This window comes from Joostella sp., assembly GCF_048266025.1.
Lineage (GTDB): Bacteria > Bacteroidota > Bacteroidia > Flavobacteriales > Flavobacteriaceae > Galbibacter > Galbibacter atrarenae.
In genome coordinates, this window is the sequence record NZ_JBLXAF010000007.1 from 1 (window position 1) to 115,343 (window position 115,343).

Here is a 115,343-nt window from a genome sequence, read left to right on the forward strand (position 1 = left end):
TTCCCTAAGCGGGTGCAAATATAGATAATTATTAATCCTATTTCCAAGCTTTTTATGCCCTTTTTTTGAAAGTATTTCTTAACGGCTGATTTACAGCCTATTTGAAATAAAAATAAATACTACTACATATCTTCTCCTTCATTTAAGACAACAAGATTAATAATACAATCCCTCTTTATCATCTTAATAGTCTACACAATTTGCAACCGTATTTTAAAAAGAAAGGGTAGCTAATTTAAATAAAAAAAATGAACCACACAACTATTTATTTATAAATGAGAGCGTTATATATTTTCTACTTGGTTTTAGGCTTAAAAGACACCTTATTATTAGATGCTTTCCACTTATTTGTGAGCTCCATGTAGTCAAAATCGAGAGCAGATTCTTGTTTTTCTAGTTTCCCATCAGCAAAAGCACGTTGCAAAATATCTTCAATGAGATAATCTTCATGTACGGTTCCTGGTTGGTATTCTATTTTAATATCAATATCAAACATACTAGCTGTTGTATTGTACCAAAATGCTCTCCATCCACTTCGAAGTTCTTTTACTAGATCGAAAGCAGTAATTCCTGTTTGCCTATGTATAAGCTTCACCAATATCTGTCCTTCAGTTCTAGTAAGCTTTTTTAATTCAGCAGAAAACTCATCTTCAATATAACGTTGTATAATTTTGGTATACTTTCGTCGCTTAGATTTAGATTCTATTTTATCTAGACGCTCCGTAAGTTCCGTAAGTCTATCAGCAGCCAATTTAGCATATGGATACACTTTTAATGTTTTTCTCTTTAATATATAGTATCGTACTTTATCCTTATAAGAAGAAAACCGAAGTTTTTGAAATACAATAACTGGATCTAGCTCAATCATATCTCTTGGAATAGAATCCCCATCAAAGAAATAATACTGCGCTTCTAGAGAATCTTTTTTAGAAACTCCCAACGTATCCATCTCTTTAACTTGTGAAGAAACCAAAAGCGTATGCAAGAAAATTACTATGTATATTATATGTCTCAATTACACCTATTATATATTGCATTCAAAAATAGTAAATTAGTTTTGCCACACTTATTAAATGTATATGAATATTAGTATTTTCGTAAACTTAAAATAAATGATTTATGGCGAAAAAGAATATTATCAACGAGAAATCGATTACTTTTTTAGAGAAATATCTAAATAATGCCTCCCCTACTGGTTACGAATGGGAAGGTCAAAAAATATGGATGGAGTATTTAAAACCATATGTAGATACTTTTATCACCGACACTTATGGTACTGCCGTAGGAGTTATTAATCCTGAAGCTGAATATAAAGTTGTTATTGAAGGGCATTCTGATGAAATCTCTTGGTATGTAAACTACATTACAGACAACGGTCTTATATATGTTATAAGAAATGGAGGTAGTGACCATCAAATTGCACCTTCTAAAGTAGTAAACATTCATACTAAAAAGGGAATTGTAAAGGGTGTTTTTGGTTGGCCTGCAATCCACACAAGAAAGAATGACAATGAAGAGACTCCTAAACTAGACAATATATTTATAGATATAGGAGCAAAAGATAAAGAAGAGGTAGAAAAAATGGGAGTTCATGTTGGATGTGTTATAACATATCCTGACGAGTTCTTTATTTTAAATGAAGATAAGTTTGTTTGCCGTGCAATCGATAATAGAGCTGGTGGTTTTATGATTGCTGAAGTTGCTCGTTTATTACACGAAAACAAAGTAAAACTTCCTTTTGGACTTTATATTACTAATTCTGTACAGGAAGAGATTGGTTTACGTGGTGCGGAAATGATTACGCAAACAATTAAGCCGAATGTTGCTATTGTTACAGACGTTTGCCATGACACAACAACTCCTATGATCGACAAGAAGAAGCAGGGACATACTGAAATTGGTAAAGGTCCTGTTATTTCTTACGCTCCTGCTGTTCAAAATAAACTACGTGAATTAATTATAGAAACTGCCGAAGAAAAGGAAATTCCTTTCCAACGCATGGCTGCTTCTAGATTTACAGGTACAGATACAGATGCTTTTGCTTACAGTAATGGTGGTGTTGCTTCTGCATTAATTTCTTTACCGCTGCGTTATATGCATACAACGGTAGAAACTGTTCATAAAGATGACGTTGAGAATGTTATTGAATTAATTTATGAGTCGCTTATGAAAATTAAGGAGAATGAGACTTTTAGTTATTTCGACTAATAATATCCTTTAGTTTTTTTAATTGATAAAACACAAACGTTTGGATGAGCTTGTAGACATATTAGATAGCCAAGGAAATGCCACCGGAAAGGTGCTTTTAAAATCGGAGGCTCATAAAAAGGGACTCTTCCACCCTACTGCTCATATTTGGGTGTACACACAGGATGGAAAAGTACTTATTCAGAAAAGAGTTGCCGATAAGAAAACGTTTCCTAATAAGTGGGATGTTTCTGTGGCAGGGCATATTTCTGCTGGGGAGACTCCAGAAGCTTCTGCTATCCGAGAAGTTAAAGAGGAGATTGGACTTTCAATTTCTGAAAAGGACTTGGATAAGATTGGTGTTCATCGTTCATCGGTTGTTCATAGTAAAGATGTAATCGATTGCGAGTTTCACCATATTTTTTTAGTTGAATTAAAACAACCTATAGAAACGTTGAAGATTCAAGAAAGTGAAGTAGCAGAAATAAAACTGGTAACTATAAATATGTATCTAGAAGCGTTGAAGAATTACACCCTTATGAAAGATTACGTTCCTTTAGAACCCGAATACCTAGACTTGGTGTTTTCTGCCATCCGAAGAAAAACAACATAATTTAAAAGCCTCTGAAATTTCAGAGGCTTTTTCGTTAAATTTGTTATGCTTACAATTAAGTGAGCCATTGCCCACAATATAATATATACATGAAAAATACGATTGCAGAACGTGTTGCAGATTTTTTAAAACGTTTTCCTCCTTTTGATTTACTAAAGCCTCATCAATTATTAGAAATTGCTATGGAAGTTAAGGTTATCTATAAGCAAAAGGGAACTGCTATTTTTTCTCAGGATGAGCCTGGGCATTCACAATTCTATGTGGTGCATAAAGGAGCGGTTGCAATTATCCGAAAGGAGAGCGAAAAGATGGAAACGCTTGATAAATGTGATGAAGGTGATGTGTTTGGATTAAGACCTCTTTTTGCTAAGGAAAACTATATGATTAGTGCCATTACAGAAGAGGAATCTATTTTATATGCTATTCCTATTACTTCTTTTCTACCGATTATAAAGCGGAATTATCTTGTTGGTCAGTTTCTTATTGAAAGTTTCGCCTCCAATACCAGAAACCCATATTCTCGAGAACACCGTGGGAAACTATTTACAGAAGGTGAAGCGCAACCAGAAATGCCTCCGGAGTTATATGAGCTTCAGCCGGTGCGGTATGTAAAAAATATCATCAGCAGTAAAAGAACAACAACAGTTTCTGAGGTTGCTAAATTAATGTCAGCAAAAAATGTGGGTTCTATATTAGTTATAGAGAACGACCTCCCCATTGGAGTGGTTACCGATAAAGATATCAGAAATACTATTGCCGTTGGGAAGTATCCAATAGATATTGAGGTTGAAAAAATAATGTCGTCTCCAGTAATCTGCTACCAAAAAGGACTAACCATTGCGCAGGCTCAGGTGGCTATGATGAAGCATAAAATAAGTCATATTTGTATTACTAAAGACGGCACACCAAATAGTAAGGTTCTCGGAATTGTATCGGAACACGATATTATTGTAAGTCAGGGTAACAATCCTGCGGCATTGATGAAGGCTTTAAAGAGAGCCAATAAAACTAAAACGCTGAGAGCAATTCGGGGGAGAATTATGCATCTATTAAATGGATATGTACAGCAGAATATCCCGATGACTCATGTTTCTAGGATTATGTTTGAGCTGAACGATGCTACTATAAAAAGAGTTATTGAAAGAAGTATCGATAAGCTAGGCACCCCACCGCCTGTAAAATTCGCGTGGATGTCTTTAGGAAGCCAAGGGCGAAAAGAGCAGCTTTTACATACAGATCAAGACAATGCTATTGTTTTTGAAGACGTTCCTAAAGAGAAGCTCGAAGAAACGAAAGCATATTTTATTGCGCTTGCCAAGATTGTAAACAAAGGATTAAATAATATAGGGTATGAGTATTGCCCAGCAGATATGATGGCTCGCAATCCTAATTGGACGTTATCTTTAGGAGAATGGAAAAAGCAATTTGAAAGCTGGATGACAGACCCCGGAAACGATGAGATCCTTTTATGTTCCATATTTTTTGATTTCGATATCTCTTATGGCGACTCCAATTTAACGAATCAGTTATCGGATGCTATATTCAAATCTAGCGAAAACAATCAGCTATTTATAACAGCATTAGCATCTAGCTCGTTAAGAAGTCCCTCTCCATTAGGATTCTTCAGACAGTTTTTGGTTGAAGCAAATGGAGAACACAAAGACTTTTTTGACCTTAAAAACAGGGCTATCATGCCAATTACAGATGCCGGAAGGGTTTTAATACTTCAGCATAAAATAAAAAATATTAACAATACTGCAGAACGCTTTGAGAAGCTAGCAGAATTAGAACCACATAATAGAGAGCTCTATCTTTCGTGTTCATATACAGCAAAAGCACTACTTAAATTCAGAACAAAACAAGGGTTATTACATAATGACACAGGTAGGTTTATAGCACTAAATACGCTAACTAAAGAGGAAAAGATTAAACTAAAGCGATCTTTTAAATCTATTAGCGATGTCCAAGAACTTATTAAGTTACGTTTTAAAATTTCTTCTTTTATATGATCTCGTTATTTAAAAAGAAATCGGAGAATTATCCTGATTATTGGAAACGCTACGAGGAGAAATTTCAGGAGAAACTCCCTGAATATATCGACGAGAATACTTTTGTTATTCTAGATACTGAAACTACGGGTTTTGATTTTGAGAAGGACAGGATATTATGCATTGGAGCGGTAACTTTAAAAGACAATACCATTGCCATTACAGATGCCTTAGAGATTTATATCCATCAGGAGAAATTTAATCCTGAAACGGTAAAAATACACGGAATTATAAAGAATGATGCTGCATATGCTTTAACGGAAGAAGAAGCGATTATAAAATTCTTAGCCTACATAGAAAATGCCGTATTGGTAGCCCACCATGCTAATTTTGATATTGGGATGCTCAACCAAAGTTTAAAGAGACTAGGTCTCCCAAAATTAAAGAATAAGGTATTGGATACGATGGTATTGTATCGTGCAACAAGAATTACTTCTAATTTAATTGATAAAGAAAAACATTATAGTTTAGATGATCTTGCTGAAAACTTAAATATCTCTGTAAAAGATAGGCATACCGCAGCTGGGGACGCAATGATTACCGCGATATCCTTTCTAAAAACATTGACTAAGTTGAATAAAAAGGATAGAGGAAAACTTAAAGATCTGTTCAAAGTCAGATAAATTATAGTCATTTTATATCCTTATAAATATTAAAATAACTATCAGAAAAACAAACTAGGAATAGGCTGGTTTGTAACGCGTTATTCCTAGTTTGTATTTAAATCTATCTAACGTTTTTTAGTAGACTCCTTTTTATTTCTTTTCGAATGTAGTAGCATCCAAAGCTTCTGTACTTAGTGTAGCATCCGTAAAAATTAATGGCTTTCTGTCTCTAGGAGCAACAATAGCCCCTAAAGAGTCTTTTTTGTACCATATTAACTCCTTTGGCAATTTGATCCCATCTACCGTTTGCCAGTCGTTATATTTAATAATCGATGTTTCATCTTTTGCTTTATTATCGTGGTATGTAACAGTATACCCCAACCACTCCATTTGGTGTGAATCTTTATTATAATAGATATAGTAATTATCTTTTGAAGAAGCTCCTACCCCATCATTAAAAGATATTTTCACTCCAGGATACGATTTCCCATCCACTGTAATTGGTTTTGCTTCGCTATAATTAATTCCATCGTCAGATAAAACAAAAGGCATCGCATAAAAATAGAAATACAAATTATGGTAAAAACCAGGATCCCCTTTAAAAGAAGTACTGTCCTCTTTTACAACCCACGGCTCTTTCCCATCGTAACCGATAGTATATTTTGGTGCTTCAATTAAAGATTTTCTCGCTTTAAGATCAATCGTATGCTCTTCGTCACCCTTTTTAAAAGTAAGCGTTTGCTGCTTATTCCAATTATCGATCCCCCCGTGCGCGTTAAATACTTTTACTAACTCCTCTGGGTATTGATCGAGGTTTACAGTTGCTACTTCCTTTTTCTTTTCTGTTGAACATGCTACTAATACAATAGCGATAATTAATAATGTAGTTATTTTTTTCATGAATGATTAGATTTAAAATGTTTGACGAAAGAAATTCTACATCATTACAGGGATGATTGAAAAATATTGAAAGTATTTAAATGATTGTTTACCAATCTACCTATCTATACTTTCACTTTTTTATACACTAACCCGGGTTTTTATGCCGTTTTCCCCTTCCTATACCTGTACTGATACGTATAAAACCCATCTCGAGGGGTAAAAGATCCCTTCAGATACGCTAGCATACCTATTTATAGGGCTTCCAGATGCATCTGGATACGTTTAACACCCATACGAAGCCATTTTATACCTATCTCGATACGTCATGCAACGTATAATTTGACGTCCTGGACGTATCCAGATACGTACCACCACGTATAATTTGGGGTTCCGAACGTGTCTCGATACGTTATGCCACGTATAAATATATATCAGGAACGTATCCAGATAGGTGGCACCACGTATATGGAATGATCTTTAACGTATCGAGTGAGGTTTTTGATTAATGAAACTGCGAATTTGCAAAATCGCGAATTTGCAAATTTGCTTTTTTCTTTCTGATTACGGATTTCCGTAAAAGGCTTATTTATTGAATGCTTATATTTGAGGGAGGAATAAACATGAGTGCGTTTGTTTGATGATTGACCACATACCCTAAATCAAACGTGAATTAACTCAAAAGAATAATTATAATCTATTAATCCTTTACTTTCCTCATTGTCAAGCCATGCTTTTTCTTCATGACTTTTTTCCATTATTTGAGTTGCATTACAACCTTTAAAAATACGAACAATTGTATTTAATGATTCTATTTCTTCAGAACTAAATAAATCTGAATTAAAATCTTTGTTGTTAGACTTATAAAAACATTTTCCCAAATACCCATTTCCATAATCCTCCATTTTCATAAAAACATAATCTTTATTAGAAGCATAATCAAAAATACCACCATACCTTACTGGAACAGGTCCATAATTATGTGCCATATAATTCGCGCCACTTATTGAATATGCAGTATTCTTAAAATTAAGAAAATCAGAATAAAACAGTAGCTTATTCATTTTTGTTTCTGTAGGGTTCAATTTCTCAGCAAAAAATAAAATCATATTTGACATTTTTTCCATATTTGGTTTTCTATAACCAGAAAAATTACTTGGAAGTTTATCTTCAAATAAAATATTTACATATTTTTTATCATCCTTATTTTCTCTATAATTACCTTTTACTACTTCTATTTTTTTAAGAGCTTTAATTTTCTCTTCATCATTTAAATCGTTATTTAAATCGACTTGGTATTTAAAATTATCTATACTATTTAAAACCGAACTTATTAACTTACTATTAGCTAAACTTGGAACTTCACCTTTTTCATAATTCCTATAACTATTTATTCCAAACCCTAATATACGAGACATCATTCCTGCTGACAAACCATAAGTATTTCTCAAATTAATTATTTCATCTGGAAATGGAATATTATGTTTATCTCTATATTGATTATATACTTGATTTAAATTAAATTCGTCTAACTCTGTGGTCGTAAATGACTCACCACTATCTTCACATAAATAACTTTTGTGATTATATTCAAATTTTTCTTTTCTAAAAACCAAAATACTCTTTTCAATTTGTAAGGTCATTTCCTTACCTGTGATTGGACTTTTCATAATTGTTTGTTTTTTAGCTTAGGTTTTTCAGAGGAAATTCCATAGGACATTCTGCCTTATGAAAAGATATACATACTGCTGTTCCTGTCATTTTGAAATAGTCAATTTAATATAAACCTGTTGACCTTTAATTACCTTTCCGAAAACCCACATTTCTGTTCCACCTTGTTGAGTTTCTTCTAAAGGACCTGCACTATAGTCCTCTACTTCTAAATTCAAAATTATTTCTTCACGCATTTTAGCGGTAATACTTAAATCTGCAAGATTCTGAATACTATTTTTAGGACGATTGGAGAAGATTATGCCGAGAGACTTTATAACCGCCTTAAGTTCTTGCAAAAAAGATTTTATAGTTAACTTATCCACAATACTAGCGTGTTAAATTCTTTGCAAAGATAAACTTAAATCTACATAAAACAACTTTAAAGTGTTATTTTAAACGCTATTAATACGATTAAACAACTTTAAAATGAAAATCAATTTACCAACCGAGTAGATGTCTCCCCTATTAATTAACAGAGTACACCCCTCACATCATGAACAAACGGGTCTCATATCTGGGCAGTTCGATAATGAAACTTATCGCTTACAGTATTCGGTTCAACTAAAATATCCTTTCCTATTTAACCGCTTTACAGGAATATTAGTTCCATTAGATATTATTAACCCCCAAAGAGTTCCTATTTGGATTACTCTTTGGGGGCTAACAGTTATAATAATATTTTATGACTGCTGAATTATTATTTAATTTTCAGAATTACCATACATATTAGACTCTCCGCCATCTATAGCAATAGTTTGACCGCTTATATATCCGTTTTTATCACTAATTAAAAAGGCAACTAATTCGGCCACATCTTTTGGATCACCAAGAGATTTTGTAGGGTTATTTTTGGCAAAGGCCTCTTCTGCTGCTTTTGGATTATCTAAATTTACTTGCTTAAATGATTCAGCTACCATGGGAGTTAAAATCGCTCCAGGAGCAATAGCATTCGTTAATATTCCATCTTTACCATATTCTAAGGCCGCATTTTTTGTCATTCCAGAAACCGCGTGTTTACTAGCCACATATGGCGTTTGGTTTAAAACACCTCTAATTCCTCCAACGGAAGATACATTTACAATTCGGCCATATTTTTGTTTTTGCATCACAGGAATAACATACCGCAATCCGTAATAAACACCCATTAAGTTTATATCTATTACCTTTTTAAATACTTCTAAATCATATTCAGCCAATAAAGCTTGCTTACCTTCAATACCAGCGTTGTTATAAAAACCATCTATTCTACCAAACTCTTTTACTGTGGCATCTACATAATTTTTAACCTGCTCTTCTTTCGAAACATCCGCTTTTACGGTTAGTACTTTTATTTCAGGATATAATTTTTTTAATTTATTCGCAGACTCCTCTAATGCCTCTTCATTATAATCTACTAATACTAAATTAGCCTTCTTCTCGCCTAATATTTCTGCTGCTGCATAACCCAGGCCCATTGCTGCGCCTGTAATCACAATAACTTTATTTTCCATTATTTATATTTTTTACGATTGCTTAAAATTAAAAAAGGTAGACTTAAAAATGGGTTAATGAAATATTAAGGTTTAGCTAATCTAATTGCTGCTCCCCCTATTTCTAGCTATACTTTTTTAAAGTGTAAAACTGCGAATTTGCAAAATCGTGAAGTTGCGAATTTGCTTTTAAGATTCTTTTCTCTTTATTCTAATTTCTAGTCTCTCTATTTTCTTCTGATTACGGATTTCCGTAAAAAGCTTATTTATTGAATGCTTATATTTGAGGGAGGAATGAACGTGAGCGCGTTTGTTTGATGATTGGTAGTATTTATGACTCTCTAAAAATTTGGATATAAAAAAACTCAAAATAAAAGCAAATAATGGAATTGATGATTTTAAGCTTGATATCTTAAAATCATTGAATTTATTTGATAATAAAAAAGATTGTTTACTCGATTTTGATAATAGAATTCGTAATTATTTCAACAGGCATAAAAATCTGACTATCAAAATAGTGATTACAAAAAAAGAACTTTTTGAAACTATATTTAAGAAGAAGTTTTATAATATAAAAAGGTATAAACGAGAAATCCCAAAAGGATATCCATTTGGAGCCTCAAATATGGAAGCTCAAGCTTATTATGACCCAATTATATGTGACGAACAATATTATCAAGACAAAAATAGGATTGAAAATGAAACTATATCAGAATTAAATGACCTAATGTCACATTTTGAGGAATTGAATACCAAATATAATTTTGAAATTAAAGTGCAGGAATAACTACCGCCAATACGATGTATAAACATAGCTAACAGATGCCTAACCTAAATGTTTATGTATATTTAGAAAGTCCGACAAGTATTTAATTTGGCACTTATAGAGGACAAGCTATATGCAAAAAAACGATAGCTAAGAATATGTATAATTCATTGCTAATGCCAAGCCAACTTATCATAAGTCAAACTTATCTCAAATGAAGAGAATTTATATCTACATAATAATTGGAATTATAACATTAATTGGATCAGCTGCTTTGATGAATTTAAATTCAAAACGAAATTTAAAACTTATTGTCTCTAATAAATATGGAGAAAATATAAAAACGATATCTAAAAAAGTAACATCAAAAATAATTATAAGCACAATGGATTCAATTAATTGGAATAATTTTCATATTGTGCAATTGGAAGACGAGGGTGATAATACTTTTAAAGCATTACATGTGAGTGGAAGTTTAGTAGAAGATGGATTAGCTTCTGGATTCGTAACAAACGAAAACCATATTATAATGGTAAAACCGATAAAAACAGTAGACCAAATGACAGAAATACTACTTGATTTTTTTAAAGGAGAAAATGTTTGGCGTAATAAATATGATTATAAATAATTTGCTACTGCAAAAAACAAGTATTCACTAATACCTTCTAACTAATTTTTCCTTATTTGCAAACAGCATTAAGTTATAAATAGGCCCCCCCAAAGATTAAAATCTTTGGGGGGCATTATTTTACACCCATACTTTGGCTGCTAGCCCCGATGGAGCGGATACCGTGTATGAGCGAGAGCGGGCAAAAGCATTGGCTTTTTACAGCGTGCTATTGGGCTCCTAATCTAATTTCTCTTTTATAATTTCGTCCACAACATCTGGATTTAACAACGTACTGATGTCTCCTAGATTTGATAAATCGTTGGATGCTATCTTACGTAAAATCCTACGCATAATTTTACCACTACGCGTTTTTGGGAGTCCGCTTACAAATTGAATCTTATCTAGCTTTGCAATTGGCCCAATATGTTCTGTAATCTGCTGATTAATCTCGTTCCTTAGATTGTTACGGTCTCTAGTTTCTCCTACTTCTTTAAGGATTACAAATCCATAAAGTGCATTACCTTTCACCTCATGTGGGAAACCTACAATGGCAGATTCTGCAACTGCTGGATGCTCGTTAATGGCATCTTCTATAGGCGCAGTTCCTAGATTATGGCCGGAAACAATAACTACATCGTCTACACGCCCCGTAATTCTATAATAACCTACAGCATCTCTTAGCGCCCCATCTCCAGTGAAATACATGTTCTCAAATGCCGAGAAATATGTTTCTTTATAACGTTTGTGATTTCCCCAAATGGTTCTTGCAATAGATGGCCACGGGAATTTAATACACATACGTCCACTCACACGATTTCCTTTAATTTCCTTCCCATTCTCGTCCATTAATGCTGGTTGGATTCCTGGTAATGGAAGTGTTGCATAGGTTGGAATTGTTGGGGTGGTATATGGAATTGGAGAGATCATAATTCCTCCTGTTTCCGTTTGCCACCAAGTATCTACAATTGGACACTGTGATTTCCCAACGTTATCGTTATACCAGTGCCAAGCTTCTTCGTTTATAGGTTCTCCAACGGAACCCAAAACTTTTAAAGAAGATAAATCGTGCTCGGTTACAAAATCCAATTTCTCTTTTGCCAAAGCACGGATTGCTGTTGGCGCCGTATAAAACTGATTTACTTTGTGCTTTTCTATAACTTCCCAAAAGCGACCGTAATCTGGATATGAAGGTACTCCCTCGAACATCACTGTAGTAGCACCATTGGCTAGTGGACCATAAACAATGTAACTATGGCCAGTAATCCAACCGATATCTGCGGTACACCAATAGACATCGTTTTCTTGATATTGGAATATATTTTTAAAAGTATAGGCCGTATACACCATATATCCTCCCGTGGTATGCACCATTCCCTTTGGTGTCCCTGTAGATCCTGAGGTATATAATATAAAAAGTGGATCTTCGGCATCCATTATTTCGGGCTCACAATTACTATCTGCGGCGTCTAATAATGGCTGTAACCATTCGTCTCGGTTTTCTTCCATATGGATATCTGCTCCTGTTCTTTTGGCTACCAATACAGATTCTATACTATTGCATTTATCTAAAGCTTCATCTACAATACCTTTTAGGTCTATAGATTTGCTCCCACGGAAAGAACCATCGGAGGTGATTAGCATTTTACAGTCGGAATCGTTGATTCTTGTTGCCAATGCTGTGGATGAAAATCCTGCGAAAACTACGGAGTGGATCGCTCCTATTCTAGCACATGCCAATACGGAAATGGCTAGTTCTGGAATCATAGGAAGGTAAATACATACACGGTCTCCTTTTTGGACTCCTTTTGATTTTAATACATTGGCGAATTTACAAACGCGCTCGTGCAAATCTTTATAGGTGATATGTAATGCTTCCTCTTTTGGATCGTTGGGCTCCCAAACAATGGCTGTTTTATCCCCGCGAACGCGAAGATGCCTGTCGATACAGTTTTCTGTTATGTTTAGTTTAGCTCCTTCGAACCACTTAATTTCGGGTTTGGTGAAGTCCCATTCTAAAACATTATTCCATTTTTTTCGCCATACAAAGTGCTCTTCAGCTACTTCGCCCCAGAAACTCTCTGGATCGCGAACTGACTTTCGGTAAACTTGAAAATACTCTTCTAAGTGTTTGATGTGGTAATTACTCATGGTGACTAAAGTAATTATTTTTATGCAAAATACCTAAAGCGAAAACGTTAGAAATATCACAGTCAGTATTAAAGAAAATACGCAATAAGCATAGCAAAACATTGATATTCAACACAAACCACTCTAACCGTCAACTATATTCAATTGCTTCTGAAAATCCTATAATTTGTCCGTTTGTTTGGATTTTTTTGGTGTTTGTAGTGTGAAAATCGTTGTTAGACGAAAAAACGGGAGATTTTTTATAGCTTCTGAAAATAATAATTGCCTTTTTAGGCTACTAGACTCCTTTTAAGCATGTCATCATAGGTACTTTTAATAAGGTCTTTTCCATATTGATTTTCTAATCTTCGGATTATAAAGTGACCTTTTGCCATATCTTGGAAGTGATCTATAAAGATTGTATTTAATATTGCTCCCCCAGCGGCTCCAATTGCTGGAATGGATTGTGCTGCTGCTTTTTCGGTTACTTGAACGCTAAAACGTTCTGCAATATTAGATATGAGTCGTATTAATACCGGTGCTCCTTCGTCTGTTAATACTTTGGTGGCTGCAAATTCTGCTGCCTCCGAAACCGATTTTGCTAAGGCTGCTCTTACCGTAAAGTACCCACTTTCTACGGCATCGTCTGCAGCTCCTCTCCCACCGAGTGCAAAGACCTCAATACAGGCTAACTTTGTATCTGGATCATTTATAGATTCTCCTTCTGCCCTTGCTATATCTGCTATAGATCGTAACATTAAAGTGGTGGAAACAGGAAGTTCTATAGCCAATGCTGGTAATCCAAAAAAACCACCTACTCCCCCAGAAAAGGCTACTCCTATTTTATGCAACATATTAGAAGATCTATTCTTATTATTATCTTTTAAGGTGAGAACTGCGGCATCGGTAGCTTTTAGCAAAGCTGTTTTTGTAATCTCTCCTACTTTATCTCTCCAGTTTTCTGGTAATAGTTCTATACTTTTTTCAATTGGAGTACCTATAAAATTGGTGATCTTAGCTGCAATACCTGGATTTTCTAATATAAGCATTGCCTTGTATAATTCTTCGCGATCTATTTCTTTCAGCTTCATATTTTCTTTCTTTTCTAATTAAAGGAATTACTAACTTCAATTGCACATCTCTCCATTTCTATTCCTCTCTCTATCAAAGATAACGATTCAAGAGAAAATAGGTTTTAAGAAAAACATAAAAAAGCCTCGTACATATTAAACGAGGCTTTAGTTATTATATAAATTTGAAGTGTTAACCAGCTTTACAACCAAATCACTATAAAATAACCAAGCACTGATTACTATTATAGTATTAAGATTCTGATTCTTGAAGCAGTTCAGTAAGCACTTGCTTGTAAACTTCTATAGGCTGTGCACCTGTTAATGCACTTTTAGTATTGAAAACTACTGTTGGAACAGAATTTACTCCTAAACTCTGCCAATAAGCTTCCTTGGTTTGGATTTCCTTCTTAGCCTCTTTATTTTCTAGCCTTGCTAATGCCTCTTTTGAGTCTAATCCTATTGCTTCTACTTCTTTTAATAACACTTTTCTATCAGAAACGTCTTTACGTTCACTAAAAAAGGCTGTTATCAATCGGAGTTTCAATGCTGTTTGCTTTCCCTTTTCTTTTGCAAAGTCTATTAAAACATGGGCATCTCTAGTATTTACAATTTTCATATCATCAAAATAATCAAACTTAAATCCTAGCGCCTCTCCTGCTGCTGCCATTTGCTCTTGAGATCTCTTTTGATCTTCTCTACTTGCTCCATACTTGTTTTCAATATGCTCTTGCACATTTTCCCCTTCTACAGGCATATGAGGATTTAATTCAAAAGGCTGCCACTCGATTTCTACTTGATCTTCAATTCCCATTTCTGTAATTGCTGCCTCCAAACGTTTATAACCAACGATACACCAAGGGCAAACAACATCAGAAATAATATCTAACTTAATTTTATCTTTCATTTTTGAACTTTAATATTACTATATATAATACTTTGTCGTATTACTCTATATATCCTTATAGTCGTATTACTCTATATATCCTTATAGTTAATGTATGCTAAATTTAGAATATCCGGAACTAAAGCATAAAAAGCGACATGCCTTGCTTATACTCAACAAATAAAGCTAAATGTATAGCTAAGTTTAAGTGAAGTTCTTCATTCAACAATAAATTATTTACTGTAATATTTTACTTTTTAATTGATTTTATTCTTCAATATTGACTTAATATGTGATTGCAAAGTGTTCAAATTATAACAATAAAAAGCAGAAAACCCCTGTTTTATCGAGGAATACAACTGGTATTCAATCATCTAAAATAAGGTTTTAAAAAATGTAGAAAAAAATATATTTATTATAGAATATAAGTATATATTTGCCGCTACAAATTTTAAAAAATCAAATAATGATGAGAAATTTAATTACAACTATGTTTGCATTCGCTACTATTTGTTTGGTAAGTGCACAAGAGAAAGAATTAAAATCACAATTGAAATCTGGTGAAAGTATCACTTTTGCTAAAGGAGATATGTTCGTTGAAGGTGCTATTAAAATAAGTACAGGTGGAGAACAAGATTATTATGGATTCAATCCAAAATTTGGATACTTTTTAAACAATAAACTTGCTGTAGGGGGAGAAGTAAATTTTGCTTCTAATAAAGTTGAAACATTAGATTCTAAAACTAATATCTTTGGAATAGGTGGTTTTGCTAGATACTATTTCTTAGAAATAGGGAAGAAACGTTTTAAAGCTTATGGTGAAGCTGGTTTAGGATACGGAAGAAACAAAACAGAAATTGCTGATATTGAAGATATTAGTAATAGTGTTACTGCTGATATTAATTTAGGATTGAATTACTTTATTACTAAGAACTTAGCTGCAACATTTACATTAGCAAATGTACTTTCTTACAATAGCGTTTCTCCTGAAGAAGGACCTTCTTCAAATACTTTTGAATTAAATATTAACTTATTTGAAAATATATTTGACCAACCTCAATTTGGTTTATTATATAGATTCTAAAACCATATAAAATAGGTTTATAAATATAAATAGCGAGGAAATTTCCTCGCTATTTTTTTGTTCTAATTTGGTTCTATATGAATAAGAACATCTGCAATATTAGGTATTTCCTTTTGAAGATAATCTTTTAGGTTATGAGAGATATCGTGTCCCTCCCTCACAGAAATACTACCGTCTACAATAATATGTAGGTCTACAAGAAATCTAGTTCCAGACTTTCTTACAAAGCACTTCTCGGTATCTATAACTCCATTTACATCTGTAGATTTCTCTCTAACTTCATGGATAAGGTCGTCATAGAAATGCTCGTCCATAATCTCTCCCAAAGCAGGTCTGAAGATTAAATAGCTATTATATAAAATGATTCCTGACGCCAATAAAGCAGCCCAATCATCTGCTGCTTCATATCCTTTTCCAAAAAGAACAGCTATAGAAATTCCGATAAAAGCAGCTACAGAAGTTAATGCGTCACTACGGTGATGCCAAGCATCGGCACGAAGAGAAGAGCTATTTGTTTGATTGCTTTTATTAATTACTATCCGATATGAAATTTCTTTCCAAATAATAATAATACCGAGAACAATTAATGTCCATGCTTTAGGACTTTTATGTGGTGTTCTTATATTCTGAATACTCTCATATGCAATTATAGTGGCAGAAGTCACAAGAAAGGCTACTACCAAAAATGTAATTACAGGTTCTATTTTTCCGTGTCCGTATGGGTGATTTTTATCTGCTGGTCTTTTTGCATATTTCAGCCCAAATAAAACCATTAAAGAGGCAAAAATATCTGAGGTAGATTCGATTGCATCAGCTATTAACGCATAAGAATTCCCAAAAAAGCCTGCTAATCCTTTAACTAGTGCTAAACCTATATTTCCAATAATGCTAAAATATGTAGTACGGATTGCAGTTTGTTCGTTGCTCATTCTTTTGATATCAAATCATTAATAATAGCGGCAATAAATCACAACTAAGTAGCTTTATTTTATATCCTACAATCTATTCTAGAGATATTAAGCGAATAAAAGAGATCTATTTAAGATACTCCAATACATTTTTCTCTATTCTAGCCTGTATATTCTCAACATCAGCTTTAATAAACTTCTCTCCTGTAATATTTTCATAAAGCTCAATATATCTCTCTGATACACTGTTTATATATGCCTCATCCATTTCTGGAATCTGTTGCCCTTCTTTACCTTGGAAACCATTTTCAATTAGCCATTGACGTACAAATTCCTTGGATAACTGCTTTTGAGCTTCTCCTTTCTCTTGGCGGGCTTCATAACCATCAGCATAAAAATAACGAGAAGAATCTGGAGTATGGATTTCATCAATCAATACGATTTTCCCTTCTTTAGTTTTTCCAAACTCATATTTTGTATCTACCAAAATAAGTCCGCGTTCCGCGGCAATCTCACTTCCTCTTTTAAATAAAGCTCGTGTATATTCTTCTAAAATTAAATAGTCTTCTTCAGAAACAATACCTTTTTTTAAAATATCTTCACGAGAGATATCTTCATCATGATCTCCCTGATCGGCTTTTGTAGAAGGTGTTATTATTGGAGTTGGAAACTTATCGTTCTCCTTCATTCCCTCTGGCATTGCAACACCGCATAACGTTCTCTTACCTATTTTATACTCACGAGCAGCATGCCCAGATAAATATCCACGGATAACCATTTCTACTTTGAAAGGCTCGCATAAGTACCCTACAGCCACATTAGGATCTGGAGTTGCCAGTAACCAATTTGGAACAATATCTTTAGTTGCATCCATCATTTTGGTAGCAATCTGATTTAATATTTGTCCTTTATAAGGAATCCCTTTAGGCATAATCACATCAAAAGCAGAAAGTCTATCTGTAGCAATCATAACTAATTGATCGTTATTGATATTATAAACTTCTCTTACTTTCCCTTTGTATAAACTTTCCTGATTTGGAAAATTAAAATTTGTATCTGTGATTGTATTACTCATAGGTATATGCTATTTATTTCTAATAGTTGATTTTAAAAACACCTTCATATTCCCTATATAAAAAGCAGGGATATATTGAATTTTTTTATACTAACTCCGATAAATTTATAGCTGAATGGAAGTTAGATTTTCTCCTGCAAAGATAAAAGATATTTTGAGTTGAAAGGGAACTATAAGCTTGTTTTAATACTGAGTTTTAAAAAAACATCATCACAAAAATACAATGCTTGAAAATAAAATAACAAAGTACTTTTAAAAAAGCAGCAAATAGTAAAAAAAATTATATTTTGCAGCCTTATTACAACCAACCTAAATATAGTAGCTTTAAATGACTTCTGAAATTACCCAAAAAAAATCTAAAAAACATTTTATAGTATTAGATGGATTAAGAGGTGTAGCCGCCCTTGCAGTGGTTATATTTCATTTTATGGAATGGATTTATACCGATTTTACACTTAATTTTATTGGTCATGGTTTTCTTGCTGTAGATTTTTTCTTTTGCTTATCTGGGTTTGTAATTGCATATGCATATGATGATCGCATTGCAGATATAGGAATATTAAAGTTTTTTAAATCGCGAATTATAAGATTACATCCATTGGTAATTTTCGGCTCTGTTTTAGGGTTACTACTTTTCTTTTTAGATCCCTTTGATGCAAGTGAGGTTACCTATAGCTTTTTAGAAATGGGACTCATTTTCTTATGCTCTGTATTATTAATACCCTACCCTGTGATGGGCGAAAGAGGATTTAATAACTTTGGATTGAATGCTCCTTCATGGTCGCTATTTTGGGAATATATTGCTAACATTGCATACGCCCTATTTCTGAATAAACTAAAGAAACCTGTGCTGATTGTGCTCACCATAATAGCTGCTGGTTTTTTATCTTATGTAGCCTATAATGCAGGTAATTTAATGGGAGGTTGGTCTAAAGATAATTTCTGGGATGGTTTTGCAAGGATCTCTTATTCTTTCCTTGCTGGGATTTTAATCTACCGCTGTAATTGGATTATAAAAAATAACTTAGGATTTATAGGTCTTTCATTATTGATTGCTGGAGCTTTTCTTATGCCCTATTTTTCTTTTAATTGGCTGTATGAACTACTGTGTGTTTTAATTTACTTCCCGCTACTTATAATGTTGGGGTCAGGAACAATTGAACCCGTTAAAACCAAAAGACTTTGTATTTTCTCTGGGAAAATTTCATATCCCCTCTACATGACCCACTACGCTGGGATCTGGGTTTTCGGGAATTATTTAATAGCAAAAAACCCTTCTAAAGGTGAACTTACATTTATAGTTATTGGAGGTACTATACTATTTCTAATTGTTGCATATTTTGTTATGGCCTACTTCGATGAACCAGTAAGGAAATATCTTAAAAAGAGATTTAGATAGTAGAAAGCACTGTTTTAGTATCTTTCTCGAATTATTACACAAATTATTCTCTTTTGACTTAAAAGAGACAACCAAAAATATATAATCAAAAAATAATTGCTGTTAACTAGCACTAAAAACTTTACGATATGCTTTTTCGTAGATTTCTTCGTACATAGGTACGATTTTATGAATATCGAACATGGTAGCTTGAGTTCTTGCTTGCTTTTTATAGGTATCCAAAACAGTTGGATCTTTTAGAATCTTAATAGCATTGGTGGTCATAGATTCTACATCGCCAACATTACTTAGGTAACCACTATATCCTTCTTTATTCACTTCTGGAATACCTCCTGTATTACTAGAAATCACAGGGACTTCATTTACCATGGCTTCCAAAGCAGCTAGACCAAAACTCTCTGTTTCTGATGGCAGTAAGAACAAATCTGAAAAACAAAGTATCTTATCTACTTCGTTACTATTCCCCAAGAAAACAACCTTATTCCCTATTCCGAGTTTATCACATAAATCTTCTGCAGATTCTCTTTCTGGACCTTCTCCTACCATAATTAATTTGGCAGGAACTTCTTTTTGAATTCCATAAAAAATATTAATAACATCAGGAATTCTTTTTACCTTTCTAAAGTTACTAATATGTGTAATAATACGTTCATTATCTTGAGCCATCATTCCACGTTGGCAATCGGTAAATGGATGATTGTATTTAGAGACATCTATAAAATTAGGAATCACATGGATTTTCTTTTTGATATCAAACAATCGTATCGTATCCATTTTTAGACTTTCAGAAACAGAAGTTACTACATCCGATTCATTGATACTAAAGGTAACAGCAGGCTTATAAAATGGGTGGTTTCCTACTAAAGTTATATCTGTTCCATGCAAGGTGGTAACAATAGGAATTTCGATCCCTTCTGTTTTTAGCATCTTTTTTGCCATATAAGCTGCATATGCATGGGGAATAGCGTAATGAACGTGTAAAACTTCCAACTTATGGAGCTTTACCATATCTACTAATTTACTCGATAGAGCAAGTTCATAGGGCTGATAATGAAATAATGGGTATTCTGGAACATTTACTTCGTGGAAATGAATTTTTCCACTTAATAAAGCTAAACGAACAGGTTGTTTGTAGGTGATAAAATGAATTTCATGTCCTCGTGTAGCTAAAGCCATTCCTAACTCTGTGGCTACTACTCCACTACCACCAAATGTTGGATAACATACAATCCCTATTCGCATATTTCTTTCTTTAAAAGTCTTAGTTTAGATTTCCATTGATTTAACTAAGGTAGTATTCTAATCAATATACTTTCTATAAATTATCTTAAAACTAAGTCGGTAGAAACAATCTCTATTTACAAAAACAAGTACAATTTTTACTATCTTTCTATTGCTTCATAGATAATCTCCTGAATTACAGTACGTGTTCCTTCCGAAATTAATTTCCTATTGGTCATGGTTGGATAGGTTCTATTTGATAAAAAGATATAGACAAGGCTGTCTTCTGGATCTACCCACGCATAGGTTCCTGTAAATCCACTATGTCCAAAACTTGTCATTGATACACACCCACAAGTAGGTCCAGATTCCCCTAACTGAGGTTTATCAAAACCTACACCTCTTCTATTCATTTTATCACAATAATAGCAGGTATTGAATTTATCTAATGTCTCTGAACTAAAATAACGTTTCCCTCCGTAATATCCCTTTTGAAGATACATCTGCATCATCTTTGCCAAATCGTTTGATGTACTAAAGAGTCCGGCGTGACCTCCAACACCACCTAACATTGCTGCTCCCATATCGTGAACATAACCTTGAATGGTCTGATGCCTAAAATAATCGTCTACTTCCGTTGGAACAATCTCCCCTTTTCCAAATTTATCAAGCGGATTATAAGTTGTGTAATTCATCCCCAAAGATTTATAAAAATGATCTTGGGCAATTTTATCTAAAGGGCGATTATAATAATTTTCTAAATAACGTTGTAACAATAAAAAAGGGAGATCACTATATCTGTACTGAAGTCTAGTTAGCAACTCACTCTCCTTAATCTGATCTATAATAGAGTCTTTATAATCGTTTCTGATATATAAATGGTCTGCTACTTGTGAATTAAAATTTTTAGTTGGATTCTCCTTATAATATTCTGGTAAAGGCTTTTTTGTTCCTTTATCTATGGTACTCAGGTAAAAAGGAATCCAAGGTTTTAAACGTGCGTAATGAGATAAAACCGCTAACAACCTTAAATCACTCTTATTACTCCCTTTCAATTCTGGCAACATTTCTCCCAAAGTAGAATTAAAGGTTAATTCTCCCTTTTCTACCAATTGCATAATATTTGGAAGAGTGGCTGTTATTTTTGTTAAAGAAGCTAGATCGTATAAATTATTGTTTGTTACAGGCTCGGCATCAGCGCCATAAGAAAACTTTCCGAAGCTCTTGTTATAAATTACCTTTCCTTGCCTAGCGATTAAAATTTGCCCCCCAGGAGTAACTCCTCCGCTAATTGCAGTTTTCATTACAGAATCGACCTTTTTTAGAGTCTTAGCATTCATTCCCACTCGTTCTGGAACACTATACCCCAATCTTGATAATGAGTTTGTTAAAAAACCTCTGTTTTCTGGTAGCTTTTCGTGTGCCATTACTGGTAAACTCCCTTTTGAGGCTATGGCTCCAAAAATAAGCTCCGCAGATTTCTCTTGAGAAATAGGATCGTTTAAATAACTAACAATAATAGTCTCAATATTATCTATACTCTGTAAGTCTAATAATGCATATGGTTTTACAAAAGCATCTAAAATAACTTTTTTCTGCCTTGCTATTTCATAGATCCAAACCTTATCTTGATCAGAAATATCAGCTGCTTTCCAAGGTGTTTCAGTACTTCTATGATGACCAATAATCACTAAATCATAAGGCTTAATTCTATTGGTAAGATCTGCTAAATTATCTGCATGGATATAACTTACTTTTGTATATTTCTTTAGCGTGTTTACAAAAGTCTTATTATCGCCATCCCCTAGTCCTACATAAGCAATACTTTTTTTATCTAAATCTCGAAGCGGAACTATCTGATCTTCATTTTTTGCTACAGTAATAGCATTTTCCATTACTTCTTCATACAAAATAGAATCTTCTACACGGTTTAAGTCTTCATATAAATTATGAGTATCAACAGGTTTATAATTATTCAAACCTACTTTGTATTTTGCTCTTAAAACTTTCTTTACTGAATATGCTAATCGCTCTTCAGTAATAACACCATTATTATACGCTTCTATAAGTTTTGTAATTCCTAACGGAGTATCTCCAGAAATTAAAAGCATATCGTTTCCGGCTAAAAAAGCAGAAAGATCTACATTTCCTGAATCTGCATAGTTTGCAACACCTTTCATTTCCAAAGCATCAGTAAAAATGAGTCCGTTAAACTGAAGCTTCTCTTTTAATAATCCTGTTACAATCCCTTCTGAAATAGAAGATGGATAACCAGGGCGCGACTCCAAACTAGGTACATTTAAATGTGCCACCATAACGCTGGCAAGTCCATTTGGAATTAATTGTTTGTATGGATATAGCTCTACGCTGTCTATTCTTTCTTTACTGAAAGTAATTGTAGGCAAGGTTTTATGAGAATCTTGTTCTGTATCTCCGTGCCCAGGAAAATGCTTAGCATTTGCCAAAACACCTGCAGACTGCATCCCATCCATAAAAGCCAATGCTTTTTCTGTTACCTTATCTCTATTTTCTCCAAAAGAGCGGTTTCCTATGATTGGATTCTTAGGGTTTGTATTGATATCTACATCAGGAGCAAAATTAATATGCATTCCCATACGTTTTGTATGCTCTCCAATATGCTTTCCTACCTGTCTTATTAAGTCGTTATCTTTTACTGCTCCTAAAACCATGTTGTACGGAAAAGCAAATGTAGAATCCAAGCGCATGGATAATCCCCACTCGGCATCCATAGACATTAACATCTTAACTTTAGATAACTCCTGTAATTCGTTATTTAATTTAGCTTGACGGAAAGGTCCCCCTGTAGAAAATATAACACCTCCTACTTGATAATCTGATACTATTTTTTTTACTCCTTCTATATGAGCACTTCCTTTATCTGAAAAAGCGCGGATCATAAATAATTGTCCTACTTTTTCTTGAAGCGTTAAGGAATTATATATACTATCAACCCATTCTTGCTGCTGTTGATAATCTTTTGTTTCTAACGGATCTTTTTGTTGAGAATAGCCTTTTAAAACGGCTAAAACTAATACAACAACAAAAACACTTTTTTTTAAAATCATTTAATAATTTTTATTAAAAAGGATAATTTCTGTGAATAGAAATTGATTTTGCTGCACAAAAAACGACGAATTATATTTAAAAGTATGTTCTCTACCTTTAAAAATTAATTCATAAATCTCGCGTGCCAACTATCTCTAGCAGGCACTTCCCAATAATTTTGATATTCTTCTTTATTGGTTACTAAGTTATTAAATACAATCGTGTTTTGAGACACAGCCTTTTGTTTGGCCATTTTCTTAAAATCGATAAGGGGCTTGTAGGCAATAAAATCACCTTGTCTGTAGGAGACATTCATTTTATCAAGCAGGGTCACATTATAATCCTGCTCTAGCTGTTGGATAAATCGAACTGAGGCGTCGATAGAACATCCACTAGCTACATTAAACTCTTGATCTAATGCTATTATTATAAATCTTTTATAACGGATCTCAAAAGAAGCCTTTAGGTTTGCTCCATGAGCTGTCCATTGCTCTATAAAAGATTCTAATCTATTTTTTAATTCTTCAATTTCTTCTTTGGTAAAACTTCTGTTGGCTTGGTAAATCCAAACTCTTGCAGATTCTGTTAAATCGTTGAAAGCTACGTACATTTTCTTTTAATTTTAAAAAGATTCCTTTTCTTATTTTCTCACTAAGTGAGTTATTTTTATTCTAAGATTCTAGCTTAAAAGCTATAAATCTTCTGCATTTGCTATAAGTTCCGCTACATCCATTACATCGATGCTTGCTTCTTTATCTTTTCCTTTTACACCATCTGTAAGCATGGTATTACAGAAAGGACAACCAGCAGCAATAATATCTGGTTTTGCTTCTATGGCTTGCTCTGTACGTTCTATATTAATGTCTTTATTTCCTTTTTCTGGCTCTTTAAACATTTGTGCACCTCCAGCTCCACAGCATAATCCTTTTTTTCTGCAGCTTTTCATTTCTACTAGTTCTGCTTCTAGCTTCTGAATTAATTCACGTGGTGCTTCATACACATCATTCGCTCTTCCTAAGTAACAAGGGTCGTGGAAGGTGATTCTTTTACCTTTAAACTTTCCTCCTTCAATAGTAAGTCGTCCTTCTTCTAAAAGAGAACGTAAAAATTGTGTATGGTGAATTACTTCATAACTCCCTCCTAAAGAAGGATATTCATTTTTAATTGTATTAAAACAATGCGGACAAGCAGTTACAATTTTCTTAATCTCATAACCATTTAACACCTCAATGTTTGTCATTGCCTGCATCTGAAACAGCATTTCATTACCAGAGCGTTTTGCAGGATCTCCTGTACAACTCTCTTCGGTTCCTAAAACAGCAAAATCTACCTTTGCTTTATTTAAAAGCTTAACAAAGGCTTTTGTGATCTTTTTAGCTCTGTCATCAAAACTTCCAGAACAACCTACCCAAAATAATACTTCTGGAGTTTTTCCTTCCGCCATCATCCCTGCCATTGTAGGCACATTTATTGCTTCACTCATGCTGTTTTCCTTAATTTATTATGCTTCAGTATTAAAAAACATCCTTTCGAGTGGAGCTAAAATAGCTTATTTTTAATTCCACTCGAGCAGACATTTACATTTTATTTAAGCGATTATAATTTGATATAAAATCAATTATTAATCGTGCTTTCCGTCATCAAAAACTTGGATTGTTACTTCCTTATCAATAAGATCTGTAAACCTTCCGTTGTAACGAGTAGCTTTTACCAAGTGATTGTCTATCCAATGGTAGTTTCCACCTCTTGGTTTTCCCATTACCATTCCATGATATTTAAAACCGTGTTTGTTTAACCAATCTTCGGTTGTTTTTCTATGATCTTCTGTACGAGAAGTAAAGAAGTAAATAATATGTCCTTCTTCAAACCATTTGTTTAGCGTTTTTAAAGCATCAGGATAAACTTGTGCTGTTGCCATACGCTCTGGCTCTTCATTAGGAATATCATCACAGATAGTTCCGTCTATATCGATTAAATAATTTTTAATTCCTTTTGGTAAAACAGGACTTATATGTTCCCCGTCTTCTAATTTTTCATTAAGCAAATTTTCAACTTCTTCTTTGTTCATTATTTAGTTATGTTTGTTGGTGAATATTAATCATTTTTCCAATTTAATCGATCCATTTGGTTGTATGGCCATGGCGCTCCGTTATTCTCAATATTCCCCATCATATTATTTAGCTCCATTGGTGCTGCAGATTGCTCCATTACTAAATAACGGCGCATATCCATAATTATTGATAGCGGACTAATACTAACGGGGCAAGCTTCTACACACGCATTACAAGTGGTACAAGCCCACAATTCTTCTTGCGTAATGTAATCATCTAACAATTGCTTACCATCGTCTACAAACGTACCTTTATTGGCATCGATATTTTTTCCTACCTCTTCTAATCGATCTCTGGTATCCATCATGATTTTACGAGGAGATAATTTTTTTCCTGTCTGACTTGCTGGACATTCGCTTGTACAACGCCCACATTCTGTACAGGTATATGCATTTAATAGCTGTACCCAATTTAAGTCTGATACATCTGAAGCTCCAAATTTTTCTGGCTCTTCATCCATATCACCCTCCGCTGGTGCAGCAAATGGATCAGCATCTGGATCCATCATTAATTTTACTTCTTTGGTAACCGACTCTAAATTATCAAATTGCCCTTTCGGATTGATGTTTGCAAACCATGTGTTTGGAAATGCCAAAAGGATATGTAAATGTTTAGAGAAATATAAGTAGTTAAGGAAAATTAATATCCCTATTATGTGAAGCCACCATGCTGTTCTCTCTACTAAAATTAGAGAAGATTGCTCCATATTCTCAAAAAGAGGAACAAACAACTGACTTACAGGAAAAGCTCCTGCTTTTACATAATGAGGAGCATCCATTAATTGAAGTGTGTAATCTGCCCCATTCATCGTTAAGAATAAAAGCATCAATACTACTTCGAAATAAAGAATGATATTCCCATCATTTTTAGGCCATCCTCTCATTTCAGAATAAAAGAATCGCTTTAATTTTATTATGTTTCTACGGATCCAAAAAATAGTTACCGATACAATTACTAGTAGCGCTAATATTTCAAAAGAACCAATTAAAAAGTCATATACAGATCCTAGAGGTGCAAATATTCTGTGTGTACCAAAAAGTCCGTCTATAATAATTTCTAATACTTCAATATTGATAATTATAAAACCTACATATACTATTATATGAAGAAATCCTGCGATAGGTTTCACCACCATTTTTTGCTGACCTAAAGCAATACGAGCCATATTCTTCCAACGGATATCTTTATTATCTGTTCGGTCTACGGCTTTTCCAAGCTTTATATTTCTAACTAATTTTTTAATGTTATTAGCAAAATATCCAAAGCCTACAATTAGGAGTACTGCAAAAAGTATTTGTGGAATATAATTCATCTATATATTAATTAGTTTCTTCTTCTGGTGCTGGTTCTTCGTATGGCTTCGCTTTCTTTCCAAATAATGAGAAATGTACGTAACGCTTCGGATTCAATCTAAGATCTTCTAAAAGCAATTCTAACTCCATAGAAGCATCTGTTAAATTGGTATACAACTCTTCATCATTAAGTAACTTCCCTACTGAACCATCTCCAGACTCAATCTTCGTCATGATATTATTCAACTTCGCCATACTACTTTGAAGGTCACCAATAGCAGCTCCTACATCTGCTTTTGCTAAAGAATCGCTTACATTAGAGAGATTAGTAGTTAGATTATCCATATTAGAAATAGAACGATTCAGCTTGTCTTTATTTTCAGTAAGTAACACATTTAGAGAACCAGAAGCTTCACTAAAATTTGCTATTACTTCATCTAAATTTTTAATACTATTCTTAATACTGGCTCTACTATCTTCATCCAAAATATCGTCTACACCAACCATTACAGAATCTGCATTTTTTAACACAGCATCTAAACTTTTCTGTAGTGGGGATAACTTCTGAGTAACCAATTCTGTAATTCCAGGTTGAATATTACTCCTTAAAGTATCTCCGTCTTTAGATTGCTCGCTACTATCATACACAGGAACTACACGAAGACTTTTACCTCCAATAATTCCAGTATCAAATATTTCAGCTATACTATTTTTAGAAAATTGGAAATCGTTGTTTACAGAAAAAGTAATCACCAAATCCCCTTTGCTATTTTTAAAATCAATATCATTCACACTTCCTACAGGCAAACCATTTATAGTTACCGTAGTTCCAGAAGCTAGCCCGTCTACATTTTTGTAAACAGCATGGTAAGTACGGGTAGAATTAAATAACTTATTCCCTTTTAAAAATGAAAAGCCTAAGATAAACAAGACAATTCCCCCTATTACTATAATTCCAGTTTTTAATTCTTTAGTTAATTTCAAAAGCTTTTATTTTTTAACTGTAAACAACAAAATTAGAAATAATTTATTAAGATTGGTTCTAATTTTACATTGAATTAATTACTGACTTCACTTTTACTTTCTCGCCATTTTTAAAAGCTACAACAAAACTACTTTTATAACCCTTCTTTATTGCTTGTTGCTGCAATACCTTCACTTGGTCATAAGTAGTAACTTCACCATAATAATAACGATAAATATTGCCTTCCTTTTCTTTACTGATAGGTGATAAACCTTTAAAATTGTATGCTTTTGTCTGAATGGATTTAGATCCGGCAGCTATTTGCACCCTAAAAGTAACTCCTTCCATACTATTATTTGAAGTAGCTGTTGCTACAGAACTAGAACCAGATGGCGGTAAATGGTCTTTCACTTCAAAAGAAAAATCATCTCCTACATTTTCATCTACAGCTCGTTTATAATTAAGAATTGCATCTGCAATAGAAGTAGCCATATCCGACTTCCCTTTTCCTGAATTTAAATAAGAACCTTCAGGTTTGTAGGTTAAAAAGCCAGTTTCTATTAAAACACTTGGCATAAATGTTTGATGCAATACAATAAACCCTGCTTGCTTTACTCCTCTATTTACACGTTTTAATTTTCCTGTGAAATTATCTTGAATCGATTTTGCCAACAATATACTCTGATCTAAAAACTCTTCTTGCATAATTGTAAGTCCAATAAAAGACTCTGGAGAGTTGATATCATAACCTGCATAATTAACCTCATAATCGTCCTCCAAATAAATTACGGAGTTCTCCTTTTTTGCTACGTCAAAATTCCTTTCGTTGACATGAAGTCCAAGAACAAAAGTTTCTGTACCGTGAGCGCTAGAATTATGAGAATTACAATGTACAGAAACAAAAAGATCAGCTTTAGCTTCGTTCGCAATTTTTCCACGTACATATAAATCTACAAAACTATCATCTTTACGTGTGTAAACGACTTTAATATTTGGATTGCGACTTAAGATTTCTCCAACCTGAAGTACAATTTTCAAAGCAATCTCTTTCTCTTTGAATCCGTTACCTAAATTCCCAGGATCATGCCCCCCATGTCCAGCATCTAAAACGACAATAAATTTACCATCATTCGGAGGAATAATATCCGAAGAATATATAGACTGCGACAAGCTTAAGCTTATCAATAAAAAAATCGTACTAAAAAAACTATTCATAAAATAATAACGGTTTATAGCTGTTATTTATTTGATTAAAATTTGTTAATGTATAACAAACAGACAAAAAAATATGCGTATGTTTGGCAGGGCAAAAACCGCGCCACTCTTTATACAAAAATAGGATTAAAAGCTTTGCAAGCAAAGAAACATAACATACTTTTAGCGCTATTCACTCTGTTTATCAGTGGTGTCTTTTATGCGCAAGAAAGACCTCAGGTTCAAGCACTCGATATTCAGTTCCAAGAAGAGCCAAAAGACACTGTAAACATTAGTGCTGACGAAGTATTGATGAATACTGCTGTAATAGATACTACAGCAAGGGATACTATTGCTAAAGACACTACAAAACAAGGTTTTCTTCAAGGAAAAATAAAATACAAGGCTAAAGATTACATGAAAATGAGTCGGGTGGAGAAGAAAATCTACCTGTATAATGAGGCAGAAATCTATTACCAAGATTACGAATTGAAGTCAGGAATAATAGTTATTGACTATACAACCAACGAAGTTTATGCAGGTCGAATTAAAGATTCTACAGGAGAATTATCACAACCTCCATACTTTAAACAAGGAAACAGTGTTATAGAACCCGATTCTATTCGGTTTAATTTCGACACCAAGAAAGCTCTTATTTTCAATTCTAGAACGGAGCAATCTGTTGGAGAATCCATGAATGTTTTTGCGGAGATTGTAAAAAAAGAAAATGACTCTGTATATTTTTTAAAAGAAGGGAAAATAACTACTTCGGAAGATGTAGACAATCCTGATTATTATATACGAGTTCGTAAAGGTAAATTTGTGCCTAATAAAAAGATTATAGCTGGGTTTAGTAATATGTATATTGCAGATGTACCAACACCAATAGCGGTACCTTTTGCATATTTCCCAATGTCTCAAGAAAGACGAAATTCTGGGATTATAATGCCTACTCCTGGGCAAACCAATTCTAGAGGATACTCCTTACAGAATGGAGGTTACTATTTTGCTATTAGTGACTATTTTGATCTTGCTGTTCTTGGGGATTATTACACCAACGGAAGTTATGGATTGCGAACAGAGACAAACTATGCTAAAAGGTATAGGTACCGTGGGTCTGTAAGGCTGAGGTATGAAAATAATATAACCAGCCAGCGTGGTTTCCCAGATTATAGCAGGGGAACTATTTACAATATTCAATGGAATCATAGTCAAGATGCAAAAGCAAGTCCAAATTCAAGACTTTCTGCTTCTGTTAACTTTGGTAGTAGCCAGTATTACCAAGATTCTTTTAACCAATTGAATACACCGAATTTCTTGAATAACACCTTGCAGTCGTCCATTTCATATAACAAAACTTTTCCATCCTACCCGATGGTGAATTTAAATGCCACTACTTCCATTCAGCAAAATACGAATGACCAATCGGTAAACATGACGCTTCCTAGTTTACAAGCAAGCATGGAACGTATTTATCCGTTTGCAAAAAAGGATGGTACTAAAAGAGGAATTATTCAAAATGTGAATTTTCAATATAATTTCAAGGCAGAAAATAGAATTAGTACAATAGATACGTTGCTTTTTAAAAGTGAAATGTTTGATGATGCGAAGTCTGCTTTTCAACACACCATTCCGATTAGTACAAACTTTAAAATCTTTAAATTCTTTAGTACTTCCGTAGGAGCAAATTATAATGAAGTTTGGCAATTAAAAACCATAAAGCGTAATGACTATGATGAATTACTAGAAGACGCTACCATAGATACGCTAAGTGGATTTGATCGTTTTGGAACATACAATTTAAATGCTAGTATAGGAACCACTCTTTATGGTACCTTTAATTTCGGTGAAGATAAAAAAATACAGGCTATTAGGCATACTATGAGGCCTTCTGTAAGTTATGGATACACACCTTCTTTTGAGCAGTATTACGATGAATATGTAGATGAAGATGGAGTTAAACAACTATACTCCCCTTTTGAAGACGGACTATATGGTACTCCAAGCTTAAGTAACTCGAATAACATTGGTCTTTCGCTAAGTAATGTTGTAGAAGCCAAAGTAAGAGATAAAGACACTACAGCCACAGAGCCTAAAAAAGTGATGTTGCTTAACAACTTAAACTTTAGCACAGGATATAACATTGTTGCCGATTCTCTTCCATGGAGCCCCGTTAGAGTTAGTGGAGGGACACAGTTCTTTCAAAATAAAATGAGTGTAAACTTCGGTGCTACTTTAGATCCTTACGCCATTGATAATAATGGAACGAGAATAGACCTTTTTAACTACGAAAATGGAGGAAGTTTATTTAGAATGACAAGCGCCAATATGAATGTTAGTTATTCTATTAATAGCAAGACTTTCTCTGGTGATGATGATAAAAAGAAGATGGACAATACAGAAAGTGGTGGTCGTGATGATGATTTATTTGGACGTGCTCAAGATTTTAGTGACGATCGTACTTTTGCTGACGAAGATAAAGAAGATAAAGAAGAAGTGCCTACAGAGGCTTATTCTGCAAAGCTCCCTTGGGATTTAAGGCTCGCATACTCCTTAACTTATTCCAATAGCAATAGGCAGAATGAAATTACCAACAATTCCCTGATGTTTTCAGGGAATATAGACCTTACCCCACAATGGAAAGTAGGAGTATCTTCTGGTTACGATTTTAAAAACAACGGATTTACCTACACACAATTAAGGTTTGCGAGAGATTTAAAGAGTTTCCGACTTAACTTTAACTGGGTACCATTTAGCTCTCGAGCATCATGGTTTTTCTTCATCGGAATCAAGTCTTCTATGTTGAGTGACCTTAAGTGGGAAAAGAGAAGTGAACCAGACAAAACATTATAATTTATAAAACATTTTTCAGATGAAAAAAATAATCAACACCGATAAAGCGCCAGCTCCATTAGGACCATACAACCAAGCTGTTTTAGCAAACGACACCCTTTTTATTTCTGGTCAGATTGCCATCAATCCAGAAACTAATGAATTAATTACAAGCGGTGTTGAAGACGAAGCGAAATTAGTTATGAAAAACTTAGAAGCTGTTCTTTCTGCTGCTGATATGACCTTTGAGAATGTAGTGAAAAGTTCTATTTTTTTAAACGACATGAACGATTTTGCTAAAATAAACGCTATCTACGGAGCTTATTTTGATGAAGCTACTGCTCCCGCTAGAGAAACAGTTGCTGTGAAAACACTACCAAAAAGTGTAAACGTAGAAATTTCTATGATTGCTGTTAAATAATAGTTACCCCAATAAACTTATTAGCGACTCCTCTATTCTATTTTAAAAGTAATTTCTTTTTTTAACTGAATCGTTTTCAGTAAAAAATAGATACACTTTCTATACCGTCAATTTTGTATTTATGAAGTCTTTACTAAAATTTAGTTTTAGAATAGTAGCGCTTATTATAATATGTGCATCTTGTAAATCTACCAAGGTAGCTACAAAACCAACTACCCCAAAGCCTCCTAAAGCTCCAATTGAAAAAAATGAAGATTGGAGTATCCCTAACGAAAACGGAGTCTACAAAAAATGGGACGCCAAAACTCCAATTAATATAGAGGAATTTAGAGCTGCTTGGATAGCAACAGTGGCAAATATAAACTGGCCAAGTAAACCAGGGCTTTCTACGGAAGTTCAGAAGGAAGAAGCTGTAAAGCTCTTGGATTTCTTAGAAACCCATAATTATAATGCTGCTATTTTTCAGGTGAGACCACAAGCAGATGCATTATATAGAAGTACGCTAGAGCCTTGGTCTCATTATTTAACTGGAAAGCAAGGAATAGCACCTTCTCCATATTATGACCCTTTAGAATTTTGGATTGAAGAGGCGCATAAAAGAGGTATTGAGCTCCATGTATGGCTTAATCCATACAGAGCGCACCATTCTAAAAATAATGAGATAAGTGACGTATCCATTGTAAAAAAGAATCCTGAACTCGTTGTAGAATTAGAAAACGGAATGTGGTGGATGGACCCTTCTTTGGAAGAAACTAAAGCCCACTCGCTAGCAGTAGTTAAAGATATTGTAAGGAGATACGATATCGACGGAGTACATTTTGATGATTACTTTTACCCATATGATTCTTATAACAATGGAAAAGATTTTCCAGATGATAAGAGTTGGCAACAATACTTAAAATCAGGCGGTAAACTTTCTAGAGGTGATTGGAGAAGAGATAATGTAAATAGTTTTGTAGAAATGGTCTACAAAGCGATAAAAACTGAAAAAAAAGATATCAAATTCGGAATTAGTCCGTTTGGAATATGGAGACCAGGATACCCTGCATCTGTTGTAGGTTTTGATGCCTATAATCAACTTTATGCTGATGCAAAATTATGGCTCAACAAAGGCTGGGTAGATTATATCGCTCCACAATTATATTGGAAAATAGATAAAGAGGGACAGCGTTTCCCTGATTTATTAAAATGGTGGGAAGGAGAAAACACACTTCATAGACACTTATGGCCTGGTTTAAAAATGGATCTTGATGGAGATGAACAGAATACCATAGAGATTGTAAATCAACTGAAATTAACACGAGAAATCCTTCCTGAAAGCAAGGGAGCTATCCATTGGAGCATCGGTCCTCTTTTAAAATACCAATCGCTAGCAGAAGGCATTAAACAACAATCTTATGCTAAAAAAGCATTAGTCCCTCCTAGCCCATGGTTAGATAATACACCACCACAAAGGCCAAATATAAATACAACTTTAAGAGCAGGACAAGTAAATATGGTATGGAATCATCCCAATAAAAAGGATATTTCTAAATATGTACTTTATTATAAATATGCTGAGAAAGGTTGGGATTACATTATTTTAAATGAAAGCAATACTTCATACAGACTCCCTGTAACAGATGCTAACAAGCATAAAATTGAAAAAGTTGGAATTACAGCGGTAGATCGCGTTGGAAATCAAAGTTTATTTTTCGAAGAGAATATTAAATAATATTCATGCTTATATACTTTGAGACTATATGAAATAACGCTTGGCGTTGGATCATTTACAAAACAAAAAGGCTGCTTAGAAGATTCTAAGCAGCCTTTTATTATATATTTTTTATACTATTCAAAAAGAACAGATTTATGATATTCTACTAATCCATCAATGGGTCTTCTTAAAACCTTACCAATAGACAATCCATTTTTAGAAAGCGCTTGTTTTAATTCATCTTGTAGATAATAAGCAATACTTCCAATAAAATGAACAGGAACATCTTTTGCTTGTTCAAATTGGGTAATAGAGTTATCTATAAATAACTGCATTCCCTTTCTGATTAAAGCTTGAGAATATTCTTCATCCTTGTTTTGGATCAAAAACTTAGCAAACGTTGCCAAATAGGTATTTGGATTCGGTTGCTTATACAAATGATTTTTTATACTATCTTCTTCTAGATCGTATTCACTTGCAAATTTCTCGGCTAATTTTTTTGGTATTTTATGGTAGTAAAAATCTCTTAGAAGTTGTCTTCCAAAATAATTACCACTACAATCGTCCATTAAAATATATCCTAGTGAGGTTACTTTCTGGAACAATTCTTTACCATCCCAATAGCTACAATTAGAACCAGTTCCCAATATACATACAATTGCATGTTGATCTGGATCTACAGTAGCGTAAATAGCAGCATATGTATCTTCTTTTACTGAAATTTTAGCTTCAGGAAAGTACTCTACAAAAATACCTTTTAAAAATTTTCGCATTCTTTCTGTACCACAACCAGCTCCATAAAAATATAGTTGTGTTACTTCTTTACGATGTTTATAGAGTTCAAAATTATTTGCTAGACGTTCGTCTATAATTTCCTTTGTTAATACTTCAGGACTTAACCCTAAGGTCTTTGTTACAAATAACTTGTTCCCTTCTTCATCTAATGCGATCCAATCAGATTTTGTTGCACCACTATCTACAATTAAAATCATACGTTAAAATTAAATTAATAGCTTCCTGAAAAACTATTAAGTCTGCTTTAGGTTTCTCGAAAATCAGTAAGAATAAGCCTTAATAATTGTAATTAAGGCTTATAACCTACCAAATAGTTAGCTCTTGAGTTAGTTTAATAAGCAGATCTTAATAAAATTGTAATCTTGTTTAGATTACTTTTCTTTAGATCCTATATAAATTTATAGTGCAGTAATATATTCTGCTAAATCTACCAATTTATTAGAGTATCCAGTTTCGTTGTCATACCAAGATATAACTTTGAAAAACTTAGAATTTAATTCAATTCCTGCATCAGCATCAAATACACTAGTACAAGTTTCCCCAATAAAATCTTGAGAAACTACTAATTCATCTGTATATCCTAAAATTCCTTTTAGTTCATTTTCAGAAGCAGACTTCATTACTTTTTTAATTTCTTCGTAAGAAGTTTCTTTTCCTAACTTCACAGTAAGATCCACAACAGAAACATCTGCAGTTGGTACTCTAAAAGCCATACCTGTTAGTTTCCCTTCCATAGCTGGAATTACTTTAGCAACAGCTTTTGCTGCTCCTGTAGAAGCTGGAATAATATTTAGCATAGCGCTACGCCCACCTCTGTAATCTTTTTTAGTCGGTCCATCTACTGTTAACTGCGTTGCAGTAGTAGCGTGAACTGTTGTCATCAATCCTTCTTCGATTCCGAAGTTATCATGTAATACTTTAGTAATAGGTGCTAAACAGTTTGTAGTACAAGAAGCGTTAGAAACGATTTTGTCTGAAGCTTTAGCATCTTTATGATTTACTCCCATTACAAACATTGGAGCATCTTTAGAAGGTGCAGAGATAACAACTTTCTTAGCTCCTGCATCTAAATGATATTGAGCAGTTTCTAAAGTCGTAAAAATACCTGTACACTCAGCAACGATATCTGCATCTACAGCGTCCCATTTTAAGTTTTTAGGATCTCTTTCTGAAGTAATTCTGATTGTTTTTCCGTCTACAACTAAGTTTCCGTCTTTTACCTCAATCTTTCCATCAAATCTACCGTGTACAGAATCATATTCTAATAAATATGCTAAATGCTCTACATCTAATAAATCGTTTATTCCTACAATCTCTACATTTGGTCTTTTTACAGTAGCTCTAAAAACTAACCTTCCAATACGTCCAAATCCGTTTATCCCAATCTTAACTGTTGACATGTTTACTCTTATTTTTAATTATTAATTATTATTTACCACTAAGTGGCTTTATTTCTCGTTTTTACCCCGAGAGGTGTGTTGATTAATTACTTTTTATGTTGACATTATTTCACAAACTCTCATCAGCTCAGTATCTATTGACGACTTCCCTTTGATTGCTTGTTCTATTGGTGTTAATACAATTTCATCCTTAATAAGTCCTACCATTAAGTTTGATTTACCTTCCATAAGCGATTCTACCGCACGAACTCCCATTCTACTGGCTAACACACGGTCAAAGCAAGAAGGTGATCCTCCACGCTGCATATGTCCTAATACTGAAACTCTAATGTCGTAATTTGGAAGGTTTTCTTCTACATATTCTGCTAGTTCGAAAACATTCTTCCCAGATTTATCTCCTTCAGCAACCACAACAATACTAGATGTTTTCCCACTATTTCTACTACGCTCTAAAGAATGTAATAAGCGATCTAATCCTAGATTTGCTTCAGGAATAAGAATTTCTTCTGCTCCTGCTCCTACTCCAGAATTTAAAGCTAATTGTCCGCAATCGCGCCCCATTACTTCAATAAAAAACAAACGATCGTGTGAACTCGCTGTATCTCTAATTCTATCAATAGCGTCTACAACTGTATTTAAAGCTGTATCGTAACCTAAAGTAAAGGTTGTACCATCGATATCATTATCTATAGTTCCAGGGATTCCAATAACAGGATACCCATATTCTTCATTAAAAATCATTCCTCCAGTGAAAGTACCGTCACCTCCAATTAAAACTAAGGCATCAATTTCATTAGCTATAAGCTGTTCATGTGCTTTAGCTCTTCCTTCTTTAGTTCTAAAATCTTTGGATCTTGCCGATTTAAGAATCGTACCTCCACGGTTAATTATATTTCTTACACTTCTTGCGTCTAATGCTTCTAAATCTCCTTCAATAAGTCCTTGGTATCCTCTGTAGATCCCAACACATTCTATATTATGGTATGCACAGGTTCTTACTACCGCACGAAGTGCAGCATTCATTCCTGGCGCATCGCCACCAGACGTCAAAACTCCTATTTTTTTGATGTTTGTAGACATTAATTAAATTATTTGAATCGTAAAACTACCAAAGAAATTTCAATTTTCTCATATTGTTTTAATTAAAAATACAATAATGAAAGTTTCAATCGTTTTCGTTGATAAATTCTTAACAATTCTGTTATTTTTTATGTGAGTTATTTTCCGATTTTCAAGAAAAAAACGCTTCAGAAAGATAAAATACTAAAAAATTATGATTGAAAATCAAGAAGTATGAATTGCTAAAATATAATTCTGAAGAATTACGAAAATCGTATTGATCTTCTTTAGACGAAATTTAAGGTGATTCCTTACTCTTTTTGGTTCTAAAATTAACTAAACCATTCCCCATAGAATCGTCTTTCTTTTCTTCCTTTTTTTCTGGGGCTTTTTTCTCTTCCTTTTTATCTTTATTACCAACAAATATTTTTTTCATGAGTTCTCTAAAAGTATCAAACTCTACTTGATATGAAATTCCCATTCCCTGAGTGTATCCTTGCTGTTGTGCAAAGAATTGCTGAATCTCATCTTCACGATTAAATATCCTCGCTGTTAAACTTCCTTCTTCATTTAAAAGAATTTGTATTTCTACATCTCCTGCAACAACTGTTTCTGTAACTCCACCAACTGGAACTCCAATTTTTCCGTTTATAAGTATCCTATCACTAATCTGTGTAGAAACGGTAACTCCCAAACGATCTTCTGTAACAAAATCTAATTCTGGGTTTCGCTCTCCAATATCATAAGAAACACCTACATCAAACTTACCATCACCAGAATTTAAAACTTGATTGAATAAACTCGAAGCTGTTTGTACTAAATTCCCCGTTACTGCTGTCTGATTAATACTTAATTCATTTAAAAACACTCCTTGCGACAATAAAGAGAAAGCTTGAAGCTCCCTTTTTGCATTATCATCTAATCGGTATTGTAACTCTGCATTTATAACAGCATTTGCAGAAGGGAAATTGATAGTATAATCTAAAGATGGCTGCATAAGTTGCCCCTGAAGCTCTATGATAACGTCCGTTTCGATTTTCCGTGTAAGCTGACTATTCTCTAACAATACGGCTGGATTTGCGTAGAGTGAATATTTAGCTGCAATATTCATATCTACATCGTCTAAAGGATCTCCTTCCCAGTTGATGGTTCCCCCTGGTTGTACAACGAAGCGCTTGTTTATAAAACCGCCATATTTAAACAAATATTCTCCTGTATAGGTTATAAAGTCACCATACATCCTAAACTTACCGTTGGTATTTATTTCTATTAATAAACTTCCCGCTCCAGTTCCTTTTAGGGTACTTCTTGTCTTTGGATCTATAATAATTTCAATTTCGGCTTCTGGAGTTACATCGAGATCAAATTGCATCTCTACTCCTTTTACCTCTGCTAATTTTTGCTGAAAAGCCTCTTCTTCAGTTTCTCCCTTATCGATAAAATTAATAATAGAAGTATCTCCAATTTCTGTAATATCACTTAACGGAATTACAAAAGTTGTCCCTCTCTCCGTTTTAGCATTCACATCGATATTTATGATCTTATTGGTGAGTCCATAAATCTGAGCATCTCCACTTATAAATCCTGTTCCGTAATATAAAGACTCCTCTTCGCCTCTTGTATTAAGCACCAAGAACCGCTCGCCATTGGTGTCTAAATTTAAATCTAAATACCAATCTCTAAAATAATCGTATGTTATAGATCCATTTAGCGTAGCTTCAGTATTGTATTGGGTGTCTGTAATACCAACATTATCGAATTTAAAGGAACGCCCCTCTAAACTAACATCGGCAATCTTTTCGAAATCGAGGTCTACATTAAGATACGGAATCTTTAAACCTCCATCGGTAATTTGCAACCCACCGTCCATATCTGGATTATCGATAGGACCTGCCATTTTAAAATCTCCAGAAGCAAGTCCTCGCATATTAGAAATAACATCTCCCCCTAAAGGACTTAAAACACTTAGATTTAAATTCTCCAAATGCCCCCTTAAATCTAATTCTGTTTGCTCTTCAGTAGAAATAATATCTCCGAGAATATTCAAAGATTCTCTATCTTGATTTACAATTTTAGCATTTACACCAAACTTGGTTAAGTTATCATTCCCAAGAATAGAAAGGAAAAGATTTCCTAACTTATAATCATTCACTTCGAAGTTTGAAATTTTCACATTCGAAGAAGGCGTATAATTACTATTTCGCTGTAAGATATTAAGATAACCATCAACTGTTCCATCTAATTTTAGGCTATCTATATCTGGAATGATTTTATCTAAAGTAACCTTATCAAACTCAAGATCGATATCTTTATAAGTACTATCAATTATAGTACCTTCTAAACTGATTTGCTCCTCTTTGTAATTCATTACCACCTGACTAATATTCACGGTGTCTAACGTCTTACTAAAGCTTACTTTATTATCGGTATCATTGTTTTCATTAATAATCCAATCGCGTCCTTTAAAACCGAGTTGCGAACGTTTTAATCCGATAACAGATTCTTGCTTATTATTAAATGTATGATAGAAATTAAGATTGTAAACATCATTAAACTCCTTCCCTCCTTTAAATTCAGTTCTAAAAAATAGGGTGTCGTTAATCTTAGTATTTATCAGTGAGAAATCATTAACATCATAGATATTAGAATCGATATTTTTAACTTCTACATAGGTATTGTAAAGTGGATTTTTATTATCGATTTGAATTTCGATATTATCAAAAATATTTCCATTCGCATTAATTTTAGGTGAATTAAAACTCAATTTAAAATCCCCTTCATCAGCAACAATGCTTCCCTTTATAAGAGTATTACTACCAAATTCTATCTTCGGAAAAAAGACCTCTACAATTTTATTATAAATCTTAAAGTTAAAGTCTACATATTGCCCTGGAGCTACTTCCTCTGGTTTATAATTTGTATAGATGCTACCAATAGAATTCTTAATAAGATTCCCGAGTTCTCTAACTCGATATTTACCTTTTAAAGACCCTGTAATAATATCCGGAGAATTAACTGTAATAATTCGCTCTACACCTTTAAATTCTGAAGTGACTGTAAAATCATCAAAATAATAACTGTCATTCTGGTTTACATAGTTAGTCTTATTGAAGCTAATCTCCCCAGCAAGATCATAGAGTGTATTTCCAGCCATATCTGCTACAATATTCCCTTTAAATACGGAAATACTATCCCTGCTAACAAAATTCAATCTATTTAGGTCTATATTATTTACGGAAGCCACAAATTTAAACTCATTGGTCTCTCCAGAAAGATCTGCAAGCCCTTTAAAAGCTATATCAAAGTTCTTATCTTTTGAAGTTACGGACCCATCAAATAATTGGTCTTTAAGAATTCCTGAAACCTTTACATTACTATATTTATATCCATTATAATCAACGCTATATATCTCTCCTATAATTTCTGTATTGAGTACTTCCTGCTTAAATCCAAGTCCATCTACATTAACGTCTAAATTTGTTAATCCAAGAGACTTATCTTCAAGAAAAATTCCCATATCAAAATCCTGTAATGAAAGAAATCCATCATAAGAAGCATTATCGATATTATCAATATTAGTAAGCGTTAAGTCGGAATACCCTTTCCCAATATCTGAAATCAAATTCACTTTAGCATATACAGATTGCTCCGTAATTGTCATATTTCCAAATATAGAAAGCTGCCCTAATCTACTAAATGAAGAAGGCAAGGTTTTTCCTAGAATTCCAGGCAATAAATTGGTTAACTGATAATAATTAGAAGATACATTATTAACCTTTGCTTCGATGCTAAAAGGTTTTGCTTTTTCAAATAAATTATTAAAAACAAAATCTCCATCTATAATGGTATTCTCAGAAGTCATATCGAGATTATTCATTGAGAGTTTGTTTAAAACTCCTTCAAAATCTGATGACAATCTAACTTCTCTTCCTTTACCAAATTCATTGAAATAAAGATTTATCTCATCCAATGCTACGGTAGACTCTTTAAAGTTACCTTTTAGATTCACTTTATTTAAAAAGTCTTTAAAATCTTCAACCTCATAATTAAAAACGATATCCCCTTGAATAAATGATTCTGGAGTTTCTAAGGAAAATTCATCCAGTCTCATTTCCGTTTTAGAATACGAAAAGTTTGTTTTTAATTGATTTACAACAACTCCCTTTTTAGAGGTAAAATCCAATTGATTTATACCCACAGTAACTTTAGGGCCTAAAATCTGAAAATCATCAGCTTCAATATGAAGATCTTCTAATCCTAGAATAAGAGGTGTCTCTTTATTTTCATCCACCAAACGGAATTCACTTTTCTTTACGGAAATATGAGAAGAAGTCATTAAAAAAGGATTCTCAGGGTCTCCCTCTCCTTTATCTAATTTATCAACAAAAACATTTAAATTCGTATTATCTTCTCCTTTATGAATTTTAAGATTCAGCAATAACTCATCTGCTTTTATATCTCCAAATTCTAAATCTCCTTTTACTATATTTTGTAAACTTAAAATGGAAGTATTTAATTTATTTATATAAACTAAAGTGTCTTGTTTATAATCTTCAACATAAACCCCTTTTATATTTACATCTCCAAAAAAAGGCATAAACTGCACTCCATCTATAAAAATGTGTGTATTAAATGTTTCATTTAAATAGTTTGTAGCTCTTTTTGCAATAGAAGTTTGCACAAATGGTAGGGACAGAAAAATACTTGCCAACACCAATATTAAGATGACAACAAGGAGTATTCTAAATAATATTTTTCTTAGTTTTCTGATAGATTTTAATGTTTTACCTTTGCCACTTAATTCCAGTTCAAATATAGCATGAATACTCAAGATGTTTACATACTAGCTATAGAATCTTCTTGCGATGACACTTCTGCAGCTGTTCTTCACAACGATAAAGTGCTTAGCAATGTTGTGGCTAGCCAAAAAATTCACGAAGAATATGGTGGCGTAGTTCCAGAACTTGCTTCTAGAGCGCATCAACAAAATATTGTCCCTGTAGTGCATCAAGCTTTGAGCAAGGCAAATATCGATAAAAAACAGTTAGCCGCAATAGCTTTTACACGCGGACCTGGATTAATGGGTTCACTACTCGTTGGAACGTCTTTTGCCAAGTCGTTATCTCAAGGATTAAATATCCCCCTAATTGAAGTAAACCACATGCAAGCGCATCTTTTGGCTCATTTTATAAAAGAAAAAGATACCCCTATTCCTACTTTTCCATTTTTAGGAATGACAATTAGTGGCGGACATACACAGATTGTAAAAGTTAACGATTACTTCGATATGGAAGTTATTGGAGAAACGATTGATGATGCCGTTGGAGAAGCCTTTGATAAATCTGCCAAAATTTTAGGACTCCCTTATCCTGGCGGTCCTCTTATCGATAAATATGCTCAAGAAGGAAACCCTAAGGCATTTCCGTTTCCTAAGCCAAAAGTAGGCGAATTAAACTTTAGCTTTAGTGGTTTTAAAACAGCTGTTCTCTATTTTATTCAGAAAGAAGTAAAGGAAAATCCTAATTTCATTGAAGAAAATCTGAAAGACATCTGTGCTTCTATTCAATATACAATTATTAATATTTTGATTGATAAATTAAAGAAAGCTACGAAGCAAACTGGAATCAAACAAATTGCTATCGGCGGAGGAGTTTCTGCAAATTCAGGAATCCGAAAAGCACTAAAAGATGGTGAGCAACGCTTTGGATGGGAAACATTTGTTCCTAAATTTGAATACACTACAGATAATGCAGCTATGATTGGAATTGTAGGGTATTATAAATATTTAAATGAAGATTTTACTAACGAAAAAATTACAGCAAAAGCACGTTTTTCATTATAAACAAATAGCAGATTCAGTTTTATCTTTACAAACCTTTTAACACACACCCATGCAACTTTTTTACGCACCAGAAATAGAGAGCAACACCGAGCAATTTACTTTCGATAAAGAGGAAAGTAGACATATTAGTAAAGTGCTTCGTAAAAAAGAAGGTGATACACTTTATATTACTAACGGTAAAGGATGGCTTTTTAATGCTGAAATTATTAATGCTGATATAAAAAATTGTGTTGTTACCATTAAAAGTAGTGAGCTAAAACGTAAAAAGAATTATTATCTGCACATGGCTGTAGCTCCTACAAAAATGAACGACCGTTTTGAATGGTTTTTAGAAAAAGCTACAGAAATAGGAATCGATGAGATTACTCCCATTATCTGCGATCACTCTGAGCGTAAAACCATAAAACCAGAACGCTATGAAAAAATATTGCAGGCTGCCATGAAGCAATCTTTAAATTGCTATCTCCCAATATTGAATGAAGCCATTTCTTATAATGATTTTATGGATGGTGATTTTAATGGACAATTATTTATTGCCCATTGTGAAGATCAAGAGAAATCTGATCTTAAGAGAAAAGTAATGGCAGACAATCAGGTTTTAATCCTTATTGGTCCAGAAGGCGATTTCTCGATTAATGAAATAGAAACCGCCAAAAATAAAGGTTTTACTCCTGTTAGTTTGAGCGACAACCGACTAAGAACAGAAACGGCAGCTATTGTTGCTTGCCATATTGTTTCTTTAATGAATGGTTAATTACTCACAATCCCAAGTGAAATTGGCTACCTTATAATTTAAGGTAGGTTTATAATTATAATGCCACCACTCTGAAGTAATCGCTCCAAAACCGAAAGACTCCATTGTAGTTTTTAATAATTTCCTATTATCCAACACCTCTTTTGGCAAATCGGTATAAGCGTGTCTTGCTTTTCTTCCGAAGAAATCAAAAGGAGTTCCCATATCCAACTCTTCCCCTGCTAAGGTCTCTAATGTAATATCTACAGCACCTCCTTTATTATGTATCGATCCTTTAGCAGGATTAGCAACATAAGTAGCATTTGGCACTATTTTCCACATTTTCTTTTGCACATCATGCGGACGGTAGCAATCAAAAAACTTGATTCGATATCCCTTTTCAACAAAAGCGGCATTAGCTTTTAGCAATCCTCGTGCTGTAACCGCTCGAACATAACATTCACCGCAATCATATACTTGTGCCTTCAAAAAATTATCTTCGGTAGCATATTTCATTTCATAAGCAAAATCATCGCTATAGTCTGCCAATCTAACAAAAGTAGTATCTGGAATTGAAGCTAAAGGAACTACTTGCTTCTTTTCTTCCTCTGCAGGAACTACAGAATCGACAACCTCTTCCAAAGGTTTTTCAATTTCTTGTGTTATCTCTTCTTGTTTTTTCTCTGCTTTGGGAGTTTCCTTACAAGAGAAACATACTATTATAATTAGAACAATTGATAATCTTTTCATCTATTTATTTTTTATAGGTACTATTTTATATCTAGGTGAATTTCTAGACACATAATAACATATTAATGCATTAAAAATATGTTTTTGTAAAGGTATAAAAAGTGTCTCTATTAAAGTTTTCCTAAAGTTAAAAACCTACACAATAGAAAATAATATTTAAAAACAAACAGATAACTAGTTGCAAATAAACACACAATAATTGCTAGAAACCCGACACTAAAAAAAATGAGCATATAGTCTACTTAATATTTAAGTTTTTCTTAGAAAACACTTATAAATCGGTTAACAATTTTGCTTTAATAAGCCTCCTACATTTGAAAAACAAACCAATAGTAATAAATAATTAAAACTATTCAATCATGAAAAAACACATTTTAGTAATAGCAACTTTATTAGTAGGAACAGTAGCAAGTGCACAATCTTGGTCAGATGAATTCCAATTAGGAGCTCGTGGAGGTGTAAACTTTTCTAGCGTTACTGGAGACGATATTGACAGTCCAGATAACAGAACTAGTTTCTATGCAGGTTTGGTTGCTGAGGCGCCAATTAGCGAACGAGTTTCCATTCAACCTGAGGTATTCTATTCCGGACAAGGGTTCGATGTAGATGACCAAGATACCGAGTTTCAAGTAGACTACATACAAGTTCCCCTTCTTGCTAAAATCTATCTAGCTGAAGGTTTTAACTTACATGCAGGTCCGCAAGTAGGTTTTAAAGTAAATGAAGAATTAGATTTTGAACCTACAGAAGATGCTGGAGATTTTGATACCGATGAGATAAATGATATTGATTTCCAATTAACAGGAGGTGCAGAATATAAGTTTGAAAATGGATTCTTCCTTCAAGCTAGATATTCATATGGTTTATCTGAAGTTGTAGAAGATACAGATATTCATAATTCTGTATTTTCAGCTGGATTAGGATTTATGTTCTAATAATTAGTATAAAGAACTAGCTTAAGTGTTAGTTTAAACGTAAGCCCATTTTACGGGGTTCCCCTTTAAACTTACGTTGTATCCGCATTTTCCAAATGGAAAGTGCGGATATTTTTATTTAAACCCCTCAAAATTATACATCTATAAATTTTTATCACCCAAAATCTATGATTCTATAAAAATAGAGCTAAGAAACTCAATTACGTAATATACGTATATAAAATTAAGTATTTTTACTTATATTTGATTTAAAATTACGTAGTCATGAAGAAAGTCATAGTTATCGGAAATGGAATGGTTGGTTATAAGTTCTGTGAAAAGCTTATAAACAAAGCCAATAGAAATGATTTTGAAATCGAAGTCTTCGGAGAAGAACCTAGGCCAGCTTACGATAGAGTTCATCTAAGCGAGTACTTTGGTGAAAAGTCTGCAGAGGAGCTATTAATGGCTCCAACAGTATGGTATTCAAAAAATAAAATCACTCTACATACTTCTTCACTAATCTCGAATATCGATACTCAGAAAAAAGAGATTACTACGTATAAAAAGGAAATATACAATTACGACTACTTAGTTATAGCAACAGGTTCCTCCCCCTTCATTCCCCCTATTAAAGGGTCAGAAAAATCTGGAGTATTTGTATATCGTACTTTAGAAGATTTAGACGCGATGAAAAGTTATGCTTCTAAAATTAAAAAAGAAGGCAAAACACATGCAGCCGTACTTGGAGGTGGACTTTTAGGATTAGAGGCAGCAAATGCAGCTAAAGAATTAGGAATGAAAACTCACGTAATAGAGTTCGCTCCGAGATTAATGCCAAGACAATTAGATCTGCCTGCAAGTAACCTATTAAAAAGCAAAATAGAACAAATGGATATTAAAGTCCATTTAGAAAAAGCTACTTCAGAGATTGTCGGTGAAGATTCAATTGAGGCTATGCAGTTTAATGATAACTCTTCCTTAAAAGTTGATATGTTAATTATATCTGCGGGGATCCGCCCTAGAGATGAGCTTGCTAGAGATGCAGGGATAAAAGTTGGTGAACGTGGAGGTATCTGGGTAAATAATAAGATGCAAACATCGGCAGAAGATGTATATGCTATTGGAGAAGTAGCGCTTTATAACGAAGGTATTTATGGTTTAGTTGCTCCAGGTTACGAAATGGCAAACGTTGCTGTGGAACAAATTACTGGAGGAGACACTAAAATGGTTTCTTCCATAGATATGTCTACACAACTTAAACTTATAGGAACAGAAGTTGCTAGTTTTGGAGATCCCTTCATAGAAAATGATGATGTATCTGTTATTTCTTTTGAAAACAAACACAAAGGTATTTACAAGAGAATTAATGTTACTAAAGACGGAACAAAACTCTTAGGAGGAATTCTAGTGGGAGATTCTTCTGATTATAATACTCTATTTCAATTATACATCAATGAAATGAAACTCCCAGAAAATCCTGAAGATCTAATTTTAGGCGCTCGAGGTGGTGAAAGCTCCTCGGTAGGAAGTGTAATGGATTTCCCAGATACTGCTCAAATATGTTCTTGTGAAAGTGTTACAAAGGGAAGCATTTGCGGAATGATAAAAGACGAAACTTGTTGCTCTCTTTCTGATGTAGTTAAGGCTACTAAAGCAACTAGCGGTTGTGGAGGTTGTAAACCGATGGTCGTAGATTTAGTAAATGAAACTTTAAAATCTCTCGGAAAAGAAGTTAAAGAAACATTATGCGAACACTTTAATTATAACCGACAAGAATTGTACGATCTTATTAAAGTAAATAATGTACAAACATATGACGAAGCCTTAGATCTCTTTGGAAAAGGAGACGGATGTGAAACTTGTAAACCTGCTTTGGCTTCATTATTTGCTAGCATCTATATGGAAACAGCAAATAAGCAAGTTACCATTCAGGATTCAAACGATAAGTTTTTAGCAAACATCCAACGTAATGGTACTTATTCTATTGTTCCTAGAGTTGCTGGAGGAGAAATTTCACCTGAAAAATTAATGGTTTTAGGAAAAGTAGCGCAGAAATATGATCTATACACTAAAATTACTGGAGGACAGAGAATTGATCTTTTTGGAGCTGAGTTACATGAGTTACCTCTTATTTGGAAAGAATTAATAGACGCTGGTTTTGAAAGTGGTCACGCTTATGGTAAATCATTAAGAACGGTAAAAAGTTGTGTTGGATCAACGTGGTGTCGCTACGGAATGCATGAAAGTGTCTCTTTTGCAATTGAGATTGAAAACAGATATCGTGGGTTACGCTCACCTCATAAATTAAAAGGCGGTGTTTCTGGATGCATCAGAGAATGTGCAGAAGCAAGAGGAAAAGACTTTGGACTAATTGCCGTTGATGGTGGATGGAACTTATACGTATGTGGTAACGGAGGCGCTACGCCCAAACACGCTATCTTATTGGCGGAACAATTGGATGACGAAACCTGTGTTAAATATTTAGATAGATTTTTAATGTATTACATCCGAACTGCAGCTCCCCTTACCCGTACAGCTCCTTGGTTAGATAAACTAGACGGAGGAATAGAATACCTTAAAAAAGTAATTATTGAAGATTCTTTAGGAATAGCTGAAGATTTAGAAAAAGAAATGCAAGGTCTTGTAAATAAATATGAGTGCGAATGGAAACAAGCTATTGAAGATCCAGAAATGATGAAACGCTTTAAGCACTTTGTAAATACAGACGAAAGAGATAGCAACATAGAATATGTAGCACTTAGAGATCAAAAAATGCCTAAAGCATGGGTATAATATGTTTACAGTAATCAGTTTATCAGTTGGCAGATCGTTAGTTGTGAAAATAATGTCAACTGAGAACTGAGGAATTTCAGAAAAAACAATACTAACTTCGCAATATTTAAATTATGGAACAACTACTTCAACAATATCAATCGGTTACACAAAACAAAGTTATGCATTGGTTTAAAGCTGGAAATATAAACGACTTCCCTAAAGATGGCGGCGCATGTGTAAAGTATAAATCTAAGCAGATTGCTGTGTATCATTTTGCGAGAAAGTCTGCTTGGTATGCTTGTCAGAATCTATGTCCTCATAAAATGGAAATGGTACTTTCTCGTGGTATGGTTGGTGATCTAAGCGGAATTCCAAAAGTAGCGTGTCCGCTTCACAAAAAAACATTTTCCTTAGAAAATGGAGAGAATTTAAATGGAGAGGACTACAAAATTGCTACTTATCCTGTTAAAATTGAAAATGAAAATGTGTATATTGGCTTCACAGATTAATAAACACAAATATGAGCCAACCAAATTTTAAAGAAGCAATTGAAAAAATAGATCGTGCAAACGCTCAAGATCCAAATACTGAAACTTACCAAGGGAAAGCATATCCAAAAGAATTATTGTATTCCCAACGTATGACGGAGACATTGCTTTCTTTTGAACCTACGGCTACTGAAGAATTGCAAATCGCAGCAAGAGCACAACATATAGAAAGATGGAGAATAGAGCGTAACTCCTACCCTATGGACCGCGTTGGCTATTTAAAATGGAGAGAAGAGCTTAAAAAAATGCATGCTGATGTAACTTCAGAAATTTTAAAAGAAGTTGGTTATGACAATGAATTCTCTGAGCGAGTATCTTTTTTAATTAGAAAAAAAATGTTGAAAAAAGATGAAGGAACACAAACGCTAGAAGATGTTATATGTTTAGTCTTTTTACAGTATTATTTTGAAGATTTTTCAGATAAACATTCCGATGAAAAACTTATCGATATACTTCAGAAAACATGGGGGAAAATGTCTAACAAAGGACATAAAGCAGCTTTAAAATTACCCCTAAGTGACAACAGTTTATCGCTTATTAAACGAGCATTAGCTTAAAAAATTATGAGCACAAAGGTCAACTCGTTAGACCAAAATACTTTCAACAAGCTTAGACAACTATACATTATAGCTTTAAGCGCTATTGCGCTATCCGTAATTATAAGTCAGTTATTAGTACGTAAGTTCTTAAGCGACCAACAAGACGATGCTAAAATTATAAATATTGCTGGTAGACAGCGAATGTTGAGTCAGAAACTAACCAAAGAAATATTATTACTTTCTAATAAAGAAGGTTCTTTAGATAAAAAAGACGCCTTAATTGAGATTAAAAAAACACTTCTCCTTTGGGAGTCTTCACATCAATCACTTCAAAATGGTAATGACAGTTTACACATTGAAGGTGATAATTCTGAGGCTATAAAAGAGATGTTTGATGAGTTGCAACCTTCCTTTAGTAAAATTCAAGCTTCAGTAAATAATATTCTTCACGAGGCAAATACAGATGCAACTACCTTTAAAGATGATTATCAGCAAGAAATAAAAGTTCTATTAATTCAGGAGCAAGAATTTCTAGCTATTATGGATCGCATTGTGAATCAATACGACAAAGAAGCTACTCATAAAGTAGAAAAACTTCAGAAGTTAGAATCTATTTTACTTGTGGTAACGCTTGCTATTTTATTAGCTGAATTTTTATTTATTTTCTGGCCAGCAGCAAAACGCACCAAACAGACGATTAAAAATCTATTAGTTTCTGAAGAAAAGGCTAAAGAAATGGCTTATAATGCTGATGTTTTAAGCCAAGCAAAAGAGAAATCTGTTAATCAGTTAAAAGCCTTAAGCTTGGTTATGGAACAAACATTATTGTTTGCCCGTATTACTCCCGATGGTTATTTGGTACATTTAGGAAGTAAGTTTTCTAGCAAGTTTAATCATAGAAGTTTCAGCACAACAACAAAGTTTTCAGAAGTTATTTCTACGGATGAAAAAGAACAAGAACAGATAGAAAACATAATCAGTAATAATCAAAATACAGGCTGGCAAGGAGAAATTAAAGGAACACTTACCAATGATGAAGCTATTTGGTTAGAAATGTCTGTTATCCCTTATCATCCAGGAGATCAAAAGGAAGAATTACTACTCATTTGTTTTGAGATTACCGAGCGAAAAAAAGCACAACTGCAGATAGAGCGACTAAATAAAGAGCGCTTTGAAGCTAAAATTGATCAGCAGAAAACATTGTCAGCAAAAATCATAGAAAACCAAGAGCAAGAACAAAATAGAATTGCCAAAGATATTCATGATGGAATAGGACAAATGTTAACCGGTTTAAAATTTAATATTGAAAGTATTGATGTTAAAAACACAGCTAAAGCAGCCGAAAAAATTGAACATTTAAAAGAGCTGACTTCAAACATAATCAAAGGTGTTAGAACAGCTACATTTAACTTAACACCTCCAGAATTAACCGATCATGGAGTTGTTCCTGCGCTTTCTAAACTTACTCAAGAACTAGCAAAATTTACAGGTAAGAATATTGTACTGTTTAATAAAACTGAATTTAGTGATCGCTTAGATTCTCTTGCTGAAATTAATATTTACAGAATTACCCAAGAAGCAGTAAATAACGCCATTAAATATGCTGATTCTACACATATTATTATCACTGTTTCCCATAGCAAGGAGCTCCTCAGTGTCACTATTGACGATAACGGAAAAGGCTTCGACACCAATAAATTAAAACCAAGAGAAAATGGTGAAGGAGGAATGGGACTCACTTTTATGAAAGAACGAATAAATTACATTAACGGTCGTTTATTTATGAATTCTTCCCCTGGAAAAGGCACGAGAGTTACCATCAATGTTCCTATTTAGAAAATTTTCATCTCCCAAAGTAAATAGAATCATAAAATTTTTATTTTAGCAGTTCCTAAAATACCACTTTATGAAGATTTTTAAAATTTTGATTCTATTTTTCGTAGGAATCATCTTTTATGCATGTGATAAAGATGATGAGCAAACTCCTGAAGATTTGTTTTATGCAAATGCTTTAACTTCTGTGAAAATGGAGGATATCGCTGGCAATTGGGCTATGAGTACAGTTGAATATAATGGAGAAATTTCTATAATACAGCCGTCTAGACCAGAATGTGGAAGTGACTTTACTTCAATTACTTCGGATGGCAAATACAGAGAATATATCTATTCAGATTCATATAATTGCACAGCGAATGTAATAACTTCTTCTTGGAAATTAAATAATGGTATTCTTACAATTATAGATGCAAATGGAAAGTCTGATGAAATTGTTATTATTAAAGCTACAGATAATACACTTATATTCAAGATAAAAATGGATGTGAGCGCGAGTTTACAAGACCAGATTTTTAGTTTTACTGCTCACTCATATACTCCAGCTGAAGATAAAGATTTATATTCTGATACTTTTGAACAGAATACCAACGAAGAACACATAGAGCAAATTGAGTTCAATTGGCAAACTTATGTAGGTGTAAATGGATTTGAGCGATATGAAATTTATAGAAGCACTACCCTTTCAAAAAATAATGCTACTCTAATTAAAACTATTGATGACATTAAAACTAATTCTTTTATAGATTTAGATCCTCCTATTCAAGATAAGCTTTACTACTATTTTAAAATATATAATGAAAATGGTCTTTTAGGGGAAAGTGAATTACAAAAAGTTTTTACTGGGTCATTACATGTGAGAGAAATTTTTTTAAAGCAACCTACTGTAGTAAATCAGCAAGTAGAATTAGAGTGGGAAGAGTCACAATCCCCATATTTCTCAAATTACACTGTATTAGTTTATGGAGATAATCCTGATGCGCAGCCTATAAAATCTGAAGGAAACACCCAGATTTTAAAAAAAATATACGAAAAAGAAACCCTAAACTTCACGGATGAATTTTCATATATCAAGAATCCAGTATATATAGTTTATGTTGAGGATATTTTTGGAAATACCTCTATAGAATATGAGAACTTAGACTTAAGACAACAAGTCGATTTCGAAAGAGAAGGATTAATTGACCTCTACAATATTGAACAATTTACTCATGATCCAAAAGCACCTTACATATATTTAAATGGATTAGGTGAAAAGAACGGCACTGGTTATAATATTATTAAATATAATTATGAAACTAAAAAAGTTGTTGCTAAAAAAACTGGATTAAGACTATATTCCGGTATAGAAATGAAATTAATAAATTCTGATCAAGGAAATGAGTTATTTGTTAATCATAATGGCAATTTACATATATATGATGCTGACAATCTTAATTTATTACATGAAAATGGTGAATCAGGATATGAAATTACAACCTATAGTGATTTTGAATATATAGATAATGGAATTTATCTTTTTGTCAATAAAACACATCTTATAAGCTATCGAAGAGATTCAGAGGGATTCTCTATGATTGATAGTAAACCACATTTTGATAGAATTTTAAGTACAAATGCTTATCACTTAATTCCTACATCAACTAATAACCTCCTTCTTGGACATAAAGAAATTAATTATAGTCTAAACATAGAGATAGATGATCAAGGCCTAATCGATATTACCGGTCAGACAGCTATAAGCATTCAATCTCAATGGAAAACACGTACTTTATATGAACCTGCTACTGATGAACTTTTTAACTTAGATACAGGAGATATATTCCTAGTAAATCAAACTCAATTAGTAACGACTAATTCTGCTCCAGAATACTTTTTAGGATGGGGCAAAAATGCAACCGAACTTTACGCTGCTAATCATGATGATATCTCTACTAATTATGAAAATTTCAATAAGCAATTAATTGTTATTAAACGCCGTAATCAATACCAGTATGATACATATCCAACGCTGGGGTATCCTATGGCCACATTTAATGATTACAAAGGCAAACTAATAATTATTTCTAGTTACTTTAAAAGAGAAGAGTTAGATAGTTACACTAGCTGTAGAGCCAATTTTTTTATCGAACCTAATGTATCGCTATAATATTAAATTAAGTATTATTTCGTATTTTCGTACTTAGATTCTACGACAACAACTATGGAGCAAATTAATATTATTCTAGCAGACGATCATGTTCTAGTTAGAGATGGGATAAAATCTTTATTGGAAGATGATAAATCAATAAATGTAATCGATGAAGCTTCGAATGGTAAAGAAGCTTTAGAAATCATTGCTAAAAATAAGCCTGATCTGTTAGTTGTAGATATTAGAATGCCCGAAATGAATGGGATTGAAGTTGTTCAGCAGTTAAAAAAAACAACTCCAGAAGTAAAAGCATTAGTACTCTCCATGCATGATTCTGAAGAATACGTAGTTAAATCGATTCAAGCTGGAGCAGATGGATACTTATTAAAAGGTGCCAGTAAAGAAGAATTTATAAAGGCGTTACATACCGTTGCAGAAGGTGGAAAATATTTTACTGGAGATGTTTCTTCTATCATCATTAATAATTTTGTTGATGGAAAGCCTAAGTTGTCCACTAACACAGCGACTACTGAAAATGACTTTAATCTTACCAAAAGAGAAAAGCAAATACTTACTCATGTATTAAAAGGACTAAGTAATAAAGAAATTGCGGAAGAACTTAAAATTAGTAAAAGAACTGCTGAAGTACATCGATTTAATCTAATGAAAAAATTAGATGTAAAGAATCAAATGGAACTTGCGAATAAAGCTAATACTTATAATCTCCTTTAACTTAAACGCTAAAAACTACGTATTTAAACAATTAACTCTCTAGCTAGTTTCCACTATTTTCATATTTTATTCTACTGAATTACAAATATTTCAATTTTAATTGTCAAAATTTTCAATTTGACAATTCTACTTAATTACTTAATTTATATTTTAATTATTACGTATTAATACTTAATTTTATAAATGTAAATTTAAGTATTATGAAAACAACAGTTACAACTAAAGCGACCAAGTTAAATTTAACAGATCTAAGAAGTATTCCAATAAGAACATTTTGGATGTCTTCCATTGCCTTTTTCATGTGTTTCTTCGCATGGTTTGGTATTGTGCCCTTCATGCCCGATGTGGTAAGAGAACTAGGATTATCTCCTGATCAAAAATGGAATGCCGTTATTCTAGCTGTAACAGGAACTGTATTTGCACGATTGCTAATCGGAAAATTATGTGATAAATATGGTCCAAGATTATGTTACACATGGCTTTTAGTATTAGGGTCTATTCCTGTTATATTAAGCGGATTGGTACAAACACCATTTCAATTCTTATTATGTAGATTTTTTATTGGCTTTATAGGAGCTTCTTTTGTAATTACACAAGTACATACCTCTTTGATGTTCGCTTCAAATGTTGTGGGAACAGCAAATGCTACTTCTGCAGGATGGGGTAATCTTGGTGGTGGTGCAAACCGACTAGGAATGCCACTTATTGCTGCGGCTGTTATTGGTTTTGGTGTTGCAGAAACTGAGGCGTGGCGCTATGCAATGGTTATAGCTGGTACTGTCTGCTTCTTAATGGGAATTGCATATTATTTCTTTACTCAAGATACTCCAGAAGGTAACATAAAGGAACTTAGAGAAAAAGGTAAAAAAATACCTAAAGGGAAAAGAGATGAAGTTGGTTTTCTTGAAGCTATTAAAGATTATAGAGTTTGGATTTTATTTATCGTTTATGCTTCGTGTTTCGGAATTGAACTTACAGTATATGGAACGATGGACGACTATTTACAAAACACATTTCAGCTAGAAAGAATTACAGCAGGTAATATTGTTTTATCATTTGCTCTAATGAATATTTTTGCTCGTACTCTTGGCGGGTTTTTCGGGGATAAGTTTGGAAAAAGTAAAGGCCTCCGAGGACGCGTTCTATTTCTAGTAGCCATCCTTACGGTAGAAGGATTGATGCTTACTATATTTTCTACAATGACAAGCTTAATTGCTGGAATTATATTCTTAATAGCTTTTAGTTTATCTGTTCAAATGGCGGAAGGCGCAACATTTTCTGTAGTACCATTTATCAATAAAAAAGCTATTGGATCTATTTCTGGAATTGTAGGTGCAGGTGGAAATGTAGGAGCTTTTCTTGCTGCTATTTTATTAAAGTCAAAATCTGCAGTAGCAGAAAAAATTGCCATTGCAGATCATCAAGGAATGGGTGAAGCCGCCATAAAAGCTGCCCAATCAGAAGCTGCTGCTTCAGCGGTTTCTAGTGGTTACTTAATGATAGGTATGTTGGTAGTAGTAACAGGATTATGTGCCTTAGCGATAAGATTCTCAGCTCAAGATGAAAAAATAGCTCAAAGAGAATTAAAGCAGGCTTCTGGAGAATTGGCTACTGCAAATGGATAATATCTATACCCATAAATTAAGAATATAAGAATCTAGATACTATATAATTATAACATCCGTAATAATGAAGTCCCTCTGTTTTATTTGAGGAAAAATTATCGGAAATTGAAATAGGTCGATCATATAAAATCGAGCAATTACTACTAACGAGTAGCAAAACAAAAGTAAAATGCTGAAAGAAGAAGTAAAAACTACCTGTTCCTATTGTGGCGTTGGCTGTGGCATAATAATAAAAAAAGATGCTCAAAACAAAGTTCATGTGGAAGGAGATAAAGATCATCCAGTGAATAAGGGCATGCTATGCTCAAAAGGGATGAACCTTCACTATGTAGCCAACGATACTTCTGATAGGATTTTATATCCAGAAATGCGATGGAGTAAATCACATCCTAGAGAGCGTGTTTCTTGGGATGATGCCATGGAAAGGGCTGCTTCTGTTTTTAGATCAATTATAAAAAAACATGGTCCCGATAGTGTAGGTTTCTATGTTTCTGGGCAGTGTTTAACCGAAGAATACTATACTGCCAATAAACTTACAAAAGGGTTTCTAGGTACCAATAATATCGACACCAACTCTAGATTATGCATGAGTTCTGCAGTTGTTGGTTATAAAAAAACTTTTGGAGAAGACTCCGTTCCAATTGGTTATGAAGACATCGAATTGGCTGACTGCTTTCTAATTTCTGGAGCGAACCCAGCTTGGTGTCACCCGATTCTTTTTCGAAGACTTGAAAAGCATAAAGAAGAGAATCCAAACATAAAAGTAATTGTAATCGATCCTAGAAAAACTGATTCTGCTAAATTTGCTGATTTACACTTACAACTTATTCCTGGAACCGATGTTGTTCTTCATAATGCCATTGGGAGGCGTCTGTTAGAACGTGGATTGATCGATTATAATTTTATAAAAAACCACACGGAAGATTTTCAGAAGTATAAAGAACAAATTCTAGGAATTTCTATAAAAAAAGCGGCTAAAATCTGCGGTGTTCCCGAGAATGACATAAAAAAAGCTGCCGATATGATTGGCCTTGCTAAAGGTTTTATAAGTATGTGGGCTATGGGGCTTAATCAAAGTGTAGTTGGTACTGATAAGAACTTTTCACTCCTAAATTTATCACTAATTACTGGTCAGATTGGAAAACCTGGAGCTGGACCTTTCTCCTTAACAGGGCAACCAAACGCCATGGGAGGCCGCGAAGTTGGTGGAATGGCAAATTTATTAGCAGTTCATAAAAACCTATTCAATGAAGAACACCGAAAAGAAGTTGCTCAATTCTGGGGTGTAAATAGTATCTCAGGAAAACCTGGATATACAGCCACAGAAATGTTCGATGCCCTGGAGAAAGGAAAACTAAAAGCGGTGTGGATTGTTTGTACAAATCCATTGGTAAGTATGCCAAATGTTAGAAGAGTCGAAAAAGCATTAAAAAATGCAAAATTTGTTGTCGTTCAGGATATCTCTCATAAATCTGATACCACAAAAATGGCGGATTTACTTTTACCAGCTGCCGGGTGGTTGGAAAAAGAAGGAACTATGACGAACTCTGAGCGTAGAATTTCTTACCTTCCAAAAGTTATCAATGCTCCTGGAGAAGCTAGGCCTGATGTTGAAATATTATGCGATTTCGCTAATAAAATGGGGTTTAGAGGCTTTAATTACAATGCTACAGAGGAAATCTATAAAGAGTATTGTGCGATGACCAAAGGCACAAATATTGACATTTCTTTTCTGAATTACGACCGACTTAAAAATGAAGGCACCATGCAATGGCCAGTGCCAGCTTATAGACATAAAGGAACAACACGCCTTTTTGAAGATAAGAAGTTCTATACTCCTTCACAGAAAGCAATTTTTAATGTTCCTTATAGTACAGAAAATGCTTCCATTCAACCTTGTAGCGAATACCCTCTAATTTTGACCACTGGAAGGGTTCGTGATCAATGGCATACAATGACAAAAACAGGGAAGGTATCTCGTTTACATACGCACTACCCTACTCCCGTTTTAGAAATAAATCCTATTGATGCTTATCTATACGGAATTAAAAACGGAGACGTTTCAGAAATAAAAAGTAAAAACGGAGTGGTAAGATTGCGGGCAAAAGTAACAGATAGCGTTCGTGAAGGGGTAATATTTATACCCATGCATTGGGGTAAAGTATTAAAAAGTGACCTCAACAGAGCTAATAATCTAACCAATACTATTGTAGATCCGCAGTCTAAAGAACCTGACTTTAAGTTTACAGCCGTTGCAGTATCTAAATATAAAAAGCAAAGAGAAAAAATAATAGTTGTAGGAGCTGGAGCTGCTGCTTTTAGGTTTATTCAAAATTATAGAGAGCATACTATTCATGATGAAATACATGCGTTTTCTGAAGAACCTCATCCATTTTATAATAGAGTTTTATTACCAGAATATATCACAGAAGAACTTTCTTGGGAGCAACTTCAGAAATTAAAAGAAAATGAGCTTTCAAAGCTTAAAATAACGCTGCATGGTAGTACTTCTATTGTTTCTATTGATAAAGAAAATAAACATATTAAGGATAGCTACGGAAATATACATCAATACGATCGACTAGTTCTAGCAACTGGAAGTCGTGCTTTTGTTCCTAATGATGTTCAATTGGAGCTTCCTGGAAGATTTACCATGAGAAGTAAAAGTGATGCCGACAATTTTAAAAGTCACTTAGAAAATACAAACCTTCCTACTGAAGAGCGACACGTTGTAATTGTTGGTGGCGGACTTCTCGGTTTAGAGCTCGCAGCAGCATTAAAACACCAAGGTGTAAAAATTACAATCGTTCAACGTTCTTCTCGTTTAATGGAACGTCAGTTGGACAAAACATCAAGTAAATTACTAGCCTTAGATGTCCAAGAAAGAGGGGTCCAAATATATTTTGATAATGAGGTAAGTACCGTTTTTGACGATGATGAAAATGGGGATCTATCAATCACTCTAAAAAGCGGGAAAAACTTTAATGCACACGCTATTGTCTACGCTATTGGTACACGTCCAAATATTGAGATTGCAAAACATGCAGGTATTGACTGCGGTCGCGGAATTAAAATCAATCAGCATTTACAAAGCTCGGATCCATCAATCTATGCAATTGGAGAGATTGCACAATTTAACAACGAACTTTTTGGTATTACTTCTGCTGCGGAAGAGCAAGCTAATATTCTAGCAAATTTTATTGCTGGAGATATTAGTAGCGGATACAAAGGCTCCGTACTGATGAATATTTTAAAGTTTAATGACCTCAACCTTTGTAGTATTGGAGATATAAATGTTCCGGAAAACGATACTAGCTATGAAGAAATTATTTTTATGGATGCCACAAAAAGGTATTATAAAAAATGTATTGTAAAAGACGATTTATTAGTGGGTGCTATTCTAATGGGAGATAAAAATGAGTTTGCTGAATTCAAGGAAATGATTGAAAGCAAAATGGAACTCTCCGATAAAAGAAATACCTTACTCCGTGGTGCTACAAATACAAAGCCTGTAATGGGGAATCTCGTATGTTCATGTAGTCAAGTGGGAGTTGGAAATATTGAAGAAGTAATCCGTAATGGATGTTCTGATTTTACTGAATTATGCAAACAAACAGGAGCTGGTCTCGGCTGCGGAAGTTGTAAAACGGAAGTAAGGGAATTATTAAAAAATAGTAGTGTTTTAGCTTAAAAACGATCCAAATGAATAAAGAACTGAACAGATTAATCATAAAAGGCGGTGTTTTATCTCCTGGAGAATTAAAATCGATTGCTGAAGCTGCTGAAAATTCAGGCTTAAAAACTATTTCATTTGGCTCCCGACAAGACATCCTTTTTTCAAAAGAAATAGCCAAAGAATCCATAGCTAATTTTAACGATTTAGAATGGATTGCTCCGAATGAAAAGGGAACAGAAAATATTGTTTGCTCTTATGTTTCTGCTGATATTTTTCCTAAAAATTCGTGGCTTACAGGAGATCGCTATTTATATATTTTAGAGCAATTTAGACATCACCCTTTATTGAAAATAAATATTACAGACCCTAAACAACGCCTTGTCCCTCTTTTTACTGGGCATTTAAATTTTATGGCTTCTGCTCACGATGATTATTGGTATTTGTATGTACGACTCCCAAATTGGGAGGAAATAGTAATGTACCCCGCTCTGATTTACAGTTGGGATATTGCAAAAGTATCGCTCGCCATTGAAGAGTTACTTCAAGAAGAACCCGAAACTATTAATATGGTGTTCGAGCTTGTAAATGATGCAATCGATACCAATAACAGAACTGTTGACACGCCTTTAGATGTTCCTTTCTACCCTTTTCCATATTATGAAGGAATGAATAGAATGGGGTCGGATAAATACTGGTTAGGCTTGTATTGGAGGAATAATAAATACGACTTGGATTTTCTAAAAGCTATGTGCGATTTATGTGCAGAATGTAAAATTGGAAAAATATGTATTACTCCTTGGAAATCTTTTATCATAAAAGGGATTCAAACAGAGTTTAAGCTTAAATGGGAGAAGTTCTTAGGAAAGCGCGGTATTAATGTTCGCCACTCAATGTTGGAGCTTAACTGGCATCTTCCTGTAAATAATAAAGATGCTTTAAAGCTAAAAAAATACTTGGTTTCTAATTTTGATCAAAATGATATTAGTACCTACGGACTTACATTTGGAATTACAGACTATACGAAAAAGGCATACTATTTTACCTCTATTGTAATTGAAAAAAATAGACAGCCAGAAGCATTGGGTGATTTTAAAATTCGAGACACTTACAATTTACTTTATGCAAAAAATTTTGATCCTAATACCATAGAATACATAACACATGTTCAAGATGTAGATAAAGTAGAGCTCCCAGGTTTACTTATGGAACTTAGTAAAATGTATTTTGATACTTTAGGTGAAGAAAAAGAAACTCCTAAAAAGGAAATAGAAATTAAAAAAGAGATAGAAACGGAAGTATACCAATGCAGCGAATGCCTCACCATTTACGATCCTATCTATGGAGATTTAACACAAGATATTCCTGCAAATACAGCTTTTGAACAACTCCCAAATGAATACTGCTGCTCTTTATGTGAAGCACCAAAAGCAGCCATGAAAAGGCTAAATATGATTAAAGAACTGAGTTGATTTTAGGCTTTAGGCTTTAGGCTTTAGGCAAATTTTGAATTTTGAGTTTTGAGTTTTGAGTTCCGATTTAGAATAAAAATTACTTCTTGAACACTAAAACTTAACTACCACCCCCCTTCGACAAGCTCAGGGTGACAACACTAGTCTATTTTAAACTATTAAATAAAGCTGTTTGCTGAGCACTCAATACTTTACTATCAAAATACCCACGACAAGCCCAGGGTGACAATAGTGGTCTATTTTAAACTCTTAAACAAAGTAATTTACTGAGCACTCAATACTTTACTATCAAAATACTCACGACAGGCTCAGGGTGACAATAGTGGTCTATTTTAAACTCTTAAAGAAAGTAATTTACTGAGCACTCAATACTTTACTATCAAAATACCCACGACAAGCCCAGGGTGACAACAGTAGTCTATTTTAAACTATTAAATAAAGTAGTTTGCTGAGTACTCAATACTTTACTTTCAAATACCCTTCGAAAGATTGAGGTGATTAGGACACTGAAACAACTGCGGGCTAAAGACTAATCGTGTTGCTGTCCTCTTAATATTTTAAAAACATGAAGGACATGAGGAAATATAGCATCCATAGATTCGCTAGCTCCGTTTGTAGATCCCGGTAAGGCCAAAACCAAACAATTCCCAATTGTTCCCGCTACACTTCTTGAAAGCATTGCAAACGGCATTCTTTCTTGTCCGTAACTACGAATGGCTTCTTCTATCCCTGGAATTCTTCGCTCGATAATAGGCTCCAATGCTTCGGGAGTAACATCTCGGTATGAAAGTCCTGTACCTCCAGTATAAATCAATAAATTGTTAGTTTTAGATAGTTCTAAAGCTTTTTCAGCTATAATAACAGCTTCATCAGGAATAATTTCATAATTAGAAATCTCGATTGACGATTCCTTTAACTTCTCAATAATAGCTTTCCCTGCCCTATCTTCTTTCTTCCCATCAGAAATAGAATCAGAACAAACGATAACAGCGGCTTTCAAATTAGAAGGAAATATCCTTTTAAATCCTTTAAGCGCACTTTTACTCTTTACAATCCTTAAAGCACCAATGGCTATCCCAGCATCTTTAGTTTCGAAAGTATTTACTAGTGTAATGGCAGCAACAGAAGCACCTAACATTGCTTCCGAATCTAAATTAGTTTTATGAATTGCTTTTACACTAACTGTAAATGTAAGCTCTTCCCCCTCCAATTCATCCGTTATATCTATACTGTCCAATAAAGCAGGATACACATCTGGAATAATCGAAAAGGCATTTTTTACAGCCAACTGCGCTCCAGTTTTCACCAATGTAAAAACCTCTTTTGTATAAAGCGGTATCAATTCTTCATTCAGTGTAATTGTAATCGCTGCTATAGAAGTACAAGCTGTTTTTATTTCACGAGAAATATCATTCATATTTTGGGTATTGCTTATTTAAATAAAAAGAAGGTTTCTGCTCTTAACTGTTTACTTTCCACTGATGAGTCTCATCTTCAAAAATTTCTTTTCCAAAAATAGGCACCTCTTCTTTTATCATATTTACAATAGCCTCTGTAGCTTCGTAAACCTCTTTCCTTCTTTCAGAAGAGACAAAAACAAAAAGACAGATCTCTCCAGCATTTACTTTTCCTAAACTATGATAAATATGCATGCAAGTAAGGTTGAACTTCTCAAAAGCTTTCTCCCGAATTTCATATAATTTTTCATCAGCCATACTTTCGTAGGTAGTGTATTCAATTGCACTCACCTTATTACCATCAATCTCATCTGCACGTACTTGTCCTAAGAAAATATTATGTGCGCCAATAGAATGTTTCGATTGGTGTTTTGCTATAGAATCTGCTATAAATGATGGGGATATTGCTCCCTCCATAAATACATTTTTCTTCTTTTTCATCTTAAATCATTATAAAATTCATTCGAATCATAAAGTTACTGAAGAATCTCCAAATAACGAACTTCTTCTCCCTTTTCTATTTGTGTAGTTTTTTCAGAAATATATACAAGAGCATTGGCATTTACTAGACTTTGAAGCATTGCCGAATTCTGATTCTTAAAAATTTTTACTGAAGAACCTTTTACCTCAGCTCTTAAGAACAAACTCCTTTTTGTAGTATTTGTGATAGCGTCTTCTAAAGTTGCCGTTTTAAAAAGGGTATCAGTGATCTTCCCCATAGCTAATTGAAGTGCAGGAAGCACATACGCTTGATAATTTATAAAGCATGCTGCTGGATTCCCTGGAAGTCCAAACACCAAAGTATTATCTTTCTTTCCAAAATAAATAGGCTTTCCTGGCCGCTGATTTATTTTATAAAATTTTTCATCCACACCATTTATATGAAAAGCATTTCTCATTAAGTCATAATCGCCCACTGAAATCCCTCCAGAAGCGATAATAAAATCATATGCTTCCAAAACTTCCTTTACTATAGAAGTAGAAGCTGCTTGTGTATCTTCGACATTAAAACAATCTACAATCGTTACCCCTGCCTTTTTTAATAGCATTTGCAACATTATAGAGTTACTATCGTAAATTTTACCATCAGTTAACGGAGTACCTGCTTTCTCCAACTCATTACCCGTAACTAAAATAGCTACTCGTGGTTTTTGTGAGACTGTAACTTTATCAACACCTAGTCCACTAAAGAATCCAAGTGCAGCACTATTTAATAAAGTTCCCTTTTTTAAAGCTAAGTCTCCCTCTTTAATTAATTCTCCCGGAATTCTAATATTAGTTTTCTGTGATATTTTTTTTTGTAGTAAAATTTCATCACCAGACTCTTCCACGTGCTCCTTCATTATAACGATATCAGCATCTTTAGGAACTCGTGCTCCTGTAAAAATTCTAACTCCTTCGCCTTTCTTTAATACTATATCCTTGCTATCACCCGCTTGTATTTCACCAATAATCTTATAAGAATCACCATTATATTGACAAACTGCAAAACCATCCATTGCTGATTGACGAAAAAGTGGTAGATTTATACTTGAGTAAATATTCGATGATAAATAAGAGTCGGATGCTTTAGTAATATGAATATGATGAGTTCCTAAGGAAATAGAATTGTCTAGAATTGACGTAATTGCTTCTTTTACAGAAATCATTTCTTTATCTTTAAACTAAAACAAACATAATGATTATTTTTTTAATCATTACCATAAAAATTACGTATTTATGTATATTAATTAAGTATTTATACTTAGATTTAAATAAATTTAATATTATGAAGAAAATTATTACCACCTTACTTGTCTTTGTTTGTTTTACAAGCACTGTCTTTAGTCAAACTTTAGATGTTTCTGCAGACATACGTCCGCGTTTTGAGTATCGCCACGGTTTTAGTGCTCCATTTCCAGATGATGCAGATCCTGCAGCATTTGTAACGCAGCGTACCAGATTAAATATGAATTATAGTTCGGAACTATTAAATATTATGGTTAGCGTGCAAGATGTTAGTACTTGGGGAGATACGAGGCAGATTTTACCTATTGACGGAAACGATTCTTTTTCGTTATTCCAAGCATGGGCAGAATTAAATATTAATGAGAATTGGTCGACAAAAGTTGGTCGACAAACTATTATATACGATAATGAGCGTATTTTTGGTGGTCTTGATTGGGCTATGCAAGGACGTTTTCATGATGCTGCACTTATAAAGTATCGTAACGATAGCTTTATGGCGGATGCAGGTTTTGCTTTTAGCCAAACGAGTCAGGAAAACACGGGAACTGCTTATGACGTTCCTGGTTTCTTTACTTATAAAACGATGCAGTATTTATATGCAAAGAAATCATGGGAAAAAGCATCTGCTAGTTTCCTATTCTTAAATAATGGTTTCCAAAAGTTTGATACTAATGATGAAGCAGATGGAGTTTATTACACACAAACTGCTGGTACCTATGTTAAGTTCCCTATTTCAGTTTTAGATTTTGCAGGTAGTTTCTACTATCAGTTTGGAAAAGCATACCCTTTGGATGTTAACTTAAATGCATATGAACTTATGCTTGAAGGTAGTTACAAACCACAAAATACATTATTCGCTCTTGGATTTGAGATATTAAGTGGTTCTGATTCTGGTGATAGCAGTAGTAACTCTTTCTTCCCATTATATGGTACAAACCATGGATTTAATGGTTTTATGGATTATTTCTATGTTGGTAACTATGCAAATAACGCAGGTTTAAATGATATCTACGGTAAAGTAGTTTTTAAAACAGGTGAAAAATCAAGCTTATTAACAGCAGTACATTACTTTGGTGCAAATGGAGATCTTCCTAATGATGCTGATTCTTATTTAGGAACAGAAATCGACTTACAATACACTCATAAGCTAATGAAATTTGCTACTTTAAAAGTAGGATACTCACATATGTTTGCTTCAGATAGTATGAGTATTGTTAAAGGTGGTGTTACAAACGACAATACTAATAACTGGGCTTGGGCAATGTTAGTTATCAACCCTAAACTTTTCAGTCATAAAATAGCTAACTAATAAAACACAAAAATTAAAGGCATCCTATAAAGTATAATTATATCATCATACTTTATAGAATGCCTTTTTTAATACAGTAATACTAAACTAAATGTAAACCTTATTCATTTTTGCAAAAATTAGTATCAACTGTATTTAGATTAATACACAAAAAGGAATTGCTTTTACTTAATTCCTAATCGGTTATAAAATTCTTCTTTGTAACTATCTCCAATCGGAATTCTAATATCATCTATCACTACCTTATTCTTCTGAATTGTCTTTACAAAAGGTACATTAATAACAAAAGACCTATGAATTCGTACAAACTCTTTTTCTGGAAGTTTAGACAGCAGCTCTTTAAAACTCATAAGGGTCAAAATAGGCTTATTGGTCCCGTTTATATGAACTTTTAAGTAGTCTTTAAGACCTTGAATATACTTTATATCTTCAAGATCAACTTTTACATTTTCATAATCTGCCTTTATAAAAATATAGTCATTTTCTAGCTTCTGATCGCCAGTCGAGGAAAATACATTTGTAGTCATAGTAGAATTTTTATTAGCAATAATTTCTTTAGCTCTAGATACCGCTTTTATAAATCGATGATATGGAATTGGTTTTACAAGATAGTCTACTGCATTAAGCTCAAATCCTTCTACAGCATATTGAGAATAAGCAGTGGTAAAAATAAAAAGTGGCTTATTATCTAATGAATTTATAAAGTCTATTCCATTAATTTGAGGCATTTCGATATCAGAAAATATCAAATCTACATTTCGCTCCTTTATAGTTACAATAGCATCTAAAGCATTAGTAAACACTCCTACCACATCTATAAAGTCTAATTTGCCGCAATATTCTTTTATCAAGTCTATTGCTAATGGCTCATCGTCTATTATTATGCATCTCATCGCCTTGAATATTTAATATCGTTAAATTTATTGTATAGTACTTACCGTCATTCTGCATGTCTAATCGATGCGCTCCTGGATATAATAGTTTTAGTCTATTTTGAATATTCTCCAATCCAATCCCGGAGCTTTCAGGAGATTTCTTAACAATCCCTATCTTATTCCTTACAAACAAATGAATCTTATCTTCATCAATAGAAATATTAATTTTTATCCATGTATTACCTCTATAATCAGTACCGTATTTAAAAGCATTTTCTATAAAAGAGATAAATAATAGTGGTTTTATAGTCTTTTCCCTTTCATCACCATAAATATTAAAATAAACTTCTTCTGCATTAGGTAACCTTAATCGCTGAAGCTGTATGTAGCTCTTTATATAATCCAATTCTTTGTCTAAGGAAACAATCTCTTTATTGGCTTCATATATCATATAGCGCATCAATTCTGATAAACTTATGATAGCCTCAGAAGTATCTGGAGATTTCTTTATGGATAATGTATATACAGCATTTAAAGAATTGAATAAAAAATGAGGATTCAATTGTGTTTTTAAAAATTGGAGCTCAGAATTTACCTTCTCAGTTTCCGTTTTCTCACGAAGACGTTCGTTATTATTCCACTCAATATATACCCTAATAATTGTACCAACCACAAAATAAAAAGCAGCGCCAATAGCTGGACCTAAAAACATTTTAAAACGAAACCACTCATCTCTTGGGAAATTAAACCTTCGATCTATAGCTGGAGGCAATCCTCTCACTTCTTCTCTATTGAACATTATATCTGGAGGTAGCGTGCGTTCCATAATATAATTCACCACTAAAATTACTATCAGTGATACAAAGAGATAAGGGATTATCTTTTTCTTTAATAGAAGTTTAGGTACTAAAAAGTAATAATTGAGATAAAATAATGAGATATTTATAAAGAAACTTGGAGAGAAAATAGAGAAGAAATCTATACTACCCGTTCTACTATACGATTGGAAGAGTATTACTCCCGACCAACATAGCCAAACTAATACATGCAAGAGTACATCACTAAAAATTCCATTTGATTTATTTATGGAGTTTAAATCAGTCCTCATATTTTTCTATATTGATGTGTAAACTATCGATCTCTTCTTTATTAATTATCGGTTTCTGCTTCTTCATCAATTTCCCTTTTACCACTTCTGCAATTTTAGCTGCATCTTCTTTGGTGGCAAATGCTTTTCTAAAGCTAATTGCGGGAATATATTCCTGCTTTATTAGCACACGATTTTTATAGGATACTTCATAACCAAATCCTCCATCTACTTCTATAACTTCACTAGTAATTGGTTCCTTTTTATTACATGAGTAAAGCAAGGATAATAATACTAAACAACTGGTTATTAGCAGGTAGCTTTGTGTTTTATTTAACCTCATCCAAAAAAAATCTTAAAATTTAGAAATAGAAATATGTATAAACAGTTTAAGAGGTGCGTATCCAGCGCACCTCATATTTAAAACTCAACAAACAAGCAAGATTTTAGCCCTGCCTTAATCTTCATCATCGTATTCCATGGTTGGGAAAAACTCATCTATATCATCTAAATAAAGACTTCCTGTTCTACCTAACCCTACGAAACTTCTTATTCCATTTGAAAAAGCAATCGCATCTTGACGAGAAGACCCTTCAAAACTTGTTAGCTCTTCCCATAAATCATTTAAAGGATTGTATTGCCATGCACTTGCTACAGCTCCACTCTGTTGTCCAGTTACAATATATCCGTAACCATTCATCGTAAAGCCTACTGCATTACTTCTCATTACGGCATAGTCATCTTCTTCATCTAAGTCTAGTAATTTCGTCCAAGCATTCGTTTCTGGATCAAACTTCCAAAAATCATCTGTATAAACACCATTAGAGATTCCTGTTCCTAGGTAAGCAATTCCATCAATAACAAAAGTTGTAGCAGCTCTCTTTTTATTACCACCGTAGCCTTCTAATTCTGACCATGAGTCTGTTGCGGGATCATATTTCCAGAAGTCTTTACGATCGTTATCACCATCAAAACCAGTTCCGAAGTAACCAAATCCATTAATACTAAATGCTGTTGCACTACGTCTATTAGTTCCTGGGAAATCTGCAATTGCTTCCCAAGTATTCAATTCTGGATCATATTCATAGAAATCTCCTAATTCATCCAATCCATCATATCCAGATCCGATATATCCTTTTCCATCAATTTCAAACCCTACTCCTGCACTTCTTGCTACACCAGGGAAATCTGCTTTCTGAGACCAATAATTCCCATCCATATCGTAAGCCCAGAAATCATTTAAATAATCATCGCCATCATAACCAACGCCCATATAACCAATATTACCTATTGTAAAGGCAGACGACCCACTTCTTGGAGAGCCATCAAAAATAGAACGGTCGATCCAGTTTCCTAATTCGTCATCATCATCGTCAGACGAGCATGCAATAAATGTAGTACTTACAAATACTAATAATAGTAATGATCTTAAACTGTAATTACGTTTCATAGATTTAATTTTTGGGTAAAGCTAAGTCAGAGATAAAAACCTAAGAAATGGAATATATAAACCCCCCATTTTAATATACGAATAGGGTGTATTTATCTATAAGCACCTCCTATTCTATTCGTAGTAGAATTATAGGGGTTTGTATACTAATTTTTTAAGATGATATATTAAGATTTTTATAGCGTAATAGTCACGTTACATTTACCAAAAAAACAGATGCGAACACCTATTATTTCTATGATTTTACTCGCTATTATTATGTGTTATTCTTGCACTGATGATAGCCCTTACGACCCAGATTTTAATGCCGGTAACTCTTTTGTAGATAGTCAGATAAGAGTCATAGAAATTGACACTCTTACTATTGAAACTTCTACAATGAAGTTCGATAGTCTTACAACTTCAAGTAGCAATAGAATCCTCTTAGGGAAATACACTGATCCCGAATTTGGAACTGTAAAAGCCGCCAGCTATTTTGAAATGCTTCCTGATAGTTACACCATAGATAGTGAAGCTACCTACGATAGTATTGCGCTCTATCTTCATTACGACAACTATTATTATAACGATACACTACAAAACAATAATATCCATGTAAAAAGAGTAACGAAAGCCGTAAAGCCCGATGAAGATGTTTTTTACAACACCAGTGAAGTTGATTATAACACTGAAGATATAGGATTACTTACTTACCGTCCTCGCCCCATGGAGGCAGATACTTTGGAAATAAAAATAGATGACGAGTTGGGGAACGAAATATTTGACAACCTTCAGACAAAAGTGATTACAAATTCCGACGAGTTTAAAAATTACTTTAAAGGAATTACCATACAACCTGGAGACAGCGATAATGGATCTGTTATAGGCTTTTCTACGGAAACTACTTCCTGCTATATGCGATTATATTATACGATTGAAGAAGATACATATCTCTCACAAAGCTATCTTGATATTCCTATCAATAAAGGAACTGATTATGCTTCATTTTTTAATCAGATATCCTCAGAAAACTCTAACGAATATATACAAAGTCTAACCGATCAAGAAGAGGTTATTTCTAGCTCACAAAGTGAAAATAAATCATTTATTCAGTCTGGAATTGGAGTTGCTACAGCTATTAGTTTTCCTCACATAAAAACCCTTTTTGATATTGAAGGCACAGGAACTATTCTAGATGCTACACTAAATATACATCCTGAAATAGCGTCGTATAACGACAATCTAACACTTAGAGACACACTTAATGTTTATGTTTTAGATCAAAATAATAATGTTACGGAACAGCTAACTTATAGTGACGGTAGCGCAGTACAAGCCATACTCAATAAAGAAAACCAAGAGTTTAATAACATCTATTACGTTCTCCCTTTTGGAACTTATGTAGAAACCCTTTTAAACTTAGAAACGGACGATATTCAATCTTTTGCTCTTTTACCTAACGACTTTGAATCGAGTGTAGATAGAATGGTTTTATACGGAAGTACTAACAATAGCTACAAAATTGAATTAAACTTAATATATACTGTTTATGATGAAGATGAAAATTAATCTAGCCCTTCTGTTTTCCCTATTTGGACTATTTACATATGCACAATCAGAAAGTTTAACGAGTTCCCCTTACTCATTATATGGCCTTGGAGTTATCAATCAAAGTGGTATTGGGAAAGTAAATGGGATGGGATATACAGGAATCGCAATGAAATCCGACGGGTATATTAATAATTTAAACCCTGCCTCCTATTCTCTTATCCCTCAAAACAGTTTTATATTTGATGTTGGAGGAAAGGCTGAACTTAATACTTATGAAAATAAAAATAATGCAGAGAATAATACTAGTTTTAATTTCTCTAACATAGCATTTGCATTTCCTATAAATAGTAAAATGGGAATGGGACTAACACTTATTCCATACAGCCAAGTAGGGTATTCTTTAATTGGATTAGAAACTAATATTGAAGGCTCTACGGAGACTTTTAAAAGTAATATTCTAGGAAGCGGTGGATTGAATGAATTTAGCGGAAACTTTGGTTATGCCATTATTCCGAGAGTTAGTGTGGGGATAAGCGCTTCTGTATTATTCGGAAATATTGAAGAGGAAGAAAACTTTACTTTAAGTAGCTCCTCCTTTTCTTTAGAGGAAGAAACCTCTTATTCTGGACTACAATTAGGGCTAGGAACACAAATCGATGTTTTAAAAAATGTTTCCATTGGAGGAACTTTAAAGCTTCCAACTGCTTTGAGTGGAAGTTTAAAACGATCTACTTATAAAACCCTTGATTATAATAGTGTCACTATCGAAGAAGAAGCGGAAGGTGATGTTTCCGATTTTGAACTCCCTATGCAATTGGGACTTGGTTTTAGCGCTCGTTTGTTTCAAAATAAACTTACCATAAATGGAGACTATAAAAAGAGTTTTTGGGATGACACCAACCAATCGGATCATATAGGAACCTATGCAAATCAGAATATTTTTGGACTAGGATTAGAATTCAATAGTGATTCTAGAAACAAAAGCTATTTTAAGCGTATTTCCTACCGTACAGGTTTTAATTATGATGATGGATATTTAGAAATAAATGATAATAAAATAAGTAGTTATAGTGTTACAGCAGGACTAGGATTACCTATAAGCAACAGAAATAATTCCACTTTGAACCTTTCCTACAGCTACGGAAGCAAAGGTCTTGTTGATAATATTTTGGTAAAAGAAAACTACCATCTTATTACTCTTAATTTGACTTTACAAGATTTTTGGTTTGTAAAAAACTTAGTTAAATAAGTTTCTAATAGCTTAGGGAAGCTACTTCTCTAAGCTATTTATTTACTGCTGAAGTGTTTCTCCTCAACATATAAATAAGTCCTATTATTGCTAAAACTGATGAAGCATAAAAGGCATGTGGAATATGATTTATTGTTGATTGATAATACCAACCAGAGAATAAAGCTCCAATTCCAATCCCCGCTTCTAGAGCGATATACATAGTCGCCATCGCTTTACCTCTTGCTTCTGGTCTACTCATATCTATAGTCCATGCATTTAGTGAAGGCGTTAAGCCGCCCATTCCAACACCATATAAAATGGCTCCTACAATAAATAGTAAATGTGAAGTAGCCAATCCAATGACTACAACTGCTACAGAAAGCACTACAAGTCCTAAGGTGATAACAACAGTTCGTCCATATTTATCAGAAGCTTTTCCAGCTATAAATCTTATTAGCAATGAAGAGATGGTAAATACTATAAAAAACAATCCTTTATTTGCAATTCCAATATGGGTTGTCCAATCTGGAATAAGTGTTAACATAACTCCATAAGAGGCATAACATAAAAATGTTACCAAGCCTGCTGGAAGAACTTCGATAGCAATAATATCTCTTCTTGATATTTTTAATAATGACCATGTAAACTTTTTCTTGGGTGATAATGTTTCCTTCATATTTAGAATGATAAGCATCGAAAGAAAAGCACATGCCGACGAGATATAAAATAAGGTGCTGTATGAATAATTCATTTTTATAAAGCTTCCTACAGCGGGTCCAACAGCCATTCCTGTACTATAAAATAGACTTTGCATCCCAATAGCTTCTCCCCAAGCGCGCTGAGGTGTAATATCTGCTACATATGCTGAGGTTGCCGTAGGCTTAAAACCTGTAGAAAACCCATGGAGAAGTCTCAATATTAAAAAGCCTGCAACAGTATTTAAAACAGGATATAAAACTCCACAAAGCACACATACCAAAGCTCCAAAAACCATCACAGGAACACGACCAACAGTATCAGTAATACGTCCGCTAAAAGGTCTAGAAATTCCTGCGGTAAGCGTAAATAATGCTATAATTAAACCAATGTATTTAGCTCCTCCCAAAGAGCTTAAATAAGCAGGAAGTTCAGGAATAAGCATATTGTAACTAGCAGAAAAAAGTAATGAACTAGAACATACCAATGCAAACTTAAAATTGTAGATTGGATGCGAATTGTATTTTACCGCTATATTCTTTATAAAGCTCATGCTGATTAAATATCTTTGTTTGTAGCTATTTTGAATGCAAAGAAATGGTTTGTAATAGTTTTTAAAAAGGACATTTGTCCGAAGTAGTAAAATGATACGAAAAAACGCCGACCTCTTACAATATATCACACAAAAACTCCTGAAGGAATCTAATCAGAATATCATTACGCAATCTTATAACGCTGGAGAAAAAATATTAGATCAGAAGAAAAGAGTTTTTTCGGTGTATATTATTAAGTCTGGAATAACAAAATGCTATCTTACAGAAGATAATGGTGTAGATTTTATCCAAGAATTTTTTGGTGAAGGTGAAATTTTTGGAGAATTAGAAGCTATAAATGGAGATACTAGTTTCTGCTGTATTGAAGCCATAAATACTGTTGAAGTATATAAAATAGAGGCTTCATATTTTAATGAGTTATTAGAGAAAGATCATATTTTTAACAAGCATATTTTAAAAGCTCTAAGTAAAAAACTCACTTATACAGCAGTTCGCCATGCCTACAATCAATCGCACACTTTGGAAGATAATCTGCTAAGGCTAATCCATCAATTCCCTACTATTATAGAGGAAATTTCTAAACAAGACATTGCAAATTATTTAGGAATCACCCCTCGGAGTTTAAATAGAGTTTTAAATACTTTAAAACCTTAAAAATTAATCATTCAATCCTAATCCTTCATAAATCTTAGGAATATATTTTTCAACTCTTGCCAAACGCGTTTTTGATTGCTTTGCTTGAGAAAAATGCAATAAATAACCTCGTTGCCTTCCTGGAGTTAAAGAATAAAAAGCATCCTTTAATTTTTGGTCATTATCAAGTTTTGCTTGAAATTCTTCTGGAATTTCATATTCCTTTGTCTTCTTTAAAGCTACTTTCAACCCTGCTTTCTCCACTTCTACAGCCTCAAAAATATAGGCCTTTAAAGTGCGCTCTAAATCTAATATCTCTTGGAGGCTTGTAAAACGAATCTGACGAGCAGATTGTACATTTTTAGTTTGCTGAATCAAAATATCATCTGCGTCATTTAATAAAACTCCTTTATGAAATAACAGTGCACAATACGATTTAAATCCATGTATTAAAACCACATTGCTCCCATTAAATGTATAGCATGGAACGCCCCATTTTAATTCTTCTATAAGACCACAATCGAGAATAATAGTTCTCAATCTCTTATAACATTCTTGCCATTGGTCATCTTTTTCAAAAAAGAAATCTACTTTAGGATTCATAGTTTTGTTTATTGAACTACTAAAATAAGAATAAGTTTATTTTAGAATACCAGTTTATCAAAAATTACGCTTACTTTTTAAATCTTCTTTATTAATTATCACCTATTATAATCAACCCAAGATTTCATTCTACCTACATACATTTTGAGATAGTTTTCAGAAAGAAAAATATTAGACCAATCGAATCTTTGTGCTTGAATTCCGAGGTAAAAAATAAAAACTGCTAATCCAGCTTTTGGGATTAATGCTATTTCCTGTTCTGGTAATTCACTAATACTTTTGTATCCCTCTAAAAAATTTTTCTTCTTAATTTCATATTCCTCTTTATCAACTTCAATATTAAACAATTGATTACAGAAATATCCAATATCTAAAACTCGCCAACCATTACCACAGAAATCAAAATCAAAAATGGTGATTTCATTTTCATCTGAAACCGCCATATTATCATACCAAATATCCATATGAACTATTCCAGCCTTACTACATTGAAAATCAGAGCTTTTAAATGCTCTTGCTTGCTCTTTTATAAACTGCATTTCTGGTAACTCTTCAGAAAAAAAAACCTTTAATTTCTTATAAGAAGCCTCAAAAAGTGATTGTTGGTTATAAGAGATTCTATCAATAGTACTTTTCTCAGTAAGCTTATGAAATCGAGCCATAAGAGCACCTATTTCGTAACAGGTTTTATTGCTCATAAATCTAACTTTACCACCTTTAGCAAACGAAAATAAAACTACATATCTAACTCCTTCTGGTGCTTCTATTTCTTGGATAAAACCTTCACTCTTATCTTGAAGAGGATAAGAAATACTTAGATTATTATCCTTTAATAGATTTAAAAGCTTTATTTCTTCTACTATTTCCGATTTTGACCTCCAATTATGGCTATAAACCCTAATCACATATCTTGTTTTGCCTTCAGAAAGGAAGTACGTATGATTCATTCCCGTTCGAAACAACTTACAGTCGTAACTCCCTACAAGTCCATATTTTTCTACTACAAAATCTCCCAATTCTTTAGCTGAGATTGTAGACGCTATTACCGGAAATACGTCCATATTCTTATTGTAATTTAATTGTTATACCTAAAAAGTACTTATACGTTATAATCTACTCAATGCTTCCATTATAATCTCCTTCACTCTTTCTTTTAAAGAAGCTGGTTCGATAATAGTTGCATAGTCCGCAAACATAAGAAACCAACGTGCAAATCCATCCTTTACATCAGAAGTAAAAAAAGTCATTTCAACGTCATTCCCTTTTATCTTTTCTGAAGTAAGTCCGTAATAATTACAATTACTCTTCATGTATTTTGCAATCTGCTTGTCTACCAAAATTACGATCTTAGTTTTATCGCACTCCTCTTCTTTCTTACGATAATCTTCTAATGTTCCGTGCGTTAATAAAAAAGGAGTCTGCGTCCTACTAATCTTAATAATTCGATCGGTGCGGAACTGCCGATAATCCTTTCTTAAATGGCAATACGCCATCATATACCAATAATTATGCTCATGAAAAAGTCCTACGGGTTCTATCAATCTTTCAGAATGTTTCTCAGCGTGAAGCGACTGGTATTTTAAAAAAATCTGATGCTTCTCTGCAATGCTTTCAAAAATAATCTCCAATGCATTAGGAATCTCTTTATTAAAAAGTTCGCGAGATGAATTTATGGTAACTTGAGATTCTATAGCATCGATCCAATCTTTTTCATAACCCCGTAAAACAGATTTTATTTTGTACATAGCCGATTGATAGTAAGCTCCAAGAGAATCGTCTGTAAATTGCTGCATCAGCTTTTCTGCAGCTACAAAACTCCCTGCCTCTTCTTTTGTAAACATTACTGGCGGAAGTCTGTACCCCTCCATAATGCTATATCCAATTCCAGCCTCACTAATAATTGGGACTCCAGATGCTTCTAGCGTTCTAATATCTCTGTAAATAGTTCGTAAACTTACTTCAAAACGTTCTGCAAGATCTTGTGCTTTGACTATCTTTTTCGACTGTAACTGCGTTAAAATAGTTACAATTCTATCAAAGCGTTTTATGGTGGTATCGCTCATAATGTTTTGGCATATCCTCCAAAGATAAGACTTCCAGAAAAAATAAAATTCTCCAGATGAGCAAACTTTATTTTGAATATGTAATGCCATTATTTATATTAAATTAAGCAAAGCTATCAAGCTATTGTGACAACTATTTGTCAGTAGATACTTTTTTTTTACTGCTGACATAAGGCTGTCATCTCCCCTATTTAATTTTGATTCCAGATGTAAACAACAAAATATATAATTATGAAAAACGTAGACAATCAAATCAATGAAAACAAAGCAACTGTATTAACTCCAGATGATTTATTAGCGCATTGGCAAGGACATAGAGCGCTTACCCGCCGTGTAATAGAGATTTTTCCTGAAGACAAATTCTTTAACTACAATATTGGAGGCATGAGAACTTTTGCTGAAATGACAATGGAACTTATAGGAATAGCGGCACCCGGAATGAAAGAAGTTGTAGTTGGAAATACAGAAAAATTAAGAGAAGATTTTGATCATGGAGGAAAGAAATCTGCTATTTTAAAACTATGGGATCAGTCTACTGAAGATATTAATAATTATTGGAAGCAACTTGAAGCAAAAGACTTCTCAAAACAGATAAAACTTTTTGGAGAATATGAAGGCACCGTTATATCCTCAATTCTCTATTTTATTGATAATGAAATTCATCATCGTGGGCAAGGATATGTATACCTAAGAAGTTTGAATATTGAACCTCCATTTTTCTGGGAACGCTAACCGACTCATTTTTTATTATGAAATCAGTATTAGTATTTAAAACTTCGGTAGAAAGAAGAAAAGAGCTAAAAAAATTACGCCCTTTTTTAAATCAGCTAATGCAAAAAAACGAACAGTGGAATTTCGACCTTGAGGATTGTGATAAAATCCTCAGAGTCGAAACTGTTAAAACTACTGCTAAAACCATTGCAAATACATTACATGGTTTAGGATATAGCTGTGAGGAATTATAAGGTTTATGAGGCTTTAAATAATGCTTTAAAAGTAGTAGCCTCATTTACCTCTTCGCTATCATTTGCATAAAACATATCTAAAAAACTCCCAGCACTTGTCCAAACTGTGTGCAACATACCTTTATAGCGCTCTTTCATCTCATCGGTGGCATTCGCTCTTAAATCTTTTAGCATTTGTTGTTGTTTTAAAGCAACTTCTGGTTTTCTCCATGAACAAGTAGCTACATCAAAACCGTTCATTGCAAAATAAACCGCTGTAGGATCAGTCCGTTCATAATGCCAATCGCAAATCATAACATCCTTTGGAATTAAATTAATTGCTCGGTGAGTATTATTCATACTCGCTTCCCACATCCCAATTCCTGTTGTTTTTCCATCAATCAATCGATCTCCCCAAATCCATAAACGCTGCCCATTACTTGCTAAATGGTTTCTTATTTTTGTAACCTCGCCAGCATATAGTTCAGCTTTATCCCTTCCGCTACATCGAGGACATTTGGAGTCTCCGATATAAAATACCTCGTCCATTCCTGCATGAAATGCATCGGCATCAAAGACTTCCATTATTTCATCTACCAAATCGAAAACTACTTTATGAACTTCTGGATGAAGCGGACAATAGCTTTTACAATACAACCCGTCTTCGTTTGGCCATTCATATTTTTCAGGAATTTTTACATGTGGAGTTTCGTCGAACTCAGGATATACCTGCAATAATTTCTCTATCGAATCTGCCCAAGATTGATGTCCCAATAAATTTATCTGTGGAATGATTTTAATTTTTTGTCTTTTGCAAGCCGCCACTATCCTATTAATTTCTTCGGTAGAAAGCGCTCCTTTATTTACCAATTCAGGATGCGATTTATATTCATAGTCATAATCCACTCTCAATACCATTGTATTTACTTTTCGGGTAGAGAGTTCTTCGTTTATAAACTTAACAAACCTGTTTACATCTTGTTTTGCTGGCGCTGCAATTGCAATTCCTCTCAAAGGAAGCTCACTCTGCGCTTGTAATAAACAGCAAGTAATTAAAAACGTACATACGAGATAAATCTGTTTCATTTTTTAAAGTTTTAGTCTGATGTTAATTTTTGAAAGTAAAGCAGCAAAGCCAATCATAGCAAATGCCCATATAATAGAACCGCCTACAGCCAATAATGCCGATTCTTCTTGTTTATAAATAAGAATATTCCATCCGAAACCCCAAATTGTATAATAAATAATATCAGGCGCCAAATAGGTAGTTAAAGAATTCTGTCCTGCAGGCTTGAATATTGAACTCCATTTATAAATCTTTAAATAATCTATCACATAAAAGAGTAAACAAAAAACCAAAATACTTATTCCGTTACAAATCATTGCCCAAGTAGGCGTTCCTTGCATTTTAGATATGATAAACCAATTTCGAAATATAAATCCAATAAAAAGAACCAATAGTCCAAATGGTAAAAGTATCTGCATTAGCTTTTTAAAGTCACCTTTATTATCTTTTAAAAGCATTCCGACTACCAATCCACAAAGAACAATTGAAGGAGTATTTCCACTAATTAAAACACCTAAATAAGGCTTCATTGGATTTAAAAAACCTAATAACTGTAGCTGTGATAATATATTTAGCACTACAAAACCAATCCATAAAATAACAACTCCTATTAATTTTCCACGGGTTAGCAAATAAGATATGGATCCAGCAAAATACCCCCAACCTATAAGTCCTAAGATTCCCCACCATCCTGTTGTCATCCAAGTTGGACTCTCTTCAGTTCCTCCTTTAAAAATATAAGCTAAAAGTACTAATCCAATGATTCCGATTCCTTTTAACAACTTAAATAAGACGCTATAACTAGACTTATCAGGATATTTATTCCAAATGAGAAATATAGAAACATACACTAAAACAGCCCATAGGTATTTATTAATTCCTGCCAGCGCTGGATTGAGTTCATTTATATTAACCATAAAAACACCAATAAGTAAGAGACTTAAAGTTCTAACTAAAATATGTTTTAATATATCGAGGTTATTATCTCCTTTTTTTCTTCGTGACAAAAATGCAAATGGAATAGAAAGCCCTACCATAAATAAAAACCCTGGAAACACCCAATCCGCAAGTCCCATAGCATCTTCGGTTGCTTTACTATGTACTAACCATTTTGGTACTCCAGACTCAAATAAATCATTTACGAATAGCATCAAGAAGAGAGTTAATCCCCTCATAATATCAATAGAAAGTATTCTTTTACTTGTTTTCAATTTTAAAAAGTATAAGTTCTAAACGAAATAAAAGTATCTTGAAGCTTCTCAAAAAAACGCAAAATACAAACACAGTTCATTTAGTAAGTTGGTTAATAATTTATTGTCTAAAACCTTCTAAAATTAAATATTTATTGTCCTATTTCATTAGAAAAAAACACTTATTTATACCTGTAAAATACTGACTGTTGTTTAGCTACAGCTTACTGTTGTTGGTCTAAAAAATAATGTTTGATTAAATGAAAATTTATTAATTAGTAGTTTTTTAAAATGTAAAAACCTGTCTAAAATAATATTTAGACAGGTTTTTTTGAGCTTTCACCCAAGGTTGAATTACAACCATTGTTCATAAAAAAGTTCACTTCTCAATCAAACTAATTATTTTACTCGCTTATGATATTATAGATGCCTTCACTTATCAGTAGCAAAAAGCAATATATTTCTTTATTTATATTAATCTACAGGAGTAAATTTAATAGCACTTCCGCCGCCTGGAGCCAATTCTAAATTTAAGACACTTTTATTATTGACCAACTGATTTGTTATGATTATAGGGTAAGGATTCGATTTGTAATTGGCATCTTTCCCATCTGAATATATAGTAGCTTCATATTTTTTATCTGGTTCTAAAAAAGATAATTCCACTCTTATATCTCTCGCTTTTTTATTTGTAATAGCACCTAAATACCAGTTTCTACTATTTCTATCTTTACGAACAGTAGTAACATATTCTCCAATCTGAGCATCAAGCACTTTAGTTGTTTCCCAAGTTGAAGGCACAACTTTTATAAATTGAAATGCTTGTTGATCTTTATAGTTTTCTGGTAGATCTGATGCCATTTGCTGCGGACTATAAATAATTACATATAGAGCCAATTGCTTTGCTAAAGTTGTATTTACCATCGCTCCGTTTGGCGTTTTATAATCAAAATCGAAATTCCCTGGAGTAAAGTCAAAAGGACCAGAAAGCATTCTTGTAAAAGGCATTATTGTAGTATGCTCAGGAGTATTTCCCCCGTCTGGAGACCACGCATTGTATTCTTGACCTCTACCGCCTTCTTGAGTCATTAAATTAGGGTATGTTCTTTGTAACCCTGTTCCTTTTACTGGCTCATGATTATCAATCATGATGTGGTATTTTGCAGCAGTTTCAATCACTTTCCTGTAATGTCTCACTCCATATTGACTATCATGCCATTCCTTTTTGTTCAGATACTTATTTACATATCCTGTTTTCACAGCGTTCACTCCATTCTTTTGATACAATGCAAAGGCATCTTCAAGCTGGTCTTCATAGTGCATTGCAGCTCCAGCAGTTTCATGATGACCAATTAGACGAACATTCTTTTGAGCAGCATATTTACAAATTTCTTCTAGATCAAAATCAGGATATGCATCTGTAAAACTAAAAGCACGTCCATCTGCTGTCCAATCACCATCCCATCCTACATTCCAACCTTCAACTAAAACTCCATCAAATCCATTTTCTGAAGCAAAATCTATATATTTTTTTGTATTTTCTGTAGTAGCTCCGTGTTTTTCTCCCTGCCCCCAGGTATACTTTTCCAAATGCATTCCCCACCAGATTCCAATATATTTAGAAGGCTCAATCCAAGAGAGGTCTTCGATCTTAGAAGGTTCATTGAGATTAAGCATTAACGTAGAGGTAGCTAATTGAGCAGGATTCTCACCTACAATAACTGTTCTCCAAGGAGTTTTAAAAGGAGTTTCCGTATAAACCTTTACACCATCCGCCCACGGTACTAATTCACTTTTATACTGTTTCTCATTACTTTTAAGTAAGGTCATTGAAGCAAAGTCGGTTAAATTAGCCTCATGAATAGCTACATATAAACTGTCTTTTGTTTCAAAAGTAGCAGGAGTATTTATAGTATCTGTCTGTCCAATTGGAGTTTTTCGGTAAAAACTTTCATAATAGCTATTCTCACGATGAACAGGAATCCACCATACATCTTCTTCATTTGGAAAAGTAAACTCAGTAATTTCATTGGAAATTTTCACTTTCCCCAAATTCTCTTGCTTCGGAAAAATATATCTAAACCCAAGTCCATCATTGAAAAGTCTAAAAACAAGATTCATTGTTCGTCCGCTCCCATTTTTTTCCTTTAAATGAACAATCAATTCATTATGGTGATCTCGAATTTCTTTGAACTCTCCCCACGGCTGCTCCCATAAAACATCGGCAGTACTTTTTTCAATATTGATGATTTTGAATCCTTCTTTCATTGCTTCATTTTCTTCAAATTCAAAACCAAGCTTTGAAGGTAACAACACGTTTTTACCTCTTGAGGAAAGAACATATTGAGGCTCTCCCTCCTCTGTTAAGCTAAAAATCAATTCATTTTTATTATCAGGAGATAAAATAGATATCGGCTTTTCATCACATGAAAAAAATAACGTTAAAATGAGTAATAGAAGACACTTCTGCATCTTATTAAATAGGTTAAGTTCGGGTATTGATTTTATATTTTTCATTTTATAATTCCTCTTTAATTGAGTCACAAAACTGTTATCTATTTCTTAAAAGTGAGTGAGGCTTTCCATAAAAACTTAATACATTGGTTTAAAGCTAACTATTTAATTAAATCGTTTTTAATGTTCAAGGTAATTTATTAGAAAACCCCATTCTTCTCAACTTTTCTTCAAGCTGTTTCAAAACTAAGTCCAAGAAAAACCGTTAGAAAAATATATAATAAAAATCAAGATTTATTTAGTTTTAAAAAACACTCAAACAACTCATTTACAGCAATATAATGTTTAATTAAATGTTTAAAAATCAAGATTAAATCGAGAGTAATTAGTGTTTAAAATTCATTATTCAGCAATTAATATTGCACAATATTTTAAAAAACTCATATATTGTCGCTTGTAATTAATGGAATCGCAATAAATTATGTTAAGAACAATTAAATAATATACTAAGCAATAATCAGTTATCATTTTTTTGGCGTTAGTGAAGCACTCTATGAACTAGTTTTTAATTATAAATAACAAATACCTACTATTATCAACCAACCTTTTTATAATACTAAAATGCGATACCTCTCGGTTCTTCTTTTTTTTATTACTGCTAGCATTTTTGCTAATGGTCATGAAGAAATTTTAAAAAAACTAGAAAACGAGCTTGACAATAAAGAATACTACATTCAGCAGAAATACAAAAAGATAGAAATATTAAAAAAAGGGCTTCAAAAAAATATTGTTAATGGAGGCGATTACAGTTTATACCAATCTTATATTCTATTATTTAATGAATATCGCTCTTTTAAATATGATTCTGCATACTACTATTTAGAGAATGCAAAACAAAAAGCTATAAAATTAGAAAAGGAAGAATTAATAAATGAAGTTGCTATTAATGAAGGGTTTATTTTACTTTCTTCAGGATTATTTAAAGAAGCAATAGACATATTAAATGATATTAATCCTGACTTATTATCTAAAGAGAATAAATTTAACTATTACTCCGTTAAAGCACGTACATATTACGATTTAGCAGATTACAACAAGGATCATCGCTTTAGTATAAACTATATTCAAAAAGGTAATAAATACATAAATAAGGCTTTAAGTTATGTTGATAAAAATACTAATGAATATTGGACAACAGAGAGTTTAAGGAGATTAAAACAACAAGACTTTAAAGGCGCTGAGTTTGCTTTTGAGTATTGGATAAACAACTATGACCTCACCCCTAAGTATTATGGTATTGCAACTTCTAGTCTTGGTTATATTTATGGGGAACGCGGTTATACTGAAAAAGCAATTGAGTATTTGGCTTTAGCAGCTATTTCTGATGTTCAATCTGCAACAAAAGAGACGGTAGCTTTACGTAATCTAGCCAACGAACTTTATGAAATTAATGACTTGGACAGTGCAAACAAGTATATCCATCTAGCTATGGATGATGCTACTTTTTACAATGCAAGGCACCGAAAAATTCAAATATCAAGTATTCTTCCAATTATTGAAGAAGCTCAAATGCATAAAATTGAGCAACAAAATAGTTTATTAAGTAAAATTGCAATTCTTTTAGGAGTATTAGTGATAATAGTGATTGTCTTCTTATTTATAATTTTCAAACAGCTTAAAGTAAGAAATACATCAAAAAAAGAATTAATAGCTTCATACGATGAATTACAAAAAGTAAATATGCATTTAAGAGAAGCAGATGCAATTAAACAAGAGTACATTACTTATTTTATTCAAGCCACTTCAGGTTTTATAAAAAAAATAGATCGCTTACAGAAAAGTACTCGGCAGAAACTAATCGCTAAAAAAACAGATGAAATTCTAACTGTCCTAAATAGATATAGTGTAAAGAAAGAACGGAACGACCTTTTTAAAAATTTCGATGAGATATTCCTAAAACTATTTCCAACTTTTATAACAGATTTTAATCAGCTATTTCCAGAAGAGCATAAATACATATTAAAAAAATCGGAGCTCCTAAATACAGAGCTCCGCCTTTTTGCTTTATATAGACTCGGAATCCAAGATAGTAACCAGATTGCCGATTTTCTTGAGCTTTCAGTTGCAACTATTTACACCTACAAAACAAGAATTAAAAGTAAATCTAATTACAAAGATTCCTTTGAGAATAAGATTATGGAAATTAAAACTATTTAATAATTACTCTCTCAATAAGTTCTTCTGTTGTTACTTCAAACTGCTCTCCAGAATTCATATTTTTTAATGTAAAAGTACCTCCTTCTATTTCCTTAGAACCAGCTAAAACTACAAATGGAATATTTCTTTTATTAGCATAATTCATTTGCTTTTTCATTTTAGCATCATCAGGATACATTTCTGACTTGATACCTGCTTCACGAAGTTTTTTAAGTGCTTTTAGGCAGTATAATGCTTCGTTTTGTCCAAAATTTAAGAACAATACTTTAGTACTTTCTGAGACTTCTTCAGGGAAAAGTCCTAATTCTTCTAAAACCAAATAAATACGATCTAATCCAAAAGAGATCCCTACTCCACTTACATTTTTAAGTCCAAAAATACCGGTAAGATCATCATAGCGACCGCCACCACCAATAGAACCCATTTTTACTTCTGCAGGAGCTCCAACTTCAAAAATGGCTCCAGTATAATAATTTAAACCACGAGCTAATGTTACATCTAAATCTAATTTAGCTGTTTTAAGCCCTAAAGTAGTAACAGCATCTATTATAAAACTCAACTCATCTACACCTTTCATTCCTTCTTCTGAAGCTTCTAAAAGAGCGCGTAAACTATTTAGCTTATCGGTGTTACTACCTGTAAAAGAAAATAAAGGTTGTACTTTCTGAATAGCATCTTCGCTGATTCCTTTTTCCAACATTTCTTTTTTCACACCATCTTCACCAATTTTATCTAGCTTATCTAGAGCTACTGTAAAATCGATCAATTTATCTTTGGCACCAATAACTTCCGCAATTCCTGAAAGTATTTTACGGTTATTCATTTTTATAGTTACGCCTTCCAGCTTTAAACTATGAAAAACGGCGTCATACAATTGCACAAACTCGACTTCCTGCCATAAAGACTTCGAACCTACAACATCAGCATCACATTGATAAAACTCTCTAAAACGCCCTTTTTGAGGTCTATCTGCTCTCCAAACTGGCTGAACCTGATAACGCTTAAAAGGCAATTCGATTTCATTTTGATGCATAACCACATAACGAGCAAACGGAACTGTAAGATCGTAACGCAAAGCCTTTTCGGAAATCTTTCCCGTTAGTGCATTTGCATCTTTCTTTTCGTACAAAGCATCGTCAACCTTAGAAAGGAAGTCTCCTGAATTTAAGATCTTAAAAATAAGTCGATCTCCTTCATCTCCATATTTCCCCATTAATGTATCCGAATTCTCAAAACTCGGTGTTTCTATTGGAAGAAATCCGAATGTTTGAAAATGAGATTTTATGGTATCGATTATATAGTTACGTTTAACAACCTCTTCTGGTGTAAAATCTCTAGTTCCTTTAGCTATGCTTGGTTTTTGTGCCATTATATTGGTATTGTGTTTGAGTTAATGACTTTAGAAATAGATTATTCTAAAGACCACCAACACACATCTTAAAATTAATTTGGTAATATATCGTCAAAATAATTAAATAACTCTCCTTTTGTAATAACTGCTCCCTTTTCGATAAGCTCAAATTTATCCTTATTACGGTCATCAGAGTATGCTTTATTTGCAATCATCATTTCAACAGCTTCCGTTAAAAAGTTATTCTTAAACCAAGTAAATCCTTCTTTTGTAGTTAAATCTACACCTGGTTGATGTACGCGTACAGCAATAAGTCTCATTTCTTTTTCTCCCAAATAAAATAAATGCATTTCTGTAGCAGAGATGTTTTCCAAATAATCTACTTTACTTAAAACGCCTTCCCAAATTAAATCACTAAATACATCAATTTCGTCTTCAGCAACCTCTGGTTTATTTTTCTTTATATCGTTCCATTCATCAACAGTTATAGTCTGTGTTGCCAAGAAATTTATAAATTCTTGATGCATTTCTTCTAACTGCTCCTTTGTAAGTCTTCTGTACTTCACCTAATTTTTTTTACGATTCAATTTAGATTTTGCAAAAATAACAAAGGCTATGCGGAGTGCATAGCCTTTTATAATAAAATTTAAGAAATTATCCTTTTAGAGAAGTACTTTAAAATTTAATTAAAGATATAGCGTAATCCTATTTGAGCTTGCCATCTAGATTGAATTCCAGAAAATGCTCCAAAAGTTTCTGTTAAAGTAGGATCAAAACTATATGTTGGAACATTATTAGCATCTATAGACACTACTGATACCGGGTTTAAATTTCTTGGTTGCTGAATAACTCCCCAATCAGAATTTAATAAATTACCAAAATTTAAAATATCAATACTAAATTGGATTGTGTTCGTTTTTGTTTCAGAAACTTTAAAATTATAATCTTGCAATATTTTCACATCCCATCTACTTCTCCATGGTGCTAAAGCGCCATAACGTTCCATGTAGTCCCCTCTGTTTTCATTTAAATAGTCGTCCTGCTGGATGTATGCTTCATATGCCGCAGCTTGAGTAGCTTGTTCTGTTGGATTACCAATAAATTGCATTTGCTGAACTTCTTCTGAAGTTGGAATATAAATAAGATCATTATTCTGAAAAGAACTATCATTATTAATATTACCAGCATAAGTATAATTAAATCTTCCTCCTTGAGCATATTCTCCAAAAGCGGATATTGTAGTCGCCCATTTGTCATGTCCATATTTAAATTGCTTGGAAATAACTCCAATAATACGATGAGAATCTCCGTACTTAGAAAAAGATAATACATCTTGATTGGCATCTCCAACTACTGGATTGAAATCGAAAGCATCTCCAGTAATTTCAGCTTCAATTGAGTTAACATCTTTAGAATTTAAATAATTGTATGCAAGACTTGCAAAAAGCCCATTATTGAAGAATTTCTGTGCTTTAAAAGTAGCATTCCAAACACGACCTTTATCACTATTTGTAAATACATATGCATTGTTTCCCTTATCAGAATCTGCATAATATGCACGATTATCACCTGGCGCATTTAAATTCTCACTTGGGTCACTAAGCCCCCAATTCTGAACATTGATTCCATTAATATCTTTTGTATATGAAAGATCTGTAGTTAAAACCAGACCATTTTCAAATTTATAATCTGCACCTAAGCTATTTCTCCATACCTGTGGCCATTTAAAATCAGCATCTACAATTTGATAAAAAAACACGTCTACTCCCTGTACTTGATTACCAAGCCAAACAAAAGGGAATCTACCTGTAAAAATACCAGTTCCCCCTCTTAACTTAAAGCTTCTGTCTCCTAAAACATCCCAATTAAAACCTAAACGAGGAGATACTAGAAAGTCGTTGTTTGGAAGTTGTAATGAATTAAGCTTTACTTCTTCCTTTGTTTCTGGATCGAAGTAAGGAATATCTGGAACATATGTTCCTTTTCTATCAATATTCTCTTGGATTTTATCTTTTGTATTAAAATATAAAGGTTTATCAAAACGAACTCCATAAGTTAACTTAAATTCATCAGAAATATTCCATTCATCTTGAGCATAAAATGCAAACTGACCAACATTAGTTTCAGCCAACGACCATCCATCACTTGCATTTAGAGCATTATAAGTACCTTCTGCTCCTTGTATAAGGTTATCTATAAGTCCCCCTGGCTGCGAATTTGCTAGAAACTCTTGAACACTAGCAAAATTACGAGGAGGAGTATCTGGATCACCGTCAATTTCAAATCCAAATGTACCTCCATAAAATCCTAAATTGAAACTATTCTCAAACTCAAATTTTTCAACAGAGAAACCTAACGTTAAATTATGATCTCCCATTAATATATTTAAATTATCAGTAATTTGAAATACTTTTTGATCTAGAGTATTGTTTATAGAAAACGGTTCATGGCCTGCAACAATATAATTAGAACCATTCTGTTCTATTAAAATACTAGGTGCGGGTGAAGATAACGGATCTCTATAATCATTAAAGTAGGTATATCCTGATTGTAGTTTATTAACAATTTTATCCGATATATTTGAATTTAATTCTAATTGAAAAGATTGAATATTATTATTAATACGGTACCCAGAATTTTCAAATTGTAACGTAGAAGCACTTGGCCCTCTTACTCCGATGGCAGTTGGGTGTGCTGGTTTCTCTTTGTAAGCATCTAAAAAGTTATAAATAAATGCTAGTCGGTTGTTGTCATCAATATTCCAATCAATTTTTATAATTCCTTTTGTGGAAGCTGCTCCATAAGTAAACCCCTCATATCTTCCAGTATCGTAACCAAGTCCCGCTAAAGCATTTTTAACATCCATTAAATCTCCTTCGGTAACTCGTGACTCATTTACTGCGCCTGAACCTGTATTTGGTATGAATCCATAGGTACCTAAATCTGTTTTTTCATCTTTTTCAAAATTTGCGAAAAAGAAAAGCTTATTTTTAATAATTGGTCCTCCGATACTAATACCATATTGGTTTTGCTCTAATTTTGGCTTAATTACCTTTTCTCCTTCAATCTTACCTCCCGTGAGATCTTCATTTCTGAAAAAACCATATACTGTACCATAAAAGTTATTTGTTCCACTTTTAGTTACAGCATTAACTGATGCTCCTGTAAATCCAGATTGGGTAACATCATAAGGGGCAATAGATACCTGAATTTGATCAATAGCATCTAAAGAAATAGGTTGTGAATCTGTTTGTCCTCCTGGAGTAGCAGCATCCAAACCGAAAGGATTGCTAAAAACAGCTCCGTCTAAAGAAAAATTATTAAACTGATCGTTTCTTCCGCCAAAAGAGCCATCACTACTTGAGGTAGGCTCTAATCTTGTAAAATCTTGAGCTGATCTAGAAATGGTTGGCAGTCTTGTAAGCTCTCTTCTTCCTACACTCGTCTCTGCACCAGTCATATCAGCATCAAAGGCACCAGAACTATCCCCTGTAACAACAACTTCTCCTAATTGTTGACTATCATCAACCAATTTAATCTCAAAGTCTGAGGTCTGTCCTAAATCTAAATATACGCCAGTAACCTCTTGAGATTGAAAACCAATATATGAGATTGTTAATTTGTAGGGACCACCCACTCTAAGATTGAGAAGATTAAAGCGACCTTCAAAATTGGTTGCTCCACCATAATTAGTCCCTGTAGGTGTATGAACTGCTACCACGCTAGCACCTGGTAGTGGCTCACCTTGTGAGTCTGTTACAACCCCTTTAATATTTGAGGTTGTTACTTGGGAACTAAGTGTTCCCACTGTCATTACTAGTAATAGCTTAAGTAGTAACTGTAATTTTTTCATTGTTAATGAGTTAAATGTTTATGATTTGTTGGCGGTAGCGACAAAACTACAAACAAAAAAGGCCACTTTAACAAGTGGCCTTAACATTTTATTAACAAAGAATTCTTAATTATTTCTCTTCTACTGTAACTTCGAAAGGGAAATTAACTACTACTTCTCTATGTAATCTTATAGTAGCTTCGTAAGGACCAGCAACTTTTACGTTACCTCCTAAGATGCTAATGTATTTCTTATCTATATTAAGACTAGCTTCTTTTTGAATAGCCTCAGATAAATCTATATTACTAACAGAACCAAATAATTTCTTACCTGCTCCAGCTTTAGCAACTATCTTAACCTGAATGTCTTTAAGTTGATCTGCAACTTTTTGAGCATCCTCAATAACTTTCTTCTCTTTGAAAGCTCTTTGCTTCAAATTTTCAGCTAATACTTTCTTAGCTGAGCTTGTAGCAAGGACTGCTTGACCTTGAGGGATTAAAAAATTACGTCCGTAACCATTTTTTACAGTTACCACATCATCTTTAAAACCTAAATTATCTACGTCTTTCTTTAATATTAATTCCATGGTTACCTTCTTTTATTTTAATAAATCTGCTACGTAAGGCATTAAAGCTAAGTGACGAGCTCTTTTAATTGCTACAGATACTTTTCTTTGATACTTTAATGATGTTCCGGTTAACCTTCTTGGTAAGATCTTACCTTGTTCATTTACTAATTTTAATAAAAAGTCTGGATCTTTGTAATCGATATACTTGATACCTGACTTTTTAAAACGACAATATTTCTTTGTCTTATTAGTTTCTATATTAAGTGGAGTAAGATATCTAATCTCTCCATCTTTTTTTCCTTTTGCTTGTTGCTCTATAGATGACATAATACTAAGCTTTTTGTTTAAGTTTTGTTCTTCTTCTTTCTGCCCAAGAAATAGCGTGCTTATCTAAACTTACAGTTAGAGAACGCATAACACGTTCGTCACGTCTAAATTCTAATTCATAACCTTCGATTACCTCTCCAGCTACTTTAAATTCAAAAAGATGGTAAAACCCACTTTTCTTGTTTTGAATAGGATACGCTAATTTTTTTAGCCCCCAATCTTCTTTAGATACAAACTCTGCTCCTTTAGAGGTTAAGAAATCTTCAAACTTCTTAACTGTTTCCTTTATCTGAGTCTCAGATAAAACGGGATTAAGAATGAAAACAGTTTCGTAATGATTCATAATGTGAATATTATTGTTAATTTTTAAGGCTGCAAAAGTAGAATTAATTATCGTAATAAAAAAGCTAATCTGCAACATTTCGACAAAAGAAGGTTATTTTTCCCCTTTCGACAACAAAACTGTGCCTTTTCACAACATTTTACTTGCTTACCCTTACTTTTTTCACTAAAATTGTACTTCATAAATATCCAACCACTTACCTATTAGGTCAAAATGAAAATGAATTGCATTATTGTAGACGACTCAAGCATTCAAAGAATGTCTGTTGCTAGATTGATAAAAAATCACCCTATGCTCAACTTAGTTGCTGAATACAGTAATGCTATAGAAGCAAGGAATGGTCTAAAAAAACAAAACATTGATCTTATCTTTTTAGATATTGAAATGCCTGTTGTTAATGGTTTCGACTTACTAGAAGCTCTTAACGAACCACCGCAAGTTATACTAATTACCGGAAGTGCACAATATGCCCTTAAAGCATTTGACTACGATGTAACAGATTACCTTCATAAACCTATTACTCAAGAACGTTTTGAGGCCTCTATAAAAAGAGCTCAAGACAACTTCAAATTAAAAGTTGCATCTAAAGAAGATGATGATCACATCTTTGTAAAGAGTAATCTTAAGAAGAGAAAAGTCTTTTTAAATGAAATTAATTGGGTGGAAGCTTTAGGGGATTATATAAAGTTAGTAACGGATGATGCTAACATTGTTATTCTTTCTACGATGAAATCTTTTGAAAAAGAACTTCCTGAAGATCGCTTCTTAAGAATTCATAAGTCTTATATTGTTAATTTAGATAAAGTAGAGAAGTTTAATAGTAAAAATGTGGAAGTTAACGGAAAACAAATTCCGCTTAGTAGAAACAAAAAGACGGAGCTATCCGAAGCATTAAGCAGTACAAACTCTTAAACCAAATTTAAAAAAGATCCCCTTATTTAAATTTAACTCTCACCATTAATAAGCGTCTACATTATATATTATTCTCACACTTCTATAGGCTGCTATAGATTGAAAACTCTTATCTATTCTTCTAATAGCATCTTTTGTTTGCTTTACAGACTGATTGTGTGGAACTTTAATTATAATATTTTTTAAATACTCATTTCGAATTCTAGAAACAGGCGGAAACTCTGGTCCTAATATTTCTGTTTTAGTATGATTATCAAAAACTGTATGCAATGCTTTTGCGTACCAACTACTCGCATCATTTACCTTATTATAATCTTTATGTTTAAAAACTAGTTTTATAATTCTTGTAAAAGGTGGATATCTAAATTGTCGCCTTTCATTAATCTGATCTGTAAACATTTCCTCATAATTATTTATTGAGGCTTGCTGTAATATCTGATGATAAGGATTAAAAGTCTGAATTATTACTTTACCTCGCTTTTTTGTACGCCCTGCTCTACCTGAAACTTGCTGAATTAACTGAAAGCTTCTTTCGTGCGCTCTAAAATCAGGAAAATTTAATAAAGTATCTGCATTCATAACACCCACCAAACTAACATTTCTAAAGTCTAATCCTTTGGTAAGCATTTGTGTTCCCACAAGAATATCTATTTCTAGCTGCTCAAAAGCGGTAATTATTTTCTGATAACCATGTTTTCCGCGAGTAGTATCAGAATCCATACGACCAATCTTAGCCTTCGGAAAAAGCTCTTTCAATGCCAATTCTATTTGCTCCGTCCCTAAGCCTTTGGTATCTATCTCACTACTCCCACATGCCAAGCAAGCCAATTGCATTGCCATAGCATACCCACAATAGTGACATCTTAATTGCTTTTTATATTGATGATATGTTAAACTCACATCACAATTAGGACATTGAGGAGAGTGTCCGCAAGTATTACACTCCAAAATAGGTGCAAATCCTCTACGGTTTTGAAAAATTATAACTTGTTCCTTTTCCCCTAATGCTTCTTGAATAGCTTCTAATAACCGATCTGAAAAATGCCCCGTCATTTTTCTTTTCCGATGCTTCTCTTTTATATCTGTGAGTTCGATATCTGGCATCATTACATTCCCAAATCTTCGGGTAATCTCTACCAGTTTATATTTACCAATCTTAGCATTATGATAACTCTCAATACTCGGAGTAGCAGTCCCTAGCAATGTTTTTGCCTTATGGATAGCCGCTAAAACTATAGCTGTATCTCTTGCGTGATATCTTGGCGCTGGATCGAATTGTTTAAAAGATGTTTCGTGCTCTTCATCTACAATAACGAGTCCTAAGTTAGAAAACGGCAATAGAACGGCAGATCTTGCACCAATAACAATTTGTGCCTTAGAAGCCCCCTTAAGGATATTATTCCACGCTTCTACCCGTTCATTTACAGAGTATTTAGAATGATACACACTCACTTTTTCTCCAAAATAATCCTGTAAACGTTTAATAAGCTGTGTAGTAAGTGCTATTTCTGGCAATAAATATAAAACCTGTTTCCCTTCCGCTATAATCCTTTCAATAAGCTTAACATAAACTTCTGTTTTTCCTGAAGAAGTAACTCCATGCAATAAAACAACTCCTTCTGAAGTAAAATGCTCTTCTATTTCTTTTAATGCTGAAGTTTGATATTCATTTAAATCTTTTAAGTCTGAAACCTCTTCCCCTTCATATTGTATTCTATCCTGCTGAATAAAATGCTCCTCTAATATTTCTTTATCGACTAATGCTTTTATGGTAGCAGATGAAGCATTGCTTTTCTCTTCTAATTCTTTAACTTGAATTCCTTTTCCAGCCACCGCTTCCATCGTAAAAAAAGTAAGTATAACCTCTCTTTGTTTCGGCGCTCGAGAAAGCTGCTCTAAAAGTCCATTTAACTCATCATCAGAAGTATACCTTTCATGAAGCCTAATATAACGAATAAGCTTAGGCTTGTATTGATCATTAATCTCTTCTTTAAGCTTAATTACATTCTTATCGAGCAATCTTTTTAAAACAGAAAGCGTACTTTTTCTATCTATAATACTGCTTACTTCGTGTACTTTTAACATCGATTGATGCTGGAGCGCTTCGTAAACCAACCACTCATCATCCTTTAAAGACTCCTCTGTTTCGGGATTAAAACTCTCATTTTTTAAAATAAGTGTCTCACTTTCCAACAGAAAAGCAGAAGGAACAGCTGCTTTAAAAACCTCTCCCAAACTACACATATAATAAGAAGAAATCCACTCCCATTGTTTAAATTGTCTCTCTGTAATTATAGGAGCATTGTCTAGAATCTGATCTATTTCTTTTGCCTTATATGTCTCTGGAGCTTTATTATGAACTCGATACACCAATCCCGTATAAATCTTAGACCTCCCAAAAGGAACTGAAACACGCATCCCTGGCTGAAGAAAAGAAGCTTCTCGCTCAGAAACAGCGTATGTAAATGTCTTTTCTAGTGGTATGGGTAGAATAACATCTATAAAATGCATTTTTTCAGAATCTATTAATTTGGATTTATTAATTAGCTATCGGCAGCTTTTAGTCGCTTTTCATAAATATACAATTAGCGCTAAAAGAGCTTTAAAAAGCTCCTTTAACGCTAAGATATTACTAATAGCTTCCATTTAAAAATATAGAAGCAACAAAGTATTTTTTAATGGATTCTAGTCCACTCTTGAGTTCTAAACAAAAAGGCAATATACCCTCTTACATTAAGCTGATTTTCATCATCCTCGTCAACCCAAATTTTACATTTATACTCTTTTCCTTTTTCAGGATCTAAGATTGTTCCTCCTTCATATTCATCACCATCTTTCTCTAATCCTTCAATAATAACCATTCCTAAAACTGGTTTATCTTTTTTATCTCCTTCACATTTATCACAAACTACATCTACGCGATCTTTGTTAAGAATCTCAATCACTTTTCCATAGACCTTTCCATTTTCTTCATAGACTTCTACAACAGACTTTTCTTTTCCTGTTTCGTCATCTATAGTTTTCCATAGTCCTAATACACTTTGTGAGTATGCTGACATTCCAGCAAGAAATAAAAATGAAATAGCAAGTACGATTTTTTTATTCATCATAATTTTAAGTTTAAAAGTTACGTTTAAGACTCCTCAATGATGCATTAAGCTCAAAGCCTAAAAGCAAGATATTGGAGTTAATCCAAATATAAAGCATTAAAATAAGTAACGCTCCAATTGACCCATAAATTTCGTTATACTGTGAAAAATTTTCAATGTAGATTCCAAATAAATAAGTTGTTACTACAATGAGAATGGTCGTTAACAGCGCTCCTGGTGAGAAAAACTTTGTTTCTCTCCCTTCTAAAGTACCAAAATAATACAATATTGCAGTGGTTAAATAAGTGATGATTACAAAAAATAAAAACCGACCTACCTGCACTCCTATAATATCTCCTCTTTCAATATCCATGCCATTAGTTTTGGCAGCCAATTCGCTCAGGTATTGCACAATATAAATTTCATAAAAAATAAAACCGATTACCGTAGCTAAAAACAAGAATGCCATTAGTAAAGCTACTCCTACCGCTACAAAATATTGTTTTATAACATTTCTTGTAATCACTTCATGATATGAAGTCTCAAACCCTCCAAAAATAGCATTGATTCCATTTGCCATTAAAAAAATCGACAATATAAATACAGAAGACAGTAAACTACCTCTACGTTTACTTACAATATCTTCAATAATAGAATCAAAAAAATTAGCCGTTTGCGGTGGCAATAAACTCTCTATAAAATGAATAAAATCCTGCTGGAAACCTTCTATAGGGACATACGGGATTAAATTTAAAATAAATAGTAGGAAAGGAAATAGCGCCATAAAGAAACTAAAAGATATTGCACTCGCTCTATAAGTTAGCGCTCCTTTTACAATCCCTACAAAATACATTTCCGCGAGATCGTAAACAGAAAGCCCTTCAAAACCTGGAAGTTTTACATTTTTAAGTAATTTAACAAGGTAATTTACTACAGGTATTTTAGCTAGCTTTTCCTCAATCTCTACAGACATATTATACTGCTTTTAAACTCAAATCCATATTATAAATGGAATGTGTTAGCGCACCAGAAGATATATAATCTACACCACATTCTGCATATAAACGAAGGGTTTTTTCATTAATTCCTCCTGATGATTCTGTAAGACATTTATCTCCAATTAAAGCCACTGCTTTACGGGTATCTTCATAATTAAAGTTATCCAAAAGGATTCTAAAAACTCCTCCTGCAGCCAAAATAACCTCTACTTCTTTAAGGTTTCTAGCTTCTACAATTATCTTAAGACTCTTTTGAGTATCTTTTAAATACTGCTTGGTTTTCGAAATAGCTTCCGTTACACCTCCAGCAAAATCTATATGATTATCTTTTAACATAATCATATCATACAATGCAAACCTATGATTCTCTCCGCCTCCAATTTTTACTGCCCATTTTTCAATCGCACGAATTCCTGGTGTAGTTTTTCGAGTATCCAAAATTTTTGTTCCTGTACCTTCCAACAACTTCACATAACTCTGCGTTTTGGTAGCAATAGCACTCATTCTTTGCATAGCATTAAGCACTAAGCGTTCTGCTTTTAAAATAGATTGCGAACTTCCTTCAACATAAAAAACAATGTCACCCTCTTTTACATGAGCTCCGTCATTAATAAGCGTTTCTATTTTTAAATTAGGATCTACATAATGAAAAACTCGCTTTGCGAATTCTACACCAGCAATAATGCCTTTATCTTTTACTAATAGTTTAGCCTTCCCATTTGCTTCAGAAGGAATACATGCCAGCGAACTATGGTCTCCATCTCCAACATCTTCACGGATGGCATTTATTATGATGAGCTCTAGCTCTTTTTGAAATTGTTCTTCAGAAATCATTCCGTAATGTTTTGCGCTAATTTATTAAAATCCTAGCTCGTTAATAACAATTACTTTAAAAACACTACAATTTATTTAAAATTAACCACACCATTCAAATAGTTTTACAAAATTATAATCCCCTCTCCTTATACTCTTACATTTGTCTTGCCCTCTTTTCATCTTTTCTATGCGATCTTGAAAAGGAGATAATCCAATTTCCATCCTTTTATTATTAATTTGATTAATATTGGTTGTATCTGGATCATAAAACCACTCGTTATAATAATCTACTTTACAATGTTCTCCATTACCATATTTTGCTTGAAAATCTATAATCGAAGCATAGTGTTCTGGCAAAAGGTTTCCTTTCTTCACTTCGCTCAGAAAAAGCTCATTGTAAACACAAGTTCTTGGATCAGCATAGTAATGCAATAAAATAATTTTTGCGCTGTTATTAACATAAGACCTCCTATAAGAATCATTTTCACCATAACCAACAGCTTCAGCTCCAACTAAACGTTCACCAGGATATCCATACTCTTTAATTACTGGTATTAAATAATCCTCCACGATTGTTCCTACAATACTATCATACTTCTGATGATAAAACTTACTATTCTCAATATCTACTCGACTTAAAGAATCTACATAATACTTTTTCCATTTTTGATCCCAATCTTGTAAAGCTATTAATGTATCAGCCAAAAACTTATTTATACTAGCATTGTATAGCTTATTAGCCTCTTCAAAACTTTGCTCAATTGTAGTATTTAATTTCTTCTCTCGTGAATAACGGCTAATTACAGTATCCTGCTTGTAATATTTTATCAACAAACCGCGTTCAAATCCTTTTATTGAGAATCGCTTAAAAGCCTCTTCATCATCTACTTTAGCACTTACTTGTATTGCTGTAAAACAATGCTTAGCCAATGGTTTATCTACAATACTAAAAGCCTCATTATACTTATCTAAAGCACTTGTATAATTAGAATCTAAAATAAACCGCTCCGCCTGATAAATTAAGGTATTATAATCAACATAATTGAATCTAGTTTTTTCTATTTGCTTTTCTTTTTTTGAAGGTTGACAGGAAGAAGTAATAATTACTAATATCAATAGTATAGGTATAAGTTTTCTCATACATGTAATCTATTTTAAACTCTTTAAATATAAGTCATAAAAAATAAACACAAATAGCATCAAAGAATATTTCATAATTTTGCAGCATGAATATCAAACTTATTGCTGTAGGAAAAACAGACGGGAAGGAACTAAACTCCCTTATTAGTCAATACATAAAACGATTAGGTTTTTATGTGAATTTTGATTTTGAAATTATTCCAGACATAAAAAATGCAAAAAACCTTTCTGAAGCGCAACAAAAGGAAAAAGAAGGAGAATTGATATTAAAAAAACTTAATCCTACAGATATTCTCATTCTTTTAGATGAAAATGGGAAAAATTTCTCTTCGGAAGTATTTTCTGAGTATTTACAGAAACATATGAATAGTGGAGTAAAACAGCTAGTTTTTGTTATTGGAGGACCTTATGGATTCTCTGATGCTGTCTACCAAAAATCACAAGGAAAAATATCACTTTCAAAAATGACATTCTCCCATCAAATGATACGCTTGTTTTTTATCGAACAACTCTACCGCGGATTCACCATCTTAAGAAATGAACCTTATCATCATAGATAGGCTTTAGGCTTTAGGCTTTAGGCTTTAGGCTTTAGGCTTTAGGCTTTAGGCGAAAAAAAATAAAAAACTGGAGGCAAACAAACTTTTGTCTCAAAACTGCTTCTTGATATGATTCTGCGTTGTGAATTCCTAGAAAGCTTCTCCTATTCTAAAATACACCCCCCAATCGTCTTTACCTACAGCAGCATCTAATCCTATATTAAACTTCACCTTTTTAAAGGCTTGATATCTATATCCAGCTCCAACTCCAGGATACATTTTCCAGTTGTTATCCTCTACATCTGATCCATATAAAGTGGCTAGCCCTGCAAAACCTACAAGCCCCATTTTTTTTCCAAAATTATAACGATACTCTCCTTGCACTGCCATTAATCCGTCTCCACGAAACTCACCCTGAGAATATCCTCTAATATCTTTATTCCCTATAGTTACCTGTTGCTCAAAAGCAATATCTCCAATTCCCAATTTACCCGAAAATCTAGCTGCAATTAAATCCTTACCATTTTTCATAGGGAAGTATTTATTATACTCTAGAAGCACTTTATTAGCGTCTTGATCGTTCCCAAACCACTGCGGGAAGGAAATATATCTTATCTGTGCTTTCTCTCCATGCATAGGATAATAATATTGGTCTCGGGTATCATAAAGTACATTTAACTCCAAAGCATTAGTTTGCACCGCTGATGGTTCTTCTACGTCATCCTCATAAGTTGTATCATAGTCAGCAAAAGTATAAGTTAACCCACCAAATAAATGCTTAATTATTCGTCTTTGTGCTCCAACACTTACTACTGTAGTATTTGTAGCGTACTCGTAAAAACCAGGAAACTCTGTATCATCATCATAAAACTGAGACACATGATCTCCAGTTAAAGCAAATAGTTTTCCTCTCCAACGATCTTCAGCAAAGAAAAAACGATTAAAAAAAGCTACAAAATACGATCCATTTGTAGTATATACCGCAGAAAGTCCAGAAGTTGATTTCTGAGAAATTGTATCATTTTTATTTATTCGATACATCGCCATAGGAATGACCCCAATCATAAACTCTAAATTTCTATTATAGCTTATATAAGGCATTAGCGTTAGTTCCACTCGCTTATCTTTCTTAACCTTTTCAGTCTGTAAAGAATCATTCTCGATCTTTTGTCCAAAAACAAAATTCCCAGCCATTATAAGGACTGCAATAATCACAAGCTTTCGCATCTATAATATTTTTTAAAATTAGCGGGGGAATATTTAACTAATATACAATCAAAAAATTACTTTTGAAAAAAGAAAACTTTATTACTTATGAAATTAGTTTTTGCAACACACAACTTAAATAAATTAAAAGAGGTAAAATCAATTTTACCTCCAGACATAGAATTATTAAGTTTAGATGATATTGGCTGTACTGAAGAGATTGAAGAATATGGAGAGACAATTGAAGAGAACGCCACTATTAAGGCCAATCATGTGTTTGATAATTACAATTTAAATTGTTTTGCAGACGATACTGGACTTGAAGTAGAGTCTTTAGATGGAGCGCCTGGCGTCTACTCTGCCCGTTATGCCGGAGAGCAGAAAGATGCAACCGATAACATAAACAAGCTACTAAAAGAGCTTGAAGATAAAGAAGACCGTTCCGCAAGATTTAAAACAGTAATTGCCCTTCGCACAGATCGTGAAAAAATTATTTTTAACGGTATTATTAATGGCGTTATTACTACTTCAAAAAAAGGGAATAATGGCTTTGGTTATGATCCTATTTTTCAACCTGAAGGCTATAAAAACACTTTTGCTGAGTTAATTTCAGAAGAAAAAAATAAAGTAAGTCATCGTGCAAAAGCTATAAAACAACTCATAGATTACCTTAGTTAATATAAAACTTTGTAATAAAATTATATAAAAATGGAACTTTCCTACAAAGACATCCAAGAAGAAGACCTTCCTTTAGTTAAAGAAATTTACGATTGGTACATTGCTAATTCTACGGCCACTTTCCACACACAGCCTATAACTTTAAACGAATTAAAGGAGTTACTTTATTTTAATCATCATCTGTACCACTCTTTCTTAATATATGCAGATAATGAATTAGCTGGATATTGTTTTACTACACACTTTAAAAAACGCCAAGCTTATGACCGTACTGCGGAGGTAACAATTTACCTTAAAAATGGATTTGAAGGAAAAGGTGCTGGTAAAAAGGTTTTATATTTCCTCGAAGAAAAAGCAAAAGCAAATGGCATTAAAAATTTACTAGGAATAATTACCGGAGAAAATACGGCTAGTATTGCTTTATTTAGAAAATGTGGCTATTTTGAATGTGCCAATTTTAGAAATGTAGGTGAAAAATTTGGAAAAATTCTAGATGTTGTCACCTATCAAAAAGAAATATAAATAAGTTTAAATTAATAAGAATAAAAGGGGATTTACATCAAATTATTTTAGTTAACTAACAATGCATCAACCAAAAGCAACTCCAATTCTTTCAATATAAGGTTCAAAAAGCATAAAAAATTACACTATTCTACTTTTGATTAGACCAAAAAAGGGTGTGAAAAAATATCCACATAACGTTTGAAAAAGGGACAAGGACTTAAAAACCTCATTATCAATAATAAGGAATAATAATAATTAAGTCCATAAATAGTAGATTCTCAATAAATAAGCCTACCTTTGCGCCCTTATTTTTAAATAGATATATGAACAAATTTGAACAATTAGGACTGAACGAACAGCTACTTAAAGCCATCACAGATATGGGCTTTGAAACTCCTTCTGAAGTACAGGAGAAAGCTATTCCGGTCCTACTAGCCAACGATACCGACATGGTTGCATTGGCACAGACAGGTACTGGGAAAACAGCTGCATTCGGGTTTCCTATGATTCAGAAAATTGATGTGAACAGTAAAACTACTCAAGGGCTTATTTTATCGCCTACGCGTGAACTTTGTTTACAGATTGCTAATGAATTAAAACTATACTCAAAATATTTACCATCTCTTAATGTGGTAGCTATTTATGGTGGTGCAAGCATCACCGACCAAGCGAGACAGGTGAAAAGAGGAGCACAAATTGTTGTTGCTACACCTGGAAGAATGAAAGATATGATTAGCCGTAATATGGTAGACATCTCTAAAATTGAGTACTGTGTACTTGATGAGGCTGATGAAATGCTTAATATGGGATTCTATGAGGATATCAATGAGATTCTTTCACATGCGCCAAAGGAGAAAAGTACATGGCTTTTTTCGGCTACTATGCCAAGAGAAGTTGCTACAATAGCTAAAAAGTTTATGAAAAGCCCACAAGAAGTTACTGTGGGTGCTAAAAATGCCGCTACTTCTAATGTACAACATGAATATTATGTTGTAGGAGGTAGAGATCGTTATTTAGCTTTAAAAAGATTAGCTGATACCAATCCAGATATATTTTCTGTTATTTTCTGTAGAACTAAACGTGATACACAAAAGGTTGCAGAGAAACTAATTGAAGATGGATACAGCGCAGGTGCATTACACGGAGATTTGAGTCAGAATCAACGTGATATGGTAATGAAATCTTTCAGAAGCAAACAAATACAAATGCTTGTTGCAACAGATGTTGCTGCTCGTGGTATTGATGTTGATGATATTACTCACGTAATAAATTACCAACTTCCAGACGAAATAGAAACCTATACGCACCGTAGTGGTAGAACAGGTAGAGCTGGGAAATCGGGAATCTCTATGGTAATTATTACCAAAAGTGAATCTCGTAAGATAAGCGCAATCGAGCGTATTATCCAACAGAAATTCGAATTGAAAAAAGTACCTAGTGCTGAAGAGATTTGTGAAATTCAACTTTATCACCTAGCTAGCAAAATTAAAAACACAGAAGTTAATAAGGAAGTAGAACACTATTTACCTGCTATTAATGATGTTTTTGAAGGTATCGAAAGAGAGGAACTTATTAAGAAAATGGTTTCTGTTGAATTTGGACGCTTTGCTGATTACTACAAAAAAGCAGTCGATATTAATGTTTCTGGAAACTCAAGAGAAAGTGACGGAAGAGATAGATCTCACTCTGGAGACGGAAAAGTACGTTACTTTATAAATGTAGGTTCTCGTGATGGTTACGATTGGATGACTTTAAAGGATTTCCTTAAAGAACAACTTCAATTGGGTCAGGATGATGTATTTAAAGTTGATGTAAAAGAAAGTTTTTCTTTCTTTAATACAGATGCAAATCATACAGATGCAATATTAGCATTCTTCAACGATTTTAAATTAGATGGACGCTTTGTAAATGTAGAAGTATCTAAAAATTCTAGAGAGAATTCTCGTGGTAGATCTGGCGGAGGACGCGGAAGATCTGGCGGAGGCGGTGACAGAAGAAGAAGTCGTAGAAGCGATAGCAATTCTTCTGGAAGCGGTTTTGGAGAAAAACGCTACGGAAAAAAAGGCGGTAAAGGAAATAGTTCTGGCGGAAGTAACGGCGGAAACAGAAGGTCTAAAAAAAGATTTTAGTTAATAATAAATTAAAAAATGCGCCTTATGGCGCATTTTTTTCTTTTGTTTATTACTTTTAGCACCGATTAATAACTATCTAACAAACTGTTGGTCTACTGTGATCCCTACTATATATGTATATAAACCAATCACATTCTTTAGACATCAGCTTACTTTTTAGTATGTTTGAAGTAATGAAAAAAATATTATTTATAATTGCCCTATTTACTACTACTCTAGTCTTTTCGCAAAATAGCGGAGAAGAACTTAAAGGTATTGTGGTAAATACTAGTGATGATACTCCCATTAATAATGTGCATGTATTAAACCTTAATCAAGTAATTGGAACTATTACTGATGAAGCTGGTGACTTTACCATTCCTGCGCGTGTAAATGATACATTATACCTATCTTATATTGGTTTTAAAGCTATAAAAGTTCGTGTAACTAACGATATGCTTAAATTCCAAAATACTAAAATTGGATTAACAGAGTTGGCATTTGCCTTAGAAGAAGTAGTTGTAAGGCCTTTTCAACTAACAGGATATTTAGATATTGACGCAAAGAACATTCCTATCAATCAATCTGCTAGATATAGCATCTCTGGTTTAAATATAGGTTATGAAGGTGGAAGTGGAAATCCTGGTGCCTTTTCTAAAGTATTGGGTTCTATTTTTAATCCCGCAGATTTTCTCCATAACCTCTTCGGAAAGAAACCCCAACAGATGAAAAAGCTTCGTAAAATGCAAGAAGATGATAAAATTCGGAATCTTTTGTCTTCAAAATTTGATAGAGAAACACTTATGGCACTCCTTCAAGTAGACAAACAAGAAATTAAAGAAATCCTTATCAATTGTAATTATTCTGATAGTTTTATAGAAACAGCAAACGATCTACAAATTCTTGATGCTATTAGTAATTGCTACGAAGAATATAAAGTACTAAATAGACGTAACTAGTAACTAAGTTTCGTATGTGTTTTGCTTTTTAAATTAGTCTTCTAAAACCCTATTAACACTTTCATATTTAATCTAGCCTTAGGAGCAGATATATTATATTGAGTGTCATTTAGTGAACCTACACCTAAATCGAATTTCATTGTATTAACTTCACCACGAAATCCCATATTATAGCCACTTTGTGCAAATAATGGATTCATATAAATATCGGTAATTTCAGATCTAGCATTATAAAATGGAGCGTCTACATATTGACCATTAACGTACATAGCAATCCATCTATTTAAAGAATATTCTGCTTCTACTCCAACATAATTTTGAAGTATTGGCAGCCCTCCTAAACTAGATCCATCATAAAGCCCTTGCTCTACAATTCCTGCATTTAATGTAACCTTATAATTACCACTCCTCATGGACAAGGCATTATTGTAATACTTATAATACCCCACTCCAATATATTCCTGTTCTATATTTTTTTGCTGAAATATAAAATTTGGAGACATCTGCTCCTCTTGACCATTCATAGATAAGAATGACATCAAAAACATTAAAAATAAAAGTTTGAAAATCGTTCTCATTATCCTATACACAAATTATTATATTCTATAAATTAAGACTTCTGCACACACAGAATAACCCGTAACTACTTGGTATTATGAATAATCATAAACCTATATTAACTTTCCAAGAGCTCTTTTAGATCTTGCAATCCTTGAGCAAAGTCATCTCCAATAGCCTTATCCATATTATAAAAAATCATAAAAATATTTTTAGGAAATTTATAATCGCCATAAAAGCCCCAAACTACCGTTGTAACTTCTGGCAATACCTTTTCTACTTTTATAAAAGCTTTGGAGTTAGATTTAAAAGGCTTTATAAATCGTAATTCTGTTTGTATATAATCGTTCGGAACTATTTCCAACAACTCTTGTGTCCCCTCGCCCACATCACTATTCCCCTTCCATGAACAAACTGCACCAACGGTTCCGTCAATACCTTTATAGCTTTTTATCATTTTAGGATCTTTCTTTGTCCACGGAGACCAATCATCTTGATTTTTTAAATACTTTATATAGGTAAAAACTTCTGGAAGTGGTTTTCTTATCTGGATATTTCTACTCACATTATAAGATTTCGGTGCTATTAACCCTAAAAAAGTTACCAAAAGTATAACACCGCCAAGTATGTACATAATTGTAAAAATCATATTTACAAATTTTATCATTCATAAACCTGACAAAAAGATAGTGATAATTTCTAACGCATAGTAAATAAGTTAGCATCTTTTTAACACATCTTCGATACTTTTTATTGATTTTTTAGTCCAATCAATACGCTTTTCTAAAATTTCTTCTTCTGATAATTTCCATAGAATTTCTGAAGATCGCAACTTAGAGGTAAGCTGTTGAAGAATAATTGCAGCCGAAACAGAGATATTCAAACTCTCTGTAAAACCGTACATCGGGATTTTTAAAAAACCATCTGCTTGCTTCATTATTTCATCGGTTAGTCCACTTTTTTCTGTTCCGAAGAAAAAAGCTGATTTCTTATTTATATCAAAACCCGCCAATACCGAGGCATCTTCATGTGGTGTTGTCGCAATAATTTGATAACCCTTTTCCCGTAGAGTATTCACGCAGCTAGAGGCACTTTTATATTTAGAAACATCTACCCACTTTTGGGAACCCATAGCTATATTCTTATCCAATCGTTCTCCATATTCCTTCTCTATAATATGTACATGCTGAACACCAAAGATATCGCAACTTCTAATAACCGCACTTGTGTTATGCAATTGATACACATCTTCAATCGCTACGGTAAAATGATTGGTACGTTTTGCCAGCACTTCCAAAAATCGTTGTTTTCGTTCTTCAGTAATAAAACCCTCTAAATATTCTAATAAATCTAATGACATTCACTTTGTTTATAGTTAGTAAATTTAAAAAATCTTTCATTATCAGCTTTCAACCTTTCTTAGCTTGGTGGTTTGCATAGAAAACAATAACTTCAACTAAAAAATAAAATGAAGAAGAGTATTGTTGTTCTTACCGGAGCTGGAGTTAGTGCAGAAAGTGGACTTAAAACATTTAGAGATGCAGATGGACTTTGGGAAGGTCATGATGTAATGAAAGTTGCTTCTATACAAGGTTGGAGAAATAATATGGAACTCGTTCTCGATTTTTATAACCAGCGAAGAAGACAACTCTTGGAAGCGAAACCTAATGAAGCTCATTTTGCTTTAGCTGAATTAGAAAAAGATTATAACGTAACTATTATAACCCAAAATGTAGACGACCTCCATGAAAGAGCGGGAAGTAAAAATGTGATTCACTTACATGGAGAGCTCCTAAAAGCTCGAAGTTCATTTGATGAAGATCTAGTTTTCGATTGGACTAAGGATATCAACATAGGCGATTTTTGCGAACATAACCATCAAATAAGACCGCACATTGTATGGTTTGGTGAGGCTGTTCCATTAATAGACGCCGCTATTGAAGAGGTTAGCAAAGCAGATATTATTATGATTGTTGGAACTTCTATGCAAGTGTATCCAGCTGCAGGCCTATTAAATTATAAGAAATCTAAAATTCCTGTTTATTTTATAGATCCGAAGCCCACCATGTCTAATAAAATTATGACAGGACTTGAAATAATTGCTGAAAAAGCAACCGTTGGTGTTCCTATTGCGGTTTCTCTTTTGTCTCGTACTTAAGACGAAGCATATTTGCCCAATCGGCTACAGCTTTACTTTCTGCTTCTGTTAAGTTAGCGTCTTTATGCAACCATTTATAGGAGTCTAAAGGCATCCAACCTTCTGTAACAGCTTCCGCTACTTCTTCAAGCTTATGCGCCTTTTTCTTAGGAGCGTATAAATCCCATTGAGAGAAATCTAAATGCTTCTTTCCGTCATTAATATGACCCGCCAACCAATAAGAAACTGGCTCTATTCCTGCATACCAAGGGTAATTTGTACTGTTAGAATGACAATCGTAACACGTATTTACCAATACTGCTTCAACAGGTTCTGGAACTGATTCTACCAATAATAAGTCTGTAGGCGGCGTAGTATCAGATTTGTTTTCCGCAGGAGGAAAAAATTGCATTACAATTAATATTATAATTAACAGGGTTAGAATTTTTTTAATCATTTTCTATTTTTTTGAAAAAACAATACTTCCAAATAAGAAATAAAGTAGGTATGTTAGTATCTTTATAAAGCTAAATTTAATGAATAAATATTGAATCCGACTTTAGAACATCAACTTTCTTATGTAAGCGGCTATAGAGAAAACCGTATAAAGGTTGCTAATATGGTCCTTCAAAACAAAGCAATTTTTCCTGAATTATTGGATTTATGCTTTGCCGAAAATAAAGAGCTTTCTCATAAAGCATGTTGGGTTACTGAATTTGTTTGTAAAAGTGAATTGGATATACTTTTTCCTCAGCTTAAATATTTTATAAAGAACTTACCTACGCTAACCAATGATTCTTCTATTAGACCTATGGCGAAAATTTGTGAGCTTTTATGCGAATCGTACTTTCAGAAGAAAAATAAAGAAACTATTTCTCATTTAACAAATCCGATCTTAGAGCAACTTACAGAAACCAACTTCGATTGGCTCATTTCTGATGCAAAAGTAGCAACCAAAGCATACGCTATGAGAAATTTATATTTTCTAGGAAAAAAATACGATTGGATTTATCCAGAGTTGAAACCTATTCTTTTAAAAGATATGCCCAACCATTCTTCAGCATATAAAGCGCGAGCTAGGCACATTCTAAATAAAATATAATGTCAAAAAGCGCTAGATTTCATCAAGTTTTTAAATCTTTAACTTATTAACGCTCTTAACTTAATAAGTTTTACCTAAAATAGTTGACCCTTTTAATGGAGAAGGTTAAATTTGCCCTTTCTTAAAATATCGACATGCAACTAACACCATTAAACGCTGTTTCTCCAATAGATGGAAGATACCGCAGTAAAACAGAAAAATTAGCTGACTTCTTTTCTGAAGAAGCACTTATAAAATATAGAGTTCGTATTGAAATTGAATATTTCATTGCACTATGTGAAATCCCGCTTCCGCAGCTTAAAGATTTCAACAAAGATCTATATAGCGATTTAAGAGCAATTTATAGTGATTTTACAACTATTGATGCCCAAGCGATAAAAGATATCGAAAAGGTAACCAATCATGATGTAAAAGCTGTTGAGTATTTCATAAAAGAGAAATTTGACGCTTTAGAAATTCAAGAATATAAAGAGTTTATTCACTTCGGATTAACTTCTCAAGACATTAATAATACTGCTATTCCCCTTTCTTTAAAAGAAGCTTTAGAGCAAGTATATTTACCTGTTTATGAAGAAATAATTTCTATTTTAAGTCGTTTGGCAGAAGATTGGAAAGATGTTTCTATGTTGGCACGTACACACGGACAGCCAGCTTCTCCAACAAGATTAGGAAAAGAGATTGAAGTATTTATTGTTCGTCTGAATGAACAGTTTAACGGATTAAAAAATATTCCTATCGCTTCTAAATTTGGAGGCGCTACAGGAAATTATAATGCTCATAAAGTTGCTTACCCAACTATCGATTGGAAAACTTTTGGAACTGAATTTGTAGAAGAATGTTTGCAATTAAGACATTCTTTTCCAACTACACAGATTGAGCATTACGACCATATGGCTTCTTTATTTGATGCGCTAAAACGTATCAATACTATTATTATCGATTTTAATAGAGATATGTGGACGTATATTTCTATGGATTACTTTAAGCAACAAATTAAAGCTGGAGAAGTAGGTTCTTCTGCTATGCCACATAAAGTAAACCCTATAGATTTTGAAAATTCAGAAGGAAACTTAGGAATTGCAAATGCTATTTTTGAGCATCTTTCGGCTAAACTTCCTGTATCTCGCTTACAAAGAGATTTAACAGATAGTACCGTTCTAAGAAATATAGGAGTTCCTTTTGGACATACGCTTATCGCTTTTCAATCTACTATCAAGGGATTGAATAAATTACTACTTAACGCTCCTAAATTTGAAGCTGATTTAGAAAGTAATTGGGCGGTTGTTGCAGAAGCCATTCAAACCATATTAAGACGTGAAGCTTATCCTAATCCTTATGAAGCTTTAAAAGGTCTAACACGTACAAATGCAGTAATAAACAAGGAGTCTATTGCTTCTTTTATAGAAACTCTTAATGTTTCTGATGCTATAAAAGCAGAATTAAAAGCAATTACACCTGCTAATTATACTGGAATATAATCTTTAATAGGATTTAGAAAAAAATAACCCCAAAAACCTTTTAAAGGTTTTTGGGGTTATTTTTTTAAAAAGCTTTTCGTTAATTAAAAATACCTTCTAATTGCGACTCTAAAGCTCCAGAATCTACAGCTCCTTTTTGTACCGCTTCCACTAGAGACATCATATTTTCTGGCTTCATTTTATTTCCCAACACTCGTACAAGTGCAAATCCATTTTCATCATCACTTCCAAAAAGAATAACTTCATCTATAGCTTCGTCATCTCCAAGGTATTTTACTGTTCCTTTGTATTTTCCACTATTTATCACCATCAACTCTTCATACTTATCATCTTTTAAGATTGTCTGTACTGTAGTTTTCTCCTCTTCATAAGCTGCTTTATTATCAGTATTCACTTTAAAAGCCAATACATTTAGCTTTTTAACAGACTCATAAGCCTCTTTTTGCTTTTCAGTTAAAGAACTACTTGCAACACCTAATAAACTTGTTGGAAGGTCTATGGAGATAAAATTAGGGTTCTCTGCTTTATCTACATAATATTCTTGTAAACTCGGAGTTCCGTCTCCACATGACGCTGCTAGAATTGTAACAGCAAGGAGAAAAAATATACTTTTAAGATTTTTCATTTTCTATTAATTATTGATTGATGTTTTTAGTTAATATTTTATACCTCCAATAGCGAACAAACTATAGCGATATTGGAGGTTATAAAAGTCTTATTGCTGACTTCCAGCTTTTCCTAATTGGTCTCCCCCAGGAAGATCCATTTTACTCGTAAGCTTAGATATCTGACGTAAATCTATATTTCCAGTAAGAGAAAGTAAAACCGTTTCTGGCTTTTTACCATTAAATTCTAACTCTTCATAATTAAGATCCGTAACAAACATTAAAAGCTCCTGTACGTGGTTTTCATCTTTACCTTCCTTTACATAAAACTTAACATTAGACTCACCATCACGAACACGCATCAATTCTTCAAATGAAGACTTTTTTAAATGATTTGTAACCCAACCATCAATATCTTTTGTTACTGTAGCACTTTCTGTTGTGATTACCTTGAAGCTTGTAACGTTGTTTACAAGTTCAAATATGGCATCCGCTTCTGGATCGTCGGTACTGATATTAATTTTACTTAACATCTGAAACATTTTTGGCTGTAATGCTACAAATGTTACATCGTTGCTCTCCGAATATTTATCAAAAATTGATTGTGCTTGAGATATAAACGGCGCTACCGTTAATGCTATAATTAAAATTATCTTTTTCATATTTTCTTATTATTTCTTTAAGTCCTTTTAGCGTAATTATTTGTTTCTAATTATTAAAACACCTTGTATTAGTTAATAGTCTTTTTTAATTTATTAGTTATTAATAAAACGATTTGTATTTCTTTCAAACTCTTTTAAATAGGATGCTCCTTGTGTTCCCTTCTGAAAATTATCTGTTAATAAGGCAAATGCCAATTGTGCAGATTGAATTTCTTCTTTGGTATACTCTTCTTCTAAAGCAATTTCAGGAGATGGAGTATCTATAGGTCTATTTAAGTAAACACCAAAAACGATGGCAGCAACGGCAGCGACAGATATCCATTTTAAATAATTTCTATTTTTTCTAGGTTTTAATGGTATGTCTTGCGTGCTCTTCTCTTCTTTGGCTACAGAAAAATACTCAAACATAGATTTATATTCCTCTAAATGTGGCGCCACATCTGTTTGAGAGAAATACTCCTTTAATTTGTTTTCTTCAGCAACAGTTGCAGTTGCCTCAAAATACTTTTCCAGTAGTTTTTCAATCTCACTAAGTGAGAGTTGTTTTTTAGCTGTTTGAGGATTAATATTCCTCACATGCTTATCATTAGAATTGTTATTATTATTTGCTGATGCCATAACTGTGCTTTTTTAGTAATTGTTCTCTAACTGCTTTCCTTGCTCTCGATAAAGTAACTCGAATTGCAGTAGGATTCATTCCTAACATTTCTTCTATTTCATTATATTCATATTGCTCTACATCTCTTAATTGTAATACCATACGCTGTTGCTCAGGGAGGGTATTCATTATTTTTTGCATCCAACTTAGGCTGTCATCAACCTCTATTTTCTTTTGCAAAGATGTATTATTATCCTCATAATTGGTATGAACCAATTTTAAATTTCCTGCTTGCTTCGATTTTAAACGATCTAAACAAAAATTCTTTGTCATCGTCATAGCAAACGCCTCTACATTATTATAATTGTTAATCTTCTTTTTATTAGACCATAATTTTAATAATACTTCTTGCGTTGCGTCTTCAGCCTCCTCCGTAGAAACCAATAACCGCTTTGCCAGCCGAAACAGTTTATCCTTAAAAGGCATTACAGTATGTAAAAACTCCGTTTGTTGCATTTTGTTGGTTAATTAGATCGCTTAAAACTGCTTTCTACTTTCTAGACGAACAAGAATAGATTTTGTTACAATAATTTTATAATTAAAATAAATGTAAGTAATATTACGCTGATAACGCAAATCATAAACTGGCATTAATTTTGATATTTTTTAGTCTTTAATACGACTCATATCAATATGAAGCTAATTTATCCTCTTAAAAACAAACCTATGAGACACCTATTTAAATTAAAATGGGCTTTAATTTTTACATTAATATTTACCTACAGTTGCTCCGATCAAGATGACAATCCTGTACAACCACCTGTAAGCAGCGATCTTGAAATTCAAGATTTTATATGGAAAAGCATGAATAGTTGGTATTTATGGCAACCTGAAGTAGAAAATCTTTCTGATTCTAAAGACGATAATAATGAACAGTATAATGCTTTCTTAAGTAATTATGGACCCCCAGAAGGTATCTTTTCTGATGTATTATCTCCTAAAGATCGCTTTAGTTACATTGAGAGCGATTATGATAATTTATTCAACTCATTCTCGGGAGTGGCTACAACCAACGGAGTTGAGTTTGTTGTTACAAGACCTCCAGAAGGAGGAAATAAAGTACTTGGTGTAGTTACTTATGTTATAAATGGAAGTGATGCTAGTAATAAAAATGTTAAAAGGGGCGACCTTTTTAACGCTATTGATGGTACTGAATTATATGCTATTACTGATAGTAATGGCTCTATAATTGAAAGTAATTTTAGCCTTTTCAATCAAGAAAGTTATACCATGAATTTTGCTACTATTGAAAACGACTTAGTTGTTTCTAATAATGTAAACATTGAACTTAATAAAAGTGAACTTACTGAGAATCCTATTCATATCCACAAAACACTGGAAGTTAACAACACTAAAATAGGATATTTAATGTATAACAGGTTTGTTGGTGATTTCGATGAAGAACTTAATAATGTATTCAGTGAATTTAAAGCTGACGGTGTTACAGACTTAGTTGTAGATTTAAGATACAATCCTGGTGGTTCAGTAGCATCTTCTACAAGGTTGGCAAGTCTCATTACTGGACAGTTTACTGGAGAGCTATTTTCCAAAGCTACTTGGAATCCTAAATGGAGTGATTTTGATGAAGACAATAATTTCGTAGACAATATTGATGGCACAGCACTAAATAGCTTAAATCTATCAAGAGTATATATAATTGCTACAGACGCAAGTGCTTCTGCAAGTGAATTACTTATTAATGGTTTGGATCCATGGATAGGAGTAACCCATATTGGGGATAAAACAGTTGGTAAAAATGAATTTTCTATAACACTTATAGATAACCCTAATACAAGTAGTCCATACGCATATACTGGAAGCGCTTCATTAGCAGGTGTAAACCCAAATCATAAGTATGCTTTGCAGCCTTTGGTTGGAACCAATGAAAATTCTGCTGGATTTTCTGAGTTTACAGATGGATTAGATCCAGATATTGAAAAATTAGAAGTGTTAGGAGATTTAGGAGTTTTAGGAGATCCTAATGAACCTCTTCTTGCTGTTGCCATTGAGCAAATTACTGGAGTTTCAAACAAGTCTTTAAACCTAAGAACTTCTGATAAATTAAATATTAATACGATTAAAAGTTCTAACGACTTTATGCCATATAGAAACATTTCAAATTATGACTTTTACAGAATGAAATAATAAAGTCACTACATAAAACATAAAAAGTCTCAGATATTCTGAGACTTTTTCGTTTAAACATAGCAAAAACTCGGGATGCCCCTCAACACCCCGGAGGCTCTACAAACCTAACCTAAATCCTACTCTTATGTTTCTCCCTCTGGTAGTATATCCTAAAAGTTCTTCATAATCTTCATTAAAAATATTATCAAGATTAAGGAATACTGTAAACTTATTTGAGAACTGGTGATTCACATTAAAATTCAATAGAGAAAAAGCATCCAATTCAACATTCTGAGATGTAAAGTCTGGATTGTACTGAATATCTAAACGCTTTCCTGTAAATTGATATTGAAGTCCAAAATTAGTTTTCTTCAATAACTCGTATTGAATACCTGCATTTACCTTATGCTTAGGGATTCGTAATGCAACCTTATCTCTATTTTCAGTAAATGTATAGTTGGCATCAATAATAAGAGATTCTATTGGTGTTACCGTAGCTTCTACCTCTACCCCATTCACCGTAAAGTCATCATCAGAATTTTCATATCCAATATCAGTATAACTAATAAAATTTTCTTCATATCGATTGAAGTAAACCCCGCTAATTCTGAATTTTTCGTTGTTATACTCCATTCCTCCTTCTAAAGTTCTATCTTCTTCAGGCTCTAAATCTGGATTTGCACCATAAGCTCCAAAAAGCTGAGAAAGTGTTGGCGCTATATAAGATGTGCTGTAAGATCCCAAGAATTTTAAGTAATCATCATTAAACTTTAATGTATATGATGGATTAAAATTATAGGTAAAATTAGTACCATATTCACTATGGTTATTCATTCTCCCTCCAACATTCATGTTTAATCCAAAATCGGAAACCCAAACAACATTTGCATAAGGATCGGAAGTAGAAAAATCGGTATCAGCACCCAAAGTTGCTTCGCTTTTCATATAATTAAAACCGATTATAGTATAGAATTTATCACTAAAATTATATTTATTAAATAAATCTACTACAGTGCTATTGGCTTCATAAGAATTTGGAAATGAAGAATAAATATCTCTATCAATAGTATTGTAAGATGCATTTAAAGTTACGCTACCATTGTTATAGGTATATTCTGGAGTTATAGCAACTCTAAATTGCTCGCTTTCCGAATAGTCATCGCTATCTTGTTGAGGCGAAGAACTATCAAAATCTGCTTTAAATTTATCATAGTATCCTAATACTTTAAATGAAAAACGATCTGAAAATTTATAGCCTAAATTAATATTAGAATTGATTCTGTTAAACGGATCTTTTTCCTCACCGATTACTGCGGAAAGTCCGTCTGTATATTGATTTCCAAATCCTGCTAAATATGTAAACTTCCCTAAAGTTCCATTAACAGAAGCTCTATTAGAAAAGTCGGATAAATTGTAATCGTTTTCTTCTGATGATTGATTAGAACCTATGCTACTCTCAAAATTAGCTCCTATTTTATTCGCTCCTGCGCTTTTGGTGGTAATATTTATTACGGCTGTAGCAGCACGGTTTCCATATAAAGTACTCGCTGCACCTTTTACAATTTCTATAGATTCAATTTGATTAAGATCTAATAATCTCAAATCAAAATCCATAGCTATTTGAGATGGATCACTTACTTGAATTCCGTCTATCAATACTAATACTTGTCGGTTGTTTCCCCCACGAACGAAATAAGATAAGTTCTGACCAGCATTACTTCTACTCCCATTAATTTCTATCCCACTCTTGGTATTTATTACTTCGGCCACAGAACGCCCTTGGTTACGTTGTAATTCTTCTTGGGAGATTTTAATTACTGTTTTACCTGAGTTCTCACGCTTTAATGAAAATCGTGAATCAGATACTACTACTTCTTCCAACTGCTGGATATCTTCATCCTGTTGGAGGTTACTTTTTTCTTGTGCAGTCGCAAGTGTGCATATAAATCCTGCTGCACAAAGAGAAAAAATTCTTTTGTTCATTCTAAAAGTTTTATAAAAGGGAAAAAAGTATGAGTTTACCCATACGCAAACCTTTATCCCGAAAGTTTGACATAAATAAATTTTGAATCTTGGCAGGTCTCCTGGCTTGCTTTTATGTTATTCTACCTTCCCATCTTAGCAAAATTGCCTTAACAGTGGTTTTCGAAGAAAATAACACACTTTATAAAAGATACGCTACTAATAATAAACTTATTGTAACGATAAAGCTTACAGTTGCGGGAACAGCCACGGATTTTAACCGTATTCCCTTTTAATTTAAATCTATTGAAAACAGATTTAAAACCATAAATTCGCCACAAAATTAAACATTTTAAATAAGCTTACCATTAAAAGAGATATTAATCTTAATTTTATTGCTGAAATATTATTGACTACCATACTAAAGAACTCCTTATAAATGAAAAATCTATTATTTCTAACAATTCTCCTGTTCCTATCTTGTAAAGAAACACCCAAAGAAAAAACTCAAACAACTCCACCCCATAAAATAAT

99 protein-coding genes and 1 riboswitch (1 of these 100 running past the window's edge) are annotated in these 115,343 nt (G+C 33.3%); of the genes, 41 read left to right on the forward strand and 58 right to left on the reverse strand.

Features of this window, described 5'->3' with window-relative positions:
• Positions 1-295: 295 nt before the first annotated feature.
• The gene (locus ACN0TY_RS12125) at positions 296-1,015 is read right to left on the reverse strand and encodes a DUF4294 domain-containing protein (protein ID WP_236959319.1); all 720 of its coding nucleotides are present in this window, start codon (positions 1,013-1,015) and stop codon (positions 296-298) included.
• Positions 1,016-1,119: 104 nt separating this feature from the next.
• Between ACN0TY_RS12125 and ACN0TY_RS12130 the strand changes: the two genes are divergently transcribed.
• The 4 genes from ACN0TY_RS12130 (at position 1,120) to ACN0TY_RS12145 (ending at position 5,471) form a co-directional block, all read left to right on the forward strand.
• The gene (locus ACN0TY_RS12130; protein WP_236959318.1) at positions 1,120-2,208 is read left to right on the forward strand and encodes a M42 family metallopeptidase; all 1,089 of its coding nucleotides are present in this window, start codon (positions 1,120-1,122) and stop codon (positions 2,206-2,208) included.
• 22 nt (positions 2,209-2,230) lie between these two features.
• Positions 2,231-2,800 (forward strand): NUDIX hydrolase, encoded by a 570-nt coding sequence (locus ACN0TY_RS12135; protein WP_417444717.1) that lies wholly within the window; start codon positions 2,231-2,233, stop codon positions 2,798-2,800.
• Between the two features lie 89 nt (positions 2,801-2,889).
• Positions 2,890-4,809 carry a DUF294 nucleotidyltransferase-like domain-containing protein gene (locus tag ACN0TY_RS12140; RefSeq protein WP_417444718.1) on the forward strand — a complete coding sequence of 640 codons (1,920 nt, stop codon included), beginning with the start codon at positions 2,890-2,892 and terminating at the stop codon, positions 4,807-4,809.
• A complete protein-coding gene (locus ACN0TY_RS12145) occupies positions 4,806-5,471 on the forward strand; it encodes a PolC-type DNA polymerase III (RefSeq protein ID WP_236959315.1) in 666 nt (221 codons plus the stop codon). Before ACN0TY_RS12140 ends, ACN0TY_RS12145 begins: the two co-directional genes overlap by 4 nt.
• A 132-nt stretch (positions 5,472-5,603) precedes the next feature.
• On the opposite strand, the gene ACN0TY_RS12150 is transcribed toward ACN0TY_RS12145, so the two are convergent.
• From ACN0TY_RS12150 to ACN0TY_RS12165, 4 genes are all read right to left on the reverse strand, one after another.
• Positions 5,604-6,353: a DUF6503 family protein gene (locus ACN0TY_RS12150; RefSeq protein WP_417444719.1), complete on the reverse strand. Its 750-nt coding sequence runs from the start codon at positions 6,351-6,353 to the stop codon at positions 5,604-5,606.
• Positions 6,354-6,994: 641 nt separating this feature from the next.
• Entirely contained in the window at positions 6,995-8,002 is a 1,008-nt protein-coding gene (locus ACN0TY_RS12155) for a type II toxin-antitoxin system antitoxin SocA domain-containing protein (protein ID WP_417444720.1), read from the reverse strand.
• 87 nt (positions 8,003-8,089) lie between these two features.
• Positions 8,090-8,368 carry a hypothetical protein gene (locus ACN0TY_RS12160; RefSeq protein WP_417444721.1) on the reverse strand — a complete coding sequence of 93 codons (279 nt, stop codon included), beginning with the start codon at positions 8,366-8,368 and terminating at the stop codon, positions 8,090-8,092.
• A 378-nt stretch (positions 8,369-8,746) separates the two neighbouring features.
• On the reverse strand, positions 8,747-9,535 hold the full coding sequence (locus tag ACN0TY_RS12165) for an SDR family oxidoreductase (RefSeq protein WP_417444722.1): 789 nt from the start codon (positions 9,533-9,535) through the stop codon (positions 8,747-8,749).
• A 328-nt stretch (positions 9,536-9,863) separates the two neighbouring features.
• On the opposite strand from ACN0TY_RS12165, the gene ACN0TY_RS12170 reads away from it, so the two are divergent.
• Together ACN0TY_RS12170 and ACN0TY_RS12175 are read left to right on the forward strand one after the other, a co-directional pair.
• Positions 9,864-10,301 carry a hypothetical protein gene (locus ACN0TY_RS12170; protein WP_417444723.1) on the forward strand — a complete coding sequence of 146 codons (438 nt, stop codon included), beginning with the start codon at positions 9,864-9,866 and terminating at the stop codon, positions 10,299-10,301.
• 193 nt (positions 10,302-10,494) lie between these two features.
• Positions 10,495-10,908 (forward strand): hypothetical protein, encoded by a 414-nt coding sequence (locus ACN0TY_RS12175; protein ID WP_417444724.1) that lies wholly within the window; start codon positions 10,495-10,497, stop codon positions 10,906-10,908.
• A 219-nt stretch (positions 10,909-11,127) separates the two neighbouring features.
• Here the strand turns inward: ACN0TY_RS12175 and acs are convergent, their stop codons facing one another.
• The 3 genes from acs to ACN0TY_RS12190 all read right to left on the reverse strand — a co-directional run bounded on the left by acs (position 11,128) and on the right by ACN0TY_RS12190 (position 14,994).
• Positions 11,128-13,038, reverse strand: coding sequence for an acetate--CoA ligase (acs, locus tag ACN0TY_RS12180; protein WP_417444725.1), 1,911 nt, complete (start codon positions 13,036-13,038; stop codon positions 11,128-11,130).
• Between the two features lie 269 nt (positions 13,039-13,307).
• The gene (locus ACN0TY_RS12185; protein WP_417444726.1) at positions 13,308-14,108 is read right to left on the reverse strand and encodes an EcsC family protein; all 801 of its coding nucleotides are present in this window, start codon (positions 14,106-14,108) and stop codon (positions 13,308-13,310) included.
• A 232-nt stretch (positions 14,109-14,340) separates the two neighbouring features.
• A complete protein-coding gene (locus ACN0TY_RS12190; protein ID WP_236959307.1) occupies positions 14,341-14,994 on the reverse strand; it encodes a DsbA family oxidoreductase in 654 nt (217 codons plus the stop codon).
• Between the two features lie 445 nt (positions 14,995-15,439).
• On the opposite strand from ACN0TY_RS12190, the gene ACN0TY_RS12195 reads away from it, so the two are divergent.
• Positions 15,440-16,057, forward strand: a complete 618-nt coding sequence (locus ACN0TY_RS12195; RefSeq protein ID WP_417444727.1) for an outer membrane beta-barrel protein — start codon at positions 15,440-15,442, stop codon at positions 16,055-16,057.
• A gap of 62 nt (positions 16,058-16,119) precedes the next feature.
• Here ACN0TY_RS12195 and ACN0TY_RS12200 read toward each other — a convergent pair whose 3' ends face one another.
• Positions 16,120-16,986, reverse strand: coding sequence for a cation diffusion facilitator family transporter (locus ACN0TY_RS12200; RefSeq protein ID WP_236959305.1), 867 nt, complete (start codon positions 16,984-16,986; stop codon positions 16,120-16,122).
• 106 nt (positions 16,987-17,092) lie between these two features.
• Positions 17,093-18,040 (reverse strand): phosphoribosylaminoimidazolesuccinocarboxamide synthase, encoded by a 948-nt coding sequence (locus ACN0TY_RS12205; protein WP_417444728.1) that lies wholly within the window; start codon positions 18,038-18,040, stop codon positions 17,093-17,095.
• 328 nt (positions 18,041-18,368) lie between these two features.
• On the opposite strand from ACN0TY_RS12205, the gene ACN0TY_RS12210 reads away from it, so the two are divergent.
• Positions 18,369-19,439 (forward strand): acyltransferase family protein, encoded by a 1,071-nt coding sequence (locus tag ACN0TY_RS12210; protein WP_417444729.1) that lies wholly within the window; start codon positions 18,369-18,371, stop codon positions 19,437-19,439.
• Between the two features lie 102 nt (positions 19,440-19,541).
• Here the strand turns inward: ACN0TY_RS12210 and bshA are convergent, their stop codons facing one another.
• The 8 genes from bshA to ACN0TY_RS12250 all read right to left on the reverse strand — a co-directional run bounded on the left by bshA (position 19,542) and on the right by ACN0TY_RS12250 (position 29,308).
• Positions 19,542-20,681 carry an N-acetyl-alpha-D-glucosaminyl L-malate synthase BshA gene (gene bshA, locus ACN0TY_RS12215; RefSeq protein WP_417444730.1) on the reverse strand — a complete coding sequence of 380 codons (1,140 nt, stop codon included), beginning with the start codon at positions 20,679-20,681 and terminating at the stop codon, positions 19,542-19,544.
• A 140-nt stretch (positions 20,682-20,821) separates the two neighbouring features.
• Positions 20,822-23,746: a glycoside hydrolase family 3 N-terminal domain-containing protein gene (locus tag ACN0TY_RS12220; RefSeq protein ID WP_417444731.1), complete on the reverse strand. Its 2,925-nt coding sequence runs from the start codon at positions 23,744-23,746 to the stop codon at positions 20,822-20,824.
• A gap of 104 nt (positions 23,747-23,850) precedes the next feature.
• The gene (locus ACN0TY_RS12225) at positions 23,851-24,336 is read right to left on the reverse strand and encodes an ABC transporter ATPase (RefSeq protein WP_236959288.1); all 486 of its coding nucleotides are present in this window, start codon (positions 24,334-24,336) and stop codon (positions 23,851-23,853) included.
• Positions 24,337-24,417: 81 nt separating this feature from the next.
• Positions 24,418-25,209, reverse strand: a complete 792-nt coding sequence (locus tag ACN0TY_RS12230) for a (Fe-S)-binding protein (RefSeq protein WP_417444732.1) — start codon at positions 25,207-25,209, stop codon at positions 24,418-24,420.
• Between the two features lie 138 nt (positions 25,210-25,347).
• Positions 25,348-25,794 (reverse strand): phosphoheptose isomerase, encoded by a 447-nt coding sequence (locus ACN0TY_RS12235; protein ID WP_236959286.1) that lies wholly within the window; start codon positions 25,792-25,794, stop codon positions 25,348-25,350.
• Between the two features lie 26 nt (positions 25,795-25,820).
• On the reverse strand, positions 25,821-27,149 hold the full coding sequence (locus tag ACN0TY_RS12240; RefSeq protein WP_236959285.1) for a (Fe-S)-binding protein: 1,329 nt from the start codon (positions 27,147-27,149) through the stop codon (positions 25,821-25,823).
• Between the two features lie 7 nt (positions 27,150-27,156).
• Positions 27,157-28,113, reverse strand: a complete 957-nt coding sequence (locus tag ACN0TY_RS12245) for an MlaD family protein (RefSeq protein ID WP_417444733.1) — start codon at positions 28,111-28,113, stop codon at positions 27,157-27,159.
• 64 nt (positions 28,114-28,177) lie between these two features.
• The gene (locus ACN0TY_RS12250; RefSeq protein ID WP_417444734.1) at positions 28,178-29,308 is read right to left on the reverse strand and encodes an N-acetylmuramoyl-L-alanine amidase; all 1,131 of its coding nucleotides are present in this window, start codon (positions 29,306-29,308) and stop codon (positions 28,178-28,180) included.
• A 48-nt stretch (positions 29,309-29,356) separates the two neighbouring features.
• Here ACN0TY_RS12250 and ACN0TY_RS12255 point away from each other — a divergent pair, with 48 nt between their 5' ends.
• From ACN0TY_RS12255 to ACN0TY_RS12265, 3 genes are all read left to right on the forward strand, one after another.
• Positions 29,357-32,140, forward strand: coding sequence for a putative LPS assembly protein LptD (locus ACN0TY_RS12255; RefSeq protein WP_417444735.1), 2,784 nt, complete (start codon positions 29,357-29,359; stop codon positions 32,138-32,140).
• Positions 32,141-32,159: 19 nt separating this feature from the next.
• Positions 32,160-32,540: a Rid family detoxifying hydrolase gene (locus ACN0TY_RS12260; protein WP_236959281.1), complete on the forward strand. Its 381-nt coding sequence runs from the start codon at positions 32,160-32,162 to the stop codon at positions 32,538-32,540.
• A 121-nt stretch (positions 32,541-32,661) separates the two neighbouring features.
• A complete protein-coding gene (locus ACN0TY_RS12265) occupies positions 32,662-34,254 on the forward strand; it encodes a glycoside hydrolase family 10 protein (RefSeq protein ID WP_417444736.1) in 1,593 nt (530 codons plus the stop codon).
• A gap of 116 nt (positions 34,255-34,370) precedes the next feature.
• Here ACN0TY_RS12265 and ACN0TY_RS12270 read toward each other — a convergent pair whose 3' ends face one another.
• The 4 genes from ACN0TY_RS12270 to ACN0TY_RS12285 all read right to left on the reverse strand — a co-directional run bounded on the left by ACN0TY_RS12270 (position 34,371) and on the right by ACN0TY_RS12285 (position 42,204).
• Complete coding sequence (locus ACN0TY_RS12270; protein WP_417444737.1) at positions 34,371-35,228, reverse strand: N-acetylglucosamine kinase; 858 nt, start codon at positions 35,226-35,228, stop codon at positions 34,371-34,373.
• Between the two features lie 201 nt (positions 35,229-35,429).
• Positions 35,430-36,431, reverse strand: a complete 1,002-nt coding sequence (gene gap, locus ACN0TY_RS12275; RefSeq protein WP_417444738.1) for a type I glyceraldehyde-3-phosphate dehydrogenase — start codon at positions 36,429-36,431, stop codon at positions 35,430-35,432.
• Between the two features lie 93 nt (positions 36,432-36,524).
• The gene (gene pfkA, locus ACN0TY_RS12280) at positions 36,525-37,511 is read right to left on the reverse strand and encodes a 6-phosphofructokinase (RefSeq protein ID WP_417444739.1); all 987 of its coding nucleotides are present in this window, start codon (positions 37,509-37,511) and stop codon (positions 36,525-36,527) included.
• A 277-nt stretch (positions 37,512-37,788) separates the two neighbouring features.
• The gene (locus tag ACN0TY_RS12285) at positions 37,789-42,204 is read right to left on the reverse strand and encodes a translocation/assembly module TamB domain-containing protein (RefSeq protein ID WP_417444842.1); all 4,416 of its coding nucleotides are present in this window, start codon (positions 42,202-42,204) and stop codon (positions 37,789-37,791) included.
• A gap of 105 nt (positions 42,205-42,309) precedes the next feature.
• Here ACN0TY_RS12285 and tsaD point away from each other — a divergent pair, with 105 nt between their 5' ends.
• Both tsaD and ACN0TY_RS12295 read left to right on the forward strand, forming a co-directional pair.
• Complete coding sequence (gene tsaD, locus ACN0TY_RS12290; RefSeq protein ID WP_236959272.1) at positions 42,310-43,332, forward strand: tRNA (adenosine(37)-N6)-threonylcarbamoyltransferase complex transferase subunit TsaD; 1,023 nt, start codon at positions 42,310-42,312, stop codon at positions 43,330-43,332.
• Positions 43,333-43,381: 49 nt separating this feature from the next.
• A complete protein-coding gene (locus tag ACN0TY_RS12295) occupies positions 43,382-44,086 on the forward strand; it encodes a 16S rRNA (uracil(1498)-N(3))-methyltransferase (protein WP_236959271.1) in 705 nt (234 codons plus the stop codon).
• Here ACN0TY_RS12295 and ACN0TY_RS12300 read toward each other — a convergent pair whose 3' ends face one another.
• Positions 44,087-44,815 carry a M15 family metallopeptidase gene (locus tag ACN0TY_RS12300; RefSeq protein ID WP_417444740.1) on the reverse strand — a complete coding sequence of 243 codons (729 nt, stop codon included), beginning with the start codon at positions 44,813-44,815 and terminating at the stop codon, positions 44,087-44,089.
• Positions 44,816-45,174: 359 nt separating this feature from the next.
• Between ACN0TY_RS12300 and ACN0TY_RS12305 the strand changes: the two genes are divergently transcribed.
• From ACN0TY_RS12305 to ACN0TY_RS12350, 10 genes are all read left to right on the forward strand, one after another.
• Positions 45,175-45,750 (forward strand): porin family protein, encoded by a 576-nt coding sequence (locus ACN0TY_RS12305; RefSeq protein WP_417444741.1) that lies wholly within the window; start codon positions 45,175-45,177, stop codon positions 45,748-45,750.
• Between the two features lie 264 nt (positions 45,751-46,014).
• Positions 46,015-48,525: a nitrite reductase large subunit NirB gene (gene nirB / locus ACN0TY_RS12310; protein WP_417444742.1), complete on the forward strand. Its 2,511-nt coding sequence runs from the start codon at positions 46,015-46,017 to the stop codon at positions 48,523-48,525.
• Positions 48,526-48,638: 113 nt separating this feature from the next.
• On the forward strand, positions 48,639-49,016 hold the full coding sequence (nirD, locus tag ACN0TY_RS12315) for a nitrite reductase small subunit NirD (protein ID WP_236959267.1): 378 nt from the start codon (positions 48,639-48,641) through the stop codon (positions 49,014-49,016).
• Positions 49,017-49,027: 11 nt separating this feature from the next.
• Positions 49,028-49,612, forward strand: coding sequence for a DUF4202 domain-containing protein (locus tag ACN0TY_RS12320; RefSeq protein WP_417444743.1), 585 nt, complete (start codon positions 49,028-49,030; stop codon positions 49,610-49,612).
• 6 nt (positions 49,613-49,618) lie between these two features.
• Positions 49,619-51,430 (forward strand): type IV pili methyl-accepting chemotaxis transducer N-terminal domain-containing protein, encoded by a 1,812-nt coding sequence (locus ACN0TY_RS12325; protein ID WP_417444744.1) that lies wholly within the window; start codon positions 49,619-49,621, stop codon positions 51,428-51,430.
• 70 nt (positions 51,431-51,500) lie between these two features.
• A complete protein-coding gene (locus tag ACN0TY_RS12330) occupies positions 51,501-53,576 on the forward strand; it encodes a lipocalin family protein (RefSeq protein ID WP_417444745.1) in 2,076 nt (691 codons plus the stop codon).
• A gap of 54 nt (positions 53,577-53,630) precedes the next feature.
• Complete coding sequence (locus ACN0TY_RS12335) at positions 53,631-54,290, forward strand: response regulator transcription factor (protein ID WP_236959263.1); 660 nt, start codon at positions 53,631-53,633, stop codon at positions 54,288-54,290.
• A gap of 200 nt (positions 54,291-54,490) precedes the next feature.
• Positions 54,491-55,915, forward strand: coding sequence for an MFS transporter (locus ACN0TY_RS12340; RefSeq protein ID WP_236959262.1), 1,425 nt, complete (start codon positions 54,491-54,493; stop codon positions 55,913-55,915).
• 169 nt (positions 55,916-56,084) lie between these two features.
• Complete coding sequence (locus ACN0TY_RS12345) at positions 56,085-59,606, forward strand: molybdopterin-dependent oxidoreductase (RefSeq protein WP_417444746.1); 3,522 nt, start codon at positions 56,085-56,087, stop codon at positions 59,604-59,606.
• Positions 59,607-59,617: 11 nt separating this feature from the next.
• Positions 59,618-61,060 (forward strand): rubredoxin, encoded by a 1,443-nt coding sequence (locus ACN0TY_RS12350; RefSeq protein ID WP_417444747.1) that lies wholly within the window; start codon positions 59,618-59,620, stop codon positions 61,058-61,060.
• Between the two features lie 529 nt (positions 61,061-61,589).
• Here ACN0TY_RS12350 and ACN0TY_RS12355 read toward each other — a convergent pair.
• The 3 genes from ACN0TY_RS12355 to ACN0TY_RS12365 are packed head-to-tail and all read right to left on the reverse strand — an operon-like array spanning position 61,590 to position 64,166.
• Entirely contained in the window at positions 61,590-62,477 is an 888-nt protein-coding gene (locus tag ACN0TY_RS12355; RefSeq protein WP_417444748.1) for a molybdenum cofactor synthesis domain-containing protein, read from the reverse strand.
• Between the two features lie 43 nt (positions 62,478-62,520).
• On the reverse strand, positions 62,521-62,958 hold the full coding sequence (locus tag ACN0TY_RS12360; protein WP_236959258.1) for a molybdenum cofactor biosynthesis protein MoaE: 438 nt from the start codon (positions 62,956-62,958) through the stop codon (positions 62,521-62,523).
• 35 nt (positions 62,959-62,993) lie between these two features.
• A complete protein-coding gene (locus tag ACN0TY_RS12365) occupies positions 62,994-64,166 on the reverse strand; it encodes a molybdopterin molybdotransferase MoeA (RefSeq protein ID WP_417444749.1) in 1,173 nt (390 codons plus the stop codon).
• 119 nt (positions 64,167-64,285) lie between these two features.
• On the opposite strand from ACN0TY_RS12365, the gene ACN0TY_RS12370 reads away from it, so the two are divergent.
• Positions 64,286-65,554 (forward strand): alginate export family protein, encoded by a 1,269-nt coding sequence (locus ACN0TY_RS12370; protein ID WP_417444750.1) that lies wholly within the window; start codon positions 64,286-64,288, stop codon positions 65,552-65,554.
• Positions 65,555-65,718: 164 nt separating this feature from the next.
• Here the strand turns inward: ACN0TY_RS12370 and ACN0TY_RS12375 are convergent, their stop codons facing one another.
• From ACN0TY_RS12375 to ACN0TY_RS12390, 4 genes are all read right to left on the reverse strand, one after another.
• Positions 65,719-66,447, reverse strand: coding sequence for a LytR/AlgR family response regulator transcription factor (locus tag ACN0TY_RS12375; protein WP_417444751.1), 729 nt, complete (start codon positions 66,445-66,447; stop codon positions 65,719-65,721).
• Entirely contained in the window at positions 66,422-67,537 is a 1,116-nt protein-coding gene (locus ACN0TY_RS12380) for a sensor histidine kinase (protein WP_417444752.1), read from the reverse strand. Before ACN0TY_RS12380 ends, ACN0TY_RS12375 begins: the two co-directional genes overlap by 26 nt.
• Positions 67,527-67,859, reverse strand: a complete 333-nt coding sequence (locus ACN0TY_RS12385) for a DUF4907 domain-containing protein (protein WP_236959253.1) — start codon at positions 67,857-67,859, stop codon at positions 67,527-67,529. The genes ACN0TY_RS12380 and ACN0TY_RS12385 overlap by 11 nt, the downstream gene beginning before the upstream one ends.
• Before the next feature lie 114 nt (positions 67,860-67,973).
• Positions 67,974-68,966 carry a Kelch repeat-containing protein gene (locus tag ACN0TY_RS12390; protein WP_417444753.1) on the reverse strand — a complete coding sequence of 331 codons (993 nt, stop codon included), beginning with the start codon at positions 68,964-68,966 and terminating at the stop codon, positions 67,974-67,976.
• A gap of 216 nt (positions 68,967-69,182) precedes the next feature.
• Between ACN0TY_RS12390 and ACN0TY_RS12395 the strand changes: the two genes are divergently transcribed.
• Together ACN0TY_RS12395 and ACN0TY_RS12400 are read left to right on the forward strand one after the other, a co-directional pair.
• A complete protein-coding gene (locus ACN0TY_RS12395) occupies positions 69,183-70,514 on the forward strand; it encodes a DUF4270 family protein (RefSeq protein WP_417444754.1) in 1,332 nt (443 codons plus the stop codon).
• Positions 70,504-71,745, forward strand: coding sequence for a hypothetical protein (locus tag ACN0TY_RS12400; RefSeq protein WP_417444755.1), 1,242 nt, complete (start codon positions 70,504-70,506; stop codon positions 71,743-71,745). Before ACN0TY_RS12395 ends, ACN0TY_RS12400 begins: the two co-directional genes overlap by 11 nt.
• 34 nt (positions 71,746-71,779) lie before the next feature.
• Here the strand turns inward: ACN0TY_RS12400 and ACN0TY_RS12405 are convergent, their stop codons facing one another.
• On the reverse strand, positions 71,780-72,976 hold the full coding sequence (locus tag ACN0TY_RS12405) for an MFS transporter (RefSeq protein WP_417444756.1): 1,197 nt from the start codon (positions 72,974-72,976) through the stop codon (positions 71,780-71,782).
• A gap of 91 nt (positions 72,977-73,067) precedes the next feature.
• Between ACN0TY_RS12405 and ACN0TY_RS12410 the strand changes: the two genes are divergently transcribed.
• Positions 73,068-73,631: a Crp/Fnr family transcriptional regulator gene (locus tag ACN0TY_RS12410; RefSeq protein ID WP_417444757.1), complete on the forward strand. Its 564-nt coding sequence runs from the start codon at positions 73,068-73,070 to the stop codon at positions 73,629-73,631.
• Positions 73,632-73,634: 3 nt separating this feature from the next.
• Here the strand turns inward: ACN0TY_RS12410 and ACN0TY_RS12415 are convergent, their stop codons facing one another.
• From ACN0TY_RS12415 to ACN0TY_RS12425, 3 genes are all read right to left on the reverse strand, one after another.
• Entirely contained in the window at positions 73,635-74,213 is a 579-nt protein-coding gene (locus tag ACN0TY_RS12415) for a YdeI/OmpD-associated family protein (protein ID WP_417444758.1), read from the reverse strand.
• Positions 74,214-74,311: 98 nt separating this feature from the next.
• Complete coding sequence (locus ACN0TY_RS12420; protein WP_417444759.1) at positions 74,312-75,274, reverse strand: phosphotransferase; 963 nt, start codon at positions 75,272-75,274, stop codon at positions 74,312-74,314.
• A 45-nt stretch (positions 75,275-75,319) separates the two neighbouring features.
• Positions 75,320-76,276, reverse strand: a complete 957-nt coding sequence (locus ACN0TY_RS12425; protein WP_417444760.1) for a helix-turn-helix transcriptional regulator — start codon at positions 76,274-76,276, stop codon at positions 75,320-75,322.
• A 231-nt stretch (positions 76,277-76,507) separates the two neighbouring features.
• On the opposite strand from ACN0TY_RS12425, the gene ACN0TY_RS12430 reads away from it, so the two are divergent.
• Positions 76,508-77,008, forward strand: coding sequence for a DinB family protein (locus tag ACN0TY_RS12430; protein ID WP_417444761.1), 501 nt, complete (start codon positions 76,508-76,510; stop codon positions 77,006-77,008).
• Positions 77,009-77,025: 17 nt separating this feature from the next.
• Positions 77,026-77,241, forward strand: coding sequence for a hypothetical protein (locus ACN0TY_RS12435; protein WP_417444762.1), 216 nt, complete (start codon positions 77,026-77,028; stop codon positions 77,239-77,241).
• A gap of 3 nt (positions 77,242-77,244) precedes the next feature.
• Here the strand turns inward: ACN0TY_RS12435 and ACN0TY_RS12440 are convergent, their stop codons facing one another.
• From ACN0TY_RS12440 to ACN0TY_RS12450, 3 genes are all read right to left on the reverse strand, one after another.
• Positions 77,245-78,306: a family 20 glycosylhydrolase gene (locus ACN0TY_RS12440; RefSeq protein WP_417444763.1), complete on the reverse strand. Its 1,062-nt coding sequence runs from the start codon at positions 78,304-78,306 to the stop codon at positions 77,245-77,247.
• A 3-nt stretch (positions 78,307-78,309) separates the two neighbouring features.
• Positions 78,310-79,437 carry a DUF5009 domain-containing protein gene (locus ACN0TY_RS12445; protein WP_417444764.1) on the reverse strand — a complete coding sequence of 376 codons (1,128 nt, stop codon included), beginning with the start codon at positions 79,435-79,437 and terminating at the stop codon, positions 78,310-78,312.
• 513 nt (positions 79,438-79,950) lie between these two features.
• On the reverse strand, positions 79,951-81,993 hold the full coding sequence (locus ACN0TY_RS12450) for a glycoside hydrolase family 97 protein (RefSeq protein ID WP_417444765.1): 2,043 nt from the start codon (positions 81,991-81,993) through the stop codon (positions 79,951-79,953).
• 558 nt (positions 81,994-82,551) lie between these two features.
• Between ACN0TY_RS12450 and ACN0TY_RS12455 the strand changes: the two genes are divergently transcribed.
• Positions 82,552-84,147 carry a DUF6377 domain-containing protein gene (locus tag ACN0TY_RS12455; protein ID WP_417444766.1) on the forward strand — a complete coding sequence of 532 codons (1,596 nt, stop codon included), beginning with the start codon at positions 82,552-82,554 and terminating at the stop codon, positions 84,145-84,147.
• Here ACN0TY_RS12455 and hisS read toward each other — a convergent pair.
• From hisS to rpsF, 6 genes are all read right to left on the reverse strand, one after another.
• Positions 84,140-85,516: a histidine--tRNA ligase gene (gene hisS / locus ACN0TY_RS12460; RefSeq protein ID WP_417444767.1), complete on the reverse strand. Its 1,377-nt coding sequence runs from the start codon at positions 85,514-85,516 to the stop codon at positions 84,140-84,142. The genes ACN0TY_RS12455 and hisS overlap by 8 nt on opposite strands.
• 74 nt (positions 85,517-85,590) lie before the next feature.
• Positions 85,591-86,064 (reverse strand): DUF6495 family protein, encoded by a 474-nt coding sequence (locus ACN0TY_RS12465; protein WP_417444768.1) that lies wholly within the window; start codon positions 86,062-86,064, stop codon positions 85,591-85,593.
• Positions 86,065-86,180: 116 nt separating this feature from the next.
• Entirely contained in the window at positions 86,181-89,351 is a 3,171-nt protein-coding gene (locus ACN0TY_RS12470) for a TonB-dependent receptor (RefSeq protein ID WP_417444769.1), read from the reverse strand.
• A gap of 109 nt (positions 89,352-89,460) precedes the next feature.
• The gene (gene rplI, locus ACN0TY_RS12475; RefSeq protein ID WP_236959235.1) at positions 89,461-89,916 is read right to left on the reverse strand and encodes a 50S ribosomal protein L9; all 456 of its coding nucleotides are present in this window, start codon (positions 89,914-89,916) and stop codon (positions 89,461-89,463) included.
• 12 nt (positions 89,917-89,928) lie between these two features.
• The gene (gene rpsR, locus ACN0TY_RS12480) at positions 89,929-90,225 is read right to left on the reverse strand and encodes a 30S ribosomal protein S18 (protein WP_202027488.1); all 297 of its coding nucleotides are present in this window, start codon (positions 90,223-90,225) and stop codon (positions 89,929-89,931) included.
• A 4-nt stretch (positions 90,226-90,229) separates the two neighbouring features.
• Complete coding sequence (rpsF, locus tag ACN0TY_RS12485; protein WP_236959234.1) at positions 90,230-90,568, reverse strand: 30S ribosomal protein S6; 339 nt, start codon at positions 90,566-90,568, stop codon at positions 90,230-90,232.
• 213 nt (positions 90,569-90,781) lie between these two features.
• Here rpsF and ACN0TY_RS12490 point away from each other — a divergent pair, with 213 nt between their 5' ends.
• Complete coding sequence (locus tag ACN0TY_RS12490; protein WP_417444770.1) at positions 90,782-91,480, forward strand: LytR/AlgR family response regulator transcription factor; 699 nt, start codon at positions 90,782-90,784, stop codon at positions 91,478-91,480.
• Positions 91,481-91,525: 45 nt separating this feature from the next.
• Here ACN0TY_RS12490 and priA read toward each other — a convergent pair whose 3' ends face one another.
• The 5 genes from priA to ACN0TY_RS12515 all read right to left on the reverse strand — a co-directional run bounded on the left by priA (position 91,526) and on the right by ACN0TY_RS12515 (position 97,523).
• Positions 91,526-93,991: a replication restart helicase PriA gene (priA, locus tag ACN0TY_RS12495; RefSeq protein ID WP_417444771.1), complete on the reverse strand. Its 2,466-nt coding sequence runs from the start codon at positions 93,989-93,991 to the stop codon at positions 91,526-91,528.
• A 164-nt stretch (positions 93,992-94,155) separates the two neighbouring features.
• Positions 94,156-94,587 carry a DUF2147 domain-containing protein gene (locus ACN0TY_RS12500; RefSeq protein WP_417444843.1) on the reverse strand — a complete coding sequence of 144 codons (432 nt, stop codon included), beginning with the start codon at positions 94,585-94,587 and terminating at the stop codon, positions 94,156-94,158.
• A 13-nt stretch (positions 94,588-94,600) separates the two neighbouring features.
• The gene (locus ACN0TY_RS12505; protein WP_236959230.1) at positions 94,601-95,542 is read right to left on the reverse strand and encodes a YihY/virulence factor BrkB family protein; all 942 of its coding nucleotides are present in this window, start codon (positions 95,540-95,542) and stop codon (positions 94,601-94,603) included.
• A gap of 1 nt (position 95,543) precedes the next feature.
• Positions 95,544-96,401 carry a carboxylating nicotinate-nucleotide diphosphorylase gene (gene nadC / locus ACN0TY_RS12510; RefSeq protein ID WP_417444772.1) on the reverse strand — a complete coding sequence of 286 codons (858 nt, stop codon included), beginning with the start codon at positions 96,399-96,401 and terminating at the stop codon, positions 95,544-95,546.
• A gap of 81 nt (positions 96,402-96,482) precedes the next feature.
• Positions 96,483-97,523 (reverse strand): hypothetical protein, encoded by a 1,041-nt coding sequence (locus ACN0TY_RS12515; RefSeq protein WP_417444773.1) that lies wholly within the window; start codon positions 97,521-97,523, stop codon positions 96,483-96,485.
• A gap of 86 nt (positions 97,524-97,609) precedes the next feature.
• Here ACN0TY_RS12515 and rlmH point away from each other — a divergent pair, with 86 nt between their 5' ends.
• Positions 97,610-98,083 carry a 23S rRNA (pseudouridine(1915)-N(3))-methyltransferase RlmH gene (rlmH, locus tag ACN0TY_RS12520; RefSeq protein WP_417444774.1) on the forward strand — a complete coding sequence of 158 codons (474 nt, stop codon included), beginning with the start codon at positions 97,610-97,612 and terminating at the stop codon, positions 98,081-98,083.
• Positions 98,084-98,212: 129 nt separating this feature from the next.
• Here the strand turns inward: rlmH and ACN0TY_RS12525 are convergent, their stop codons facing one another.
• Positions 98,213-99,289 (reverse strand): BamA/TamA family outer membrane protein, encoded by a 1,077-nt coding sequence (locus tag ACN0TY_RS12525; protein ID WP_417444775.1) that lies wholly within the window; start codon positions 99,287-99,289, stop codon positions 98,213-98,215.
• A gap of 87 nt (positions 99,290-99,376) precedes the next feature.
• Between ACN0TY_RS12525 and ACN0TY_RS12530 the strand changes: the two genes are divergently transcribed.
• The 4 genes from ACN0TY_RS12530 (at position 99,377) to ACN0TY_RS12545 (ending at position 103,520) form a co-directional block, all read left to right on the forward strand.
• Positions 99,377-99,946 (forward strand): non-canonical purine NTP diphosphatase, encoded by a 570-nt coding sequence (locus ACN0TY_RS12530; protein ID WP_417444776.1) that lies wholly within the window; start codon positions 99,377-99,379, stop codon positions 99,944-99,946.
• 30 nt (positions 99,947-99,976) lie between these two features.
• Positions 99,977-100,468: a GNAT family N-acetyltransferase gene (locus tag ACN0TY_RS12535; RefSeq protein ID WP_417444777.1), complete on the forward strand. Its 492-nt coding sequence runs from the start codon at positions 99,977-99,979 to the stop codon at positions 100,466-100,468.
• 305 nt (positions 100,469-100,773) lie between these two features.
• Positions 100,774-102,579 carry a DEAD/DEAH box helicase gene (locus tag ACN0TY_RS12540; RefSeq protein ID WP_417444778.1) on the forward strand — a complete coding sequence of 602 codons (1,806 nt, stop codon included), beginning with the start codon at positions 100,774-100,776 and terminating at the stop codon, positions 102,577-102,579.
• Positions 102,580-102,755: 176 nt separating this feature from the next.
• Positions 102,756-103,520, forward strand: coding sequence for a carboxypeptidase-like regulatory domain-containing protein (locus ACN0TY_RS12545; RefSeq protein ID WP_417444779.1), 765 nt, complete (start codon positions 102,756-102,758; stop codon positions 103,518-103,520).
• A gap of 41 nt (positions 103,521-103,561) precedes the next feature.
• Here the strand turns inward: ACN0TY_RS12545 and ACN0TY_RS12550 are convergent, their stop codons facing one another.
• The 3 genes from ACN0TY_RS12550 to ACN0TY_RS12560 form a co-directional block, all read right to left on the reverse strand.
• Positions 103,562-104,059: a hypothetical protein gene (locus tag ACN0TY_RS12550; RefSeq protein ID WP_417444780.1), complete on the reverse strand. Its 498-nt coding sequence runs from the start codon at positions 104,057-104,059 to the stop codon at positions 103,562-103,564.
• Between the two features lie 137 nt (positions 104,060-104,196).
• Complete coding sequence (locus ACN0TY_RS12555) at positions 104,197-104,727, reverse strand: SRPBCC family protein (RefSeq protein ID WP_417444781.1); 531 nt, start codon at positions 104,725-104,727, stop codon at positions 104,197-104,199.
• 69 nt (positions 104,728-104,796) lie between these two features.
• On the reverse strand, positions 104,797-105,438 hold the full coding sequence (locus tag ACN0TY_RS12560; RefSeq protein WP_417444782.1) for a TrmH family RNA methyltransferase: 642 nt from the start codon (positions 105,436-105,438) through the stop codon (positions 104,797-104,799).
• 108 nt (positions 105,439-105,546) lie between these two features.
• Between ACN0TY_RS12560 and ACN0TY_RS12565 the strand changes: the two genes are divergently transcribed.
• Entirely contained in the window at positions 105,547-106,236 is a 690-nt protein-coding gene (locus ACN0TY_RS12565; protein WP_417444783.1) for an SIR2 family NAD-dependent protein deacylase, read from the forward strand.
• Here the strand turns inward: ACN0TY_RS12565 and ACN0TY_RS12570 are convergent.
• Entirely contained in the window at positions 106,205-106,672 is a 468-nt protein-coding gene (locus ACN0TY_RS12570) for a heme-binding domain-containing protein (RefSeq protein ID WP_236959218.1), read from the reverse strand. The two genes, ACN0TY_RS12565 and ACN0TY_RS12570, sit on opposite strands and share 32 nt — an antisense overlap.
• Before the next feature lie 90 nt (positions 106,673-106,762).
• Between ACN0TY_RS12570 and ACN0TY_RS12575 the strand changes: the two genes are divergently transcribed.
• Together ACN0TY_RS12575 and purB are read left to right on the forward strand one after the other, a co-directional pair.
• Positions 106,763-107,317: a hypothetical protein gene (locus ACN0TY_RS12575; protein WP_417444784.1), complete on the forward strand. Its 555-nt coding sequence runs from the start codon at positions 106,763-106,765 to the stop codon at positions 107,315-107,317.
• A gap of 134 nt (positions 107,318-107,451) precedes the next feature.
• Positions 107,452-108,795 carry an adenylosuccinate lyase gene (gene purB, locus ACN0TY_RS12580; RefSeq protein ID WP_417444785.1) on the forward strand — a complete coding sequence of 448 codons (1,344 nt, stop codon included), beginning with the start codon at positions 107,452-107,454 and terminating at the stop codon, positions 108,793-108,795.
• A gap of 79 nt (positions 108,796-108,874) precedes the next feature.
• Here purB and ACN0TY_RS12585 read toward each other — a convergent pair whose 3' ends face one another.
• The 4 genes from ACN0TY_RS12585 to ACN0TY_RS12600 form a co-directional block, all read right to left on the reverse strand.
• Complete coding sequence (locus tag ACN0TY_RS12585) at positions 108,875-109,420, reverse strand: DUF4252 domain-containing protein (protein WP_417444786.1); 546 nt, start codon at positions 109,418-109,420, stop codon at positions 108,875-108,877.
• 90 nt (positions 109,421-109,510) lie between these two features.
• On the reverse strand, positions 109,511-110,062 hold the full coding sequence (locus ACN0TY_RS12590; RefSeq protein WP_236959214.1) for a DUF4252 domain-containing protein: 552 nt from the start codon (positions 110,060-110,062) through the stop codon (positions 109,511-109,513).
• Between the two features lie 93 nt (positions 110,063-110,155).
• A complete protein-coding gene (locus ACN0TY_RS12595; RefSeq protein ID WP_417444787.1) occupies positions 110,156-110,680 on the reverse strand; it encodes a hypothetical protein in 525 nt (174 codons plus the stop codon).
• Entirely contained in the window at positions 110,664-111,176 is a 513-nt protein-coding gene (locus tag ACN0TY_RS12600; protein ID WP_236959212.1) for an RNA polymerase sigma factor, read from the reverse strand. The genes ACN0TY_RS12595 and ACN0TY_RS12600 overlap by 17 nt, the downstream gene beginning before the upstream one ends.
• A gap of 210 nt (positions 111,177-111,386) precedes the next feature.
• Between ACN0TY_RS12600 and ACN0TY_RS12605 the strand changes: the two genes are divergently transcribed.
• Positions 111,387-112,865 (forward strand): S41 family peptidase, encoded by a 1,479-nt coding sequence (locus tag ACN0TY_RS12605; RefSeq protein ID WP_417444788.1) that lies wholly within the window; start codon positions 111,387-111,389, stop codon positions 112,863-112,865.
• A 99-nt stretch (positions 112,866-112,964) separates the two neighbouring features.
• On the opposite strand, the gene ACN0TY_RS12610 is transcribed toward ACN0TY_RS12605, so the two are convergent.
• A complete protein-coding gene (locus ACN0TY_RS12610; protein WP_417444789.1) occupies positions 112,965-114,830 on the reverse strand; it encodes a TonB-dependent receptor plug domain-containing protein in 1,866 nt (621 codons plus the stop codon).
• 73 nt (positions 114,831-114,903) lie between these two features.
• A riboswitch (cobalamin riboswitch) is annotated at positions 114,904-115,153 on the reverse strand.
• A 95-nt stretch (positions 115,154-115,248) separates the two neighbouring features.
• Here ACN0TY_RS12610 and ACN0TY_RS12615 point away from each other — a divergent pair.
• A protein-coding gene (locus tag ACN0TY_RS12615) for an ABC transporter substrate-binding protein (protein WP_417444790.1) crosses the window boundary here: on the forward strand, positions 115,249-115,343 show its start. Its footprint extends 1,069 nt past the window's final position; only the first 95 of its 1,164 coding nucleotides appear in the window; its start codon is at positions 115,249-115,251; the stop codon falls past the right edge of the window.

What these genes read in the sequence shown, in the direction of transcription:
- ACN0TY_RS12130 (WP_236959318.1), top strand. Translation starts at nt 1,120, where the DNA reads ATGGCGAAAAAGAATATTATCAACGAGAAATCGATTACTTTTTTAGAG.
- ACN0TY_RS12140 (WP_417444718.1), top strand. Translation starts at nt 2,890, where the DNA reads ATGAAAAATACGATTGCAGAACGTGTTGCAGATTTTTTAAAACGTTTT.
- ACN0TY_RS12145 (WP_236959315.1), top strand. Translation starts at nt 4,806, where the DNA reads ATGATCTCGTTATTTAAAAAGAAATCGGAGAATTATCCTGATTATTGG.
- ACN0TY_RS12150 (WP_417444719.1), bottom strand. Translation starts at nt 6,353, where the DNA reads ATGAAAAAAATAACTACATTATTAATTATCGCTATTGTATTAGTAGCA.
- ACN0TY_RS12155 (WP_417444720.1), bottom strand. Translation starts at nt 8,002, where the DNA reads ATGAAAAGTCCAATCACAGGTAAGGAAATGACCTTACAAATTGAAAAG.
- ACN0TY_RS12165 (WP_417444722.1), bottom strand. Translation starts at nt 9,535, where the DNA reads ATGGAAAATAAAGTTATTGTGATTACAGGCGCAGCAATGGGCCTGGGT.
- ACN0TY_RS12175 (WP_417444724.1), top strand. Translation starts at nt 10,495, where the DNA reads ATGAAGAGAATTTATATCTACATAATAATTGGAATTATAACATTAATT.
- acs (WP_417444725.1), bottom strand. Translation starts at nt 13,038, where the DNA reads ATGAGTAATTACCACATCAAACACTTAGAAGAGTATTTTCAAGTTTAC.
- ACN0TY_RS12185 (WP_417444726.1), bottom strand. Translation starts at nt 14,108, where the DNA reads ATGAAGCTGAAAGAAATAGATCGCGAAGAATTATACAAGGCAATGCTT.
- ACN0TY_RS12190 (WP_236959307.1), bottom strand. Translation starts at nt 14,994, where the DNA reads ATGAAAGATAAAATTAAGTTAGATATTATTTCTGATGTTGTTTGCCCT.
- ACN0TY_RS12195 (WP_417444727.1), top strand. Translation starts at nt 15,440, where the DNA reads ATGATGAGAAATTTAATTACAACTATGTTTGCATTCGCTACTATTTGT.
- ACN0TY_RS12200 (WP_236959305.1), bottom strand. Translation starts at nt 16,986, where the DNA reads ATGAGCAACGAACAAACTGCAATCCGTACTACATATTTTAGCATTATT.
- ACN0TY_RS12205 (WP_417444728.1), bottom strand. Translation starts at nt 18,040, where the DNA reads ATGAGTAATACAATCACAGATACAAATTTTAATTTTCCAAATCAGGAA.
- ACN0TY_RS12210 (WP_417444729.1), top strand. Translation starts at nt 18,369, where the DNA reads ATGACTTCTGAAATTACCCAAAAAAAATCTAAAAAACATTTTATAGTA.
- bshA (WP_417444730.1), bottom strand. Translation starts at nt 20,681, where the DNA reads ATGCGAATAGGGATTGTATGTTATCCAACATTTGGTGGTAGTGGAGTA.
- ACN0TY_RS12220 (WP_417444731.1), bottom strand. Translation starts at nt 23,746, where the DNA reads ATGATTTTAAAAAAAAGTGTTTTTGTTGTTGTATTAGTTTTAGCCGTT.
- ACN0TY_RS12225 (WP_236959288.1), bottom strand. Translation starts at nt 24,336, where the DNA reads ATGTACGTAGCTTTCAACGATTTAACAGAATCTGCAAGAGTTTGGATT.
- ACN0TY_RS12230 (WP_417444732.1), bottom strand. Translation starts at nt 25,209, where the DNA reads ATGAGTGAAGCAATAAATGTGCCTACAATGGCAGGGATGATGGCGGAA.
- ACN0TY_RS12235 (WP_236959286.1), bottom strand. Translation starts at nt 25,794, where the DNA reads ATGAACAAAGAAGAAGTTGAAAATTTGCTTAATGAAAAATTAGAAGAC.
- ACN0TY_RS12240 (WP_236959285.1), bottom strand. Translation starts at nt 27,149, where the DNA reads ATGAATTATATTCCACAAATACTTTTTGCAGTACTCCTAATTGTAGGC.
- ACN0TY_RS12250 (WP_417444734.1), bottom strand. Translation starts at nt 29,308, where the DNA reads ATGAATAGTTTTTTTAGTACGATTTTTTTATTGATAAGCTTAAGCTTG.
- ACN0TY_RS12255 (WP_417444735.1), top strand. Translation starts at nt 29,357, where the DNA reads ATGTATAACAAACAGACAAAAAAATATGCGTATGTTTGGCAGGGCAAA.
- ACN0TY_RS12260 (WP_236959281.1), top strand. Translation starts at nt 32,160, where the DNA reads ATGAAAAAAATAATCAACACCGATAAAGCGCCAGCTCCATTAGGACCA.
- ACN0TY_RS12265 (WP_417444736.1), top strand. Translation starts at nt 32,662, where the DNA reads ATGAAGTCTTTACTAAAATTTAGTTTTAGAATAGTAGCGCTTATTATA.
- ACN0TY_RS12270 (WP_417444737.1), bottom strand. Translation starts at nt 35,228, where the DNA reads ATGATTTTAATTGTAGATAGTGGTGCAACAAAATCTGATTGGATCGCA.
- gap (WP_417444738.1), bottom strand. Translation starts at nt 36,431, where the DNA reads ATGTCAACAGTTAAGATTGGGATAAACGGATTTGGACGTATTGGAAGG.
- pfkA (WP_417444739.1), bottom strand. Translation starts at nt 37,511, where the DNA reads ATGTCTACAAACATCAAAAAAATAGGAGTTTTGACGTCTGGTGGCGAT.
- tsaD (WP_236959272.1), top strand. Translation starts at nt 42,310, where the DNA reads ATGAATACTCAAGATGTTTACATACTAGCTATAGAATCTTCTTGCGAT.
- ACN0TY_RS12295 (WP_236959271.1), top strand. Translation starts at nt 43,382, where the DNA reads ATGCAACTTTTTTACGCACCAGAAATAGAGAGCAACACCGAGCAATTT.
- ACN0TY_RS12300 (WP_417444740.1), bottom strand. Translation starts at nt 44,815, where the DNA reads ATGAAAAGATTATCAATTGTTCTAATTATAATAGTATGTTTCTCTTGT.
- ACN0TY_RS12305 (WP_417444741.1), top strand. Translation starts at nt 45,175, where the DNA reads ATGAAAAAACACATTTTAGTAATAGCAACTTTATTAGTAGGAACAGTA.
- nirB (WP_417444742.1), top strand. Translation starts at nt 46,015, where the DNA reads ATGAAGAAAGTCATAGTTATCGGAAATGGAATGGTTGGTTATAAGTTC.
- nirD (WP_236959267.1), top strand. Translation starts at nt 48,639, where the DNA reads ATGGAACAACTACTTCAACAATATCAATCGGTTACACAAAACAAAGTT.
- ACN0TY_RS12320 (WP_417444743.1), top strand. Translation starts at nt 49,028, where the DNA reads ATGAGCCAACCAAATTTTAAAGAAGCAATTGAAAAAATAGATCGTGCA.
- ACN0TY_RS12325 (WP_417444744.1), top strand. Translation starts at nt 49,619, where the DNA reads ATGAGCACAAAGGTCAACTCGTTAGACCAAAATACTTTCAACAAGCTT.
- ACN0TY_RS12330 (WP_417444745.1), top strand. Translation starts at nt 51,501, where the DNA reads ATGAAGATTTTTAAAATTTTGATTCTATTTTTCGTAGGAATCATCTTT.
- ACN0TY_RS12335 (WP_236959263.1), top strand. Translation starts at nt 53,631, where the DNA reads ATGGAGCAAATTAATATTATTCTAGCAGACGATCATGTTCTAGTTAGA.
- ACN0TY_RS12340 (WP_236959262.1), top strand. Translation starts at nt 54,491, where the DNA reads ATGAAAACAACAGTTACAACTAAAGCGACCAAGTTAAATTTAACAGAT.
- ACN0TY_RS12345 (WP_417444746.1), top strand. Translation starts at nt 56,085, where the DNA reads ATGCTGAAAGAAGAAGTAAAAACTACCTGTTCCTATTGTGGCGTTGGC.
- ACN0TY_RS12350 (WP_417444747.1), top strand. Translation starts at nt 59,618, where the DNA reads ATGAATAAAGAACTGAACAGATTAATCATAAAAGGCGGTGTTTTATCT.
- ACN0TY_RS12355 (WP_417444748.1), bottom strand. Translation starts at nt 62,477, where the DNA reads ATGAATGATATTTCTCGTGAAATAAAAACAGCTTGTACTTCTATAGCA.
- ACN0TY_RS12360 (WP_236959258.1), bottom strand. Translation starts at nt 62,958, where the DNA reads ATGAAAAAGAAGAAAAATGTATTTATGGAGGGAGCAATATCCCCATCA.
- ACN0TY_RS12365 (WP_417444749.1), bottom strand. Translation starts at nt 64,166, where the DNA reads ATGATTTCTGTAAAAGAAGCAATTACGTCAATTCTAGACAATTCTATT.
- ACN0TY_RS12370 (WP_417444750.1), top strand. Translation starts at nt 64,286, where the DNA reads ATGAAGAAAATTATTACCACCTTACTTGTCTTTGTTTGTTTTACAAGC.
- ACN0TY_RS12375 (WP_417444751.1), bottom strand. Translation starts at nt 66,447, where the DNA reads ATGAGATGCATAATAATAGACGATGAGCCATTAGCAATAGACTTGATA.
- ACN0TY_RS12380 (WP_417444752.1), bottom strand. Translation starts at nt 67,537, where the DNA reads ATGAGGACTGATTTAAACTCCATAAATAAATCAAATGGAATTTTTAGT.
- ACN0TY_RS12385 (WP_236959253.1), bottom strand. Translation starts at nt 67,859, where the DNA reads ATGAGGTTAAATAAAACACAAAGCTACCTGCTAATAACCAGTTGTTTA.
- ACN0TY_RS12390 (WP_417444753.1), bottom strand. Translation starts at nt 68,966, where the DNA reads ATGAAACGTAATTACAGTTTAAGATCATTACTATTATTAGTATTTGTA.
- ACN0TY_RS12395 (WP_417444754.1), top strand. Translation starts at nt 69,183, where the DNA reads ATGCGAACACCTATTATTTCTATGATTTTACTCGCTATTATTATGTGT.
- ACN0TY_RS12400 (WP_417444755.1), top strand. Translation starts at nt 70,504, where the DNA reads ATGAAAATTAATCTAGCCCTTCTGTTTTCCCTATTTGGACTATTTACA.
- ACN0TY_RS12405 (WP_417444756.1), bottom strand. Translation starts at nt 72,976, where the DNA reads ATGAGCTTTATAAAGAATATAGCGGTAAAATACAATTCGCATCCAATC.
- ACN0TY_RS12410 (WP_417444757.1), top strand. Translation starts at nt 73,068, where the DNA reads ATGATACGAAAAAACGCCGACCTCTTACAATATATCACACAAAAACTC.
- ACN0TY_RS12415 (WP_417444758.1), bottom strand. Translation starts at nt 74,213, where the DNA reads ATGAATCCTAAAGTAGATTTCTTTTTTGAAAAAGATGACCAATGGCAA.
- ACN0TY_RS12420 (WP_417444759.1), bottom strand. Translation starts at nt 75,274, where the DNA reads ATGGACGTATTTCCGGTAATAGCGTCTACAATCTCAGCTAAAGAATTG.
- ACN0TY_RS12425 (WP_417444760.1), bottom strand. Translation starts at nt 76,276, where the DNA reads ATGAGCGATACCACCATAAAACGCTTTGATAGAATTGTAACTATTTTA.
- ACN0TY_RS12430 (WP_417444761.1), top strand. Translation starts at nt 76,508, where the DNA reads ATGAAAAACGTAGACAATCAAATCAATGAAAACAAAGCAACTGTATTA.
- ACN0TY_RS12435 (WP_417444762.1), top strand. Translation starts at nt 77,026, where the DNA reads ATGAAATCAGTATTAGTATTTAAAACTTCGGTAGAAAGAAGAAAAGAG.
- ACN0TY_RS12440 (WP_417444763.1), bottom strand. Translation starts at nt 78,306, where the DNA reads ATGAAACAGATTTATCTCGTATGTACGTTTTTAATTACTTGCTGTTTA.
- ACN0TY_RS12445 (WP_417444764.1), bottom strand. Translation starts at nt 79,437, where the DNA reads ATGCTATTCGTAAATGATTTATTTGAGTCTGGAGTACCAAAATGGTTA.
- ACN0TY_RS12450 (WP_417444765.1), bottom strand. Translation starts at nt 81,993, where the DNA reads ATGAAAAATATAAAATCAATACCCGAACTTAACCTATTTAATAAGATG.
- ACN0TY_RS12455 (WP_417444766.1), top strand. Translation starts at nt 82,552, where the DNA reads ATGCGATACCTCTCGGTTCTTCTTTTTTTTATTACTGCTAGCATTTTT.
- hisS (WP_417444767.1), bottom strand. Translation starts at nt 85,516, where the DNA reads ATGGCACAAAAACCAAGCATAGCTAAAGGAACTAGAGATTTTACACCA.
- ACN0TY_RS12470 (WP_417444769.1), bottom strand. Translation starts at nt 89,351, where the DNA reads ATGAAAAAATTACAGTTACTACTTAAGCTATTACTAGTAATGACAGTG.
- rplI (WP_236959235.1), bottom strand. Translation starts at nt 89,916, where the DNA reads ATGGAATTAATATTAAAGAAAGACGTAGATAATTTAGGTTTTAAAGAT.
- rpsR (WP_202027488.1), bottom strand. Translation starts at nt 90,225, where the DNA reads ATGTCATCTATAGAGCAACAAGCAAAAGGAAAAAAAGATGGAGAGATT.
- rpsF (WP_236959234.1), bottom strand. Translation starts at nt 90,568, where the DNA reads ATGAATCATTACGAAACTGTTTTCATTCTTAATCCCGTTTTATCTGAG.
- ACN0TY_RS12490 (WP_417444770.1), top strand. Translation starts at nt 90,782, where the DNA reads ATGAAAATGAATTGCATTATTGTAGACGACTCAAGCATTCAAAGAATG.
- priA (WP_417444771.1), bottom strand. Translation starts at nt 93,991, where the DNA reads ATGCATTTTATAGATGTTATTCTACCCATACCACTAGAAAAGACATTT.
- ACN0TY_RS12500 (WP_417444843.1), bottom strand. Translation starts at nt 94,587, where the DNA reads ATGAATAAAAAAATCGTACTTGCTATTTCATTTTTATTTCTTGCTGGA.
- ACN0TY_RS12505 (WP_236959230.1), bottom strand. Translation starts at nt 95,542, where the DNA reads ATGTCTGTAGAGATTGAGGAAAAGCTAGCTAAAATACCTGTAGTAAAT.
- nadC (WP_417444772.1), bottom strand. Translation starts at nt 96,401, where the DNA reads ATGATTTCTGAAGAACAATTTCAAAAAGAGCTAGAGCTCATCATAATA.
- ACN0TY_RS12515 (WP_417444773.1), bottom strand. Translation starts at nt 97,523, where the DNA reads ATGAGAAAACTTATACCTATACTATTGATATTAGTAATTATTACTTCT.
- rlmH (WP_417444774.1), top strand. Translation starts at nt 97,610, where the DNA reads ATGAATATCAAACTTATTGCTGTAGGAAAAACAGACGGGAAGGAACTA.
- ACN0TY_RS12525 (WP_417444775.1), bottom strand. Translation starts at nt 99,289, where the DNA reads ATGCGAAAGCTTGTGATTATTGCAGTCCTTATAATGGCTGGGAATTTT.
- ACN0TY_RS12530 (WP_417444776.1), top strand. Translation starts at nt 99,377, where the DNA reads ATGAAATTAGTTTTTGCAACACACAACTTAAATAAATTAAAAGAGGTA.
- ACN0TY_RS12535 (WP_417444777.1), top strand. Translation starts at nt 99,977, where the DNA reads ATGGAACTTTCCTACAAAGACATCCAAGAAGAAGACCTTCCTTTAGTT.
- ACN0TY_RS12540 (WP_417444778.1), top strand. Translation starts at nt 100,774, where the DNA reads ATGAACAAATTTGAACAATTAGGACTGAACGAACAGCTACTTAAAGCC.
- ACN0TY_RS12545 (WP_417444779.1), top strand. Translation starts at nt 102,756, where the DNA reads ATGAAAAAAATATTATTTATAATTGCCCTATTTACTACTACTCTAGTC.
- ACN0TY_RS12550 (WP_417444780.1), bottom strand. Translation starts at nt 104,059, where the DNA reads ATGTCATTCTTATCTATGAATGGTCAAGAGGAGCAGATGTCTCCAAAT.
- ACN0TY_RS12555 (WP_417444781.1), bottom strand. Translation starts at nt 104,727, where the DNA reads ATGATTTTTACAATTATGTACATACTTGGCGGTGTTATACTTTTGGTA.
- ACN0TY_RS12560 (WP_417444782.1), bottom strand. Translation starts at nt 105,438, where the DNA reads ATGTCATTAGATTTATTAGAATATTTAGAGGGTTTTATTACTGAAGAA.
- ACN0TY_RS12565 (WP_417444783.1), top strand. Translation starts at nt 105,547, where the DNA reads ATGAAGAAGAGTATTGTTGTTCTTACCGGAGCTGGAGTTAGTGCAGAA.
- ACN0TY_RS12570 (WP_236959218.1), bottom strand. Translation starts at nt 106,672, where the DNA reads ATGATTAAAAAAATTCTAACCCTGTTAATTATAATATTAATTGTAATG.
- purB (WP_417444785.1), top strand. Translation starts at nt 107,452, where the DNA reads ATGCAACTAACACCATTAAACGCTGTTTCTCCAATAGATGGAAGATAC.
- ACN0TY_RS12585 (WP_417444786.1), bottom strand. Translation starts at nt 109,420, where the DNA reads ATGAAAAATCTTAAAAGTATATTTTTTCTCCTTGCTGTTACAATTCTA.
- ACN0TY_RS12590 (WP_236959214.1), bottom strand. Translation starts at nt 110,062, where the DNA reads ATGAAAAAGATAATTTTAATTATAGCATTAACGGTAGCGCCGTTTATA.
- ACN0TY_RS12595 (WP_417444787.1), bottom strand. Translation starts at nt 110,680, where the DNA reads ATGGCATCAGCAAATAATAATAACAATTCTAATGATAAGCATGTGAGG.
- ACN0TY_RS12600 (WP_236959212.1), bottom strand. Translation starts at nt 111,176, where the DNA reads ATGCAACAAACGGAGTTTTTACATACTGTAATGCCTTTTAAGGATAAA.
- ACN0TY_RS12605 (WP_417444788.1), top strand. Translation starts at nt 111,387, where the DNA reads ATGAGACACCTATTTAAATTAAAATGGGCTTTAATTTTTACATTAATA.
- ACN0TY_RS12610 (WP_417444789.1), bottom strand. Translation starts at nt 114,830, where the DNA reads ATGAACAAAAGAATTTTTTCTCTTTGTGCAGCAGGATTTATATGCACA.